Source organism: Thalassotalea nanhaiensis, assembly GCF_031583575.1.
Taxonomy (GTDB): domain Bacteria; phylum Pseudomonadota; class Gammaproteobacteria; order Enterobacterales; family Alteromonadaceae; genus Thalassotalea_A; species Thalassotalea_A nanhaiensis.
Window position 1 is genome coordinate 3,402,614 of sequence record NZ_CP134146.1, and the last position, 115,343, is coordinate 3,517,956.

Annotated in this window: 111 protein-coding genes and 1 riboswitch (2 of these 112 running past the window's edge); of the genes, 61 read left to right on the plus strand and 50 right to left on the minus strand. The window is 38.4% G+C overall.

Translation table 11 applies throughout. The annotated features are described in order from the left end of the window. The 3 genes from RI845_RS14695 to hemW all read left to right on the plus strand — a co-directional run. Window positions 1–308, plus strand: partial view of a DUF4426 domain-containing protein gene (locus tag RI845_RS14695; protein WP_348386921.1) — the 3' portion only. It extends 136 nt beyond the left edge of the window; 308 of the gene's 444 nt are visible here — the last part of the coding sequence; its start codon lies beyond the left edge, outside the window; it ends in the stop codon at window positions 306–308. Between the two features lie 97 nt (window positions 309–405). Next, window positions 406–996, plus strand: coding sequence for an XTP/dITP diphosphatase (locus RI845_RS14700; protein WP_348386922.1), 591 nt, complete (start codon window positions 406–408; stop codon window positions 994–996). 20 nt (window positions 997–1,016) lie between these two features. Then, window positions 1,017–2,174, plus strand: coding sequence for a radical SAM family heme chaperone HemW (gene hemW, locus RI845_RS14705; RefSeq protein ID WP_348386923.1), 1,158 nt, complete (start codon window positions 1,017–1,019; stop codon window positions 2,172–2,174). Between the two features lie 23 nt (window positions 2,175–2,197). On the opposite strand, the gene RI845_RS14710 is transcribed toward hemW, so the two are convergent. Then, window positions 2,198–2,416 carry a hypothetical protein gene (locus RI845_RS14710; RefSeq protein ID WP_348386924.1) on the minus strand — a complete coding sequence of 73 codons (219 nt, stop codon included), beginning with the start codon at window positions 2,414–2,416 and terminating at the stop codon, window positions 2,198–2,200. A gap of 226 nt (window positions 2,417–2,642) precedes the next feature. Between RI845_RS14710 and tadA the strand changes: the two genes are divergently transcribed. Next, the gene (gene tadA / locus RI845_RS14715) at window positions 2,643–3,143 is read left to right on the plus strand and encodes a tRNA adenosine(34) deaminase TadA (protein ID WP_348386925.1); all 501 of its coding nucleotides are present in this window, start codon (window positions 2,643–2,645) and stop codon (window positions 3,141–3,143) included. Between the two features lie 253 nt (window positions 3,144–3,396). On the opposite strand, the gene mltF is transcribed toward tadA, so the two are convergent. After that, on the minus strand, window positions 3,397–4,827 hold the full coding sequence (gene mltF / locus RI845_RS14720; RefSeq protein WP_348386926.1) for a membrane-bound lytic murein transglycosylase MltF: 1,431 nt from the start codon (window positions 4,825–4,827) through the stop codon (window positions 3,397–3,399). Between the two features lie 218 nt (window positions 4,828–5,045). Between mltF and purL the strand changes: the two genes are divergently transcribed. Beyond that, on the plus strand, window positions 5,046–8,951 hold the full coding sequence (gene purL / locus RI845_RS14725) for a phosphoribosylformylglycinamidine synthase (protein ID WP_348386927.1): 3,906 nt from the start codon (window positions 5,046–5,048) through the stop codon (window positions 8,949–8,951). Between the two features lie 518 nt (window positions 8,952–9,469). Next, window positions 9,470–10,513 (plus strand): PQQ-dependent sugar dehydrogenase, encoded by a 1,044-nt coding sequence (locus RI845_RS14730; protein WP_348386928.1) that lies wholly within the window; start codon window positions 9,470–9,472, stop codon window positions 10,511–10,513. Window positions 10,514–10,634: 121 nt separating this feature from the next. Here RI845_RS14730 and lysS read toward each other — a convergent pair whose 3' ends face one another. The 4 genes from lysS to dsbC all read right to left on the minus strand — a co-directional run bounded on the left by lysS (window position 10,635) and on the right by dsbC (window position 16,010). Then, window positions 10,635–12,173, minus strand: coding sequence for a lysine--tRNA ligase (lysS, locus tag RI845_RS14735; protein ID WP_348386929.1), 1,539 nt, complete (start codon window positions 12,171–12,173; stop codon window positions 10,635–10,637). Window positions 12,174–12,197: 24 nt separating this feature from the next. Further along, window positions 12,198–13,296, minus strand: a protein-coding gene (gene prfB / locus RI845_RS14740) for a peptide chain release factor 2 (RefSeq protein WP_348386930.1) whose coding sequence is annotated in 2 segments (ribosomal slippage) — window positions 12,198–13,220 and window positions 13,222–13,296 — 1,098 coding nt in all. Because the reading frame shifts where the segments join, the coding sequence is not laid out codon by codon here. A gap of 98 nt (window positions 13,297–13,394) precedes the next feature. Further along, window positions 13,395–15,116: a single-stranded-DNA-specific exonuclease RecJ gene (recJ, locus tag RI845_RS14745; protein WP_348386931.1), complete on the minus strand. Its 1,722-nt coding sequence runs from the start codon at window positions 15,114–15,116 to the stop codon at window positions 13,395–13,397. Window positions 15,117–15,275: 159 nt separating this feature from the next. Next, on the minus strand, window positions 15,276–16,010 hold the full coding sequence (gene dsbC, locus RI845_RS14750; RefSeq protein ID WP_348386932.1) for a bifunctional protein-disulfide isomerase/oxidoreductase DsbC: 735 nt from the start codon (window positions 16,008–16,010) through the stop codon (window positions 15,276–15,278). Between the two features lie 296 nt (window positions 16,011–16,306). Here dsbC and fldB point away from each other — a divergent pair, with 296 nt between their 5' ends. The 3 genes from fldB to RI845_RS14765 all read left to right on the plus strand — a co-directional run bounded on the left by fldB (window position 16,307) and on the right by RI845_RS14765 (window position 19,425). Further along, on the plus strand, window positions 16,307–16,831 hold the full coding sequence (gene fldB / locus RI845_RS14755; protein WP_348386933.1) for a flavodoxin FldB: 525 nt from the start codon (window positions 16,307–16,309) through the stop codon (window positions 16,829–16,831). Window positions 16,832–16,954: 123 nt separating this feature from the next. Then, window positions 16,955–18,229 (plus strand): ATP-dependent RNA helicase SrmB, encoded by a 1,275-nt coding sequence (gene srmB / locus RI845_RS14760; RefSeq protein ID WP_348386934.1) that lies wholly within the window; start codon window positions 16,955–16,957, stop codon window positions 18,227–18,229. A gap of 167 nt (window positions 18,230–18,396) precedes the next feature. Beyond that, window positions 18,397–19,425 (plus strand): S1C family serine protease, encoded by a 1,029-nt coding sequence (locus RI845_RS14765; protein WP_348386935.1) that lies wholly within the window; start codon window positions 18,397–18,399, stop codon window positions 19,423–19,425. An 86-nt stretch (window positions 19,426–19,511) separates the two neighbouring features. Here RI845_RS14765 and RI845_RS14770 read toward each other — a convergent pair whose 3' ends face one another. The 3 genes from RI845_RS14770 to yaaA form a co-directional block, all read right to left on the minus strand. After that, window positions 19,512–21,311, minus strand: a complete 1,800-nt coding sequence (locus tag RI845_RS14770; protein WP_348386936.1) for a TIGR03545 family protein — start codon at window positions 21,309–21,311, stop codon at window positions 19,512–19,514. Continuing rightward, window positions 21,311–21,829 carry a TIGR03546 family protein gene (locus RI845_RS14775; protein WP_348386937.1) on the minus strand — a complete coding sequence of 173 codons (519 nt, stop codon included), beginning with the start codon at window positions 21,827–21,829 and terminating at the stop codon, window positions 21,311–21,313. The genes RI845_RS14770 and RI845_RS14775 overlap by 1 nt, the downstream gene beginning before the upstream one ends. Before the next feature lie 75 nt (window positions 21,830–21,904). Then, window positions 21,905–22,678: a peroxide stress protein YaaA gene (gene yaaA, locus RI845_RS14780; RefSeq protein WP_348386938.1), complete on the minus strand. Its 774-nt coding sequence runs from the start codon at window positions 22,676–22,678 to the stop codon at window positions 21,905–21,907. A gap of 261 nt (window positions 22,679–22,939) precedes the next feature. Between yaaA and tal the strand changes: the two genes are divergently transcribed. From tal to RI845_RS14800, 4 genes are all read left to right on the plus strand, one after another. Then, the gene (gene tal / locus RI845_RS14785; RefSeq protein ID WP_348386939.1) at window positions 22,940–23,893 is read left to right on the plus strand and encodes a transaldolase; all 954 of its coding nucleotides are present in this window, start codon (window positions 22,940–22,942) and stop codon (window positions 23,891–23,893) included. A gap of 168 nt (window positions 23,894–24,061) precedes the next feature. Continuing rightward, complete coding sequence (locus tag RI845_RS14790) at window positions 24,062–24,229, plus strand: DUF3545 family protein (protein WP_348386940.1); 168 nt, start codon at window positions 24,062–24,064, stop codon at window positions 24,227–24,229. 520 nt (window positions 24,230–24,749) lie between these two features. Next, window positions 24,750–25,403: a PAQR family membrane homeostasis protein TrhA gene (trhA, locus tag RI845_RS14795; RefSeq protein ID WP_348386941.1), complete on the plus strand. Its 654-nt coding sequence runs from the start codon at window positions 24,750–24,752 to the stop codon at window positions 25,401–25,403. A gap of 143 nt (window positions 25,404–25,546) precedes the next feature. Further along, window positions 25,547–26,623 carry a ketoacyl-ACP synthase III gene (locus RI845_RS14800; RefSeq protein ID WP_348386942.1) on the plus strand — a complete coding sequence of 359 codons (1,077 nt, stop codon included), beginning with the start codon at window positions 25,547–25,549 and terminating at the stop codon, window positions 26,621–26,623. An 89-nt stretch (window positions 26,624–26,712) separates the two neighbouring features. Here the strand turns inward: RI845_RS14800 and RI845_RS14805 are convergent, their stop codons facing one another. The 3 genes from RI845_RS14805 to RI845_RS14815 are packed head-to-tail and all read right to left on the minus strand — an operon-like array spanning window position 26,713 to window position 30,739. Beyond that, complete coding sequence (locus tag RI845_RS14805) at window positions 26,713–27,732, minus strand: ABC transporter permease (protein WP_348386943.1); 1,020 nt, start codon at window positions 27,730–27,732, stop codon at window positions 26,713–26,715. Continuing rightward, the gene (locus tag RI845_RS14810) at window positions 27,725–28,612 is read right to left on the minus strand and encodes an ABC transporter ATP-binding protein (protein ID WP_348386944.1); all 888 of its coding nucleotides are present in this window, start codon (window positions 28,610–28,612) and stop codon (window positions 27,725–27,727) included. Before RI845_RS14810 ends, RI845_RS14805 begins: the two co-directional genes overlap by 8 nt. Window positions 28,613–28,627: 15 nt before the next feature. Then, entirely contained in the window at window positions 28,628–30,739 is a 2,112-nt protein-coding gene (locus RI845_RS14815; protein WP_348386945.1) for a tRNA(Met) cytidine acetyltransferase TmcA, read from the minus strand. Window positions 30,740–30,934: 195 nt separating this feature from the next. Between RI845_RS14815 and napE the strand changes: the two genes are divergently transcribed. Genes napE through RI845_RS14845 form a run of 6 tightly spaced genes read left to right on the plus strand, consistent with a single transcriptional unit; the run spans window position 30,935 to window position 35,460 of the window. Then, on the plus strand, window positions 30,935–31,096 hold the full coding sequence (gene napE, locus RI845_RS14820) for a periplasmic nitrate reductase, NapE protein (protein ID WP_348386946.1): 162 nt from the start codon (window positions 30,935–30,937) through the stop codon (window positions 31,094–31,096). Between the two features lie 9 nt (window positions 31,097–31,105). After that, a complete protein-coding gene (gene napF, locus RI845_RS14825) occupies window positions 31,106–31,612 on the plus strand; it encodes a ferredoxin-type protein NapF (protein ID WP_348386947.1) in 507 nt (168 codons plus the stop codon). Further along, a complete protein-coding gene (locus RI845_RS14830; RefSeq protein ID WP_348386948.1) occupies window positions 31,612–31,863 on the plus strand; it encodes a chaperone NapD in 252 nt (83 codons plus the stop codon). The genes napF and RI845_RS14830 overlap by 1 nt, the downstream gene beginning before the upstream one ends. Before the next feature lie 11 nt (window positions 31,864–31,874). Continuing rightward, window positions 31,875–34,373, plus strand: coding sequence for a nitrate reductase catalytic subunit NapA (gene napA / locus RI845_RS14835; RefSeq protein WP_348386949.1), 2,499 nt, complete (start codon window positions 31,875–31,877; stop codon window positions 34,371–34,373). 11 nt (window positions 34,374–34,384) lie between these two features. Then, on the plus strand, window positions 34,385–34,864 hold the full coding sequence (locus RI845_RS14840) for a nitrate reductase cytochrome c-type subunit (protein WP_348386950.1): 480 nt from the start codon (window positions 34,385–34,387) through the stop codon (window positions 34,862–34,864). Window positions 34,865–34,872: 8 nt separating this feature from the next. Then, window positions 34,873–35,460 (plus strand): cytochrome c3 family protein, encoded by a 588-nt coding sequence (locus RI845_RS14845; RefSeq protein WP_348386951.1) that lies wholly within the window; start codon window positions 34,873–34,875, stop codon window positions 35,458–35,460. A 184-nt stretch (window positions 35,461–35,644) separates the two neighbouring features. On the opposite strand, the gene RI845_RS14850 is transcribed toward RI845_RS14845, so the two are convergent. From RI845_RS14850 to moeA, 3 genes are all read right to left on the minus strand, one after another. After that, window positions 35,645–36,304 carry a DsbA family oxidoreductase gene (locus tag RI845_RS14850; RefSeq protein WP_348386952.1) on the minus strand — a complete coding sequence of 220 codons (660 nt, stop codon included), beginning with the start codon at window positions 36,302–36,304 and terminating at the stop codon, window positions 35,645–35,647. 39 nt (window positions 36,305–36,343) lie between these two features. After that, window positions 36,344–36,889, minus strand: a complete 546-nt coding sequence (locus tag RI845_RS14855) for a hypothetical protein (protein WP_348386953.1) — start codon at window positions 36,887–36,889, stop codon at window positions 36,344–36,346. A gap of 98 nt (window positions 36,890–36,987) precedes the next feature. Further along, on the minus strand, window positions 36,988–38,232 hold the full coding sequence (gene moeA / locus RI845_RS14860; protein ID WP_348386954.1) for a molybdopterin molybdotransferase MoeA: 1,245 nt from the start codon (window positions 38,230–38,232) through the stop codon (window positions 36,988–36,990). 229 nt (window positions 38,233–38,461) lie between these two features. Between moeA and RI845_RS14865 the strand changes: the two genes are divergently transcribed. From RI845_RS14865 to RI845_RS14915, 11 genes are all read left to right on the plus strand, one after another. Then, on the plus strand, window positions 38,462–39,694 hold the full coding sequence (locus RI845_RS14865; protein ID WP_348386955.1) for a porin: 1,233 nt from the start codon (window positions 38,462–38,464) through the stop codon (window positions 39,692–39,694). A gap of 101 nt (window positions 39,695–39,795) precedes the next feature. Next, a riboswitch (molybdenum cofactor riboswitch) is annotated at window positions 39,796–39,950 on the plus strand. After that, complete coding sequence (gene moaA, locus RI845_RS14870) at window positions 39,938–40,909, plus strand: GTP 3',8-cyclase MoaA (RefSeq protein ID WP_348386956.1); 972 nt, start codon at window positions 39,938–39,940, stop codon at window positions 40,907–40,909. It overlaps the preceding riboswitch by 13 nt. Window positions 40,910–40,919: 10 nt before the next feature. Then, complete coding sequence (locus RI845_RS14875) at window positions 40,920–41,513, plus strand: molybdenum cofactor guanylyltransferase (RefSeq protein WP_348386957.1); 594 nt, start codon at window positions 40,920–40,922, stop codon at window positions 41,511–41,513. Between the two features lie 2 nt (window positions 41,514–41,515). Next, on the plus strand, window positions 41,516–42,055 hold the full coding sequence (moaB, locus tag RI845_RS14880) for a molybdenum cofactor biosynthesis protein B (RefSeq protein ID WP_348386958.1): 540 nt from the start codon (window positions 41,516–41,518) through the stop codon (window positions 42,053–42,055). A 3-nt stretch (window positions 42,056–42,058) separates the two neighbouring features. After that, entirely contained in the window at window positions 42,059–42,532 is a 474-nt protein-coding gene (moaC, locus tag RI845_RS14885) for a cyclic pyranopterin monophosphate synthase MoaC (protein WP_348386959.1), read from the plus strand. Window positions 42,533–42,540: 8 nt separating this feature from the next. After that, window positions 42,541–42,795: a molybdopterin converting factor subunit 1 gene (moaD, locus tag RI845_RS14890; RefSeq protein WP_348386960.1), complete on the plus strand. Its 255-nt coding sequence runs from the start codon at window positions 42,541–42,543 to the stop codon at window positions 42,793–42,795. Window position 42,796: 1 nt separating this feature from the next. Continuing rightward, window positions 42,797–43,252 (plus strand): molybdopterin synthase catalytic subunit MoaE, encoded by a 456-nt coding sequence (gene moaE / locus RI845_RS14895; RefSeq protein ID WP_348386961.1) that lies wholly within the window; start codon window positions 42,797–42,799, stop codon window positions 43,250–43,252. Next, a complete protein-coding gene (gene modA / locus RI845_RS14900; RefSeq protein WP_348386962.1) occupies window positions 43,246–44,064 on the plus strand; it encodes a molybdate ABC transporter substrate-binding protein in 819 nt (272 codons plus the stop codon). The genes moaE and modA overlap by 7 nt, the downstream gene beginning before the upstream one ends. A gap of 1 nt (window position 44,065) precedes the next feature. Continuing rightward, window positions 44,066–44,761 carry a molybdate ABC transporter permease subunit gene (gene modB, locus RI845_RS14905; RefSeq protein ID WP_348386963.1) on the plus strand — a complete coding sequence of 232 codons (696 nt, stop codon included), beginning with the start codon at window positions 44,066–44,068 and terminating at the stop codon, window positions 44,759–44,761. Further along, window positions 44,758–45,843 carry a molybdenum ABC transporter ATP-binding protein gene (modC, locus tag RI845_RS14910; RefSeq protein WP_348386964.1) on the plus strand — a complete coding sequence of 362 codons (1,086 nt, stop codon included), beginning with the start codon at window positions 44,758–44,760 and terminating at the stop codon, window positions 45,841–45,843. The genes modB and modC overlap by 4 nt, the downstream gene beginning before the upstream one ends. Window positions 45,844–45,860: 17 nt before the next feature. Next, window positions 45,861–46,604: a HesA/MoeB/ThiF family protein gene (locus tag RI845_RS14915; protein WP_348386965.1), complete on the plus strand. Its 744-nt coding sequence runs from the start codon at window positions 45,861–45,863 to the stop codon at window positions 46,602–46,604. A 114-nt stretch (window positions 46,605–46,718) separates the two neighbouring features. Here RI845_RS14915 and rmf read toward each other — a convergent pair whose 3' ends face one another. After that, complete coding sequence (gene rmf / locus RI845_RS14920; protein ID WP_348386966.1) at window positions 46,719–46,892, minus strand: ribosome modulation factor; 174 nt, start codon at window positions 46,890–46,892, stop codon at window positions 46,719–46,721. 396 nt (window positions 46,893–47,288) lie between these two features. Next, complete coding sequence (locus RI845_RS14925; RefSeq protein ID WP_348386967.1) at window positions 47,289–47,501, minus strand: DUF3820 family protein; 213 nt, start codon at window positions 47,499–47,501, stop codon at window positions 47,289–47,291. 112 nt (window positions 47,502–47,613) lie between these two features. On the opposite strand from RI845_RS14925, the gene msrA reads away from it, so the two are divergent. After that, complete coding sequence (gene msrA / locus RI845_RS14930) at window positions 47,614–48,159, plus strand: peptide-methionine (S)-S-oxide reductase MsrA (protein WP_348386968.1); 546 nt, start codon at window positions 47,614–47,616, stop codon at window positions 48,157–48,159. Between the two features lie 27 nt (window positions 48,160–48,186). On the opposite strand, the gene RI845_RS14935 is transcribed toward msrA, so the two are convergent. The 3 genes from RI845_RS14935 to RI845_RS14945 form a co-directional block, all read right to left on the minus strand. Next, the gene (locus RI845_RS14935; protein ID WP_348386969.1) at window positions 48,187–49,035 is read right to left on the minus strand and encodes a tetratricopeptide repeat protein; all 849 of its coding nucleotides are present in this window, start codon (window positions 49,033–49,035) and stop codon (window positions 48,187–48,189) included. 109 nt (window positions 49,036–49,144) lie between these two features. Beyond that, window positions 49,145–49,639 carry an LURP-one-related/scramblase family protein gene (locus tag RI845_RS14940; RefSeq protein WP_348386970.1) on the minus strand — a complete coding sequence of 165 codons (495 nt, stop codon included), beginning with the start codon at window positions 49,637–49,639 and terminating at the stop codon, window positions 49,145–49,147. Window positions 49,640–49,646: 7 nt separating this feature from the next. Beyond that, on the minus strand, window positions 49,647–49,973 hold the full coding sequence (locus RI845_RS14945; RefSeq protein WP_348386971.1) for a hypothetical protein: 327 nt from the start codon (window positions 49,971–49,973) through the stop codon (window positions 49,647–49,649). 155 nt (window positions 49,974–50,128) lie between these two features. Here RI845_RS14945 and RI845_RS14950 point away from each other — a divergent pair, with 155 nt between their 5' ends. Beyond that, complete coding sequence (locus tag RI845_RS14950) at window positions 50,129–50,479, plus strand: DUF2750 domain-containing protein (protein WP_348386972.1); 351 nt, start codon at window positions 50,129–50,131, stop codon at window positions 50,477–50,479. Window positions 50,480–50,657: 178 nt separating this feature from the next. Next, window positions 50,658–51,608: a dihydroorotate oxidase gene (locus tag RI845_RS14955; protein ID WP_348386973.1), complete on the plus strand. Its 951-nt coding sequence runs from the start codon at window positions 50,658–50,660 to the stop codon at window positions 51,606–51,608. A gap of 55 nt (window positions 51,609–51,663) precedes the next feature. Here the strand turns inward: RI845_RS14955 and RI845_RS14960 are convergent, their stop codons facing one another. Beyond that, the gene (locus RI845_RS14960; protein WP_348386974.1) at window positions 51,664–54,231 is read right to left on the minus strand and encodes a beta-glucosidase; all 2,568 of its coding nucleotides are present in this window, start codon (window positions 54,229–54,231) and stop codon (window positions 51,664–51,666) included. A gap of 570 nt (window positions 54,232–54,801) precedes the next feature. On the opposite strand from RI845_RS14960, the gene RI845_RS14965 reads away from it, so the two are divergent. From RI845_RS14965 to RI845_RS14990, 6 genes are all read left to right on the plus strand, one after another. Then, complete coding sequence (locus tag RI845_RS14965) at window positions 54,802–57,783, plus strand: TonB-dependent receptor (RefSeq protein ID WP_348386975.1); 2,982 nt, start codon at window positions 54,802–54,804, stop codon at window positions 57,781–57,783. 204 nt (window positions 57,784–57,987) lie between these two features. Next, window positions 57,988–59,553 carry a tryptophan halogenase family protein gene (locus RI845_RS14970; RefSeq protein WP_348386976.1) on the plus strand — a complete coding sequence of 522 codons (1,566 nt, stop codon included), beginning with the start codon at window positions 57,988–57,990 and terminating at the stop codon, window positions 59,551–59,553. A 23-nt stretch (window positions 59,554–59,576) separates the two neighbouring features. After that, entirely contained in the window at window positions 59,577–60,308 is a 732-nt protein-coding gene (locus RI845_RS14975; protein WP_348386977.1) for a SapC family protein, read from the plus strand. Window positions 60,309–60,356: 48 nt separating this feature from the next. After that, a complete protein-coding gene (locus tag RI845_RS14980) occupies window positions 60,357–61,358 on the plus strand; it encodes a cupin-like domain-containing protein (RefSeq protein ID WP_405054131.1) in 1,002 nt (333 codons plus the stop codon). 26 nt (window positions 61,359–61,384) lie between these two features. After that, on the plus strand, window positions 61,385–62,869 hold the full coding sequence (locus tag RI845_RS14985; protein WP_348386978.1) for a tryptophan halogenase family protein: 1,485 nt from the start codon (window positions 61,385–61,387) through the stop codon (window positions 62,867–62,869). A 6-nt stretch (window positions 62,870–62,875) separates the two neighbouring features. Further along, on the plus strand, window positions 62,876–63,706 hold the full coding sequence (locus tag RI845_RS14990; RefSeq protein WP_348386979.1) for a polysaccharide deacetylase family protein: 831 nt from the start codon (window positions 62,876–62,878) through the stop codon (window positions 63,704–63,706). Window positions 63,707–63,813: 107 nt separating this feature from the next. On the opposite strand, the gene RI845_RS14995 is transcribed toward RI845_RS14990, so the two are convergent. After that, on the minus strand, window positions 63,814–66,633 hold the full coding sequence (locus RI845_RS14995) for a trypsin-like peptidase domain-containing protein (RefSeq protein ID WP_348386980.1): 2,820 nt from the start codon (window positions 66,631–66,633) through the stop codon (window positions 63,814–63,816). Window positions 66,634–67,009: 376 nt separating this feature from the next. Here RI845_RS14995 and RI845_RS15000 point away from each other — a divergent pair, with 376 nt between their 5' ends. The 8 genes from RI845_RS15000 to RI845_RS15035 all read left to right on the plus strand — a co-directional run bounded on the left by RI845_RS15000 (window position 67,010) and on the right by RI845_RS15035 (window position 72,147). Continuing rightward, on the plus strand, window positions 67,010–67,684 hold the full coding sequence (locus RI845_RS15000) for an RDD family protein (RefSeq protein ID WP_348386981.1): 675 nt from the start codon (window positions 67,010–67,012) through the stop codon (window positions 67,682–67,684). A gap of 136 nt (window positions 67,685–67,820) precedes the next feature. Next, window positions 67,821–68,336 (plus strand): YcxB family protein, encoded by a 516-nt coding sequence (locus tag RI845_RS15005; protein ID WP_348386982.1) that lies wholly within the window; start codon window positions 67,821–67,823, stop codon window positions 68,334–68,336. Between the two features lie 126 nt (window positions 68,337–68,462). Next, the gene (locus tag RI845_RS15010; protein WP_348386983.1) at window positions 68,463–68,954 is read left to right on the plus strand and encodes an RDD family protein; all 492 of its coding nucleotides are present in this window, start codon (window positions 68,463–68,465) and stop codon (window positions 68,952–68,954) included. Window positions 68,955–69,018: 64 nt separating this feature from the next. Next, the gene (locus RI845_RS15015) at window positions 69,019–69,375 is read left to right on the plus strand and encodes a DUF2750 domain-containing protein (RefSeq protein ID WP_348386984.1); all 357 of its coding nucleotides are present in this window, start codon (window positions 69,019–69,021) and stop codon (window positions 69,373–69,375) included. Between the two features lie 168 nt (window positions 69,376–69,543). Further along, window positions 69,544–70,407 (plus strand): DUF2167 domain-containing protein, encoded by an 864-nt coding sequence (locus RI845_RS15020; RefSeq protein ID WP_348386985.1) that lies wholly within the window; start codon window positions 69,544–69,546, stop codon window positions 70,405–70,407. Between the two features lie 116 nt (window positions 70,408–70,523). Further along, window positions 70,524–71,021 carry a hypothetical protein gene (locus tag RI845_RS15025; RefSeq protein ID WP_348386986.1) on the plus strand — a complete coding sequence of 166 codons (498 nt, stop codon included), beginning with the start codon at window positions 70,524–70,526 and terminating at the stop codon, window positions 71,019–71,021. Window positions 71,022–71,155: 134 nt separating this feature from the next. Beyond that, window positions 71,156–71,569, plus strand: coding sequence for a DUF3592 domain-containing protein (locus RI845_RS15030; RefSeq protein WP_348386987.1), 414 nt, complete (start codon window positions 71,156–71,158; stop codon window positions 71,567–71,569). A gap of 287 nt (window positions 71,570–71,856) precedes the next feature. Next, the gene (locus tag RI845_RS15035) at window positions 71,857–72,147 is read left to right on the plus strand and encodes a hypothetical protein (RefSeq protein ID WP_348386988.1); all 291 of its coding nucleotides are present in this window, start codon (window positions 71,857–71,859) and stop codon (window positions 72,145–72,147) included. A gap of 79 nt (window positions 72,148–72,226) precedes the next feature. Here the strand turns inward: RI845_RS15035 and RI845_RS15040 are convergent. Further along, window positions 72,227–73,386, minus strand: a protein-coding gene (locus tag RI845_RS15040) for an IS3 family transposase (RefSeq protein ID WP_348386989.1) whose coding sequence is annotated in 2 segments (ribosomal slippage) — window positions 72,227–73,131 and window positions 73,131–73,386 — 1,161 coding nt in all. Because the reading frame shifts where the segments join, the coding sequence is not laid out codon by codon here. Between the two features lie 157 nt (window positions 73,387–73,543). On the opposite strand from RI845_RS15040, the gene RI845_RS15045 reads away from it, so the two are divergent. Both RI845_RS15045 and RI845_RS15050 read left to right on the plus strand, forming a co-directional pair. Further along, entirely contained in the window at window positions 73,544–73,816 is a 273-nt protein-coding gene (locus RI845_RS15045; protein WP_348386990.1) for a hypothetical protein, read from the plus strand. Between the two features lie 43 nt (window positions 73,817–73,859). Next, window positions 73,860–74,510: a hypothetical protein gene (locus RI845_RS15050; RefSeq protein ID WP_348386991.1), complete on the plus strand. Its 651-nt coding sequence runs from the start codon at window positions 73,860–73,862 to the stop codon at window positions 74,508–74,510. 378 nt (window positions 74,511–74,888) lie between these two features. On the opposite strand, the gene RI845_RS15055 is transcribed toward RI845_RS15050, so the two are convergent. Beyond that, window positions 74,889–76,067: an MFS transporter gene (locus tag RI845_RS15055; protein ID WP_348386992.1), complete on the minus strand. Its 1,179-nt coding sequence runs from the start codon at window positions 76,065–76,067 to the stop codon at window positions 74,889–74,891. Between the two features lie 121 nt (window positions 76,068–76,188). Between RI845_RS15055 and RI845_RS15060 the strand changes: the two genes are divergently transcribed. Next, on the plus strand, window positions 76,189–76,863 hold the full coding sequence (locus RI845_RS15060; protein ID WP_348386993.1) for a nitroreductase family protein: 675 nt from the start codon (window positions 76,189–76,191) through the stop codon (window positions 76,861–76,863). 59 nt (window positions 76,864–76,922) lie between these two features. On the opposite strand, the gene RI845_RS15065 is transcribed toward RI845_RS15060, so the two are convergent. The 7 genes from RI845_RS15065 to RI845_RS15095 all read right to left on the minus strand — a co-directional run bounded on the left by RI845_RS15065 (window position 76,923) and on the right by RI845_RS15095 (window position 80,830). Beyond that, on the minus strand, window positions 76,923–77,582 hold the full coding sequence (locus RI845_RS15065) for a peptidylprolyl isomerase (protein ID WP_348386994.1): 660 nt from the start codon (window positions 77,580–77,582) through the stop codon (window positions 76,923–76,925). A gap of 321 nt (window positions 77,583–77,903) precedes the next feature. Further along, a complete protein-coding gene (locus RI845_RS15070; RefSeq protein ID WP_348386995.1) occupies window positions 77,904–78,443 on the minus strand; it encodes a hypothetical protein in 540 nt (179 codons plus the stop codon). Window positions 78,444–78,538: 95 nt separating this feature from the next. Then, complete coding sequence (locus tag RI845_RS15075; RefSeq protein ID WP_451923615.1) at window positions 78,539–79,120, minus strand: acyl carrier protein phosphodiesterase; 582 nt, start codon at window positions 79,118–79,120, stop codon at window positions 78,539–78,541. Further along, a complete protein-coding gene (locus RI845_RS15080) occupies window positions 79,117–79,710 on the minus strand; it encodes a GNAT family N-acetyltransferase (protein ID WP_348386997.1) in 594 nt (197 codons plus the stop codon). Before RI845_RS15080 ends, RI845_RS15075 begins: the two co-directional genes overlap by 4 nt. 19 nt (window positions 79,711–79,729) lie before the next feature. Further along, window positions 79,730–79,960, minus strand: coding sequence for a hypothetical protein (locus RI845_RS15085; RefSeq protein ID WP_348386998.1), 231 nt, complete (start codon window positions 79,958–79,960; stop codon window positions 79,730–79,732). A 35-nt stretch (window positions 79,961–79,995) separates the two neighbouring features. Further along, on the minus strand, window positions 79,996–80,379 hold the full coding sequence (locus tag RI845_RS15090) for a ribonuclease E inhibitor RraB (RefSeq protein WP_348386999.1): 384 nt from the start codon (window positions 80,377–80,379) through the stop codon (window positions 79,996–79,998). Between the two features lie 82 nt (window positions 80,380–80,461). Then, window positions 80,462–80,830 (minus strand): hypothetical protein, encoded by a 369-nt coding sequence (locus RI845_RS15095; RefSeq protein WP_348387000.1) that lies wholly within the window; start codon window positions 80,828–80,830, stop codon window positions 80,462–80,464. A gap of 198 nt (window positions 80,831–81,028) precedes the next feature. Here RI845_RS15095 and RI845_RS15100 point away from each other — a divergent pair, with 198 nt between their 5' ends. Next, window positions 81,029–83,860 (plus strand): S9 family peptidase, encoded by a 2,832-nt coding sequence (locus RI845_RS15100; protein ID WP_348387001.1) that lies wholly within the window; start codon window positions 81,029–81,031, stop codon window positions 83,858–83,860. After that, window positions 83,861–84,400, plus strand: coding sequence for a GNAT family N-acetyltransferase (locus tag RI845_RS15105; RefSeq protein ID WP_348387002.1), 540 nt, complete (start codon window positions 83,861–83,863; stop codon window positions 84,398–84,400). It abuts the gene before it with no gap. A 49-nt stretch (window positions 84,401–84,449) separates the two neighbouring features. Here RI845_RS15105 and RI845_RS15110 read toward each other — a convergent pair whose 3' ends face one another. The 3 genes from RI845_RS15110 to RI845_RS15120 all read right to left on the minus strand — a co-directional run bounded on the left by RI845_RS15110 (window position 84,450) and on the right by RI845_RS15120 (window position 86,477). Continuing rightward, a complete protein-coding gene (locus RI845_RS15110) occupies window positions 84,450–84,698 on the minus strand; it encodes a DUF2960 domain-containing protein (RefSeq protein WP_348387003.1) in 249 nt (82 codons plus the stop codon). 164 nt (window positions 84,699–84,862) lie between these two features. Next, complete coding sequence (locus RI845_RS15115; protein ID WP_348387004.1) at window positions 84,863–85,531, minus strand: alpha/beta hydrolase; 669 nt, start codon at window positions 85,529–85,531, stop codon at window positions 84,863–84,865. A 175-nt stretch (window positions 85,532–85,706) separates the two neighbouring features. Then, entirely contained in the window at window positions 85,707–86,477 is a 771-nt protein-coding gene (locus RI845_RS15120) for a DUF4097 family beta strand repeat-containing protein (protein WP_348387005.1), read from the minus strand. A gap of 155 nt (window positions 86,478–86,632) precedes the next feature. Between RI845_RS15120 and RI845_RS15125 the strand changes: the two genes are divergently transcribed. After that, a complete protein-coding gene (locus tag RI845_RS15125; RefSeq protein WP_348387006.1) occupies window positions 86,633–87,922 on the plus strand; it encodes a CinA family nicotinamide mononucleotide deamidase-related protein in 1,290 nt (429 codons plus the stop codon). A 222-nt stretch (window positions 87,923–88,144) separates the two neighbouring features. Next, window positions 88,145–88,978: a DUF2884 family protein gene (locus tag RI845_RS15130; protein ID WP_348387007.1), complete on the plus strand. Its 834-nt coding sequence runs from the start codon at window positions 88,145–88,147 to the stop codon at window positions 88,976–88,978. A gap of 57 nt (window positions 88,979–89,035) precedes the next feature. Here the strand turns inward: RI845_RS15130 and RI845_RS15135 are convergent, their stop codons facing one another. From RI845_RS15135 to RI845_RS15145, 3 genes are all read right to left on the minus strand, one after another. Then, window positions 89,036–90,733: an NAD-dependent malic enzyme gene (locus RI845_RS15135; protein ID WP_348387008.1), complete on the minus strand. Its 1,698-nt coding sequence runs from the start codon at window positions 90,731–90,733 to the stop codon at window positions 89,036–89,038. A 221-nt stretch (window positions 90,734–90,954) separates the two neighbouring features. Continuing rightward, complete coding sequence (gene iscX / locus RI845_RS15140; RefSeq protein WP_348387009.1) at window positions 90,955–91,155, minus strand: Fe-S cluster assembly protein IscX; 201 nt, start codon at window positions 91,153–91,155, stop codon at window positions 90,955–90,957. A 160-nt stretch (window positions 91,156–91,315) separates the two neighbouring features. Then, complete coding sequence (locus RI845_RS15145) at window positions 91,316–93,628, minus strand: aminotransferase class V-fold PLP-dependent enzyme (protein WP_348387010.1); 2,313 nt, start codon at window positions 93,626–93,628, stop codon at window positions 91,316–91,318. Between the two features lie 265 nt (window positions 93,629–93,893). Here RI845_RS15145 and RI845_RS15150 point away from each other — a divergent pair, with 265 nt between their 5' ends. Then, complete coding sequence (locus RI845_RS15150) at window positions 93,894–95,081, plus strand: porin (RefSeq protein WP_348387011.1); 1,188 nt, start codon at window positions 93,894–93,896, stop codon at window positions 95,079–95,081. Window positions 95,082–95,238: 157 nt separating this feature from the next. On the opposite strand, the gene RI845_RS15155 is transcribed toward RI845_RS15150, so the two are convergent. After that, window positions 95,239–96,363, minus strand: a complete 1,125-nt coding sequence (locus RI845_RS15155; RefSeq protein ID WP_348387012.1) for a porin — start codon at window positions 96,361–96,363, stop codon at window positions 95,239–95,241. A gap of 266 nt (window positions 96,364–96,629) precedes the next feature. Here RI845_RS15155 and RI845_RS15160 point away from each other — a divergent pair, with 266 nt between their 5' ends. Both RI845_RS15160 and RI845_RS15165 read left to right on the plus strand, forming a co-directional pair. After that, a complete protein-coding gene (locus RI845_RS15160; protein WP_348387013.1) occupies window positions 96,630–97,865 on the plus strand; it encodes an NnrS family protein in 1,236 nt (411 codons plus the stop codon). 35 nt (window positions 97,866–97,900) lie between these two features. After that, window positions 97,901–98,854 (plus strand): D-2-hydroxyacid dehydrogenase, encoded by a 954-nt coding sequence (locus RI845_RS15165; protein WP_348387014.1) that lies wholly within the window; start codon window positions 97,901–97,903, stop codon window positions 98,852–98,854. A 22-nt stretch (window positions 98,855–98,876) separates the two neighbouring features. On the opposite strand, the gene RI845_RS15170 is transcribed toward RI845_RS15165, so the two are convergent. The 3 genes from RI845_RS15170 to RI845_RS15180 form a co-directional block, all read right to left on the minus strand. Continuing rightward, a complete protein-coding gene (locus tag RI845_RS15170) occupies window positions 98,877–99,098 on the minus strand; it encodes a TIGR02922 family protein (protein ID WP_348387015.1) in 222 nt (73 codons plus the stop codon). A 17-nt stretch (window positions 99,099–99,115) separates the two neighbouring features. Beyond that, complete coding sequence (locus RI845_RS15175; protein WP_348387016.1) at window positions 99,116–99,313, minus strand: TIGR02922 family protein; 198 nt, start codon at window positions 99,311–99,313, stop codon at window positions 99,116–99,118. Window positions 99,314–99,488: 175 nt separating this feature from the next. After that, on the minus strand, window positions 99,489–100,829 hold the full coding sequence (locus tag RI845_RS15180) for an NAD(P)/FAD-dependent oxidoreductase (protein ID WP_348387017.1): 1,341 nt from the start codon (window positions 100,827–100,829) through the stop codon (window positions 99,489–99,491). A 103-nt stretch (window positions 100,830–100,932) separates the two neighbouring features. On the opposite strand from RI845_RS15180, the gene RI845_RS15185 reads away from it, so the two are divergent. After that, window positions 100,933–101,508 carry a GNAT family N-acetyltransferase gene (locus tag RI845_RS15185; RefSeq protein WP_348387018.1) on the plus strand — a complete coding sequence of 192 codons (576 nt, stop codon included), beginning with the start codon at window positions 100,933–100,935 and terminating at the stop codon, window positions 101,506–101,508. A 71-nt stretch (window positions 101,509–101,579) separates the two neighbouring features. Here RI845_RS15185 and RI845_RS15190 read toward each other — a convergent pair whose 3' ends face one another. The 7 genes from RI845_RS15190 to RI845_RS15220 all read right to left on the minus strand — a co-directional run bounded on the left by RI845_RS15190 (window position 101,580) and on the right by RI845_RS15220 (window position 109,264). Then, window positions 101,580–102,311 carry a class I SAM-dependent methyltransferase gene (locus RI845_RS15190; protein ID WP_348387019.1) on the minus strand — a complete coding sequence of 244 codons (732 nt, stop codon included), beginning with the start codon at window positions 102,309–102,311 and terminating at the stop codon, window positions 101,580–101,582. An 88-nt stretch (window positions 102,312–102,399) separates the two neighbouring features. Continuing rightward, the gene (gene ung / locus RI845_RS15195; protein ID WP_348387020.1) at window positions 102,400–103,092 is read right to left on the minus strand and encodes a uracil-DNA glycosylase; all 693 of its coding nucleotides are present in this window, start codon (window positions 103,090–103,092) and stop codon (window positions 102,400–102,402) included. A gap of 60 nt (window positions 103,093–103,152) precedes the next feature. Beyond that, a complete protein-coding gene (gene thrC / locus RI845_RS15200; protein ID WP_348387021.1) occupies window positions 103,153–104,448 on the minus strand; it encodes a threonine synthase in 1,296 nt (431 codons plus the stop codon). Between the two features lie 21 nt (window positions 104,449–104,469). Further along, window positions 104,470–105,420 carry a homoserine kinase gene (gene thrB, locus RI845_RS15205; RefSeq protein WP_348387022.1) on the minus strand — a complete coding sequence of 317 codons (951 nt, stop codon included), beginning with the start codon at window positions 105,418–105,420 and terminating at the stop codon, window positions 104,470–104,472. Next, the gene (gene thrA, locus RI845_RS15210) at window positions 105,420–107,876 is read right to left on the minus strand and encodes a bifunctional aspartate kinase/homoserine dehydrogenase I (RefSeq protein WP_348387023.1); all 2,457 of its coding nucleotides are present in this window, start codon (window positions 107,874–107,876) and stop codon (window positions 105,420–105,422) included. The genes thrB and thrA overlap by 1 nt, the downstream gene beginning before the upstream one ends. Before the next feature lie 315 nt (window positions 107,877–108,191). Beyond that, window positions 108,192–108,896 (minus strand): M48 family metallopeptidase, encoded by a 705-nt coding sequence (locus RI845_RS15215; RefSeq protein ID WP_348387024.1) that lies wholly within the window; start codon window positions 108,894–108,896, stop codon window positions 108,192–108,194. A gap of 8 nt (window positions 108,897–108,904) precedes the next feature. Beyond that, window positions 108,905–109,264 (minus strand): YebG family protein, encoded by a 360-nt coding sequence (locus RI845_RS15220; RefSeq protein WP_348387025.1) that lies wholly within the window; start codon window positions 109,262–109,264, stop codon window positions 108,905–108,907. Window positions 109,265–109,710: 446 nt separating this feature from the next. On the opposite strand from RI845_RS15220, the gene RI845_RS15225 reads away from it, so the two are divergent. Then, window positions 109,711–110,049, plus strand: a complete 339-nt coding sequence (locus tag RI845_RS15225; protein ID WP_348387026.1) for a DUF3718 domain-containing protein — start codon at window positions 109,711–109,713, stop codon at window positions 110,047–110,049. Between the two features lie 96 nt (window positions 110,050–110,145). Here the strand turns inward: RI845_RS15225 and RI845_RS15230 are convergent, their stop codons facing one another. Further along, window positions 110,146–110,895 carry an SDR family oxidoreductase gene (locus RI845_RS15230; protein ID WP_348387027.1) on the minus strand — a complete coding sequence of 250 codons (750 nt, stop codon included), beginning with the start codon at window positions 110,893–110,895 and terminating at the stop codon, window positions 110,146–110,148. Between the two features lie 262 nt (window positions 110,896–111,157). On the opposite strand from RI845_RS15230, the gene RI845_RS15235 reads away from it, so the two are divergent. Both RI845_RS15235 and RI845_RS15240 read left to right on the plus strand, forming a co-directional pair. Then, window positions 111,158–111,349, plus strand: coding sequence for a PA3496 family putative envelope integrity protein (locus RI845_RS15235; RefSeq protein WP_348387028.1), 192 nt, complete (start codon window positions 111,158–111,160; stop codon window positions 111,347–111,349). Window positions 111,350–111,459: 110 nt separating this feature from the next. Beyond that, window positions 111,460–112,743 carry an amidohydrolase gene (locus tag RI845_RS15240; protein ID WP_348387029.1) on the plus strand — a complete coding sequence of 428 codons (1,284 nt, stop codon included), beginning with the start codon at window positions 111,460–111,462 and terminating at the stop codon, window positions 112,741–112,743. Window positions 112,744–112,863: 120 nt separating this feature from the next. On the opposite strand, the gene RI845_RS15245 is transcribed toward RI845_RS15240, so the two are convergent. Beyond that, a protein-coding gene (locus RI845_RS15245; protein ID WP_348387030.1) for a TonB-dependent receptor plug domain-containing protein crosses the window boundary here: on the minus strand, window positions 112,864–115,343 show its 3' portion. 148 nt of this gene lie beyond the right edge of the window; only the last 2,480 of its 2,628 coding nucleotides appear in the window; the start codon falls outside the window, past its right edge; it ends in the stop codon at window positions 112,864–112,866.

The following is a 115,343-nucleotide window of genomic DNA, read 5'->3' on the forward strand; positions in this document are numbered from 1 at the left end:
AACCTGATATTGCTAAAAACTATGGTATTGAACGCAGTCGCTATCGCGGTTTTGTTAATATTTCAGTGCTTGATACCAGCAAAGATGGCAACCCTGCTTTGAAGGTTGGCATTTCTGGCAAGGCAACAAACTTAATTGGTCAACCAATGACGTTAGAGTTTGAAGAAATTAAAGAAGGCAGTGCCATTTATTACATTACTACAGTGAAATATCCAAATGATGAGCTTTATCGATTTGATATTTTAATCAACAATAATGGTAAGGAACATCGCCTCAAATTTGAACAAAAGTTTTATGTTGACCAATAATCGATAAATCTTTTTTCAGGTTCAATAAAAAAGCGGTACAATACCGCTTTTTTAATATCTAACCCTTTTTCATTTTCAATATTCACGGTAGTCATTTATGAACAAAATCGTTTTAGCCACAGGTAACAAAGGCAAAGTAAAAGAATTTTCTGAAATCCTAAGCGCACATAACTTTGAAATAGTGCCGCAAAGCGATTTTAACGTACCCGAAGTTGCTGAAACAGGGACTACGTTTGTTGAAAATGCCATTATAAAAGCTCGCCATGCAGCAAAGATAACCGGCTTACCGGCGATTGCAGATGACTCGGGATTAGAAGTTGATTTTCTTAAAGGTGCACCGGGCATTTATTCGTCTAGGTATGCTGGCGAAAACGGTAATGACAAAGCCAATAATGCTAAATTATTAGCCGCCTTAGACGGTGTTGAAGCATCAAAACGTACTGCTCGCTTTCAATGCGTTATTGTATTTATGCGCCATGAGGATGATCCTACGCCAATAATTTGTCAAGGCAGTTGGGAAGGCGAAATAACCACAGAAAAACATGGTGAGCATGGTTTTGGTTATGATCCTTTATTTTGGTTAAGCGACCATGACATGACGTCTGCACAATTACCCAGAGAGCTGAAAAACCAATTAAGCCATCGTGGTAAAGCATTAGCAAAATTACTTGAAAACTTTACCGTTTAACAATAACTGAGATCGCCACCTTGTTAATATCGCCACCATTATCACTTTATATCCACATCCCTTGGTGTGTGCAAAAATGCCCATATTGTGATTTTAATTCGCATGCATTAAAAGCCGATATTGACGAACAAGCATACATTCGCCATTTACTTGCCGATTTGGATGCCGATATTGCGCGCTTTAACATTGACCGCCCGTTGTATTCCATTTTTATTGGTGGAGGTACACCAAGTTTGTTCAGTAGCGCAGCTATTAAGCAGTTACTTGATGAAGTGTTTAAACGTTTTAAGCCTGATCCGGACCCTGAATTTCAAGTTGAAGTTACCTTAGAAGCAAACCCTGGCACAGTTGAAGCAGAAAAATTTAATGGTTTTTATCAAGCTGGGGTTAATAGAATTTCTATTGGCGTGCAAAGCTTTGCCTCTGATAAATTGATCAAACTTGGCCGCATTCATGACAGTGAACAAGCAGTTCGTGCTGCACAAATTGCCCAAGACTGTGGGATAAATAGTTTTAACTTAGATTTAATGCACGGTCTTGAACAGCAATCGATTGAAGGTGCTTTGGATGATTTAAAGCAAGCGATTGCATTAAAGCCTAAGCATTTATCTTGGTATCAATTAACCATAGAGCCAAACACTTCATTTTATTCAAAACCGCCTACCTTACCCGAAGATGATGTTTTGTGGGATATCCAAGAGCAGGGTTTTAAGTTACTGGCCAGCGCAGGTTATAAACAATACGAAATATCAGCGTTTAGTACAGGTGAAGAATATCAATGTCAGCATAACCTTAACTATTGGCAAAATGGTGACTATTTAGGTATTGGCTGTGGTGCACACGGCAAAATTTCTATACCGACTGAAAACCAGATTTATCGAACAGTAAAAGTGAAACATCCAAAAGGCTATATGGATGATGAGCGAGAGCATCTTGATCAGATACATACAGTGCCCGATGCAGAGCGCCCTTTTGAATTTATGATGAACCGACTGCGCTTGTTTAAACCATTTAGCTTAGATGATTTTGAAGCCGCCACAGGGCTATCACGCGAGACGGTTATTGACCCGTTGCAAACAGCCAAAAATAAAAAACTCGTTACTGAAAACAATGGTTATTGGCAAGTAAGTCATTTTGGCCATCGCTACCTTAATGATTTATTGAGTTTATTTTTATAAGCTATATGCGGTTCTTGGTACGCTTATAAATCATCAATTTCTTGTTTTAAATCATAACCTTTATCGGTGACTATTTTTTCCAGTGTTGCTACGCGCTGCTTTAATGCTGTTAATTCTTGATCAATTTCTGATTGTTGTTTTGTCGTATTTTGACTGTTTGCCTGTATTTTTTGGCGCTGTTTTAAAAACTCAAAAATTCCTAAACAAACAACGACAATGATGACAAATTCGAAAATGTGCATATAAACTCCTTTATAAAATAGAATGCTATATCAACAAGTTGTTATACTACTCAACTGAGCACTATAGTTAAAACCTTGGCTAATAATAAAATAAGCAATTATTAAACCAATACAAAAAACACTATTTAAACAATCGGTTACTAAATAAGATAACCTAAAATAAGCTTTATTGTGTACCAAACTAACCATAAAGTAAGCAAATTAACTAAAGAATAATCCAAATTAGATGAACAACGACGAACAAGTACAACAACACACTGATGAGCGCTTTATGCGTCAAGCTATTTTGCTGGCTGAAAAAGCAGAAGCCGAAGGTGAAATTCCTGTTGGAGCTGTTTTGGTGTGCAATGGCGAAGTGATTGCCCAGGGCTGGAATCAGTCAATACAGTTACACGACCCTTCTGCCCACGCGGAAATGCAAGCAATACGAAAAGCCGGTCCTAATATGGAAAACTACCGTATGCTTGATTGCACCTTATACGTCACATTAGAGCCCTGCCCTATGTGTGCCGGATTATTAGTACATAGTAGAGTAAAGCGCTTAGTATTTGCCGCCAGCGATTTAAAAACCGGCTCATGTGGTAGCGTATTTAATTTGGCCAACAATGAAAAGTTGAATCATCAGGTTGAAATAACATCTGGGGTTCTAAAAGAAGAGTGCAGCACCATGCTTTCTGCATTTTTTAAACGCAGACGCAAAGAGAAAAAAGCAGAGAAATTAGCGTAATACTTAACCTGGGTTTTAACTCAGGTTATTTACTTTATCTTTTCACCATTCAATAACACCACTCTAAAAAACACTCGATAACGACTGTTTACTTTACGGTTGCAGGATTTTAAAAGGCGGCGGCGTTGGTTGTTTTTACAAGATCTAGGACGCATAGTTAATACTTTCGCTATATTTTGTTGCAAATATACGGTCATACATGACTGTTATTTACTTATTATTATTATTAAATGCCAATGCTATTAAAAGTTGATTAATTAACATCAGCACTACTTTCTTCTACAACGGGTTCGGCTTCGATTTCAATACTTTTATCTTTTTCTAAAAATAACAGTGTGTCGTAGTAAGCGCGAATATTTTCAACGTAACGTACCGGCTCATCACCACGAGCATATCCGTACTTAGTATTTTTATAATATTTGCGCTGCTTTAACAAGGGTAAAGATTCTTTAACGTCTACCCAACGATCAGGGTCGCCACCTCGACGCTCTGTGATCACCCGCGCATCTTCCATATGTCCCCAACCTACGTTATACGCAGCTAAAGCAAACCACTTACGATCTGGATTTTTTATTCGTGCTGGAATACGGTTTATTAGCTGTAAGAAATACTTGGCGCCACCTTTGATACTTTGTTCAGCATCAAGCCTGCTTTTAACGCCCATTTGCTTAGCGGTTGGCAAGGTCAACATCATCATGCCTCGCACGCCGGTATATGAGCGAGCATGAGGTTCCCAATGAGATTCTTGATAACTAATTGCCGCTAGAAAGCGCCAGTCCATGTCGACACCATGGCGTTCAAATAAAGGTCGATATTTTGGCAGTTTAGTTTCTACCGCTTTGATAAATGTACGAGTATCAACATAATTAAATTCTTGAATATGTCCATAATACTTATCTTCAAGCGTTAAAATTGTACCGTCATGATGGGCCTCGCCAAAGAACTCAACCAATGAAGCAAGTAAAGCATCATCGCCTTTTTTGCTTAACATCCAGGCGATAGGTTTTGGTTGCTGAATGGTAAAAGCAACACTGATTTCGGGATAATAACGGCGGTTAATCGCCAAGGTGTTACTGTCTGCAATGGTAAAGTCTATGCGTTCTTCGAGTACTTCCAGTAGTAGTTCATCTGCGTCAAATTCGTCGGTTACGGTCCAAGACAAATTAGGATGTTTGGCCTTCAGGGCTAGTAAGTTTTCAGCATGGCTGGAATGTTCGGCAACTTTTAAACTGCCGGAAAAATCTTCTATTTTACGAGGCCATTCACGGCCTTGTTTAAACACTAATTTTTGACTGATACTCGAATAGCTTGGTGTAAAACGATACTTGGTTAAGCGTTCAGGCGTCACCGACAAACCGGCGGCAAGGATATCTACTTCACCATTGTCAATTTTAGGAAATAACTCATTTAAGGTATAACTTGGCACTATTTCTAACTCAACGCCCAACGACTCGGCATAAGCTTTAGCCAGTTCGTATTCAAAACCACGTGGCCCTGTAGCACCTAAATAGTAACTGTTAGGCCCAAATAAGGTGCCAACTTTTAACGTGCCGCGTTTCACAATTTGCTGCAAATTAGTTGGTTCATTATCAGAGGAACACGCTGTTAACAGAAAAATTGTAACGAACAATAAACTTGTTAAAGACGTTGCTATGTTTTTAAATTTATAGAGTATTTTTTTCATATCAATTTCATTGTGAAGTCATTTGTACATTTTTTACAGTCTTTTTTTAATTTTGTTTGTAAACAATTTGATTTGCACTTACTAAATGGTGCTAATTCTTTTATAATGCGCGCGAAAAACCAACATTATAAAGTAGCAATTCCATTGCATTTCTCAACTCCTAGTCAGTTCTGAAATTTAATGGAATTGATATTAATATAACTATGGTGACTACCTCTATGGAAATCTTACGCGGCGCACCTGCGCTTTCCGATTTCAGAATTAGTAAATTGCTTTCACAATGTGAGCAATTAAATCTTCCTGTAACAGACGTTTACGCTGAATTTATGCATTTTTCACACAATAGTGAAGCATTAAACAGTGATGAATTAAACAAACTGGAAAAATTATTAACCTACGGCCCAACTATCGAAGAGCATGAGCCAGAAGGTACGTTACTATTGGTAACACCACGTCCGGGTACAATTTCACCTTGGTCTTCAAAGTCTACTGATATTGCTCACAACTGTGGTTTAACCAACATCATTCGTTTAGAACGAGGGATGGCTTACTACATTCAAACCAGCAGTGAATTAACTAATGAGCAAACATTGCAACTTAGCAATTTAATTCATGACCGCATGATGGAAGTAATTTTTACCGACATTAATGACGCAAATACCTTATTTACAACAGCCGAGCCTACTGAATTTACTACGGTTGATTTATTGGCTGGTGGCCGCAACGCATTAGAAACTGCTAACGTTGAATTAGGTTTAGCAATTTCTAGCGATGAAATTGATTACTTACTCGAGAACTTCACTCGTTTAGGTCGTAACCCTACCGATATCGAACTATATATGTTTGCGCAAGCAAACTCTGAGCATTGTCGTCATAAGATTTTCAACGCTGACTGGACCATTGATGGTCAAAAACAGCCTAAATCTTTATTCAAAATGATCCGTAACACTCATGAGTTAAATGGCGATTACGTTTTAAGTGCATATTCAGATAACGCCGCAGTTATGGTTGGTTCTGAAGCGGGTCGCTTTTTTGCTAACCCAGAAACTAAAGCGTACGAATACACTCAAGAAGACATTCAAATTTTAATGAAGGTTGAAACGCATAACCATCCTACTGCAATTTCTCCTTACCCTGGCGCAGCTACAGGTTCAGGTGGTGAAATTAGAGATGAAGGTGCTACTGGTATTGGTTCTAAACCAAAAGCTGGTTTAGTTGGTTTCAGTGTTTCAAACTTACGTATTCCTGGTTTTGAACAGCCATGGGAAACAGACTTTGGTAAGCCAGAGCGTATTGTTACCGCTTTTGACATTATGATGGAAGGCCCATTAGGCGGCGCAGCATTTAATAATGAATTTGGTCGCCCGGCAATTCTTGGTTACTTCCGTACTTATGAAGAAGAAGTACAATCGTTTAACGGCATGGAAGTTCGTGGTTACCACAAACCAATTATGATTGCCGGTGGTTTAGGTAACATTCGTGATGAACACGTACAAAAAGGCGATATTGTTGTTGGCGCCAGCTTAATTGCATTAGGTGGCCCGGCAATGAACATTGGCCTTGGTGGCAGCGCGGCATCTAGTATGGCGTCAGGCCAATCGGCTGAAAACTTGGATTTTGCTTCTGTACAACGTGAGAACCCTGAAATGGAACGTCGTTGTCAGGAAGTGATTGACCGTTGTTGGCAGTTAGGCGATGACAACCCTATTTTATTCATCCACGATGTGGGTGCTGGTGGTTTATCAAACGCATTCCCTGAGCTGGTTTCTGATGGTGGCCGTGGTGGTAACTTTGAACTACGTAACGTACCAAACGATGAGCGCAGCATGTCTCCGCTTGAAATTTGGTGTAACGAATCACAAGAACGTTATGTTTTAGCAGTTGCTCCTGAGCGCATGGACGAATTCACTGCAATTTGTGAACGTGAGCGTGCACCTTTTGCGGTTGTTGGTTATGCCACAGAAGAAGAGCACTTAACGGTTACAGATAACCATTTTGATAACAGCCCAATTGATTTATCTCTTGATATTTTATTAGGTAAAACGCCTAAGCTGCACCGAGACGTTGAGCGTTTAACACAAACAGGCGCCGAGCTTGAGTTAAATGATATTGCTTTAGCCGATGCCGCAGATCGTATTTTACGATTACCAACAGTTGCAGAGAAAACATTCCTAATCACCATTGGTGACCGTACGGTTACCGGTATGGTTAACCGCGATCAAATGGTTGGTCCTTGGCAGGTTCCAGTGGCCGACTGTGGTGTTACCGCAGCAGCACTAGACAGCTATCATGGTGAAGCGATGGCTCTTGGTGAAAGAACACCAGTTGCCCTATTAAACTTTGGTGCATCGGCTCGTTTAGCAGTAGCAGAGTCGTTAACCAATATTGCCGGTACTGATATTGGCGATTTAAACCGTATTAAATTATCGGCTAACTGGATGTCAGCTGCAGGTCACCCAGGTGAAGACGCAGGTTTATACGAAGCTGTTCACGCCATTGGTGAAGAGCTTTGTCCAGCGCTTGGTTTAACTATTCCTGTTGGTAAAGACTCGATGAGTATGAAAACCAAGTGGACAGAGAATGGTGAAGACAAGTCAGTTACTGCACCTATGTCTCTAGTAATTACCGCTTTTGGTCGTGTAGAAGATATTCGTAAAACTGTTACTCCACAGCTACGCACTGACAAAGGCGATAGCCGCATTGTTGCCATTGACCTTTCTAAAGGCAAAAATCGCCTAGGTGGTTCATGTATCGCTCAGGTTTATAAGCAACTAGGTCAAAATACACCAGACGTAGATAGCCCAGAAACATTGAAGAACTTCTTTATTGCAATGCAACGTTTAGTACGTGAAGAAAAACTTCTTGCTTATCATGATCGCTCTGACGGTGGTTTATTTACTACCGTTGCTGAAATGGCATTTGCCGGTCACACTGGTGTTGATATCGACATTTCAAAACTTGCGGGTGATGATTTAAGCGTATTATTTAATGAAGAGCTTGGTGCTGTAATTCAAATTCGTGAAGACGACGTTGATGCTGTTCATGCACTAATTGATGAACTTGGTATTACTGATTGCTTCACTGATATTGGCCGAATTAACAATGAAGACGTTATTCGTTTCAGCCGTGATGGTGAAGAAGTACTAGCAAATTCTCGTACCTACTACCGTACGGTTTGGGCTGAAACTACGTTTAAGATGCAGTCTTTACGTGATAACCCAGATTGTGCAGAGCAAGAGCATGCGCTTAAGTTCGACACTGAAGATCCTGGTTTAAACACTGAACTAACATTTGATCTTAACGAAGACATAGTTAGCGATCTTATTGCTAAAGATGCAGTAGATGAAACGAACCCTAAAGTTGCAATTTTACGTGAGCAAGGTGTTAACTCTCATGTTGAGATGGCAGCAGCATTTGACCGCGCTGGTTTCTTAACTATTGATGTACACATGTCTGACATTTTAGGCGGCCGTGTTGATTTAGCCGACTTTAAAGGCTTGGTTGCTTGTGGTGGTTTCTCTTACGGTGACGTACTAGGTGCTGGCGAAGGTTGGGCTAAGTCAATCTTGTTCCACGACGATGTTCGTGAAATGTTCCGCACATTCTTCCACCGTGAAGATACGTTCTCACTAGGTGTATGTAATGGTTGTCAGATGCTTTCTAACTTAAAAGAAATCATCCCTGGCAGTGAATTATGGCCACACTTTGTACAGAACAAATCAGAGCGTTTTGAAGCACGTTTCTCATTAGTTGAAATTCAAGAATCACCATCTATCTTCTTTAAAGGTATGGAAGGTTCACGTATGCCAATTGCTGTGTCTCACGGTGAAGGTCATGCAGAATTTAAATCTGAAGAAGCGATTGGCGCAGCTAACGATTCAGGCACAGTATCAGCACGTTATGTTGACAACTATGGTCAAGTTACTGAAACATACCCATCAAACCCTAACGGTTCACCAGATGGTATTACTTCACTAACTACTACCGACGGTCGTGTAACAATTATGATGCCACATCCTGAACGTGTATTTAGAACGGTTGCTAACTCTTGGCACCCGGATGAGTGGTTAGAAGATTCTCCATGGGTGAGAATGTTCCGTAACGCACGTAAATTTGTTGGTTAAGCAATAAGTCGACAATCCATCATCCTGATGTAAAAAAGGCGCCGATTGGCGCCTTTTTTGATGCTAAAATACCCGAGTTAACCATTCATATTGTTGGATGAAAGTGTATTTTTCTTAAATTGAGTAGAACTGCAATTCGCTCTTTTTGCTTTTGCTTACTTTTTCTTTTTAGATGCTTTTGATGCAACAAAGATAACTATCATCACTACAACTATTACACCGAACGTTGACCATGTCATAACATATACCTCAAAATTAACTTCCGCTTACCGCTGTTTGCTGCCGCTAGGCTTTACTTAAATTACGTTATTTTCCTTACCAACACAAACCTATAAATAGCTGAGTTAATTTAACTGAGTTTAGTTTTCAATTACGACGGAATTGACTATTATGGTCAAGGTCTACTCTATAAATAAAGAAACACTATGTCACTGATACGAAAAACTCTTTTACCTTTAATCGCTTGCTTTGCATTTACTCCATTTTTGGCAAACTCTTTTGATAAGAGTGAAATACAAATGAGTAAATCAAGTCAAAAGTTTAATGCGCAGCTATACATCGAAGATTCTGGGATACCTTGGGGAATGGCTTGGTTACCCAATGGCGACTTGTTAATTACTATGCGCGGTGGTGAGTTAAAAGTAGTTAAGCAAGGAAAACTCAAAGCTGAAGAAATTGCCGGCTTGCCAGATATCGAAGTAGGCAGTCAAGGCGGTTTGCTTGATATAGTTTTACATCCTGACTATGCCAACAATGGCTGGATTTATATGTCTTATGCCAAAGCTGACGGTAAAGGAAATAAGAGCACCGCCATCATGCGCGCTAAATTAAAAGGTATGGCGTTAACACAGCAAGAACATATCTATGTTGCTAACGCCTACAGCGATAAAGGTGTTCACTTTGGCAGTCGGTTAGCATTTGATAATCAGGGCTTTTTGTATTTCTCTATTGGTGACAGAGGGCAAAGAGATGTTAATCCGCAAGATATTAGTCGTGATGCCGGTAAAGTATATCGATTGCATGCGGATGGCCGCATTCCTGCTGACAACCCATTTGTTGACAATAACCTTTCTAAAAAAGCTATTTACTCCTATGGACACAGAAACCCTCAAGGTATGGCAAAACATCCTGTCACAGGTGAAATTTGGACTCATGAACACGGACCTCGCGGCGGCGATGAAGTTAATATCATTGGCAAAAGTAAAAATTATGGCTGGCCAGAAATTAGCTACGGTATTAACTACTCAGGCACATCATTTACCGACTTAACCGAAAAGGAAGGCATGGAGCAGCCGTTGTGGTACTGGGACCCATCAATAGCGCCATCGGGCATGGTGTTTGTTACCAGTGATAAATACCCTCAATGGCAGGGGAATGTGCTTATAGGCTCATTGAAGTTTGGTTATGTGGTGATGTTAACGTTGGATGGCAATAACGTTGTGAAACAAGAGATAGTTAAAGATAAGCTTACTCGTGTTAGGAACATTAAACAGGGTCCAGATGGTTACATTTACGTTGCTGTTGATGGGCAAGGAATTTATAAATTAGTACCTGAAACGTAATTTCTTTGATAAGGGAAACCTACCGAATTATTTAAGTCGTTTTAGCGCTGTTAAATAAGCTAAATATTAGGCATAAAAAAACCACCCATAGGTGGTTTTTTCAATTTACTGTCATCACAATTTATTCAGCAACAGGACGCATGTGCGGGAACAAGATCACGTCTTTAATTGTTGGTGAGTCAGTAAATAACATCACTAAACGGTCAATACCAATGCCTTCACCAGCTGTCGGTGGTAAACCATACTCTAGAGCTGTGATGTAATCTTCATCAAAGTGCATTGCTTCATCATCGCCAGCATCTTTTTCTTCAACTTGCTTTTTAAAGCGAGCAGCTTGATCTTCAGCGTCGTTAAGCTCAGAGAAACCATTTGCTAGTTCACGGCCACCAACGAAGAATTCGAAACGGTCAGTGATAAATGAATTTTCATCGTTACGACGAGCAAGTGGTGATACTTCCCATGGGTATTCTGTAATGAATGTAGGTTGGTCAAGCATATGTTCAGCAACTTCTTCGAAGATTTCACATAAGTACTTACCAGGGCCCCAAACGTTTTTACCTTCAGGCTCTTTAACGCCAACTTGTTTAGCAATCGCTTTAAGCTCTTCGAATCGACCTTCAGGATCTTTAATCACAGCCGCATCTAAATGAGGACCATGTTTGATGATGGCATCCATCATTGATAAACGCTCAAACGGTTGACCAAAATCGTAGAACTTCTCTTCAGTTACTTCACCTTCAGCATTTTTCACTGTGTTACGAATAACAGGGTTACCCATAACGTTTTCAGCAAGAGTACGAAGCATGTCTTCGGTAAGATTCATTAAGTCGTTGTAATCTGCATACGCTTGGTAGAATTCAATCATTGTGAATTCTGGATTATGACGAGTTGATAAACCCTCATTACGGAAGTTACGGTTAATTTCGAATACTTTTTCAAAACCACCAACCACTAAACGCTTAAGGTAAAGTTCTGGTGCAATACGCAAGAACATATCAATGTCTAATGCATTGTGAAATGTTTCAAATGGCTTAGCTGTAGCACCGCCAGGGATAACTTGCAGCATTGGCGTTTCAACTTCCATGAAACCACGTTCGGTCAAGAAGTTACGAATGCCACTAACAATTTGTGAACGCACTTGGAATGTATCGCGAGTTTTCTCGTTTATGATCAAATCAACGTAACGTTGACGGTACTTCATTTCTTGATCTGATAAACCGTGGAATTTTTCAGGTAGTGGACGTAATGATTTCGTTAATAAAGAATACTCTTCCATATTCACGTATAAATCGCCTTTACCTGATTTATGCAATACACCTTTAACACCGATGATGTCACCGATATCTAATAAGCCCCAACGTGCTTTAATATCTTTTTGTACGGCTTTTTCAGCATAGGCTTGAATACGACCAGACATATCTTGTAAAACTAAGAAAGGACCACGTTTAGCCATAACACGACCAGCAACAGCATAAGTTACTTGTAATTCTTCCAGCTCTTCTTTGGTTTTCTCACCATGTTCAGCTTGAATATCGGCAGCGTAATGCTCACGATTAAAGTCATTAGGGTGGCCATTAGCTGGGCAGTTTTCACGAATGTTATCTAATTTACCGCGACGTTCAGCGATTAATTTGTTTTCGTCTTTAGCTTGTTCTGTCATTTTAATTTCTCAGTATTAAATATCTTAAAGGCCAAACTTTAAGCTGGCTTCAATAAATTGGTCTAAACTGCCGTCAAGTACCGATTGCGTGTTACGCGACTCAACCCCAGTTCTTAAATCTTTAATGCGACTATCGTCAAGTACGTATGAACGAATTTGACTGCCCCAACCGATATCAGACTTGCCATCTTCAAGGGCTTGTTTATCGGCATTTTGTTTTTGCATTTCTAGCTCAAACAATTTCGCTTTTAATAGCTTCATTGCCGTTGCTCTATTCTTATGTTGCGAGCGATCCGCCTGACAACTCACCACCGCATTAGTCGGAACATGAGTAATACGAATTGCCGAGTCTGTTTTGTTAACATGCTGACCACCAGCACCTGATGCTCTGAATGTATCAATACGCAAATCTGCTGGATTGATATCAATTTCAATATCATCATCAATTTCAGGATAAACAAATGCAGAAGCAAATGATGTATGACGTTTACCACTTGAATCAAAAGGTGATTTACGAACTAAGCGATGAACACCAGTTTCTGTACGTAACCAACCGTAGGCATATTCACCTGAAAACTTAATGGTACAGCCTTTAATACCAGCCACATCACCATCAGTTTCTTCTAATACTTCAACTTTAAAGCCATGAGAGTCACCCCAACGTAAAAACATACGCTGGATCATTTGTGCCCAATCTTGTGCTTCAGTGCCGCCACTACCCGACTGAATATCAAGATAACAATTATTGCTATCTTGCTCACCAGAAAACATGCGACGAAATTCAAGTTTCGCTAACTGAGCTTCTAAACCGGCAATTTCTTCAGTTGCATCAGTTAATGTTTCTTCATCTTCTTCTTCAACAGCAAGTTCAATTAACTCAAGTGCGTCTTCACAACCACTATCCATATCATCGATAGTTTTTACAATAAGCTCTAATGATGAACGCTCTTTACCCAAAGCTTGTGCTCGCTCAGGTTCGTTCCATACATCAGGAAGTTCTAATTCACGATTAACTTCGGTTAAACGCTCTGCTTTTTGGTCATAGTCAAAGGTACCCCCGAAGCACATCGGTGCGTTCGCGAATGTCTTTGATTTGGTTATGTAAAGGATTGACTTCAAACATCAATAAAAACTTAGCTCAAAAACTTAGAAAAATAGTCGCGCATTGTAGCGTAATAACGCCTTACATAAAAGAGCTGAGCGTTATTTAATACAGTACATTTATACAGCCTCAATGTGATCAACCAAAAGCTGTACGGTTTGTTTACCCCTAAATTCGTTAATATCAAGTTTATAGGCTAAATGCACCCATTCACATTGGTGGTTTGGCCAACACTTGATATCAACATTAAACGCAATAGCATCGATGGCCAAATCATCTATTTGCACCATAAGCTTTAAGTGTTTTTCACCAACAATACGCTGTTGAATAACTTTAAACTGATTATCAAAAACGGGTTCAGGAAAGTTTTGCCCCCATGGGCCAGACTCTCGTAATAAGCTGGCAAACTCCAGGTTGAATGCATCTTTAGCGAGTTCTCCGTCAGATAATATTTTACCTTGCAGCATATCTGCGCTCAGCCATTTTTGCGCATAGTCATTAAGTAACTGTTGAAATTGACCAAAGTTGGCTTTGTTAATCGACAGCCCCGCGGCCATTGCATGGCCACCAAATTTTAAAATTAAGTTGGGGTGTTGCGAGTCAATATGCTCGAGTAAATCACGTATATGCAAACCAGGAATTGAGCGTGCTGAGCCCTTTATTTCATCATCGCTTCCACTGGCAAAGACAACAGTTGGCCGATGAAACTTTTCTTTTAATCTCCCCGCTACAATACCAATAACACCTTGATGCCAATCATCCTGAAATAAGGCTAACGCAGAGGGTAAATTATCTTCTTCTAAATTAAGTTTCTTGAGTACGTTTTCAGCTTCAAGCTGCATGCCATGTTCAATTTCTCGACGAGTTTTATTCAAATCATCAAGATCTTTGGCCATAACCCTAGCGTTATTTAAATCAGTTTCTAGCAAACATTGAATTCCCAGTCCCATATCATCTAAACGGCCCGCCGCATTTAGCCGCGGTCCTAAGCCAAAACCAAAATCACTGGCAACCATTTTTTGCTGATTTTTACCGGCGATTTCAATCAACGCTTGAATACCAGGACGGGTTGCCCCTGCTCGTATACGCTTTAACCCCTGTGCAACTAAAATTCGGTTATTTTGATCCAAACTAACCACATCAGCAACGGTCCCTAAGGCAACTAAGTCAAGGAGTTGTGCCAAATTTGGTTCAGGTATTTGCTTCTCAGTAAACCAGTCATTATTGCGCATGGTTTGACGCAGTGCGGCCATTAAATAAAAGGCGACACCTACACCAGCAAGCGCTTTACTTGGAAAAGTACAGCCATGTTGATTCGGATTAACAATGGCGTCTGCATTGGGTAATTCATTACCCGGCAAATGGTGATCAGTAACAATTACCGTACAACCGAACTCTTTCGCTTTTGCCACACCGGCTATACAACTAATGCCGTTATCGACAGTAACAATTACTTGCGCTCCCTTAGCTACGGCTATTTCACTAATTTCAGGGGTTAAACCATAGCCATATTCAAAGCGATTGGGCACAATAAAATCATGGTTAGTCGAGCCAAGCAACCTTAAACCATCCATCATCAACGCCGTAGATGTGGCACCATCGGCATCAAAATCACCCACTACGATAATGCGTTTATTATCTTTAACTGCGCTAAACAGCAATTCACAAGCACTGTCTAACCCCAGTAATTGTGACGGCTTGAGCATACTTGCTGCCCCCTGTTCCAATTCATTGGGCAGGGTAATACCACGAGAGGCATATATTTGCTTTAGTACAGGGTGTAGGTGTGCTGGTAATGCCGACGTGTCGCAATGTTCTCTACGACTTATTTGCTTGTCCATAAAGGGATCTTTTTAGAGTGGAATTGGTAATAGACTACCGTATTTGCTGCTTGAATTAAATGAGATTAAATTGGAGTTTAAAATCGAATATACCTGCTATTAACTCGAAACAATAAAAAAGGCGCCCAAATGGCGCCTATTTTAAAAGCCAGTTAGATACTAACCGGCTTTCTTCACTGAATAACTTTGAAAAATTTGCTGCATTTGCTCAGGCGTTTTATACCCTGGTAGCATCATGCCATCATCTAGCATAATTGCAGGCGTGCCCGAAACACCAATTTTACGTCCAAAATCATATTGCTCAGCAACTGGTAATGCACACACCTTTTGCGCTACTTGTGCACCGCCTTTGGCGTTGGTCATTGCAGTTTGTTGATCGTCACTACACCATACGCTACGGATATCAGTGTATGATTGGCTTTGTATACCGCCACGAGGGAACGCTAAATAACGTACCGTAATACCTAAGTCGTTATAGCTACCCATTTGGTTGTGCAGTTTACGACAGTAACCACAGGTTAAGTCAGTGAAAACGGTCATTTGATATTTTTCATTTTTAGCAGGGAAAACAATCATCGAACCTTCAAATTTTTCCATGCCATCAATGCGTACTTTAGCCAAACTTTCTTCAGTTAAGCTACTGATGCCGTCAGCAGAAATTTCGTACACTTTACCTTGAATTAAAAACTTACCATCAGCACTTGTATAAAACATGCCTTGGTTTGTAAATGCTTCGTATAAGTTTTCCATTTTAGAAGGGGCAACAGATTCAACTTGCAACCCTAATTTGGCTAAACTAGCTTTAATTTTTTCTTCGTTGTTTTCAACTGCTAGACTAGGCATTGCAACCAACATAAATGATGTTGTAACAATGGCAATTAATTTTTTTAACATAACTTCAGTTCCTAATATGCTTTCCGCGATAACTGTATTTATTGGCACTCTTGTGTAAATTGCAAGAGCATTGATAAACAAGACCGGATTAAGGCGAGTAAAATTACTGGCTTATGCCATCAAATGCAAGGCAAACACATACTTTTGATAACTCTTTTGCCTAATTTTCCCAATATTGACATTTTATTTACTTATTATAGTTCATTTATCGTGATATTTAGCCGCATTACTATTTAGCATCCGCTAAATTTTCTGTTAGAATCGCGGGCAAATAAAGTACTGGAAATATCAACATAATGAAAATCGGTTTGTTCTATGGTTCAACAACTTGCTATACCGAAATGGCGGCTGAAAAAATTCAGGCGGCTATGGGTGAAGATCTCGTTGAAATATTTAACATTAAAGATGTGTCATTAAGTGACTGTTTGCAATACGACATTATTATTTTTGGTATTTCTACTTGGGATTTTGGTGAATTACAAGAAGATTGGGAATCAAGTTGGGATGATATTGCCAACTTGAATTTACAAGATAAAATTGTGGCTTTATTTGGTTTAGGCGACCAAGTTGGTTATGGGCAATGGTTTCAAGATGCGTTAGGCATGCTCCATGATCAAATCATTCCACAAGGCGCCAACGTTATTGGTTATTGGCCTAACCAAGGCTATGAATTTGAAGAGTCAAAAGCATTGACTGCCGATCAAGAGTATTTTGTAGGCTTGTCTATTGATGATGAAACTCAATATGAATTAACCGATGAACGCATTGACCAATGGTGCGAACAAATTCTTGAAGAAATTTCAGCGTTACTCTCTGACTAACTGCTATTACTGTAAAAAAGCGTAATAATTCAACTTGTTTGAAAAATATACGATATAATTACGAAACAAATACGTACAAAGCGCGATAGCGCACTAACAAAAAACCTAAGGTAAATATAATCCATGTTTAAACAGTTTGATCTTGATGATGAACTTGTTGCCGGCACCGTAAAAGCTGGTTTTAAAAAACCAACATCTATCCAAAATTTAGTCTTGCCAGAAGCAATGGCAGGTAAAGATGTATTAGCATCTGCACCTACTGGTACAGGAAAAACAGCCGCGTTTATTTTACCTTGTGCTCAACACTTATTAGATTACCCAAGAACCAAACCGGGCTTTCCAAGAGTATTAATTCTTGCGCCTACGCGCGAATTAGCTACGCAGATTTTTCAACAAGCTGAGTTATTAACCGAGTTCACCGACATCAAAATTGGATTAATTACCGGTGGTGTAAATTACGGTTCGCACAAAGAAATCCTTACACAAACAACCGATATGCTTATCGCCACCCCTGGTCGTTTAATGGATTATATTGATAACGAACAATTCGATGCCAGAGATATTGAAATATTGGTATTGGACGAAGCTGATCGCATGTTGGATATGGGTTTTTCTGACAGCATTAACCGAATTGCCGGTGAAGCTCGCTGGCGCAAGCAAACATTATTACTGTCAGCTACGTTAGCTGGAGCTGGTATTATTCGTTTTTCTAAAGACTTATTAAACGAACCTGTATTTGTAGAGTCAGATCCTTCTCGGAAAGAAAAAGCTAAAACTCATCAGTGGTTGCATTTAGCTGATAGTAAAGAGCATAAATTAAAACTGCTGTGTCATATTCTTAAACAAAAAGATGTGAAACGCGCAGTAGTTTTTGCCAATAAACGTGAAACCGTACAAATGCTTGCCGGTGTTTTACAAGGTGAAGACTTAAGCAATGCCTGGCTTGAAGGTGAAATGCCACAAGACAAGCGCAATAATGCTGTATCACGAGTAAAAGATGGCAAGGTAAATATTTTAATTGCTACCGATGTCGCCGCGCGTGGGCTAGATATTGATGACATTACGCATGTTATTAACTTTGATATGCCACGTAAGGCAGATATTTATGTACACCGTATAGGCCGAACTGGTCGTGCTGGTAAAAAAGGTACCGCTATTTCACTGGTTGAAGCACATGACATGCTATCCGTTGGAAAAATTGAACGCTTTACTGAAGAGATTTTACGCCGCCGTGTTATTGATGAACTTCGCCCAGCCTATAAAGAAGCTCGCATTCCAGTCAAAAAAAATAAGACTAAAAAAGTAGTTAAGAAAAATGCCGGGTTAACACGAAAAGCGAAAGCCGCTAAAAAAGCCAAAAAAGCGAAAAAGGCAAAGAAAAAGTCAGCCGCTAAATAACCATTATCCTTCTTAAATTTCAGACGTTAAGAGTCACCTTAACGTCTGAAACTACGTTAATTCCTTCAGTACAAGCCACCTCTCCAGTTAATAAAATGTTAAATATCGCTTTCATTTATTAGCAAACTGGGTACACTCCAATTTAAAGTCCCTAAATTGGAAAACATATGTTTCGTATTTTATGTGCATGTCTTATTGCCACCTTTTCATTATCTGCACTAGCAGATGACTCAGTTAAACAACTTTTCAAAAAGGTTAACGATGGCGTTGTAGAGCTCCACGTAACCTCTATTGCCAACCCAAAACCTGGACAAGTAAGTTATAAAGCAACATCGAGTAAGTCTTTAGGCTCGGGCGCGTTAATCAGTCCTGAAGGCAACATTCTAACGGCTGCTCATGTTGTAGGTAGAGCAACTGACATTGAAGTTATTTTTACCGACGGCAGCAAAACCTCAGGCCACGTTCTTTGGGTTGATAATTTAATCGATCTTGCAATGATACGTGCCAGAAAAGTACCTGATGACATTAAGCCGCTCAAACTTGCTAAAGATGGTGGCTACACTATTGGCGAACAAGTGATTGCCATTGGCGCCCCTTATGGCGTTAGTCACAGTTTATCTGTTGGCTATTTAAGTGGTGTACGCGACAGAGAAACCATTCCTGGTACGAACATAACGCCACGATTATTGCAAACCGACGCATCTATCAACCAAGGTAACTCTGGCGGTCCATTATTTAACCTGGATGGCGATATTATAGGCATCGTAAGCCACATCCTTTCAAAGTCTGGTGGCAGTAATGGTTTAGGCTTTGTGGTGTCGGTAGATACCATAAAAGAAGTTATCGCTTCAGAGCCAAGTGCATTTGTTGGACTTATTCCACACCTATTAAATGAAATGCAATCCAGAGCAATAAACAACCAGTACGGTTACGGTATGTTAATTCAACATGTAGTACCCGCAACATTGGCTGACAAACTTGGTTTCCAAGGCGGTTATCTGAATGTCACCATAGGCCGAACTCCGGTGTTATTAGGTGGCGACATTATTATAGAAGTAGATGGTATTAAACTGAAAAAATTAGAAAATGCGCTAGCACTTAGAGATCGTTTTTCTCATTATAAAAAAGGCGACAAAGTTAAATTTATATACCTTCGAAATGGCGTGAAAAAAGAAGTAACTTGGACTGTTGATTAGTCTGATATCAAGATAATTTAGATTGAGTAGATACTCCTTTTACTTGAATTAAAAATGGCGCTTAACTAGCGCCATTTTATTATTAATTATCCGAACAGCTTATCGAGCTTATCTTTTAGTTTATCTTTAGCTTTGTTTTCTAATTCTTTTTTCTTTTTCTTAACCACGTCCGACTTCAGAAGATTATCAAGTGATTTATCAGTGTTATTAAGTAGTGTGTCTACATCTGCAAACTCTGCGGCATCACTCTCGCTGACTTTGAGAGTCTGAGCTACTTTCTGATTTAAGCCCGATTTTAGCTGTTTTTGAAAAGTTGCAAGTTTAGCCTTGAGCTGATTAGCAATCGCCTTGGTGATTATATTATCTAAATCAGATTTAATGCCATAATTTGGCGAGCTTAACTCACCTTCAATATCAACATTCAACGAGAATTTATTCACACTATCAATTGCTGACAATAATGATCGGCCAACACTTGATGTTGATGCACCAGTAAATCTTGTGTCACTAACTTGGAATTTATTAATACTGTTTAAAGAAGTATCCACCAAATTAAATTGCCCAACCCCAGCAAGGTTCGCTGATTGCAATGCTAAAGAAAAATTGCCTTTATCGCGCAGTTTTGCATCATCAATGGGTACTTGAGAAAATTGCCAGTCACCTTTGGTAGTCGTAGTGATGTTGTCATTAAATATTTGTGTATTTATCAGTGCATCACCACCTTTTAATAAGTTTTTGCTACTAACAACGATGTTTGTTGGTATGTTTCGATGCCAATGCTCTGCGGTCAATTCAGTAATTTCAAAGTTAAAACTGCCTTGTGGTAGTTCAACTTGAAATAATGCGGTTTTAATGAGCCAAGGCGGTAGCGGGTTTTCATCGACAAAATGAATAAAGCGACCGTACGCTAGACTTTTCTCTAATTCAGCTTGTTCAGCTGATTTAGCGGCTTTATTTGAATCTAAAAAGGGCTTTATACGAACGTATAACTGCTCTGCTGTCTCATAATACCCTCGAGCTTGTTCACCAAACAAAATATGGGCAAAATCGGCGTTATCGATTTTATCTAATTGGTACTGGCTTTTTAATTGACGCCAGTCGGCATCTGGGGCTGCTTTTACATCTTTTAATGCGTTAGCAAGAACATTTTTACTTTGTTCGAGCTGCTGCTTAGATTTTTTTACCAAAGCTTTATCTTGTTTGAATTGCTTTTTAAGGACATCAAAATCGCTTTTAAGTTTATTAAAATCTTCAATAGATTTTACTTTCGTTTTCGATAATTGTTTCACCTTTGCTTCATAAGATTTTAAAACATCTTTGGATGGTAAGTTAGCTTCCAGTTGTTTTAGTTTCTGTTTTTCAGCGTTATAAGTTTGCTCTAATTGTTTACCGGCTTTAACCGTTAATAAATTACTGTCATTAAGAATATCTTTTATATCAGGTAATTGGTCTTCAATTGCTGGCATTTGTTTTTCAATGCTTTCGCCTGTTGCCTGCACCAATGACGTGTCGGCATCTCTAAATACCTCTCCGGTTTTGGCCCGTTCAACATCAAAGGATAACCCCGTAATAGACAGCTCTTCGATAAGCACTGTACCAAATAAGTATTGCCACACATCTACGCCAGCACTGGCGGATTTGAATGCAACAATGTTATGAGTCGGCTTTTCGTTGTCGGTTGCTTGCAGTTCGTTAACCGTAATAAATAACGGAGAATAATCAATATCGACACTATTAACATTAACCTCTGCACCTATATACCAACCACCTCCTTTTTCAAGGCTTAACTTTACAATTGATGGCGCAAGCATGAATAATATTGAAAATACAATTGCACACGTTGCGATAAACCCTAGGATCCCTTGCCATCGAAAATATTTACTCATTAGGCAGCTCCAGTGTTAGTTATGCTTAAATAAATACGATAAAAACGTGAGCCTTTTAATGCCTGAATGATTTTGAACTTCTCAATAAACGCTTTTACATGGTGGCGATAACGTACAATCAGATACTGACTAATTAACGCCAAAGGGATAAATAAAATTAGGGCGCTAACGAGAGAGCCTAAGGTTAAGGTATTATGGAAATGGGCTAATTTAAGCACATTAGACTGGTAAAAACTCTGCCATAAATCAGCTAAACTTGCACTGGCAAGTAAGCTCTCCCCTACACTGGCAAACAAGGGAGATAAACCTAAAGACAACAAGCTAAAACCTGCAATTGCGACAAAAAATGCACTTAAATTTACTCGCACAATAAACGCAATAAACAGCACCACAAGGTTATGCAAGCTTACAGTTGGTGTTAAGCCAATGATCATTCCCAGTGCTATTGCCAAGGCAATTTGCCTGGGAGAGCTTTCAGAATTTAGTGCTTTGAATAGTTTTGCCAGTAGAGTTAACACATTTGCTCCTTGCAGTAATCGTCTCTTAAATATTGTTGTTTAGTCTCTTAATAAAGCATATACCAAATTTAAGGGTTACACCTGCTTACGAGTAAATACCGGTACGCTATCAGTAGATAACGCTTCGTTGTAACCATAGCCAGCCACATCAAACGATTTAAGCTGCTCTACGTCGGTAATTTGATTTTCAATGATATAACGAGCCATAAAGCCACGAGCTTTTTTGGCAAAAAAACTGATCATTTTATATTGACCATTTTTCCAATCTTTAAATGCCGGGGTGATAACTGTTGCATTTAGCTCTTTCTTTTTAACCGATTTAAAGTATTCAGTAGACGCAAGATTTATTAAAACATCATCACCTTGCTCTTTTAATGCAGCATTAATATTGTCGGTAACAACGCTACCCCAAAATTGATATAAATTGCTGCCACGAGAGTTATCTAATTTAGTCCCCATCTCAAGGCGGTATGCCTGCATTAGATCAAGCGGTTTTAACACACCATATAAACCAGATAAAATTCTCAAATGTTGCTGAGCAAATGTAAAGTCTGCTGCAGTAAATGTCTTTGCATCTAAACCGGTATATACATCACCATTAAACGCCAACACTGCAGGTCGAGCATTTTCAGGAGTAAAAGGCGTTTTCCATTGGGTAAACCTTGCGACATTCAAACCAGCCAATTTGTCACTGATGCCCATTAATGACGAAAGATCTGCTGGCGTTAAAGTTACACAGCGCTTAATGAGCTCGACACTGTGGTCTAATAATTCAGGTTGGCTATACTCACTGATAGGCAGTTCAGATTCAAAATCTAGATTTTTTGCAGGCGATACAACTAATAACATAATAATTCACAAGTTTTATTTAATTAACGGCTAAAACTATATCATGTATATGGCGTTCATTTTAACTATCAAAAATAACTTTTTTTCATCCATTTTCTAGATATATTGGATTATTTACTCTAAAAAGCAATTTAGCTCTTGCCAAATCTGGTAATTTTGTTACAAATAGGCAGGTAGAATCGCAATTTTTCGTCTTATCTCGGCGCAAGCCTTGGCTTTTATGAAATTTTATTACAACTTAACTCTTATTAGGTGGCAACCATGACCTCTCAATTATCTCAACTTAAAGCCATGACAACAGTCGTTGCCGACACCGGTGATGTAGATGCAATTGCTCAATATCAGCCTGAAGATGCAACCACAAATCCATCACTATTATTAAAAGCAGCAAGTCTTGAAAATTATCAACCATTACTTGCCCAAGCGGTTACCTGGGCAAAAGCCCAATCTGATGATAAAAACCAGCAAATCATTGATGCAGGCGATAAATTATCAGTATTAATTGGGTTAGAAATTTTAAAAGTGATCCCTGGACGTATTTCAACTGAAGTGGACTCCCGTTTATCTTTTGATATAGACGCTACCGTAGCAAAAGCTGAAAAGTTAATTGCCCTATACAATGAAGCGGGCATTGCGACAGATCGAATATTGATCAAGATGGCTTCTACTTGGGAAGGCATAAAAGCAGCGGAGATACTCGAAAGTAAAGGGATTAACTGTAATCTAACGTTATTATTCAGTTTCTGCCAAGCACAAGCTTGTGCTGAAGCCGGCGTGTTTTTGATTTCTCCTTTTGTAGGTAGAATTCTTGACTGGTATAAAAAAAGCACAGGCAAGGATAGCTACCCTGCCGCAGAAGACCCTGGTGTTGTTTCTGTAACAAGCATCTTCAACTATTACAAGAAATTCGACTATAAAACCATTGTAATGGGTGCAAGTTTTAGAAATAAAGAAGAAATTTTAGAGCTTGCTGGTTGTGACCGTTTAACGATAAGCCCGCAATTATTAGCCGAGTTAGAGCAAAACAATGCCCTTGTTGCACAAAAGCTTATCGCTGGAGAAGTGTCAACCGAACGTCCGCAAGCATTAAACGAGCAAACATTCCGCTGGCAGATGAACGAAGATGCCATGGCGACTGAAAAACTTGCTGAAGGTATTCGAGGCTTTACCGCTGATCAAATTAAACTTGAAGATAAACTCGCCAGTTTGTTTTAATTTAATTCATTATTTGTTGTTTTTATCTTCAAAAAACAACATCTGATTAAAAAGTCGCCAAGTGCGACTTTTTTATTATTATTTTGTAACTAAAGTGTTTCATTTTTGAATTTGCTGTGTTATTAAAAAGAGGCGTTTTAAAAATAATAAAAAATAAGGAGCTTTAATATGGACCCAGTTGATAGTTTAATACAGTTAATTGAAGGTAAATCGAAACCCAAAGCAAAAGCAAAATGTAAATGGCGTGAGATTGAGCAACTTAAAGAAAAATTAGAACTAGAAAAGCAAATTGAATTTTATGACGGCTCTCTAGAGCATCTTCTAGAAGAGTATTAATTCGCACTATTTGTTTATAATTAAAAACCCCGTTATTACGGGGTTTTTTAATTCAGGGAAGAATTAACTTAGAATTGCCAGGGATGGTTTGAATTCTGTTAATTCAGGGATGAATTAACTTAGAATTACCAGGGACCGTTCCTACGCATCCTCGGCAATTGCTCCATGCATTGCTCTAATATACAACGTCCATGTTGAAAACGGTTTGAATTCTGTTAATGCATAAAATTAATATTTACTTATTTAATAACCAACAAATTGAGCGTACACCTGTACACCTACAATAATTGGAATATACTAAAATTCAATATTTTCACGTAGACAAAACCTCGTAAAACATAATCACAAAAACCTAACACACTGACAAATAAGAACTTTTAAACATCCAAACATTTAAACTGACTACTATCACTTTTCAGTGTACACTTGTTTTACATTTATTTGATTGAATTATAAACACCAACTGGTCATACTAGTTCATCAAAAATGAGCAAACCCAACAAAATAGAACACACGCACTATGGCTACACAAGTTATTAAACAGAAGATTTCACAAGGTTATTCTTTCATGGAAGAACTACTAAATTCGATCACCCATGGGGTGGGAGCGCTGTTAAGCGTCGCCGCATTAACCTTGATGATTATTGTTGCTAACGATGCCTTTGAACTTACCAGTGCGATTGTTTACGGCTCAAGTATGGTTATCTTGTTTTTAGCCTCTACGCTTTATCATAGTGTGACCAACGCATCGGCTAAAAAAGTTCTTAAACTTTTAGACCATTGCGCTATTTATTTATTGATTGCCGGCACCTACACGCCATTTATGCTAATAAGTATTAAAGGTGCATGGGGATATTCGATTTTATCTGTCGTGTGGACTATGGCAATTGTAGGGATCTATTTCAAAATTGTGTATAAACAACGCTTTCCAAAAGTGTCGCTGTTTACTTATTTAGCAATGGGTTGGCTGATCATTATCGCTGCACCGCAAATGATCGCAAATGTAGCTACCGGTGGCTTAATTCTTCTTGCCTCTGGCGGCGCGGCCTACAGTTTAGGCGCCGTATTTTACGCCATTAAGAAAATTCCATTCAATCACGCCATATGGCACGTCTTTGTTTTAGCTGGCAGCATCTGTCATTTTTTAGCTATCTACCTCTATGTCATCGAATAGCTCGCAAGAGTTAATTAGGCTGCTATTTGATAAAAACCATGAATAAATTTACCAGCTAAGGTAAAGTTAGTTAATTAAACACCTGTTTAAAATTGATCAATAACTCTTAGCAGGTGAACGACAAACCGTTATCAGGATTAATTATGCAATATGCCGATATTACTGGCTGGGGAAAATATACTCCGCCAGCCAAACTTAGCAATGAAGATTTAGCTACCTTTATGGATACCAGCGATGAGTGGATTTCATCTCGCACCGGTATCAAAGAGCGCCGTATATCTCATATTAACACTGCTCATATGGCAGCACTTGCCGGCAAACAAGCTCTTGCTAGAGCAGGTGTAGAAGCTGATGATATAGACCTGATCATTGTAGCAACTTGTACCCCTGATACATTAGTGCCCAATACAGCATCAAAAGTGCAAAATTTATTAGGCACCAACAATAGTGCCTGTGTTGATTTAAGTTCAGCTTGTACTGGCTTTCTTTATGCTTTGCAAAATGCAACCGCACAAATTCGCGCCGGAATGATCAATAAAGCATTGGTTATTGGCGCGGAAAGAATGAGCTGGTTTGTAAACTGGGGCGTGCGTGATACCGCGGTATTATTTGGTGATGGTGCGGGGGCAATGGTGCTTGAGGCAGCCGATAATAAATGCGGTTTGTTGGAAGCCAAATTGGGTTGTGACTCATCAGCACGAGATATCTTAAATATCACCAACTTTGGTACCGATATGGATCGCTATGAAAATCCGCCGGGGCCATTGCAAATAGACTTTTTAGGACCTGAAATTTTTAAACGTGCCGTCCGTGGAATGGGTAAAGCTACCGAAACAGTTATGAGTAATGCAAACCTCAAAGCTGAAGATATTGACTTGCTTGTACCACATCAAGCCAATTTAAGGATCATTGAGACATTACAGAGCAAGTTAAAATTAAAAGACGAGCAATGTATGGTCAATATCCAAAAATATGGTAATACCTCTGCAGCAACAGTTCCAATTGCTCTTTGTGAAGCAGTTGAGCAGGGCAAAGTAAAAGCGGGTGATACCATCATGTCTGCTGCATTTGGTGCAGGTCTCACTTGGGGCGCAGGTTATATAAAATGGGGTGACAATGTCTCGCCGAAAAACGACTATGTACAAGAAGAGCAGGATTGTAATAAAACAGCAAAAGAGCTACTTGCAGTAGCGATTAAGCATTGTACAGAGAATAACTAACATCTACTTTTGCTACTAAATAAAAACGAGCTAATGCATTTACTGATTAAGCTCGTTTTTTTATACCTTTCTACCAATTCAAAACGTATTTATCTATCACCATCCCAACTGAATAACTTGGCGCTTAGTATTAAGCAAATAGCGGTCATCGACAATAAAACCGCGAATTGATAACTCACGTCCTGCAGGGTCGCCCCTTCTGTTATTATGCTGCGCGCTGCACTTACCAAGTGAGTTAATGGAAACACTTCGGCAATATTTTGCACAAATTGTGGTGCACCTTCCAATGAAAACCATACCCCTGACAATAACATCATCGGCCAAGTTGCCATATTTAATAAGCCACCTACCAGCTCTTGTGATTTACTGCGGGTAGATATTAATAAACCAAGACTAATTAAACTCATAGCCCCGACAATAGCAATTAAGAATAAATTTAAGTAGCTGCCATGCATAATAAAATCAAAGAAAAAATTACAACCTATATAAACCACTGACACCATAAATAATACGATAAACAAACGTGACAATAACTGCGCAGAAATAAACTCTAATGCTGATAAAGGTGTCGCTTTTAATCGTTTAAGTACCGAGTTTTTTCTATAGCGAACAATGACATAACCAACACCAAACAAGCAGCTAAACATCATATTCATACCAAAAATACCAGGTAATACCCAATCAATATAACGAATTGGTTCGCCAGTAGTTACCATACGATTTAAGCCATCAGCATCATGAACAAATATTTTTTCAACCATATAACTTTTTGGCGATTGTTCATTAACCCAATATTGCTTAGCTGCTGAATCTATGATCATATCAATGCCATGTTGATCTAATTTAAGCATTGCTTTATCAAGTTGTTCATAATGGACAAAATCGATGTACTTAGTTTGCATGAACGGATGAACGTTTTCTGAACTTTCAGCCATTGCTGTAATCACCCCTACTTTGTATACCCCTCTACCCTCACCTGAAAAAGCAAAGGAAAAAATAACGAGTAACAGCACAGGAAATAAAATATTCCACGCCAATGATGATTTATCTCGAAAAAACTCCAAATTACGGGCTTTAACAACAGCAGCAAATCTTGAGAATTTAAACATGTGAAGTGCCTCCCAGCGTGTGTCCGGTGAGTTTCAAAAATAGATCGTCTAAATTGGCCGATTTAATGTGTAACCCCGTTAACGGCACAGCAAGTTCAATTAATTCATTGACGGTTTTTTCAACATTACTGGTCTTAATTTCAACCAGGCTTTCTTCAACATTCCATTGCTGATTTTGAATAAGCTCTTGATTAACATTTTCTATAGGAAGATAAATAAATACCTGTTTAAAATGGCGAGTAAGCAGCTGTTTAGGTGAGCCTTGCTCTATAATTTTACCATTATCCATGATGACTATATTGTCACAAAGCTGCTCTGCTTCATCCATATAGTGCGTGGTTAAAATCACCGTTTTTCCTTGCGCTTTAATATTTTTAATCAACTGCCAAAAGTGTCTTCTTGACTGTGGATCTAACCCCGTTGTAGGCTCATCCAAAAACACTATTTCAGGATCATTGATTAACGCCAGCGCCAGTAATAGGCGTTGTTTTTGACCACCTGACAATAAGCCATTATCGCGGTCAACAAACTCGCCTAAATCACAAAGCTCTATCAAGGTTTCATTTGATAAGGTTTTTTCATAAAAAGAGGAAAATAAATTAAGTGTTTCAGTAACGGTTAAAAAGTCTTGCAGTGCGGTACTTTGAAATTGAATACCGATTAACTGACTGACGTCACCACCGGTTTCAGTATTATAGTTAACCGTTCCTGAGGTCTTATTAATTATCCCTTCCATAATTTCAATGGTAGTGGTTTTACCCGCACCATTTGGCCCTAATAAACCAAAACAATGCCCCTTGATAATATCGAAGCTAACATCATCTACGGCCTTTACATCTTTATAGTGTTTCGTTAAATTTTCTACCGTAATGATTTTCATAAGTTACTCAATTAATTATTTGAAGGTTAACAGGTGAGCGCAAAACTCTTTCAACGTTTTCAATAATTCTTTTTTGCCGGTTAATTTAAACTCTTCGCACACTTCAGCATAGTTCTGTTGCTGAATGACTTTACGCAGTGTAACTGCTGCCCCCAATCTATCTGCTTGCACCTTATCGGCATTTTCAGCTAGATAACTAGTCAAACAGCGATTAATTGCTGGAGCACAGCATGAGAAAACTCTATGACCTTGAACAAAGTCAGCAAGGGTTTGTAGATCTCGCTCAGCAGGTAAGCTTAGGTTATCAGCATGAGCGAATATTTCAGACATTAATTGTGTATCTAAATATTTGTATTCATCACTCGCGTAATACCTTAAATCTCGATAAAACTGCTGTGTGATTTGTTTGCTTAATTGTTCAGCCTGCTCTGTAAGTGGTTTTAATACCAATGCAGAATGTTCTCCACTTGCAGCATCTTTACTAAAACCAATTCGAGCAAGATTAAACTGGCAGGTAAACCAATAGGAAAGTAGTTGTTGGTTCGCGCCAAAACTTGAGCCGATAAAGTCAAAGCCCCTGTCTTTACCTGCACTGGCACAGTAATTTAAAAGTTGTGAGCCTAACCCTTTCCCTTGCAACTCAGGATGTACAGCAATTCGAACGACGCGCAAATATCGATAATTGAATGTGTCTTCGATGCCGCAATGCACTAACAATGACTGCGGAATAAAGTGGCCTTTAAGCCGCCTTTGCGAACGCTTTATTTTGATCGCTAAATCACTCTCGACGTTACCTTCAGCAAGTAATAAAGCAACGGCTAAAATATGGTCATGTTGCTGCTGTATAATCACACTCACATTAGGATCATCAAGTAGAAGCTTTAAATCACTGGGCTTTGTTTGATAGTGGGCAGTTACCAACAATGAGAATACGTTATTTAAAAGAATTTCATCTTTGCTTAAATCTTTACTAGTAATTACCTTGTGTTGAACGGCCTTATCAGCACAATACAGAGCATTGGACAGCTCGCTGTTTAATAACAAACTGGCAAAGGTAAATTGTTCTAACGGATCATTGATTGCCCAGCGAATGGGCTCTTTCATATGAAAATATTGTCCACTTGGGCGTGACTGTTTTAACTGTTTTAAAAACTTTCCACTAAAGCCTCTACCAGCCCCCTCATAACCGTGTATTGTCGAAACAAACACTTGCCGATGATAGTTATCAGACAATGACTTTAGCATTGGCAAAGGAATACCAGCAGCTTCATCTACAAGTAGCAGATGGCAACTTGGCTGTTGTTTAATGATTACATCCAGCGGAACAAATTTAACAGTAGACGTTTGATAATTAACAACTTTTCCGCTTTGCACAGCTTTGGGTAAACTTATTAGCAGTTGTTTGAAAAATATATTAACCGCATCAGGGTGTGGCGCAGTAATAATAATAGTTTTGTTGTTTTGTTTTAATATTTCACTTGCAGCAATAGCCAAAGCACTAGACTTCCCTCTGCCTCGGTCTGCGGTAATAACCAGCGGTCTATCGCGATGACCATGAACAACATTGATAATTTTATCTACCGCGACTTCTTGTTCTTTGGTAATACAAGAAAATTTAAATTCGGTTTCAACAATAGGATGATCTTCTAGCTCACCTGAAGTAGCGTTTGGTAATAAGGGAAGAGTCTCATTTTTTTGTTCAACTCGGTATATCTGCTCAAACTTATCAGTAAACGATAATAGCCTTTGGCTAAAAGGGCTGCTTTCAAGAAGTGGTACAGACAATAACAGCACACATTGACCACCCGCAATTAATGTACCCGACAACGCAGCAAAAGCATCGACATTAAAACTATCTGTTACGGCAAAAATAATGTGTTTTTGCTCTGTGCCTAAATACTGGCGGTAGGTTTTATTATTTACATAAATAATATCGGTACGCGCATCTTTAACAGGCTCAAATGAAAAAAATAATGCCCCCGACAATGACTCGTTAATAATTGTATTATTTTGTTGTTCAAGCCATTGCTTTTCACCTACAAAAACAAACAAACTGCGTGTTTGTTTCAGTAAAGAAAACTGCTGAATTTGAGTAAATAACCGCCGATATTTGATTTGACTAACCATTTAATATTTCTAACTATTTTTATCAGTTTAACAGGTAATCGTAAAAAAATTATATCCCGTATGAGAAATTATCCGTTAGTTGACAATAAACACAGCAATTTATTCACAAAAAATTACAAAAATTGACCCAAATCAACAACATTTTTTCAATACCATCTATACTAATTTGTAAGTCCACAAAACATTAGAATTATCATGAATGAAATAGCCGGTTCAGAGCAACAAAAAAAAGATGAACGTAATACCTTTTTATTCCTTACAGTTTTCCTAGCTCCCATCCTAGCAGTTGCTATTGTTGGTGGTTTAGGTTTTGCTATTTGGATTAGTCAACTGATATTAGGTCCTCCAGGAGTTTAAGTAACTTTTATGACCGTAAACGTCGACCAATCACGCCGTAATTTTTTAAGAGGCAGAAAACCAACTATCGCTCCAGCATTCAGGCTACCTTGGATCACGAGTGAGCATGCATTTATTAACGACTGTACACAGTGTAATGACTGTATAACAGCCTGTGGCGAAAACATCATAGTTAAAGGAGACGACGGCTATCCTAGAATTGATTTTGAGCAAGGTGAATGTACTTTCTGTGAGGATTGCATCACAAGTTGCAACCAGTCTTTTTTTCTAGAAGATAAAACAGGACAAGCCTGGCCGAGTAAATTTAACATTAAAGACAATTGTTTAGCCAAAAACGATGTGTTTTGTCAAAGCTGTAAAGATGCTTGTGAAAGCCGTGCAATTAGCTTTACTTATGTTGACAGCGCAATTCCACAACCCCAAATAACTCAAGATCTATGTACCGGGTGTGGTGCATGCATCAAACCTTGCCCAACAGATTCAACTGAATTACTCCTGTTTAAGGAATTAACATAATGACCGAAACAACTGAATATCATGTGGCAAGTTTTATTGCTCAAATTGATGTTAGTAAAAAAGATGCGGTAATAAAAAGCATCGAAGCAACACCTGGCGCAGAAATTCATGCCAGCAACGACACAGGAAAAATAGTATTTACCATAGAAGCTGATAATCAACGCATTATTGGCAACTATGCTGACCAAATCAAAGATCAATCGGGCATCTTTACCCTTGCTCCGGTTTACCACCAATATTTAGAAGAATAGTAGGAAAAGCTATGAAACTTAACCGCAGAGAATTTATAAAAGCGAATGCCGTTGCCGTAGCAGCAACAGCCGCAGGGGTTGCAATACCAGCAACAGCATCAAACTTAATCACCAGTAGCGAAATGACCAAATTAAAATGGGACAAAGCTCCTTGTCGTTTTTGTGGTACTGGTTGTAGTGTTAATGTAGCCACCATGGACAACAAAGTTGTTGCAACCCACGGTGATATTAACTCCCCTGTTAATAAAGGCCTCAACTGTATTAAGGGCTACTTTTTATCAAAAATTATGTATGGTAAAGACCGCTTAACCAAGCCTTTACTTAGAATGAAAGATGGCAAATTTGATAAGAATGGTGACTTTACTCCAATCACTTGGGACGCCGCTTTTGACATCATGGCCGAAAAAGCTAAAAAAACTCTAAAAGAAAAAGGTCCTACTGCTGTCGGTATGTTTGGCTCTGGTCAATGGACAGTGCAAGAAGGCTACGCTGCAGTTAAATTAATGAAAGCAGGCTTTAGAACCAACAATATTGATCCTAATGCCCGTCACTGTATGGCATCTGCGGTTGGTGGCTTTATGCGTACCTTTGGTATCGATGAGCCAATGGGTTGTTACGATGATTTTGAACATGCTGATGCCTTCGTATTATGGGGCTCAAACATGGCAGAAATGCACCCTATTTTATGGACGCGCATTACTGATCGTCGTTTAAGTGCACCACATGTAAAAGTTGCGGTGTTATCAACATTTGAACATCGCAGTTTTGATCTTGCCGACAACGGCATGATCTTTACCCCACAAACCGATTTAGCAATTTTAAACTTTATTGCTAACTACATTATTAAAACAGACAGGGTTAACAAAGACTTCATTACCAAACACACTAATTTCCGCTTAGGTAACACAGATATTGGTTATGGCTTACGTCCAGAACACCCACTAGAGAAAAATGCCAAGAACAGTGGCTCTACCGCAGGTGGCTCTAAAGCAATTAACTTTGAAGAATATGCAAAGTTTGTAAGCACTTATACAGCTGAATATGTATCAGAACTATCAACAGTTCCTGTTGATAAACTAAACGCTTTAGCCGAGCTATATGCTGATCCAAACACGAAAGTAACGTCACTTTGGACTATGGGCTTTAACCAACATACTCGCGGCGTTTGGGCAAATAACTTAGTTTATAATATTCATTTGCTAACCGGTAAGATTTCAACGCCAGGTAACAGCCCGTTTTCATTAACAGGTCAGCCATCTGCTTGTGGTACAGCACGTGAAGTTGGTACATTCTCTCATCGTTTACCTGCAGACATGGTTGTAAATAACCCTAAACACAGGGCAATAGCTGAGAAAATCTGGAAATTACCTGAAGGCACTATTCCGCCAAAACCTGGTTACCATGCCGTTTTACAAAACCGTAAGCTTAAAGACGGTGAACTAAATTTCTACTGGGTGCAATGTAATAACAACATGCAAGCTGCGGCAAATATTAACGAAGAAGGTTTACCTGGTTACCGTAACCCGAAAAACTTCATCGTTGTATCAGACCCATACCCAACAGTAACTGCACAAGCTGCTGACTTGATTTTACCAACAGCAATGTGGGTAGAAAAAGAAGGTGTATACGGTAATGCTGAGCGTCGTACCCAATCTTGGTACCAGCAAGTTAATGCACCAGAAGGGGCATTATCAGATATGTGGCAATTAGTTGAATTCTCTAAGCGTTTCCAAATTGAAGACGTTTGGCCAGAAGAGTTAATTGCAAAAATGCCAGAGTATCGTGGCAAATCATTATTCAACGTTTTATATGAAAACGGCCAAGTAAATAAATATCCGTTATCAGAAATTCCTGATGATAGATTAAACCAAGAATCACGTGATTTTGGTTTCTACATTCAAAAAGGCTTATTTGAAGAGTACGCAGAATTTGGTCGTGGCCATGCCCATGATTTAGCACCATATGATCGCTACCATCAAGAGCGCGGATTGCGCTGGCCAGTGGTTGATGGCAAAGAAACACTGTGGCGCTTTAAAGAAGGCTCTGATCCTTATGTTAAGCCTGGTTCAGATTTCGACTTTTATGGTAAACCAGACGGTAAAGCAGTTATTTTTGCCTTACCTTATGAGCCAGCAGCGGAATTCCCGGATGCTGAATACGACTTATGGTTATCAACCGGCCGTGTATTAGAACACTGGCATTCTGGCTCTATGACCCAACGTGTGCCTGAGCTTTATAAAGCAATGCCAGATGCGGTTGTTTACATGAACCCAGATGATGCTAAAAAGCGCGGTTTACGCCGAGGCGATCTAGTTAAGTTAATTTCTCGTCGTGGTGAAGTTGAAACCCGCGTTGAAACACGTGGTCGTAATAAGCCACCAAGAGGCCTAGTATTTATGCCTTGGTTTGATGCCAGCCGTTTAGTAAATAAAGTCACATTAGATGCAACCGACCCGCTTTCAAAAGAAACGGATTTCAAAAAATGTGCCATTAAAATAGTTAAAGCGTAAGGAGAATAACAATGAAAAAATCAATTATGGCCTTATTCTCAGCAAGTGTATTACTATCGTCTATTGCAGCGTTCAGCCATGCAGCTGAAGTAGCAACGCTTAGAGATGACACAAGTATTGAAACGCAAAAGCAACCAAAGTCTATGCCAAATGTTGTAAATACCGACATCAAGCAAAAGCGTAACTACCCTATGCAGCCGCCGATCATTCCACATAAAGTGAGAAACTACCAAGTAGATTTAAAAGTGAATAAGTGTATGTCTTGTCACTCGCGAAATCGCACCGAAGAGTCTCAAGCTCCTATGGTAAGTGTGACCCACTATATGGATAGAGATGGTAACTTTTTAGCGGAAGTGTCTCCTCGCAGATATTTTTGTAGTCAATGTCATGTACCACAACTAGATACAGATCCATTAGTGGACAATACATTTGAAGATATGAATACTCTGATGAAAGAAAAAGCTCAAAAAGCCAAAGCTGAAAAAGAGTAGGTACAGTGATGAAAAATTTAATAGTAAGAATTTGGAATACCCTACGCAAACCCAGCGTGCACTATAGTTTAGGCTTTTTAGTTATCGGTGGTTTCGTCGCAGGGATTATCTTCTGGGGTGGTTTTAACACCGCACTAGAAATAACCAATACCGAAGAGTTTTGTATTTCTTGTCATGAAATGGAAGATAACCCTTATGAAGAGTTAAAAACAACGATTCATTTCTCAAACCGATCTGGTGTTCGTGCTACATGTCCTGATTGTCATGTGCCACACAAATGGACCGATAAAATTGCTCGTAAAATGCAAGCATCGAAAGAAGTTTGGGGTAAAATTTTCGGCACCATTAATACTAGAGAGAAATTCGAAGGAAAGCGTCGTCACTTAGCTGAAAACGAATGGACTCGATTAAAAGCCAATGACTCACTTGAATGTCGAAACTGTCATAACTTTGACTACATGGACTTTACGGCCCAAAGTACTCGAGCAGAAGAGCAACACTCTACTTCATTAGCCACTGGTGAAAAAACCTGTATTGACTGTCATAAAGGCATCGCTCATGAGTTACCAGATATGGAAGGTGTTGAAGGCTGGTAGGAACAGGAACTAGAAACTAGAAACTAGAAACTAGAAACTAGAAACTAGAAACTACATAAATTTAAAAGGGTTAACTTAATAGTTAACCCTTTTTTTTTGCACATGGATGGGGGAAAATGAGGGCTTACTTCAAGGATGAAGGAATGCAAATTGCCACGATTTGAGGAGAGCTAATGCTAAGTAGTTAACACCAACTAGCTTCATTACTTGGTCGTTTAAGGCGCTCTTCAACATTGGCCAACAATACTCGATAACCAACATTACCAAATAATGTCTGTCTGCCATTGTCGATAATATAAGATGGGCTGCCCTGTAATGACAATTGCTTTGCCACTTGGTAGTTATTCATTAACGCTGCTAAAGCACGACCATCAGCGATAGTTTTGTTTACTATGCCAATATCCAGCCCAGCTTGTTCTATTAGCGTATTAAGAACGTTAACATCTGAAATATCCAGCGCATCAATAAAAAACGCCTGTCTGAACTTTAACGCCATATCGATGCTTTTATTGGCATCATAGGCCAGTTCGACGGCTTTAAGGTATTGATGAGAAGTTGCTGAAGTTGTAGGCTTTGAACTCTTCCAAATATCAGCATTTACCGGTGCATTTTCATAATCACTGGCAGCCTTTAGAACATGCTTGGCAAACCCTTCGAACTTACCTTTTTGTTGCCATTGAGTATTGATCTTATTATGTACGTCACCAAAAATATCCATGTAGTGATAACGAATTTCAATGTTTTCACCAAGCTGGTGATTTAATTCATCAACACGACGTTGAGCTATCCATGCCCACACGCACAATACATCAGTGTAGTAATCAATAATCAAAGGGGATTTCATTTCAGTTTGCCTACTAATTTATCAAAATAAAACGGCTTTTTATTTAAATTTTACCGTTTTTGTACTGGGTGAATAAGTTCTTATTTCGGGTTCAGTCCACTTATCATTTTTCAAATACGCTGTGGAGACCTCAATATTGCCATTTACTAACGTGCTGGTAGATTTAACTTTGGTGATACCATCGTCTGAGCCACTCACATCTTCATAGGCAATAAAGCTATTTTCATTAACTACTTCAATAGTCCCTTTGGTATAAAATTCAGCAGTAGTAAAATAATAAAAAACTAATGTATTTAACTCTTTATCCCAGAACATCAACATTTCGCCGCCATACATACCATCATTAATGGAATGTAATGATCTAATTGCTTTACCGTTTAACGCTCTTTCCCAAACCGCTACATCAACTACATGAGGGTTGCCATCCATCATTTTGAAATTGGATTCCCAAGTACCGATAAACTTACTAAACATTCTTAACGGTTCAGCTAAAGTGGTATCTTGCTCATTAGCAAGGGAAACGTTAGGTATTGATATAAGTAAAAAAACGAAAAGTGCACGAAATTTTAATAACGATAAGTTCATCAAGGGTTCCAAATATGATTAAGCCAAACTGATACTATTAGTTTGGCTAAAAAACACTAAACTTGCAAAGTTGCAAAGAGTTATGGCAATCCCATTAGTTATTGAAATGCAAAAGCAAATGGTTCAACAAATACTTTCTCACCTTCAGCTACACTGCCCTGTTCTGAATCTAACACAATAAAACAGTTTGCTTTTCCTAAGCTGGTTAACACACCTGAGCCTTGGGTTCCTGTTGAAGTAACCCGAGCAACACCTTGCTCATCGTAACTGACAACAGCTCGTTGAAAGTCCATGCGTCCTGGCGATTTCTTCAGTTTAGTCGTACTAATGGCTGAAAATTTAGCCGCAGGTTTAAATGGCATACCTTGCATTTTTTCAATACCAGGTATGGCCAATTTATAAAAGGTAACCAATGCAGAAACTGGATTGCCCGGCAAACCAAAGAATATACTGTTCGGAAGTTTACCAAAGGCAAATGGCTTGCCTGGTTTCATTGCTATTTTCCAGAAACCTATTTCACCAAGTTCGGTTAAAATATCTTTGGTGTAATCAGCTTCACCTACTGAAACACCGCCACTTGAAATGACCACATCAGCTTCTTTATCCGCTCTGATAAATGCCTCCCGAATGGCTTGTTTATCGTCGCGAATAATTCCTAAATCAATAACATTAACATTCAATCGTTGTAATAATGCGTTTAGAGCAAATCGATTACTTTCAAAAATATCGCCGTCACCTAAACGCTCTCCAGGGGTTCGAAGTTCATCTCCTGTTGATAACAACGCAACGGTCACCGGTGCATACACTTCTACATTTGCTACACCCAAAGAAGCTAATAAGCCGATATCTATGGCTGCCAGTTTGTGCCCTTGCTTAAACACTGTTTGGCCGCAGCTAATATCTTCACCCTTGTTACGTACATTACTGAAACGCTCTGTTGGTAACTTGGTAAAGGTGAGCTTACCATCAACCACCTTGGTATTTTCTTGCATAACCACAGTATCGCAACAATCCGGCATTTTGGCGCCGGTCATTATACGAATACATTGACCTAGTTCAGTTTTGCCAGTAAAGGGTTCTCCGGCAAATGACCTGCCTACAATGTCTAATGCAATATTTTCGGTGTCATTAATTGAGGCGAAAGAAAATGCGTAACCATCCATTGCGGAATTATCATTTGGCGGTACAAAAATTGGCGAAACAATAGCGCTGGCCAATACACGATCCAAACAATCTTCGATAGCAATTAATTGAATTTTTTTCGGTGCTTGCACGTTTGCAAGCAACTGATTTAAGGCAGTTTCAAAAGGCATTAACCCAGGGGCAGAGCAACAATCAGACATATATATAAGGCCCAGTTAAAGTATTTACGTTAATCCTAAGCTATCCTTATAAAATTCAAAACATTTTTTCATCAAATGTTAACAAAAAATCACAAACTATGATTTCAATCAATGTTTTTCGCTAATTTTTAGCCGATCATAGTCACAACAAAATAAAACTCAATATTAGTCAATGTGACATTAAATCTGGGCATTACTCCATAGAAAGTAAGCTCATAAGGATAATGAAATGAACAAGCAAACTATTAACAAAAATTTATCTCACGCACTGAAATTTAGCACTTTATCATTAGCTATAGCATGTAGCTTTAATGTATCGGCAAATATTGGTGAAGATGTGTCTAAGGCAGTTAAAGACTCAAAAGTTGATGTGTCTTTACGCTATCGTGTAGAAACAGTTGATCAAGATGGTGCTAGCGAAGATGCTATGGCATCCACACTTAAAAGTCGTTTAACTGTAACTACCGGTAAAGTTTCAAACTTCAGTGCGAAAGTAGAAGTTGATGATGTTACTGCGATTGGTAATGACAGCTATAACTCAACCGTTAATGGTAAAACAGATTACCCAGTAGTTGCCGATCCTGAAGGTAGTGAAGTTAACCAGGCTTATCTGCAATACTCAGGTGACATGTTTACTGCAACCGCTGGCCGTCAACGCATTGTATTAGATGACCAACGCTTTGTTGGTGGTGTTGCATGGCGCCAAAATGAACAGACTTACGATGGCTATCGTTTACAAGTTAAACCTGTAGATAAATTGACACTAGATGCCAGCTATGTATATAACGTTAACCGTATCTTTGGTGAAGATAGTGGTAAGTCAGACTTACACGGTGATGTTATTTTATTAAATGCTAAATATAAATTTAATAAACAACATGCATTGACTGTATTCAACTACAGTCTTGAATTTGACGGCGCTGCAGCAGGTACTTCTAGCAACACAATGGGTGCTACTTATAACGGTAACTTTGATTTAGGCGGAACTGGTCTAGCGGTTAAAGCTGGTTTTGCTAACCAAGAAGATGCCGGTGACAACCCAACATCGTTTGAAGCAAGCTACATGGTGTTAGAAGCAATGGCGAAATTCGATAGCTTTAGCGTAGGTGGTGGTTATGAAGTGTTAGGCAGTGATGATGGCAATATTGCTTTCTCTACTCCTTTAGCAACATTACACAAATTCCAAGGTTTCGCAGATAAATTTTTGAATACTCCAGCAGACGGCATTGTTGATACTTATGTAAAAGCTGCCACTAAAGTTGGCCCAGTTGGACTATCAGCTGCATACCATATTTATGAAGCTGATGAAGGTAATGACGAATACGGTAACGAATTCAATATTGCTGCTGGGTATAAATTTAACAAGCAGGTATCTGGTTTATTAAAAGCGGCAAGTTACTCATCTGACGACTATGCTACCGACACCACTAAAATTTGGTTTATGGTAACAGCTAATTTTTAATAAATAGCCGATAATTGAGCTGATATTTCAAATAGTGGAATTGTTTTTTTGGAAGATCAGCTCAATAAATGCTATCTTTACCGTAGTTAATATCGATCTATATATTGATATTTCTCGCCGAGCTCAATGTTCTGCCCATGCACTACATGAATGAACATTGAGCCGTGGCACAAATGCAATTAGGTATTTGCCACCAGGGTTAGCAAGGAAACTTTCTGGCCTCCCGACATTGGAAAGGTGAACATGTTACAAGACAACTTTGGTCGTAGGTTTTATTACCTGCGACTATCTATTACTGACGTATGCAACTTTCGTTGCAACTATTGCTTACCCGATGGTTATGAATGCGATCACAATCGCGATTTTCTGTCGCTTGCAGAAATTAAACGTTTAGCGACGGGTTTTGCCAGCATGGGTACAGAAAAAATCCGCATTACCGGCGGAGAGCCATCGCTACGCAAAGACTTACCTGAAATTATACAAGCATGTAAACAAACTAATGGAATTAATACCGTTGCTATCACTTCGAATGGGTTTAAATTAGTTGAGCATTTACCTACCTGGATAGACTCAGGCCTTGATGCATTAAACATCAGTATTGATTCTTTCGACCCGCGCCAGTTTCAAGCAATTACTGGTAAAGACAAGCTCGATGAAGTGTTATCTGGTATTGATAATGGTTTGAGCGCTGGCTTTACTAACATAAAAATCAATACGGTATTAATGCGCGAATATAACGCACATGATCTCAATACCTTTTTCAATTATGTAAAAGACAAGCCAGTAAGCCTACGCTTTATCGAATTGATGCAAACGGGTGATAATAAAGACTTTTACCAACAGCAGCACGTAAGTGGACAGCACATTAAAAATCAATTGCTGGCAAATGGCTGGCTGCCAACAATTCGCAATAAAACTGCCGGACCGGCTGAAGTTTATGCGCACCCTGATTACCAAGGTACCATTGGTTTAATCATGCCTTACTCAAAAGATTTTTGTAATACCTGTAATCGTTTACGCGTCAGCTCGTTAGGCAAACTACATTTATGTTTGTTCGCTGATGAAGGGCTTTCATTGAAAGAGCAATTACAGATTGACGATCCGCAGCCATTACAAAGCCGGATCATGAGTTTACTCAATGACAAACAAGCGACTCACTTCTTAAAAGACGGCTTCACTGGAGCAACCAAGCATTTATCAATGTTAGGCGGATAAAGGAACTATCATGGATTGTTTAGGGATTATCTTAGCCGGTGGTCAATCAAGTAGAATGGGCGAAAACAAAGCGTTTTTAACCTTAAAAAATGACACCATGCTAAGTCATTGCCAATCACTTTTGCAGCAATGTAATTTAGAAAAAATTGAAATTTCAGGCAGTAACAGTGGCGGTGTTGCCGACTTAGTTATGCAAGGTGGTCCTTTAGCCGGAATACATGCACTAATCAAAAAATACCAGCCTCGCTCTGTCCTTGTAATGCCTATAGATATGCCATTTATTACACCTAAGCATTTACAAGAACTCAAACTAAAAGGCTCATTAGCCAATAGGGCTTGCCATTATGAAAAATGCTCATTACCGGCTTTTATTCCAGTAAACGCCCTACTTTGTCAGTTTCTCGATGAAGAATTTACCAGCCCTCGTTTTTTAGCAAGCGGCAAAGGCCCGTCCTTTAAACAAGTATTTAAGTTAGCCAATGCCATAAGTATCGAACAAAATGATCGTCAAGTGTTGGTTAACACCAATACCCCGGATGAATGGCAACAAGCTAAAAAACTTATTAACGACAATATCAATAAAAAATTAACCAGCAGGATCTAACCATGTCAAAACACGGTGGAGCAGAATTTGTTCCGTTAAACATAGCAGTATTAACCGTTTCCGATACCCGTACTGAAGAAAATGACACATCTGGTCAAGCGTTAGTCGAGCGTTTGATTGACTCTGGTCACAACCTGGCCGATAAAGCGATAGTGATTGATGATGTTTATCAACTAAGAGCTATCATGTCGAAATGGATTGCCGACGAACGCATTCACGCCGTTATATCGACAGGTGGTACAGGGTTTACCGCCAGAGATAATACTCCCGAAGCTATCATGCCACTTTTTGATAAGCAGGTTGAAGGCTTTGGCGAAGTATTTCGTAGCGTCTCTTATGATGAAATAGGCACTTCAACGATACAATCTCGCGCCTTTGCCGGCATGGCGAATAGAACAGTGATCTGTTGTGTGCCGGGTTCTACTAATGCTTGTAAAACAGCTTGGGACAAAGTCATCAAAGAACAACTTGATGCCAGCCATAGACCGTGTAACTTTGTTCCGCATTTGAACTTAGCTGAAACTTGCGAAACACGAGGCTAGATTATGAATGATTTAACCCACTTAAATGCCCAAGGCGAAGCCAATATGGTCGATGTTAGTGCCAAAGCCGCAACTGTTAGAGTTGCAACAGCACAGGGTTTTGTCACTATGAATGCGAATACATTAGAGTTAATTTCTACAGGCAAACACGCAAAAGGCGATGTATTTGCTGTTGCACGTATTGCAGGTATCCAAGCAGCAAAAAAGTGCAGTGACTTAATACCTCTTTGTCACCCATTAATGTTGTCAAAAGTACAGGTAGACTTTGAAGTTTTAGCCAGCACTAACCAAGTAAAAGTTACCAGCATGTGTAAACTTACAGGCCAAACTGGCGTAGAAATGGAAGCATTAACCGCAGTAAGTGTCGCAGCATTAACCTTGTTTGATATGTGTAAAGCTGTTGATCCTGGTATGATCATTTCTGATATACAAGTATTAGAAAAGCAAGGTGGAAAAACCGGTCATTGGACGGCATAGGATAAATTATGAATATTAATATTATATTTTTTGCGGCAATTAGAGAGCAACTTGATTGTGGTGAATTAACATTAAACCTGCCTGATAAAGCTCATAAAGTTAGTGATATAAAAATGTCGCTCATGGCAAAAGGTGAGCAATGGAAAACTGTATTTAGCTCATCAACGTTACTAACAGCACTAAACCAACAAATGGTAAATGATGACGCTACTATTGATAACAATGATACAGTGGCATTTTTTCCTCCGGTAACGGGTGGTTAAAATGATTATTAACAGTATCAAAGTACAACAACAAGACTTTGATTTTGCTGCAGAAGTTGATACCTTAGAGGCCGACAACGTTACTGATGGTGCCGTGGTTACTTTTGTCGGTAGAGTGCGCAATCAAAATGACGGTTGCCAGGTAGAACATTTATACCTGGAGCATTACCCAGGTATGACCGAAAACTGCTTGGAAGATATCTCTCAACAAGCGAGAAAACGCTGGCAGCTTGGTAATATCAGTATCATCCACCGCTATGGACAATTAGCCTTAGGTGAAAAAATTGTATTTGTTGGGGTTACCAGCAAGCATCGTAAAGACGCATTTATGGCAGCTGAATTTATTATGGATTATTTAAAAGTAAGCGCTCCATTTTGGAAAAAAGAGCTCACCGAACAGGGAGAACGTTGGGTTGATGCAAAAACTAATGATCAAAAAGAGGCAGATAAGTGGTAACAACTCGGGTCCTTCTTTCCTGCATAATACTATGTTTTGCATCGTTTAACGCGCATGCTGAAAAACTAAAAATCGCAGTATCTGCAAACTTTGCGACTTCTATCAAAGCTTTAGTAAACGAATTTAAAAAAACTCATCCTTTTACCGAACAAATCTCGGTTGCTTCTACAGGAGTTTTATACCAACAAATTCGTCATGGCGCACCATTTGACATATTTTTAGCCGCAGATCTTCGTCGGCCTCAACTGTTGGAAGAACAAGGGCTCATTCACGAAAAGTACCGTAAAACTTACGCTATTGGTCAATTAGCTTTATGGTCAGCAACAAGTGATGAGGCGATCAAACTTGATGACTTAAAAACCTATAAAGGACGTATTGCCGCTGCCGGACCACATATTGCTCCCTATGGTTTAGCCGCCAAAGAAACATTAATGTCACTCAATTTATGGACCAAATATCATCAGCAATTAATTGTTGGTAATAACATTAACCAAACTTACCAACAAATATTAAGTGGTGCGGTCAAGTACGGTTTTATTTCATACAGCCAGTTATTAAACTCTAAAGTTGGTCAGGGCGTACTTATCGACACCTCTTTACATCATACGTTAGAGCAGCAAATGGTTGTGTTAAAGCATGCTGAAAATATTAATTTAGCAGCACAGTTTTTTGAATTTTTATTATCAAATACAGCGCAAAAAATTATTACTGAAACAGGCTATTTACCGGCAATTACGATCCCTGAATCACAAAAGCCTGAATCAAATAATGACAAGGCTAGCCCTCCTGAAACTGCCATAGCGAGCAGTTAACATGGATAATCAGAATGAATGGCTGGCACTTGCCACCACGTTAAAACTCGCTGGCATAACCACATTAATACTGTTAATTATTGGCACACCTCTAGCTTGGTATTTAAGTAAACTTAACACTCGCTTTAAAGTTATTATCGAAGCGTTAGTCGCTTTACCGTTAGTACTGCCTCCAACGGTACTTGGTTTTTATCTTTTATTGTTACTATCGCCGACCAGTGGACCTGGTAAGTTTATTCACGACCTTACCGGCACTTCTCTTGCTTTCAGTTTTACCGGCATATTAATTGGCTCTGTAATTTACTCTCTTCCGTTCGTTGTACAGCCATTACAAAAAGCATTTGAGCAACTTGGCGATAATCTAAATGAAGCAGGCGCTATGCTCAGCGCAGGGCCTATTGACCGATTCTTCAATATAACTTTACCAATGACCAAAGCAAGCTTTATCACAGCCGCAAGTTTAGGCTTTGCCCATACTGTTGGTGAGTTTGGCGTCGTATTAATGATCGGTGGTAATATCCCTGGAGAAACACGAGTATTGTCTATCGCTTTATTTGATCAGGTTGAAGCAATGAACTACAGCACGGCACACTGGTTAGCAGCAAGTCTGTTAATTGGCTCTATTGTAATGCTAACGTTGGTATATTTACTCAATTTCAAATCTGAGAAAACGATAATAGTAAGGAGCATTTCATGACGATTGCCCTGAATATTCGCTTAGATTACGATAATTTCAACTTGGTTAGTCAGGAGCAAATTCCACTCAAAGGCATAACCGGAATTTTAGGTCACTCAGGCTCAGGAAAAACCAGCTTATTACGCATTATTGCAGGTTTAAATGCCAATGCCTCTGGCACGGTAAAATTTGCTGACACCACGTTACAAAACACCGATAAAAACATATTCATTAAAAGTGAACGCCGAAATATTGGCTTTGTTTTTCAGGATGCCAGGCTTTTTCCTCATTTAGATGTTTGGGGTAATTTACAATTCGCCGCAAAACGCTGCCAATCTAGCCGTATAACTATTGATGAAGTTATAAGTTTAACTCAAATAGAACATTTGCAAAGCCGGCATATCGGGCGGCTTTCTGCAGGTGAAAAACAACGGGTTGCTCTTGCTCGGGCAATTTTAGCAGAGCCAAAACTATTATTATTAGATGAACCGTTAAGCGCCCTAGATAACAAAGCTAGGAGCAAGATGGTCGAACTGCTCCGTAATATTAATCTTCGTTTAGATTTACCAATGCTTTATGTAAGTCACTCGGTGGTTGAGATCCAGCAGTTAGCAGATAATGTACTGGTTATGGAAAATGGCAAAGTGATCCAACGCGGCCATGTACATCAGGTCATTAACCAATTGCATGAAAGCGTAACCAGCAGTCAAACAATTCAAACGTCTCTGAGTTTAAAAATACAACAGCACTTGCCTAATTTTGGCTTAACTCAGCTAGGCTTTATCAACGCCCAGCCAGGCAACCCTCGCCTCTATGCCAATGTGGTTAATAAAGATATTAACAGTCACTTGCGTTGTTATATTTTGGCTACTGATATCAGTATTGTCCTACAAAAACCTGAAGAAACGTCGGTGATAAATAATTTGCACGGTGTGATCAACAACATTCAGCGCCTAAGTCGCAATTCGGCTCAAATAACAGTTAATGCCTGTGAGCAAGACTTTTTGGTTAAGTTAACTCGCTACTCTGTAGAAAAGTTAAAGCTAGATATTGGCAAATCAGTTTTTATCCAATTTAAAGCCAATGCAATTCGTAGCTACTAATCAATCGGACATCAGTTATGTTATCTAATCAAGAACAACTAAGATATTCACGTCAACTGCTACTAAATGGGTTTGACGAACAGCAGCAGTTAGCTTTAAAAAACTCTAGTGTTTTAATCATTGGAGCAGGTGGTTTAGGTAACCCTGCTGCACTATATCTGGCAGGGGCGGGAGTTGGTAAAATAATTATTGCTGATGGAGATTGCATAGACGTAAGTAATCTACAACGGCAAGTAATTTACCAGCACACTAATGTTGGTGATAATAAAGCAGAAATAACTTGCGAGCATTTGCGCGGATTGAACCAAGAAATTGATATTGAAGCTATTGATGAAATGATTGATAGTGAAAGCCTCGATTATTATTTACCTGAAATCGATTTAGTTCTCGACTGTAGTGATAACCTTAGTACCCGTTATTTAATTAATGAAAAGTGTATTGAATATAAAACCCCGTTATTAAGCGCCGCGGCAATTCGCTTTGAAGGCCAATTGATGTTTATTAACCCCTTAGCCAGCGACTATTGTTGTTATGAGTGTTTTTACCCTAAAAATAAAGGCGAGCCTAGCTTAAATTGTTCAACCGCAGGGGTGCTAGGACCTATTCTTGGCATTATTGGCAGCATGCAAGCATTGCAAGCGGTTAAATATTTGATTGGGAAAAGCGTTAACAGTAATCAAGTAATGCTTTTTGATGGGCTAGCTATGCAGTGGCAAACGTTTAATATTACAAAAAACACAAATTGTAGCTGCTCTCATTAGTATTAACGTTCAGGTTGAATAAATATTCACTTAAAACGGTAAACGCCCGTTATTTATAAATAAATAACGGGCGTTTATCTCTTTGATATTTTTGAATGGATTAAATTAAAATTATTACTTAAATAGTCCGGTGTTTCTGTCGGTCATTGCCTCTCGCCAACCGCCAAGCCATTCAGACTTTGCGTCAAGATTTTGATATGGACAATTTTCTTTATTTTTACCGCTTAAACCGGCCTGATACCCATTATTATGCGCTCTTCCTAAACGATCGCGTTTTTGTCTTTTCATAGATAGTGACTCCTCTTGATTATTATAAATGATAAGCGTAGAGCTCATCAGTGAGGTGGTCGAGAAACTTCATGTCGACAATTAATTTAAGATCAATTTAGGCTTGCTTGCAACTGCTTTTTTGTAACTTAAGCAAGCAACCCTTCGAATAAAACTAAAATAACTAGTTATGCAAATCGCTAAATAAAACAACATTTATTCTGTTCGTTTTTTACACTAACGTTCGATTTAAATAAATTATAATAAAAACATAACGTTAATTTTCAGCAAGAACACATTCCTTTTTTGTAGGTGAAAATAGCGATTATTTTTTAATCAAAAAATAAAATTAAGAATATATAAATTAATCGAAAAAAAGATTATTAAACCATCTTAAACGAAAATGAGAATAATTTATCAATCTCTTATCAGTGGCATAAGCATCGATTCTAATCCGTTAAGCTTAACCTCATAAATCAATGCCAACTGTTCCCCTAATTTTCCTTGCGGAAATCCCTTAGAGTGAAACCAGACTAGATAAGGCTCGGGTAGCAGCAGTAATTTTCTACCGGCATATTTACCAAAAGGCATGATTTGATTGATGGCATCGAGTAAGGCTTTTTGATCCATAAGTTAACTAGGCTAAGGTCTTTATTATATTTGTAAGTCGTAAATCTTAGCTTGTATGGTTGACGAAATAAACCTAATCTTAAAATAGATTTAAACTAAGATTTAGCTTTCTATGAACGATAAAAAAAGCTTACAGCAAGCAATTGTTGCTGGTGGTTGTTTTTGGTGTATTGAGGCACCAATGCAGAGGTTAAAAGGTGTTACGTCAGCCGTATCAGGGTATATGGGTGGAAAAGTAAAGAACCCGAGTTACCAGCAAATATGCAGTGGAACCAGCGGTCACGCTGAGGTAGTTGTTATAACATTTGATCAAAATACAATTAGTTATACACAGATTTTACAGGTATTTTTTGCCTTGCATGATCCAACCATGTTGAATCAGCAAGGTAATGATAGAGGTACTCAGTATCGTTCTGCTATTTTTTATCAAAACGAGCAACAGCTAAAAGACGCTAAACAAGAAATACAATCATTAACCGACAGCGGCGAGTATAATTCGGCTATTGTGACTACGTTAGAGCCAGAACAAAAATTTTATATTGCTGATGAAGGCCACCAGCAATACTACGATAAAAACCCTTACCAACCCTATTGTCAAATAATGATCGCACCTAAGTTGGCTAAACTGGAGTACTTATTTGCTGATAAGCTCAGGTAGTTAGCCAAACCTCAAGCTTGCTAGTTTCTAATACATCATTGCAAAAAGTTTACGACGATATTGCGCGGCGAGTTTATCGCCATCAGGTAAGGCTGAAAGTATATCGAGAAGCAATTTTTTGCTTTCACTATCGCCAGCATCTTTGACTAACAGCTTATAAAGTAAATTTAATGCTTCTTCATGACGGTTAACTTGACTGTATTGCACTGCTAGCTGGCGACTTAACTCGATATCATCGGGATTGGCTGCTAACTGCTGCTCTAATGCTTGTATTTCAGGTGAGTTACTCGCTTCCTGAGCCAACTCTAATTTGGCGATTAACGATTGGTAATAAGAGTCTTGCTCAACCATTAAAATTGTTGATAGCAATTCTTCGGCTTCTGCTATTTTACCAAGGTGTAAGTAAACATCAGCAAGCGCTTTTTTAATATCCGCACGTTCACTGTCAATTGCAAAAGCTTGCTGTAGTGGTGACAAGGCGTCATTCACTTGCTGTTGCTGTAATAAATCTAATCCTTGTGCCAACAGTGAATCTTCAGGTTTAGGTAAATATTTACCTAAAAATTCATCAATAGCTTGATCTGGTTGAGGTCCAGAAATTCCGTCAATTGGTTGACCATCTTTAACAATGACTGACGTAGGCAATGCTTGGATACCGAATTGTTGTGCGATAGCTTGTTGTGCAGCACAATCTACCGTAGCTAAGGTCATGAACTTTTCTGCACCAACCACCCGGCCAGCCAGCTTGTCTCTTAATTCGACACTTTCAGGAATTTGGTCGGCCCAAAAGTGCACTAAAATAAGCTTAGTTTTTGACTCTTCTAAAATAACTTGTTGGAAGTTTTCAGGGCTAATAGCAATGGTATTGTCTGACATCGGAACACTGTCCTAAATAAAATATTTTGTTATGACTAGGTTATATGGGTAATAGGCCAGAATTCAAGGCATACCAAACTAAATACTATCTTTCATTAGCTAGAATTTTTTATGACGAGTTATTATCGCTACCATGATGTACGGCATCAATAACAATCAATATACACAGAGCCAGCTCATTTAACTCATCCGCGTCAACATTAAGCCCGTATGTATCGCTGAATGAAAACCATTTTTTGCTTACTTCAGCCACTTGAACTTCAGCTTCAGTAAATTGATATTCATGAGATAAAAAATTCCCGGTTGCAATAATTTCACGTTGCCCAAAAGTGATCACAAAGCGGCTTTTAAAGAGTGGTAAAAATGTTTTAACCACTTTTGCTTTTTGGCCGTTTTTAAAATTAATATAAAATGTCGGCCGAAGACTAAGCACTTTCTGTTTTATTTCAGCAAGCTCTGTTGCATTTGAATCTTTTAAATGAAAGGTTTTACCAATACTAAAAAACTTACCATCAACAAAATAAACGATTTCTTCTTGTTCATTTTTTATTTCAAACTTTTCAGACAACGATAAAAACCGTTGTTTTAATTGAAATTTTGCCATTTAAAGCCTAACCCTGTCCTGTTGTTTTTATTTTTTCATCGACATAGTCACACCAAGCTGCACTATTTCGATCAGGAACTTCAGCGTTCCCTCTTACATTTAATTTAAATTCTATAACTGACTTCCACTCATCTGAGCCGATGTCAGGACCGTGCCCTTGCCCATCAGAGGAAACTAATCGGTCTTCAACAAAAACCATCCAAGCCTTCGAGCATGGTTTTAACTCGTTAGTTGCTTTTAATTCTGCCATTTCTATATCGGGATCAGAGGCAGACGTGTCCATACAGCCAGGGATTAAAATAACAGAAAATAAAATAGCTATAGTCTTATTCATTTTAGTACTTAATGTTTAACGTCATGATTTAACTGTAGCAACTCACTCGAGCTAGTAAAGGAAAACCGCTAAATATTCCTTATCCTAATTTAAAAACAAATCTTTAGCATTTTAAGGTAAAATAATACCATTGCAGTGTTCAACTAGGATTTAAGATGACTAACAACTCACAAAACTTTTCAACATTTGTTGATACCGTTAATGAAGAAGAGCAATTATTTGCCTTACAAAACGAAGCTGGTGATTGGGTCGTTTGCGACTCAAGCGACTTTGAAAATAGCGATGTTATGCCGGTTTGGGCAAATAGTGAAACTGCTCAGCAATTTTGTTGTGACGAATGGAAAGATTATAAAGTAGCAAGCATTCATTTAGAGCAATTTTTAGAAGAATGGGTAAGCGACCTTAATGAAGATGGTGTTTTAGTAGGTGTTGATTGGCAAATAGATGCGGAAGGTGCAGAACTTGATGCGATAGAATTTGCCAAGTTATTAGTCAAGGCCCTTTAAACTAAAACCAAAAGATGGTGGTTGGTGTTCATACTGCACCACCCCATCTTCTAATAACGTTAATCTAAATCAAATATTAGTTCATTTTATTTGTTTGGTTACAGATGATCACAATTACTCCCCCCGAGCGGCGTTAAAATAAATCAATTTACTTTTCTGATTTATAAACGGGCCAGCGATGACAAAACTACCACTTAATAAACCCAATTTATCAACTAAAATTGCTGATGTTAACTTCGATAGTTATATCCTTAACGCCTCTGGCCCACGTTGTACAACAGAAACAGAGTTACACAACTTAGGGCAATCTGATTCAGCGGCAATTATGACAAAGTCTTGCACATTAGTCGCTCGTGAAGGGAATCCTGAGCCTCGTTATAAAGCTTTACCGCAAGGCTCAATTCAGTCTATGGGTTTACCAAATTTAGGTTATAAAGCTTATCTTGAAATATTGCCCCGACTCACTCAATACAACAAACCTATAATTGCCAGCATTTCAGGCTTATCAATAAATGATAATGTAGAAATGGTTCGTGCATTTCAACAGTCTGCTGCGGACTTATTAGAAGTAAACTTTTCCTGCCCTAATGTTCCAGGCAAGCCTCAGTTGGGTTATGACTTTGAGCAAACAGACAAGGCACTGGCGGCAATTACTAAACTCGGCGATAAACCGCTTGGCATAAAACTTCCGGCTTATTTTGACTTTAACCATTTTGAAACAGTCGCCAATATATTAAAAAAATACCCGGTTAAATTTATCAGTTCGATTAATTCAATAGGCAATACCTTAGTGATTGACCCTGAAACACAGAGCCCGGTGATCAAGCCTAAAGCTGGATTTGGCGGTTTATGCGGTAGCTATATAAAACCAATAGGATTAGCCAACGTAAATGCATTTAGAGAACTACTACCCAAAGAGATAAGCATTTTTGGTGTAGGTGGCGTTTACACTGGCACTGATGCATTTGAGTATTTATTAGCAGGAGCTGACGCAGTACAAGTGGCAACGTGTTATCAAGAACAGGATGTTAATTGCTTTACCCGAATTAAAAATGAATTAGCACAACTACTCGCCAGCAAAAATTACCAGAATATTGATGCCGCTAAAGGTCAATTGCAACTGCTCTAGTAGCACTCTTAAATAATGCATGGTCGATTACTTATCAACCATGCATACGTTCGAGTTACTGCTGGTATTGGAAAGACTTACGTAAACGAACATCTGCAACAGAAGCACCTACAAGCACTTCAAATTCGCCTTGTTCAACAAGCCAATCATTAGTTTCAACATCCCAAAACGCCAAGTCTCGATTTACCAATTCCATTGTTACGGTTTTAGCTTCACCAGGTTTTAGAAATACCTTGGCAAAATCTTTCAACTCTTTAGCAGGTCTTGCAACCGACGCTTCTTTGTCTGACAAATAAAGCTGGACGATTTCTGCACCGGCTGTCGTTGATGTATTTTTGACAGTGGCAGTTACCGTTAACACGTCAGTTGAATTGATTGTTTCATTACTCAGTTTAATATCAGAATATTCAAAACTGCTATAGGAAATACCATGACCAAATGGAAATAGCGGCTTTATATTTTGCTGTTCAAACCATCGATAACCAATAAACACACCTTCGCTGTATAGAGACTCTTTTTCATTATAATCCTGCAAAGCGATAGGAGCAGTATCAGCAAGCTTAACTGGCAAGGTAATTGGTAATTTACCACTTGGGTTTACCACGCCAGTTAATACATTCATAAATGCATTACCGGCTTCCATACCACCATACCAACCCCAAACTATTGTACTTGCTTGTTCTACCCATGGCATTTCAACAGCTGAGCCAGCCACTAAAAAAACCACAGTGTTTTCATTTGCAGCTAAAAGCTTTGATATCACCTCATCTTGATTACCTGGTAGTTTCATATCGAGTCGATCAATAGATTCACGATCGTCCGCATGTGATAAACCACCAAAATAAATGACTGCATCAGCCGCCTTGGCAGCTGCAAGGTATTCACTCTCATCAGTAAATAAATCCCCAGGGGCATCCCAACCTAAGGTAAAGTTATTTTGGCCATCATAGTTAATTTCAAACTGATATTCTTGCTTTGCTGTTAACTGTATTGCTTGTTCAGTTACCTTGTCATTAACACCGTTTAATTGGATAACTTCTTTACCATCAATTAATAATGAAAACTGACCTTGCGCGGCAATTTTTAAATTATGCGTTCCTGTTTTCAACGGCTTTATCTTTGCTTTCATTGTGATGTACTGTTTTGCACTGCTCTTTGCATCAAATTTAGAATCAACGATCCACGATTCACTGATAAGCTTTTCTCGATTAATATCTTCAAATGAAGAGATATTCCAAGCCGGTGTTCCTGTCCAATGTCTACTTGCTACGTAATCACTAGCAATTGGCGATAGTGAACTACTTTTAGCCCGCATAACCTGAATATTAACATTTTCACCCAGTGCCGCTTGTAGTCCAGCCAACGGGGTAATTTCATATAATGATTTAACTTCTGAAGAGCCTCCACCCTGTCCATGCTTTTTATTTGCATTTGGGCCAAGAACCAGAACATTTTTTAATGTAGACTTTTCAAGCGGCAACACATTTAAGTCATTTTTTAATAAGATCACGCCCTCTTCAGCGATTTTAAGCGCAGCATTTTGATGAGATTCGGTATTACGCTCTCCTTCTGCACGATTTTCATCATACATTCCTATAGAGAACTGTAACCTTAATACTCGCCTTACCTTGTCATCAAGAACGGCCATGGGAACCTTGCCAGATTCAATCATTTTCTCTAAAGGTTTCGCTAAAAAATAGTCATCGTAACTATCAACATCAGTGCCCATTTCAAGGTCAAGACCATTCATAGCAGCATCGAAAGTGTTAATGTCGACATTCCAATCGGTAAGTAAAACGCCATTAAAGCCCCACTCGCCTTTAAGAATATCCATAACTAAATGCTTACTTTGGTTGGCATTTGTGCCGTAATATTCGTTATAAGCGCCCATAAAAGAATATACATTTGCTTCTTTCACCGCATATTCAAAGGCAGGTAAATATACTTCTCGCAGAGTGCGTTCATCAGGTTTAGCATTTACACCTATGCGGTTTAACTCTTGTGTATTTAGGGCATAGTGTTTAATAGTGGCGGCAACATCATGCTGCTGAATTGCTTTTATTTGTGGAACAACAAGTTTCGCAGCCAACATTGGATCTTCGCCCATGTATTCAAAGTTACGACCATATAATGGCAAGCGAGCAAGGTTTACTCCTGGCCCTAGGATCAAATCTTTCTCTCTATGTCTGGCTTCGCTGCCCAATACGTTGCCATGTAAAGCTGCGATATTTCGATCCCAACTTGCGGCAACCGAAGTAAGGTGCGGAAGGTACGTTGCATGATCATCTGTCCAGCCAGCTGAGCTCCATGAATCCCGTTGTATTTGATGTCTTACACCATGTGGCCCGTCAGAAAGCCACATTTCTTTAATCCCAACTCGGTCAATTGCATTGACATGGAATTTACCACTGGCATGGATTAGAGATATTTTTTCTTGGAGTGTTAGCTGGGTAAGCACTTCCTCTACATCTTGTTCAACAGAAGCTAATCTTGTTGCTTTTGATGTGTCAGCAGCTTGCAAGCTTGTGAGTTCTTCCGAGTTATCTTTAGACTTTTGTACATCAGCTTCACAAGCTAATAGCAACACTGTAGCCAATGACAGCGCAATATTTTTTACGATCATAGAAGTAGCCTTTGAATACCTTATATTAAGGTACGTTATTCTAATTTGATTAATTCATTTACACGGTAATAGTTGCCGTTGAATTTAATAAAAAGTATTTTTAAATTTTGCATTACGACAATGTAAGCGCTTACACAATATGAATGAATTGAATTTAAAACTCAATATTTTATTAAAAAATATTTCAGTTTTATCACTCAAGTAAAAAAATGCACAAGAAATAAATATGGCTATCAGCAAACCAATCATCCCGCGCAAAATAAACACGTGACTAACAAAACCGTAACAAAATAACAGTTATCTATGTTTTAAGGTGCGCCCTACAACCTAGCTGCAACACCATGATTTATCTAAGTTTACTTGCAAGACACCATAATTAACACCAAACAATAAAGTAAAATAATTGTTAAAAGCTGTTGACGGAATGAAAATATTAAATTAGTTTATGTAAGCGCTTACAAAAAATTACAAATTGTTAAGCTTGTTTTTTTAAACAGAAATGTAAGCGCTTACAAATTTAGTTACACAGAAATTCACTAAAAATAAAATAAGCACTCTGGGGAGAGTAAAGTGAAAACAAGAACATTTAACAAAACTAAACTAGCAACGAGTTTGTCGTTAATATTAGGAGCTTCCGTTATTAATACCACTTATGCGGCTGAAGAAGTTACCGCTGGTGATGATGTAGAAATAATTGAAGTTACCGGTATTCGCGGCAGTTTGACGAAGTCGGTTGACATTAAACGCTCTTCAAGAGGTGTTGTAGATGCAATTTCAGCAGAAGATATAGGTAAGTTTCCAGATACTAACTTAGCCGAATCTCTGCAACGTATTTCAGGTGTATCAATTGACCGTGATAATGGTGAAGGTAGCAAAGTAACCGTTCGTGGTTTTGGTCCTGACTATAACTTGGTAACGCTAAATGGCCGTCAAATGCCAACCGCGAACATCAATGATACTAGTGCTTCTGATTCTCGTTCATTCGACTTTGGTAACTTAGCATCTGAAGGTGTGAGCGCTGTTGAAGTATATAAAACAGGCCGAGCAGACGTTGCAACAGGTGGTATCGGTTCTACGATTAACTTGGTAACAATAAAGCCATTAAATGCTGGTAAACAAGCAGCAGTTAGCGTTAAAGGTGTGCATGATACATCAAGTGAAGATGGTGATAGCTTAACTCCTGAATTATCAGGTTTATATAGTGACACATTTGCAGATGGTAAATTTGGTGTTGCAATTACAGGTTCATACCAAAACCGCCAAAGTGGTTCAGCACGTGCTGGTGTTGATAACGGCTGGCGCCCACAAACAGGTGGCGTTGGTGACTGGGGTTCAGTTGGTGAAGGCCCAAATAACGTTAATGTACCAGCTGATGGCGTAACATACGCTGTTCCTCATAACGTATTATATGGTTTCAGTGAAGTAGACCGTACACGTACCAATGGTCAATTAACCTTTCAATATCGCCCTGTTGAAAACTTAACAGCAACACTTGATTATACCTACTCAAAATTAGAAGAAGAGTTAAATCAAAACATTCACTCTGTGTGGATGAGCTTAAACTATGCTGGCGGTTCAGAGTGGACTGATCCAGATGGCGATAACGTTTCTGCACCTATGATGATCCATGATATTGATGGCCCTTCAGATTTAGTAAGCCAAGTAGAGCAAAGTGCAAAAGTTAATGAAAATGATTCTATAGGTTTAAATTTAGAATACTTGGTAAATGACAACTTATCTTTTGCCCTTGATTTTCATAGTTCATCAGCAGAAGCAAAGCCTGACAGTATTTATGGTAACAGTAATACTATTCAAATGGCGACTTGGACTCGTGCAGAAACAAAAGTAGATTTCACTTCAGATTTCCCTGTTGTAGAAGTTGTATTCCCTGACGGTGTAAACGGTTTAACGCCAGATGACGTTAGAACTACCGGTACAAGTTTCAGAAACAGCTACATGAAATCAGAAATTGAACAAGTTCAATTAGATGGTACGTATGTATTTGATGATGGCATTGTTGAAAGTATCGACTTTGGTGTTGGCTTTAACAAAGTAGAGAACCGCAACGCATTCGCTAATGCAGAACGTCCTAACTGGGGTGGTACTGGTTCGGCAGACGATATTGACGATCAAATGTTACTTGATAGCAAAGATACAATGAAAGATCGCTTTGATAACATGCCAGGTGATAAATCAAATATGATCAATGAGTTTTGGGCTGTTGATTTTAAAACGATTGCTGATTTAGTTGGTGATTTATATTCAGATCCAAACGATCCACAAGCATGGCCATGTGGTTCAACCATTTGTGCTCCAACTGAATATACAACTGACAGACGTACAGAAGAAGAATCAACAAGCGCATATTTACAAGCTAATTTAGCGTTTGAAATTGGTGAAATGCCTGCGGCATTAACCATAGGTATTCGTTATGAGCAAACTGATGTTACTTCAACCACTCTTTTACCAGATGTAATTAACTTAGGTTGGGTATCTACTAACGAGTTTGAAATTGTACGTGCAGATAATGCAGTATTCTTTACTGGCGAAGGCGATTACGACTATGTTCTTCCTAACATAGATTTTAACATTGAGCCTTTAGAAGACGTTATTGTAAGAGCTTCATACAGTGAAACAATTACTCGTCCTGCGTACGGTAATTTAACTGCGGGTAGCCGTTTAAATGAAGTTCGAAATGGTGGTGCTACGGGTTCTCGTGGTAATCCAGGATTACTACCTGTTGAATCAGAGAATATCGACCTTTCACTTGAATACTACTACGGTGAAGCTAGTTATGTATCTTTAGGTTACTTCCAAAAAGATGTTGACCAAGTTGTTGGTAATAAAATAATCAATGAGTCACCTTATAATGTAACTGACCCGGCCTCAGGTGCGCGTTTTGATGCTGCTGTTGCTGCTACAGGTGGTGATCCATCTAATAGTGAAGCAATTCGTGAGAATATAGAAGCGTCAAACCCAGGTGATCAGTACATCATTCCAGCTGCAGGTGGAGCAATGACTCAAATTTGGGGTCATCCAACAGAAAACGGCATCTTAGATGTTGATTTTACTCAGCCGGTTAACCAAGGTAGCAATAAAGTAGACGGTTTCGAGTTTGCTATACAGCATTTCTTTGGTGATACAGGTTTTGGTGCTATGGCCAACCTTACCGTTGTAGATAGTGATATAGAATATGATGATGGTGATTTCTCAGGAAATCAAGTTACGCCGTTACTTGGCGTAAGTGATTCATACAATATTGTTGCCTTCTATGAAAAATATGGTTTCCAAGTTCGTGTTGCTTACAACTGGCGCGATGACTTCCTACAAGGAACTCATGATGGTCAAGGTCTAAACCCTGTGTATGTAGAAGATTACGGTCAACTAGATGCAAACATTAGCTACGAATTTAACGAAAACCTTGCTGTATTTGCTGAAGGTATTAACTTAACAGATGAGATCACTCGCAGTTATGGTCGCCATCAGTTAATGGTTAAGAACATCGAGCAATCAGGACCTCGTTATAATATTGGTATGCGATATAAGTTTTAATATTTAACATATATCAACTAACAAAGCCGCTGCTTGCAGCGGCTTTTATACTCATATGAATAGCTATTTTTTCTAATAAATATTTATTCACATTAGTATTATCTTTACTTACAAGCTCAACTAAAAGATAGTAGTTAATATCTAGAAAGTTATAAATAAAAACAAAACGTTAATTAAGTTTTTGGTCTAATTAATGGTATTGATATGAACAACCCCCTTAAAAAAGTTGTAATTGTTGGTGGTGGAACTGCTGGTTGGTTAACAGCAGGCATAATTGCTGCTGAGCACAATGCACATCGCGATGATGGTTTAGATATCACCTTGATCGAATCACCTGATCTTAAACCTATCGGAGTTGGAGAAGGTACCTGGCCAACAATGAGAGATACCATCCAATCTATCGGTATTTCTGAAAATGATTTTATCAGCTGTTGCGACGTGTCCTTTAAACAAGGCTCACAATTTGTTGGCTGGTGTGACGATACATCTGCTAATAGTTATTATCATCCATTTTTAGCACCACACGGTTTTGGTCAATCAAACTTAACCAAACATTGGCAACAATCAAAAACCTCAACTTCTTTTGCTCATACGGTTAGCTTTCAACCGCATTTATGTGACTATGGCTGTGCACCTAAGCAAAAACAAACACCTGAATTTGCCGCGGTTGCTAATTATGCTTATCACCTAAATGCTGCAAAATTTGCACAACTGCTGCAAAAACACTGTACTGAAAAACTCAAAGTGAAGCATATCAAGGACCATGTTACTGGCGTGAATGGCAACATTGATGACAATATCCAGTCTATTAGCACCAAACAACATGGCAATTTAAGTGCTGAGTTATTTGTTGATTGCTCAGGAAGCTCGGCTATTTTATTAGCGCAACATTACAAAATACCTTTTATCAACAAAAAAGACGTGCTGTTTAATGACACCGCACTAGCTGTACAAGTCCCCTATGCTAATGCGAATGAGAAAATTGCATCACATACTATTTCTACAGCGCACGATGCTGGCTGGATTTGGGATATAGGCCTGCCAACTCGTCGTGGTGTAGGCTGTGTTTATGCCAGTGACTATATGACTGATGACGGTGCAGAAGCACAGCTTCGTGCTTATTTATCTAACACACTGCCACAAAATATAATAAAAGAAGCAAATATTAGAAAGCTGTCTTTTATCCCTGGTTATAGAGAGAAGTTTTGGCACAAAAACTGTGTGGCTGTTGGCATGGCATCAGGCTTTCTTGAGCCACTGGAAGCATCTGCACTGGCATTGGTAGAATTATCCGCCAAAATGATTGCAAAAGAGCTGCCCGCAGAGCAATCAATCATGCCAATTACTGCCGAGCGATTTAATCGTCGTTTTCATTATCGCTGGCAACGTATCATTGAATTTTTAAAGCTGCATTATGTGCTTAGCAATCGCAGCGCAAAATACTGGCAAGACAACAAAGCTACAAACACCATACCTGATCGTTTACAGCAACTGTTGGCTTTATGGCAATACCAAGAGCCAACGTATAATGACTTTACCGAAATTGAAGAAATCTTTCCGGCTGCCAGCTATCAATACATCCTTTATGGTATGGGATTTAAAACCCAAGTTAGAGCAACATCAAGGCGAATTGATAACCAATTGCTTAGTGAAAAACTTATCACTGAAAACCAACAGTTATGCCAAAAGTATTTGGCAGGCTTACCGACAAATCGTGAATTAATTGACCATATTATTCATCAACAAATGAATAAAAAGTGTGCTAATTAAAATTATAAAAAACAGGAGTTCCCATGGCAAATCACGTGTTATTAAATAATATAGATCACCAAGATCTAAAAATTATTACCGAGAAATCAGAGCTGTACGGCAATAATAAAATGTACTCAGCTATATACCCATTTGAGTTTAAACATGCACAAGCTGATTACCCTATTTTTTTCTATAAAGATCAATCTACAAATGTTTATACCGCATTGGCGTTATTTGGGTTTGAAGACAAAGAGAACCTTTATCTTGAAGAAAACAAATGGAATGCCAGCTATATTCCATTAATGATCGAAAGGGAGCCTTTTTTAATCGGTAAACAAACCGTCGTTGAAAATGGCGAAAGCACAGAAAACCCTGTCATTCATATTGACCTGGATAGCCCAAGAGTAAGTAAAGACCAGGGTGAGGAAATTTTCTTATCGCATGGCGGTAATAGTGAATACATCAATAAAATAAGTACTACCCTGAAAGCACTGCATGACAGTAAAGAGTCTACCGACTTGTTTTTCAATACCCTTTCAGAGCTAGACCTTATTGAACCTTTTAATTTAGATATTCAATTACAAGATGGCTCAAATCATCGTTTAGCAGGCTTTCATACCATCAATGAAGAAAAACTAACCGGACTATCTGGTGAACAGCTTGAAAAATTAAACAAGTCTGGATTATTGATGCTTATTTACATGGTCATAGCCTCTCAGTCTAATATCGGCGGATTAATCCAAAAGAAACAAGACAAAGTACAAGCAAAGTAAACAGTAACTTTTGATGAGGCAGTTGTTATCAGCGATATATTTAGTCAGATAAAACCAGTTGAGCAGGTATCAAGCTGTAGTGCTGATAACATTCCTGCCAGCATTTTATCATCAACACAACCTATTATTTTGAAAGGACTGGTAAAGCACTGGCCAATTGTTTGCGCTGCGAATGAATCAAACGAATCAGCAGTGAATTACTTACAACAGTTTTACCAAGGGATGCCGGTAGGAGCAGGTTTTGGTGAAAGTAAGGATAATGGCCGTTTATTTTACAATGATGATTTATCAGGTTTTAATTTTGACCGCAAAACCATTGCCTTGGATACTTTCTTAACCGAACTGCTACAACCTGTGCAGCAGCCAACCGCAGCAAAATATGTTGGCTCTACTGACATCAATAAGTTGTTGCCAAGTTTTCGAGAGCACAATGACTTATCGGCGTTAAGTGAATTTAAGCCATTAGCGAGCATTTGGTTAAGTAATCGCTCTCGCATTGCTGCTCATCATGATACGCCTAATAACATTGCCTGCTGTGTAGCTGGCAAAAGACGCTTTACCTTATTTCCTCCAGAGGAAGTTAAAAATTTATATATTGGTCCGCTAGACCATACACCTGCGGGGCAAGCGATTAGCTTAGTAGATTTTTATGAACCTGACTTTGAACGTTTCCCAAAATTTGAACAGGCATTGGCAAATGCGCAAGTGGCTGAATTAGAACCAGGCGACTGTTTGTTTTTACCCAGTATGTGGTGGCACCATGTTGAAGGCCTAGATAATTTTAATATATTAATAAATTATTGGTGGCAAACAACCAATTTACAGATGGGTGCAGGTATGGATGCGCTTTATCATGCTTTGCTCAACATTAAAGATTTACCTGAGCAACAAAAACTTGCCTGGCAGGCAATGTTTGAACATTATATTTTTAACGTTGATGAAAATACCTTAGATCATATCCCTGAAGATAAACTTGGTATTCTTGATTCAAATTCAGATATGGCTGCTAGAAAAATACGAGCCATGCTATTAAACAAACTTAATCGTTAATCACAACAGTAAACATAGGTGATACAGTGCAAGATAAAAGAATTAAAAAAGTTGTCATTGCTGGTGGTGGAACTGCTGGTTGGATGGCCGCAGCAGCATTATCAAAGCTACTGGGCAAGAACCTTGATATTACCCTGGTAGAATCTGATGAAATCGCAACCGTAGGTGTTGGGGAAGCAACGATACCAACGCTGCAATATTTTCATAAATTATTAAACATTAATGAAGCCGAGTTTTTAAAAGAAACTCATGGCACGTTTAAGTTAGGTATTAAGTTTGAAAATTGGCGCACTAAAAATGAAGATTATTTGCACGCCTTTGGTGTAACCGGTCAAGATTGTTGGGCTGCTGGCTTTCAGCATTTTTGGCTAAAAGGTCGCCAGCAAGGTATCGCCAGTGATTTTGGTGATTACTGCTTGGAGCAAGTAAGCGCGGTAAGCGAAAAATTTGCACACTTACCAAATAACGGCCTTAACTATGCCTATCACATTGATGCTACACGATATGGACAATATCTTAGAAAAATGAGCGAAGCTCATGGCGTTACGCGTGTTGAAGGAAAAATAGAACAAGTAAAACAAAATCATGAAACAGGCTTTATTGAGTCCTTAAGCCTAGCTAATGGCAAAGTAGTTGAAGGTGATTTATTTATCGACTGTACCGGTCAGCGCGCATTGTTAATTGAAGGGGCATTACACACTGGTTTTGAAGACTGGTCGCATTGGCTACCTTGTGACTCTGCCATTGCAGTGCAAACTAAGTCGGTTGCTGAACCAATTCCATATACCCGCTCTATTGCTCATGACTTTGGTTGGCAGTGGCGCATCCCATTACAGCACCGAGTTGGTAATGGTATGGTGTATTGCAGTAAATTTGTCAGCGATGAACAAGCCAAAGCTGTTCTTGAAGAAAACCTGGTCGGTGAAAAAATTACCGAGCCACGAGTAATTAAGTATCGAACTGGTACAAGGCGTAAACATTGGAACAAAAACTGTGTTGCGGTTGGCCTTTCAAGTGGATTTTTAGAGCCTCTAGAGTCCACCAGCATTCACCTTATTCAACAATCAATTGTACGTTTAATGCGGATGTTTCCTCACACTGGAATTAAGCAAACTGATATTGATGAATTTAATTTGCAAACCAAGTTTGATACCGAAACAACCAGAGACTTTATCATTTTACATTATTGCCAGCACAATCGAAGCGATACAGAATTTTGGCGTCATTGTCGCAATATGCCGATCCCTGAGCGATTATCTCATCGTATTGAACTGTTTAAAGAAACAGGGCGAGTATTTCGTAAAAACAATGAATTGTTTGATGATTCATGGATGCAGGTGATGATTGGTCAAGGTTTAATACCTGAAAGTTACCACCCTATTGTAGATAATATGAGTGATGATGAATTAGTTCGCTTTTTAGATCATATAAAAACCAACATTAAAGGTACTGTAGGTCAGTTGCCAAATCATCAAGCTTTTATTAAGCAGTATTGCAATTCTGGCGATTAAATTTAAATGATGCCAATAAATAGCTCTAAGTTGTGGGTTTTAATGTTTGTTGCTTCTGCAATGGCATTACCCACATTGGCTACGGAGCAATTTATTTGGCCTAACAATGCCAAAGCAGCCATAAGCCTTTCTTATGATGATGCCTTAAACAGCCAATTAGATAATGCGCTTCCTGCGCTTAATCGCTTGAACTTAAAAGGCTCATTTTATTTAACCCTTAACTCACCTGCAGTCGATGAACGATTAGAAGAATGGCGAAATGCTGCCCAGCAAGGACACGAACTCGGTAATCATTCAATTAATCATGCCTGTAGTGGCTCGTTACCTGGCAGAGATTGGGTGTCTGTTCACAACGACCTTGATAACAAAACCTATGAAGAGATAATCCAAGAAATTAAAACAGCTAATAGCTTTTTAAAGGCCATTGATGGGGAAACTATCAGAACGTTTACTGTACCCTGTACAGATCAGCTGGTAGAACATAAAAATTACGTGCACGCACTGAGAAATATTTTTGTTGGTATTAAATCTCAGGTTGGTAACGTCCCTGAGAATATCAATGCATTTGATGTCATGGATGCGCCGGTATGGGCACCTAACGGCAATTCAGGAGCCGAACTTATTGCTTATGCAAAGCAAGCTGCCAAACACGGCACAATTGCAAATTTTACCTTCCACGGAATTGGTGGCGATCACTTATCTGTTTCGACAAAAGCCCATCAAGAACTATTAGGTTATCTAGCCAAGAATAAAGATATTTACTGGGTGGATACCTATCGAAATATTAGTTTATACATGAAAAAACATCATCCGCAAAAGCAATCAAAGAATCCATAGTGTAGCCAAAGTTCAGTTAAACATTCGCAGGGCATACTTGTTAGTTCAGATCATGCCCCTGCTTCAAACGAAAAACTCGCTCAATATACAATTAACTTGGGAGAGGATTAGTGACGTAATAAATGGTCTATTTTTTCCCATTCTCCATCAGTGTATTTGATTTCATAAAATGGCCAGTAATTATTATCAACTCGCAAGGTAATTACCTTAGAATTATTTTTAAAGTCTAACGTTTTAACTAAGACTGAAGACTGGTGTTTTTTTCCTTTTACTGCCTCTACAAAATCATCTGTTGTTTCGATTGATTTTCCGTCAATTTCTACAATACGCTGCATAGCGTATAGCCCATAACGTGTCGCTGGTGAACCGTAACTATAGCTGGCTACATATACACCGTCGTCACTAACATTACCTTGTTGCTGCGCGGCACGATGTGGTGCGTGAAGATATAAACCTGACCAATAAAACACTTGCTCTATATCTTGGCCATTTAACAACGTTGTTGTTAATCTCTTAGAATGAATTTTACCTTCACTTAAATAAGTTACCTCTACTTCAGGTGATTGCGTTAATAATTCTACTTGTCTAAAAGAAGATACAGGGGTGTCATTAATAGCTAATAAAAGATCCCCTCGTTTAAATAATTCAGCACTCTTTGAACTTTCTGCCACATTGTAAACGGCAAGTAATTTATCTGTTTGTGGGTTTTGGTGCGCAATTTTATTTAACCATTCCTCTGGTAACCCCATTTGCAATGCGTTAACGGGGGCAATTTTCGTTAAGTTTAAATCAATAGAATAAATTGGTTTTCGCCCCTCATTCAATAGCATTATCTCTTCAATATACTCAGCAGAAATTCCAGTCAAAATTGTATTAACATCATTGCCGTTACTTTCTTCAAAGATAGTCCATAACGCAACCACTTCTTCAGCTTCGTTAATTAAAATTCCGTCTATTGAATAGTTAGGATTAACAAGATTAATTGTATCTATATTTTTTTCAATAAACTGTGGCACGTTAAACTGCTTAAGCCAAAGTTCATCATTAGTATCAACATTGGTATCACGATATTCGATTACGCCTTCATAATTCAGACCTATCTGTCTTATTGGGTCTCCCGGTTTAATTGCCTGTTTACTTAAGATTATTTCAGCAACCGCTAGATGAGAAACCGATGAAGGTGCATATGAGACTAAAGATAAATTATGCAACGGATGTATATATTCAACTTTGCCTTTAACTTCTATACGGTTATTAAATATTAATTTAACGTCTCCTAACGAGCTAAACACTACACTTCGAGGGACGACAACCCAGCCTTTTTCTCTATCAACAATAACGCCTGTACCACTTGCTGAATTCTTTCCACTTCGACCTTGAATAGAATAAGGACTGGAAAAGTTCACTTCAACTAACGCATGTTCTGGTTTAGTGCTTATAACCATTGAATCATGATTTATACTCTCGTCAAGCTCTACCGCCTCTGGTATCTTTGACGATTGACTACATGGCCAGTAACCTAAAAGAGGATCTTTATGACAATAGCTATGTTCAAACCATGTTCTATTAATTTCAACTAGAGCATAATTGCTAGTATTGGGATCGTTAAGGCTAAAGTATCGAAGGTGAACCTTAGTTCCATTTATAATGCGGCTTAGTTGTTTGTCAAACTCTTCTACTGTATCAACGTGTACGCCATTAAATTCGGTTATTAAACTTTTATTAGGTACGCCTGCATTCGAGAAACTCCCCGCTGAAACCGCAACGTAAACTCCTTTTATTGGTTTGTTAAAATGCCTAGCTTGCTGATATGACAAATTATGAAAAATTCCGCCGTCAAATTTTAAAAATGATAAAGGCATCATCATATCTAAATCATCAACAATTATCGAAGTTGATAATACTTCTCCGCGCCTTAAAACAGACAGGTTAATAGTCTTATTTACATGGCTATTTAAGCTGTTTTCGAGTGCTGAAAAATCGGCAAGAGATTGCTCATTGATAGATAATAAAATATCGCCTACTTCAAGAGAGCTTGCTGCAGAGCTTTCAGGGATTATTGATTTAACGACTAATAGACCCGGTAATTCTGGAAATTGATTGCGATACTTTGCTTCTAAATCATCACCTAACCCTAGCCTTTTTAATTCAGCATATGGCTTAGCGTGAAAGGTTGTTTGTATAGAGCCTCGAGAAATTATTTCGTTAGTCTGTAATTTTTTTAATGCTATTTTGACTTTTTCTAAAGGTAGATAAAAGGCATGAGCTGATTTGGTTTGACTGCCAGCGTTGAGGGCAACAACTTCACCATGTATATTGATGACAGGAGAGCCTGAAGAACCACCAGTTGAAGCCGTAGCTGCTTGAATATAGAAAGTATTAAAATCGTTATACCTTCCAAGACCGTACACTGGTGCGTCACGATCAAGTCTAGCAATAGTACCATCTAAAATAGATATTTTTTGTCCTGCGTCATTGCCAATAATGCGAATTTCTTGACCAATTTTTGGATTACTATTACTTAGCTTAAATTGATGTGGTTGTAGGTGTTTTATTTGGCTAGGATCATAACTAAAGAAGCCAAAATCATGAACAGGATCAATATATAAAGGTGTTAAATCAATTTCTTCATTATTAATTAATATTGCTTTCGCAGTAACCGGCCCTGGTGTCACTATATGTCGATTGGTTAAAATAATTCCTCGTGCAGCATCGACAATAAAGCCGGTGCCATAACCACTACTATTCCACTTCCCATCGAAACTTACAGGTACGTCAGTTTGAATACTGACTACGCCACTAGAAACTAACGTAACAGTGTCATTCCAACTTTTTTTGCTTGTTAATGGCGATGAACAACTGGTTAAAAAAATAAATGAAAACAATATTACTAAAGTGTGTGTTATGTTTTTGTTTTTATTGAACATCCCTATTGACCTTATCCTTAGGTTTATATGTATCGATTGTGATATACAGAAATTTTTAAAGAGCTTAACTATCTACTTAAAAATGAATATTGTAAAGTCCAATAGCATGAATGATTACTACCAAATGTTAGCAGTAATGGTATCTGAATTGATTGCAAAACAATTTAAGTACTGTTTGTCTCTGACGAGTAAATAATATCTGTATTGAAAACCCATATTAACACTAAGCGATGGTCGAACCCGCTCAAGCAGTATCAATTTATTATCGTTTTTTCATCAATTACTTAACATTCTAAACCTTTAGTATTGCTATAGATTTAACACAGTGTATGTTATTCACTTAACAGAACTTTTAATTATTTTTGGGTTAATCCAAATGCTAAATTACGAGCCAGATTTTTCTACGTATTCTTACGAAGAGTTATTAGATGCCAAAAGAAATATTGATAAAGAAAGCTATCCTCAAAGATATGAAACGATTGTTCAGCTATTGAGCGACCCTACTCGTGAACTTAACGCGAAAACCCAAGCTATAGAAGAGGTTGAAGTTAATAAATACTCAACTTTCTGGCCTCGTTTTTGGGCGGCTATAATCGACGGAATTGTATTTGCAATCATATTATATATTGAGTGTTTGGTCTTTGGAGTTGAATACAGCACTCAAGATAAATTCCTTCAAGCCTTGAATGGCGTTCAATTTGCTATTTATGCCATTTTTATGCACGGCTATTTCGGTCAAACTCTTGGGAAAATGTTGATGAATGTTAAAGTACTTAATCATGACACAGAGTCTGAAATCGGTGTTAAACAGGCACTTCGCAGGGAATCAGTTAATTTAGCGATCAATATTTCTTGGGTGGTAATTATTATGATAGTCGCTACTTCATTAGAAATGTCTGGGACCATTTCAGAAAGCCTATCTTACACTGTCTTGGGATTTGGTATCTTAGCTATGATTTGGGGTATATCTGAGTTTGTTACCATGTTATTTAATGATAAACGCAGAGCCCTACACGATTATATTGGAAAGACAGTGGTAGTACGTACATAAGTGATTAAAGAATCAATACTTATAGCAGTAATAAGCGAGCAAGAGACATTCAATATCAAATTAAAAAGAGTAGGCGTTATTACTGAGATGTCTACTTAATAAACTGTTATACGTATCTCAAGTTAAGGAGAACAATTTGAAATTCAAGGTAGAAATATCAAAAGCTGATTATGATGCATTTAATGCATACGCTTCATCCAAGTTATTAAAATCTCACTATTGGTTGGCAGTGATAAAAAACGTGATTCTTTGGTTAGTCTTAGGTGCAATATTTATGTCCTTTTTTCAATTCCTATCCGGAGGCATTGAGAGTAAATATTTTTACACCATTTTAGCGATATCAACTCCATTATTAATTTATATAGTTCTTGGGAAATTGGAGGAACATAAACTAGTCAAAAGTTTCACTCCAAATCAAAATGGAATTATGATTGGCTCTAAAGAATTCGAAATAAATTCAGATGGCATAAAGGAGACTCACCTTTTTGGTCATAACTTTTATAAATGGAACGTGGTTGAGAATATAGAAGAAGCAAATGGCTCTGTTTACGTTTTTGTTGATAAGGTTCTTGCTTTGATATTTACATCTGAGTCTTTTGAGTCAAAAGAAATTAAAGATGAGTTTCTATCTAAAGTGCAAAAATACGTATAACAAGGCGCTCAAGCAGGATGCAAAACAATTGGCTCGCGTTCGTGCCTCACTAATTTTAGCCAACTATTATTTACCCCTTAAATGGGCGTTTGGTATTTAATAATACACATCAAAAATGGAGATAAAATGAGTATTAATGAAATGGAAACATTTGAATCACAACAAGAGTATGTTGGTTTTTGGGCTCGATTTGGGGCAACTATTATTGACTCTTTAATATTAATCGCAATTACTTTTCCTCTTTTACATTCAATCTATGGTAGCCAATATTGGGAAGCTGAAGAAATGATTGTAGGACTTCCTGATTTTTTAATTAGCTGGGTATTTCCCTTAGTGGCTACAATCCTGTTTTGGGTTTATAAATCAGCAACACCAGGGAAAATGGCTCTTAAAGTAAAAATTGTTGATGCTAAAACGGGAAATGCCCCCACGACTCAGCAATCTATAATTCGCTATGTTGGCTACTATATTTCTGCAATACCTCTTTGCCTAGGTTTTCTTTGGGTTGGCTGGGATTCAAAAAAGCAAGGGTGGCATGACAAGCTTGCGGGCACCGTAGTAATTGCTCCAAAAAATAAAGGCGTAGAAAACGTTTCTTTTTCAGAAAACAATACCTAACAAGAGTTTAAAGTGGAACTGAGCAAACTGTTAACGACCCTTTAATGGGCATTAGGAATACCAAATGAGTAGTGGAAGCTCTCAAGCAAATGCATTCTATGAAGAAGTTTCAGAAAACCAAAGGTTATGGTTTGCGGAAACTGAAAGTGGCGACGCTTTAGAATTTGATATCGACAATGATCAGGTATCCTTTCCTCTTTGGTCTTCTAAATCAAGAATTATAAGGTTAAAAAAACTTAATCCTGATTTGTTGGCTGAGTACTTACCGAGAGAGATCTCTTGGTTATTCTTCAAGGAAGTTTTAGCGCCTATGCTAATGGAGAATAAACGACTGATTGGTGTTAATCTCAATGGTCAAAACCTGACGGGTATTGATTTACCTGTAGAGTCTCTAATTAAACAAATAGAGGCTTTTGCGTAGGGTGTTTCCTAACAAGCAGTTAAAGCGGGACTTATTACAGTTTGCTCGGCTCCGCTTCGCTTAACATTTTAGCAAACTATTATCAGCCCCTTAAATGGGCGTTAGTTGCTCTAAAAGGTTTGGAGCACAATCAACATAAATTATAACTACAACAATAAGGAAATAATAATGCGTTTAGGACTACTATATTTTTTTGTCATGTTTTTCTCCGCCTCTGTTTACTCTCAAGATGATGAATATTTAACCCAAGTACAACAGCTTGATTGGAAAGGTGCTGCTGAAGGTTATGAAATCCCTTCAAATGATGCAAAAATTTCAGTCAGTGAAAATGAATACTTAGTTTTAGGAAAAGATGCTCATAAATTCATGCTTCTGACAGAAGGTCATGACGGGTTTAAGCCAGATGCAGTTAAACTAAAAATCCATGCTGATGAATCTGAATCTACAGCAATCTATCAACGTAATGATATAGGTTTCGTTAAAACTGACGATTGGGAAGAAAACATTGATGCTGATGATATGCTGTCACAAATTACTGAAGGAACAGAAGAAGCAAATAAAATAAGAGCCGAAGGTCATCCAAAATTATATATTGATGGGTGGGCACAGCCTCCATTCTTAGATAAAGATAATTCTATTATTTATTGGGCTATCAACGGCCATACAAGTGACAATAGAAAATTTATTAATGCTAAAGCACTGAAATTAGGTCGAAAAGGTTATACCGATGTGATTTGGACTGGTTTACCAGAGCAATTTACAAATGCGGAAACTGTATTGGAGCCAGTTTTGGCAAGTTACTCATATAATGAAGGATTTCAATATGATGATTTTATGCCTGAAACAGATACTGTTGCTGCAATGGGAGCTGGAGCATTAGTTTATAAATTAGCTACAGGAAAAGCAGCTGTTAAAGCTGGTTTTATCGCTGCAGCAGCAATTTTTGCTAAAAAGTTTTGGTTTATTATATTTCTACCATTCGTTTATGGTTGGAAATGGATTAAGAACAAATTTTCCAATAAATCAGAATGAGCAACTAACAAGCTGTTCAAGCGGGACTAATTACAGTTGGCTGTTTCGCTCCGCTCACATTATAGCCAACTATTATCAGCCCCTTATTGGGGCGTTATGTATTCAAGGAAGGTTTAGTGAATAATTCAAATAAAATAATAATAAGTTTACTTGTTGCTAATTTAGCTGCAACTGTATGGTTTGGTACTAACACTACAGCAGTAGTATCAAGTCAAAAACCTTATGAGAAAGCGTCTCAGCATCAATTACCAGATTTAATCAATAGTTCTGTAAAGTCTGAAATTCTAAACACATTTATTAAACATTTTAATTCCAAGAATTATGATGCTTTATACGATATGTTTGGTCCAGTAGCTAAAGCTCAAATTCCAAGAAAAGACATGGATGTAGAGTTTGGTAAATTAACCAAATACTTTCATAGCGTTGAGAGCGGTAGTTTCAGTTTTGCGGAATTTTCCGGGCAGCAAGGCAGCTCAACAGTGTATGTACTCAATTACACAGTAAATCTTTCTGAAAAAAGTGATTTTGGAGAAATTGGCACTTTAAAGATTACTATTGCAATTGATGGTAATGAGTATCAAATTTACGGTATTCGATTAAACGGTGAAACGTAGTAAGAATATATAACTAGCCAATTAAAACGGGACTGCTAACAGCTTGCTCAGTTCCGCTTCGCTACACAAGTTTAGCAAGCTATTATAAGCCCATCATTAGGGGTTATATGCCTAAAAGGAGAAAAGTGTAAATTATGGATAATACAGAAATCATTATATTAGTTGTATTTGGAGCTTTGTTTCTATTCGAACTATGGGCTGTTATCCAGTCCATATTGGCTAAGAGTTGGAGTACAACTAAAGGTGAAGTATTAGAATCTGATTTAGATGTTGATCATCGAGGTGGAGCAACAGTTGCTATTAAATATTCTTATTCAGTTAATGGCAAAGAGTACACATCCTCTAACTCTGTATTTGGTTATGTTGGATATGTATTTTGGTGTATCAGAAAATGGTATATCAATGAAGATGATTTAACAGTTTACTATAACCCCAAAAAGCCAAATAAAGCTGTTTTAGTTACGGGGCTAAGAGTTTTCTTTATTGTAGAGTTTATACCATTCGGTGTGTTTTATTTTTGGTACTTAAAGCCAATTTACGGCATATAACAAGGTATTCATTAGGACAATTTACGGTTGGCTGTTGTTCGTACCTCACAGATTTTACCAATTACAAATAGCCGCTTAATGTGGCGTTAACTCAAGTATATGAGAGAATACTAACAGGCAGATAATGGCACTTTTGAGTTAGTCACGGCTTTAGGCTTTAAGTTACTGTAATCAAAAGCCTAGCGGCAGTAATGAGTGAGGAGCCGCCATTGACAGTTATGTAATCCCGTGCTTAAACATGAAAACTATCCACTTAATAAATCTGTTATCTGAACCTAGAGGCTGACATGTATCTTTCGCCAAGCAATTATAAAAATGTACTTAGAGTCGTTGGTTTAATATTTATTTGTATTGGCCTAGTTATGGGGTACTCCGCAATCGAAGCCATGTTAAATCCAAATGTTAGTGTTGTTCTGAATGGTGTAAGTAGAAATGACACTGAGGCTAAGTTATTTGGTTTATTTATTCCGTGCATAATTACAGTTGTTGGTTTTTGGTTATGCTTATCAAAAGGACAATCGTTAACAAATTTACATAAAGTTAGAGAGTCATTCTGGTCTATATTTCATGGTAAATAGTTCTCATTCAAGCCGCTCAAGCGGGACAATAGGTCTGTCTGGTTATGGCACTTTGATCTTGCCCCAAAAATATGGACAGTTAATTTAAGCTTTTAGTCATCTTCTCAAAATTTGAAGGGCTTTTATAACCCAGATAACTGTGAAGCCTCTTTCTATTATAGAAGCATTCAATGTAATCGAATATATCGAGCTGTGCTTCTTGTCTTGATCGATAACTGTATTTTCGAACACGCTCTCGCTTTAACGAACCGAAAAAACTCTCAACAACCGCGTTATCATAGCAATTTCCTCGTCTGCTCATGCTACAAAGAATCCCATTTTTATTTAGAAGTTCTTGGTAATCCAAACTCGCATATTGCGCGCCTTGGTCTGAATGAATTATTAATCCTTCATCAGGTTGCCTAACGGCCACAGCCATCGTTAACGCGTTCATAGCGATGTGACGGCCCATATTCTTATCCATCGACCAGCCAATGATTCTACGCGAGTACAAGTCCATTACGACCGCTAAATAGACAAATCCTTGTTTGGTTTGTATGTACGTAATATCAGACGACCAAACTTGGTTGGCAGCGTCTACTTTAAAGTTTCGACGTAACCTATTGGGTGCTATTTTTGAGTATTGATTCGGTTGAGCGTAGCCTCTAGCAAGCCTTTTAGGACAACCTTTTAATCGAGATTTCGCCATTAATTTAGCGACTCTATTCTTACTGCAATGGTGCCCCTCGGACATCAATACTTCTTTAACTCTTGGTGCACCATACACGCCACGGCTTTGCTGATGAATTTCAGAAATTAGCTTGGTAAACCTGATGTTCTCTTGCTTCGTTTTACTTAACGGACGAGTTGACCAAGCATAAAAACCACTGCGTGAAACACTTAAAGCCTTGCACATCATTTGAATCGAATAATTGTCGCGGTGCCGCTTAATACAACGAAACTTTAATCGGACTCCTTGGCGAAGAACACCACCGCATCTTTTAAAAAATCACGCTCTTTCTTAACTTTAGCCAGCTCCTTTTTGAGCTGTGTAATTTCTGTATTGCGAGTGGCTGTTGAGGCTTTAAATGCATCATCACCTTTTAAACGAAACTCATCTCGCCAACGACTTAGTTGCCTCGTACTGATGCCTAAGTCTTCACAAACGGTGACATCTGTGACACCATCTTCTGAGGCTCTTAATAAAGCCATTCGTTTAAACTCAGCAGGGTATCGTGTGTAACTTTTGCCTTTGGTCATAAACACCTCCAGTTGTATCTCTACAACAATTGTAGTGTGTCCACGAAAATAGGGTAAGACGACTTTTGCGTCGGTTAGTGAATTAAAACAAACACCTAACGGCAGAAAAAAAGCGACAAGCGGTCGTTGAAATTGGAAGTAAATAAGTATTACAAATATGGATATTAACAATAAACAAATGAAAAGTGATGCTCGAATAGCCTCCTATATTTTTATAGCTTTGAACATTACCATGGTGCTTTTTTTCTTTGCTGAAGGTACGACATCGGTATTTGGTATTGTAATTCTTTTTGTTCAATTTCTATTAATAGTATTTTGGCTTTTCCCTGTTTTCTGTTATCAACTTTTCGTTAATAAAATGGATAGGAAACTGGCTTTATATAAAGCTCTAGCTTCATATAAAGAAGCGATGAGTCACGTATCATGGTAACAGAGCGAATCTCGGACTTTAACAACCAAAACATGAGAGAAAAATGAGTACATTTGATTTAATATTTTTTGGTGCATTACTAATAGCATTAATTTTCACTTCTAAAATTGCAAAGAAACGAAAATCTAAATTTCAAAAGTCTACTAACAATTTTTTATCTGCATATGAGTTCGAAAAGGTTACTTCAATTCCTTCAGAAATTTATAGACATGGTTTTAGTATATTTGATTTAGGTGGTGATGAATTGATTGAAAATATACTCCAAAAAGTGAACCGCTCGTGTAAAACTTATATATTTGATTATAAATACTCACCTAACAATCAAGCTACCCAATTAACCACTCAAAGAGCTATTTTTATTAAACTTTCCAATGACTTATTATATAATTTTAACCTTAAACCAGAAGGTGTCATTGATAAAATCAAGCAAGCAATAGGTTATGAAGACATTGATTTTGATGACTTTAAAGAGTTCTCTAGAAAATACGCTCTTCATTCTTCAGAACGACTTAAGGTTGAAGAACAGTTCCCACATGAACTCATAAATATTTTAGAAAAAACTGACGGGATGTTCATTGAAGCTAGAAAAAATTGCTTACTGATATATAACAAATCTGAGCATGAATACTCTGAATATGAACCGTTATATTTAGAAGCCAACAAGTATAAAGAGCTTATACTTGCTAGCACTTAATTGTTTATTTACAGTCTGCTCCTGGCACTTTTGAGACGTTCAATAGATCCTGAAACAAGTTCAGGAAGTAGGAACTTTTATAGCCACGATACGCTTAATGAGGTCCCCGATGTCGCTTGAGCTCCTCGAGGATGACGGCGTATTTTCTCTACTACCGCTCCTGGCACTTTGCAGACCAATTAAAGATCCAGAAACAAGTTCAGGAAGTTGAACTTTTTATATCCACAATTCGCTTAATGAGGTCCCCGATGTCGCTTGAGCTCCTCGAGGATGACGGAGTATTTTCTCTACTTCTGTTTCTTGCAAAAAGCCGACGAATTTAAGATCTTGAAACAAGTTCAGGAAGTTGAATTTTCTATCTACAATTCAGTTAAGCGATTAAGCCACTTCCAACGTTTTAGGCTCTAGGCGAGTATTAACCCATTGGCTGGCAATTAATGAACAGGCAGCAAGACCAGCACCGGCATAAAAAACCAAACTTGGGCTGTATAACCATAACAAGCCAAAGCTTGCCGGGATAACTACTGCAGCGATGTGGTTTATTGAAAAGCTCACGCCAGCATTCGAGGCAATATCTTTGGGGTCGGCTATTTTTTGGAAATAGGTTTTAATGGCAATTGCCATAGCAAAAAATACATGGTCAATCACATACAGTGCTGCGGCAATATTTGCATTTTCAACCAAAGCATAACCACTAAATACTAAAATTAATCCTATATATTCAAAGGTAAGCGCTTTACGTTCACCAACCCGACCTATCCATGCGCCTATTTTCGGCGCAATATAAATATTGAGTAAATGATTGAGCATGTACAACAGGGTTATGTCTGCTACAGAATAACCAAACTTTTCCACCATCATAAAACCGGCAAAAACAACAAATATTTGTCGGCGCGCGCCACTTAAAAAAGTGAGCAGGTAATATAACGAATAGCGTTTTCGTAGAATAAGTTTTTTGTGTTGAACAACTTTTTCAGGGAAGTGCGGCATAAACAGCCACATCCAAAGCGTGATGGCTAAACCCAAGCCACCAAGGATCACATAAGCGTTAACAAATTCCATGGAGAAATAGCTAAACGCTAACCAAATAAAACCGTAAACCACTAATGCTGCAATCGATTTTATTGAGATAAGCTTACCTAATTTTTCTGGCGCTTCATCTTTAGAGAACCATTGCAAACTTAATGACTGGTTCACCGTTTCGTAATAATGAAACCCTATAGACATAATAACCGTAGTTGCATATAAGCCATACTCAGAAGGGAAATAGCCAGTTACGGCAACGCCAATGGTTAATAAGCATAGCGACGTTAATGCAAAGGTTTGCTCTTTCATAATTAACAGAACAAAAATAGCAGTGAAGGCGAGAAACCCAGGGATTTCACGCAAAGATTGCAACATACCAATTTCAGCACCACTAAAGTTGGCCACTTCAATGGTAAAATTATTCAGCATGGCCATCCAACCAGAAAACGCTAAGGTCATCACCACGGATGATAATACTAAAAACACAAACGGTGTTTTCCAAGGATGGTTAATTTGTGATTGCACTGACATAAATGCTTATAACTATAGAATGGTAACGGACGCTTAGATTAACAAATTTTTTACTTGATTGATAACGATACCACTGGTTATGCTAAGACTAAATGCATCTAAATAATTATGAGACTAGCGTATGAAAGATCATGACTGCTCCCCGTTGAGTGACTATATTGAGTACCCTGAAAGTGAAATGTTAAATCGCTCAGAGGAGTTTTTGCACGATATTAAACGCCGCCATTCGGTGCGAAAATTTAGTGAACGTGATGTCGATAAAGCAATTATTGAAAACTGTTTGAAGGCAGCAGCAACAGCGCCAAGTGGCGCTAACCATCAGCCATGGCACTTTGTAGCAATTCACTCGAGTGAAATTAAACAGCAAATTAGAGAGCAAGCCGAACTGCATGAGCAAGGCTTTTATGATGGTAGAGCAGGAGAAGAATGGTTAGATGCCTTAAAACCTTTAGGTACAGATGCCAGTAAGCCCTATTTAGAAAAAGCTCCTTGGCTAATTGCAATTTTTAGCCAAAAGCGTGGAGGTTTAGACAGTGAAGATAGAAACACAAACTACTATGTTCACGAGTCAGTGGGTATTGCTACGGGATTTTTAATTAGTGCTTTACATAACTCTGGTTTGGCAACACTTACTCATACGCCAAAACCGATGTCATTTTTAAATAAAATTTGCGGACGCGGCGATAATGACAGGGCCTATATGTTATTGATTGCGGGTTATCCTGCAAAAGACGCAACAGTGCCAAAACACGCACAAATTAAAAAGCCTTTCGAAGATATATCAACCTTTATGTAAAAAAACACCCGTAGCTTTATACCTAAAGCTACGGGTGTTTTATTGTTGTTCTTTGACGATTATTTTACTGCGATAGTTGCCGTCATTATCAATAACTCTTCACTTGGACGACCACTTTGGCTGCCTAGTTTTTCGAATTCTTGTAACGTATCCATACCATCAACTACTTGACCAAATACGGTATGACGACCATCTAGGAAACGAGTTTCTTTAAAGGTAATAAAGAATTGTGAGCCATCAGTATTTGGCCCCGCATTTGCCATTGATAACATCCCTGGTTTGCTATGACTTGCGTCTTTATGAAATTCACCTTCGTACTTAAAACCTGGGTTACCACGACCGGTCCCTTGTGGATCGCCACCTTGAGCCATAAAGCCTGGGATCACACGATGAAATATTAGATCATCATAAAAACCAAGTTTGGTTAAATATATTGTGCTTGAAACATGCATAGGAGCGTATTGTGGAAATAACTCAATAGTAACTGGCCCCTTATTCGTTACCAGTTCCCAAAAATAGGTTTTATTTTTGGCAAAGTTTACTTGTGGAGGCTTAGGTAATTGCTCTTTCCATTTTGGCGCAGATTTATCGATATTTTGCTCGGTGATAAATGTATCCATCGATTTCAGCGCTGGATCGTTATCAACTAATGTACCAATAATTAATGCGCTAATTGCAAACGCGTATACATAGCCAATTTTCTTAGTAAATGCTTTCATAATATTTTTCTTAATTTTTGAATTGCCCAAGTATATAAAACAATTTCAAAAAATACACTATGTGTATTCACTATTAGTATTTTGGATCAAATATTAACTAATCTGAGCTCGGGATAATGAGTGCTTGGTATTAATTTAAAATCAATCAGTTAGCATTTTAGTTGAAAAATACTAAGAGGATGGATATTTAATTATTCATCAATGCTTAGATTTTTTTGATTATCAAGGCAAAACAATTGTCAATAGTCCGCTATTTACCTTTGTTTTAACGCTGAAAATCGGAAAAATAGAAGTATTGGGCAAGTGCTGCTTATCTCTAGTTCAGGTTAGCGAGTTTACTTGTGCGAGTTTTTCGTAATTTTCTACTGAAAATGGAATTTCTTTACCACTATCAAATGTAAATAAAGAACGCTCAACGGTAGATAGCTTACCTAAATAAATGTGTAACGCCTGACTTGCAGTATTGGTTGCAGTAACCGTATGGATTTGATTTGGGCTTAGCTTCGCCACTTCTGTAGCACCTAAGCTCAATGATTTAATTTCTTTATATTCACCGTTGCTGTTATCAAAAAAAGCATGTTCTTCAGCGCCTTGATATACGCCTACGACAACGTGCATTTGATGATCATGGGCAGGTACAACTGTGCCTGGTTCAAAGCGGCAATACCAAATAGATACCGTGTCATCTTCAAACAGCATTCTTTCGCACTCTTCAATTACCGGCATGTTGGCGATAATATTTTCACAGTCAGCAACCGTTGCTTTCATTAAAGATTCAGCAGATAAAATTGGATTTTCGCTAACAGCAGCTTGGCGGGCATCAGCAATAAATTGCTCTAAATTAAAATCTTTAACAGACATACAGTACTCTTTAAAAGCGACAAAATAACACTTTAGCAAACATTAACCGCTAAAATCTTTGCCTGTTGATTAATTATTGGGTCTATTATCATAATTTATTCAGTGCTGTTGTTTATCATAAACTTTTGCAACTGTGGGAAAAACTCTAAGAAAACAGATTCATACTGGTCGTAGTGTGTTAACACTTCATCTATTGCGCCGCTCAGATTATTTTCAAACCTTATCCGCTTAGAAATTGAATCTATTGCCTTGCCGGTATGATCAATATTTTGATACGAGCTAAGCCAATCTTGACTGATCATTCTATCAACCGTTAAGCGCATTCTTTCAGGCATAATGTCTAAAACCAGCGAAAGCTCACGATAACTATGCTGTCTGAATTCGGCAAATGACTGAACGCTAAACTTATCCCAATGACAGACAAGAAAATGATCAAACACCACGTCAGATATCACCGCAGAAAAGCGCTTGCGTTTAGGTGTAAGCAACTGTTTTAATTCTCTAACGAGGTGGTGTCTGTCGGTATATTTATCAATCACCCTATGGTTATGTATACCATTAACAACCGGCTCTGGTAATAAACTTAAGTCTACACCTTTGGTAAAATCGCCCATCAAATTTCCTGCTAAAGAAAACTTATCGGGTTTAGCAAAATACAGGTGAGCTAAATAATTCATCTTAAATTATAAATTAACGTTGCGTGGTCTGAAATTCCAGTTATTGATGATTTTCGATACGCGATTTGTTCAAAGCCTAACGACAAATATAACTTTTCAGCTTGGATGTTTGATTTAGCAACATCTAGCGTTACTGATTGATAACCTTGCTTACGTGCTTTCTCTATAGCCCAAGATATGAGTTGTTTACCTATCCCTTGGCCTTGATATTGTTCTGCAACCCCAAGATGAGCTATGTACAAGCTATGCCTTACAGGCTTGGGTACAATTCGTTCAAAACGCAGACCTCTAAATGCTGCGGCAGGAAAATGCCAACGATAAAATTTAAGCATATCGAGAATACAACCAATTTCCATACTCAGCGCTTCATTACGGTCAAAGCAGGCTATGCTTGCCACTACCTGTTCATTAAATATGGCAACATGATGATTTTGAAAACCGAACTGACTTCGCCCACGTAAAAAACTTTCTTTTAAAAACTTCAGCGGTTGAGTGAATACATAATTAAATGCTAAGGGACCCGAGCTAAAAATATAGTTAATTGCAGGAGTGGTATCGTTTATGTGCGCTGCTCGGATGGTTATAGACATAGTTAATTATTTATCAGGATTAACTCATATCGAGTTCAATGTCGGTACAGCCATTTGGACAATAGATCCCCGATTGTGGGAGATTCTTATCAATGACTTGTTTACTGCTGGGAGGTACTAAGGTTAATAATTTTTGGCAAACTTTACATTTAACCGCTCTGCCCTGCATAACTTTTTTAATGATGGCTTTTTGATCATTAAATGATTTAGCGGTAAGTTTATTAAGTTTGGAAAAATCTACTGCTGACATGATTTCTTCTGTAAAAATATAATAGTATTAATTACCTAACTTAGTTTATTCGCTTGCGGTAAACAATACCAACCATCATAAATACCATCATATTTTCGTGCTTCAGTTTCCAACAGCATTTGATAGCTTATTATATTACTATAACTTGCCTGCATTTCTGGGTAAGCAGTAACTTCCCATGGATACTCAGGATTTGCTAGATACGGACAAAATGATAGCTTTTGATTATTAGCCAAGAGAGTGTTTCCAAACTTTAATGCTAACTCTTGAGTTTGAAAAATCACTGAAAATTGAATTTCCCGGGGCCGATTTAAATCGTCACCTTCCTGTGCCATATGCCACAACATATTGCCATTAGAGTCTGTTGGAAATTTCGCTATATCTCTTTCAACATTACAAATTTTATCGGTTCTATCCATAATTTAACTACCTATTTTAATAAGCCATTAACTTTGAACATCTGCAGTTGTTATATATAAAAGTTTAGCAGCTTTTTAAAAATTAGTTAGTACTTGGCTGCACCCTAGATAGAGTAAAGGTTTCACCGGTTAGGATATGTTGATAGGTAAATGAATCATCTTTTAACTGGCTAATTTGATAAACTTGATAATTATCTTCATCTTCCAAATCGGCAGGATATTGCTGTTTATTTACTATTTCAGCTTTGGTAATGGTAAAGTGAATATCGCCAACCAAGCCCCAATCGCCCTGTTCACTTATCTCTTCGAGTAACGTTCCGTCAATATTGTAAGTATAAAAAGTAAAGACAAAACTACCGTCTGCAAATAGCTGAGCAAACTCACTAAAACTTTCTTCGCCGGTCTTTTCACTGCGATGCCAATTACCAATTAACTGTGTGCGGTTAAACATGACTTTGCCTTTTCTTTAACTAATAATCAGATTTCGTATCAAGTTCTGGACGACGATGTCGCTTAGAATCGTATAAACATTTTAACATGGTATTACTGCACTTTACCGCTTAAAAATGGTTACCTAACTAACTTACTATTGATTTAATTGAGTAAACACTGTGATAATCATTACAAATTAGCCACACAATAAAACAATATGAATTTATCGCTTACTAAAAAATTGAGTAAAGTAGCATTATTGCTGTCATTTACCTTCGTAATAATACCAAGTTTAAACGCTGAGCAACGTCCGTTAGAAGTAACTGACATTATGAAATTTAAACAAATTGTTAAACCACAACTAAGTGAAGACGGGCAATGGCTTGCCTACAGCGCTCAGCCAGATCGAGGCGAAAATAGCTACCACTTAAAATCGACAAGTAGCGATAGAGAATTTCAAGTTGAACATGGCACAAGCGGTGTTATTTCTGCCGATGGCCGTTTTGCTGCTATTACTATTAGTCCAACTTTATTAGCTAAAGAACAAGCCGATAAAAAAGCGAAAAAGAAACTTAAAAATAGCTTAGAAGTGATCACTTTAGCCAGTGGTGCAAGAGTTACTTTTAACAAGGTTGAAGCGTTTCAATTAAGCGATAATTTTGGCTATGTTGCATTTTTAAGTGAAATGCCAAAAGACCAAGAGAAACCAGAACAAACTGACAGCACTAAAGAAAGTGATGCTAAGCAAACTAGCGATGAAGAAACAGAAGTAAAGTTATTCAATAAAAAACGCACCAATAAAAGTTTAACTATTGTTAACCTGGAAAGCGGTGAACAACAAGTTATTGAACATGTAGATGGTTTTTCATTCTCTAACAAAACACCGTATTTAGTGTATAGCGTGTCAACCAAAGACGGCGCAAACAACTCACTTAAAGCGTTAAATGTTAAAACCAACAAAACGAACGTATTAGCGACTAAAGCTAATGCTAGTTTTAATGGTTTTAGCTGGAATAACGAAGGTAATAAAATTGCATTTTTACAAGGTGATTTCACCCAGGAAAAGGATGAACGTAGTCACACAGTAAAATTATGGCAAAGCAATAAAAACAAAATTAAAACCATCAAAGCTAACGATAAACAAGCGGCTAATTGGTATGTTCCAGAAACCAATAAACTAACTTGGTCGCTTGACGATGAACGTTTATTTTTTGGTTTCAAACCTGTAGTTGAAAAACTAGCTGAAATTGATACTAAACCAGAATCGATTGATGACCTGTACAATATTGAAAAGTTAACTGAAGGTCGTAACTTACAAATTTGGCATGGTGAAGACCCGCTGATAAAAACCAATGAAAAGTACCAGTTAGGTAAAGATAAAAAGTCATTTTTCACCGCGGTTTATCATGTAGATAATAATAAACTTGTACGCTTAGCCGATGAACAGTTGATTTCAGTTAAGGCAAGCAACAATGAAAACGCTGTAATTGCTAAAACTGATTTAAACTATCGTAAGTTAAGAACTTGGGAAGGATTTTTTAGTGATATCTACATTGTTGATTTAAACAACGGTAAAAAGTCATTAGTTGCTAAAAAGCTTAGTAGTTACACCGATGTGAAACTAAGTGAGTCGGGGCGTTATGCTGCGTTTTATGAAAATGAAAACGTTTGGGTTTATGATCGAAACAAAAATAAAAAGCGTAATATCACTAAAAACTTACCAGTAAGCTTTGCCGATGAAGATCATGATTACCCAAGTAAAGTGCCAGGTTACGGTATAGCAGGCTGGTTAGAAGATGATGACGGTGTTTTAGTTTATGACAAATTCGACATATGGTTACTACAAACCGATGGCGATGATGCGAAATGTTTAACGTGTGAAATAGGTCGACCAAACTCATTACAGTTCAGAATTAACAAGCTTGATGTTAAGCAAGATTACTTTACTGATAACCAACGTTTACTATTAACCAGCTATTCAGATGAACTTAAAAACTTTGGTTTTTATCAGCTTAATTTAGCAGATGATAAGTTAACGAAGTTGATCGAAGAAAATAAAAAGTTCAAATTTATCTCGAAGGCTAAAAAGGCCGATAAATTACTTTATACCCGTGAAGACTTTAATGAATACCCAGACGTTTGGGTGGCAGATTTAGATCTAGCCAACGCCAACAAGCTAACGAATGTAAACCCACAAAAAGACGAATTTTTATGGGGTCAATCTGAGTTGGTAGAATGGCGCTCTAACATGGGCGTGAAACATCAGGGCATTTTAATTAAGCCAGCAAATTATGTTGAAGGCATGCAATACCCGGTTGTTGTTTATTATTACCGTCGTTTCTCACAACGTATGTATGAATTTAATGCGATGAAGGTAAACCATAGACCTAATTTCCCATTCTATACATCAAATGGATACGCAGTGTTCTTACCCGATGTACATTTTGAAGTAGGTACTCCAGGACATTCAACCAACAAATCAATATTACCAGGCTTGCAAAAGATCATAGACATGGGTGTTGCCGATCCTAAAGCAATTGGTCTTCATGGTCATAGTTGGAGTGGTTATCAAACACTGCACGCCATAACTGAAACAGACATGTTTGCGGCAGCAGTATCAGGAGCACCAGTATCAAACATGACCAGTGCTTACTCAGGGATCCGTTTAGGAACGGGCCTAGCTAGACAGTTCCAATACGAGCAAGGGCAAAGCCGAATTGGCGCCAGCATGTTTGAGCGTAGAGATCTGTACATAGAAAACTCGCCAGTATTTTTTGCTGACCGTATTAATACGCCATTATTAATGCAGTTTGGTGATATTGACGATGCTGTGCCTTGGCAACAAGGTATTGAAATGTATATGGCAATGCGTCGCCTGGAAAAAAATGTAATTTTATTGCAGTACGAAGGTGAACCACATCACTTGAAAAAGTACCCAAATAAAGTCGACTATACCATCAAGATGAAACAGTATTTTGACCACTACTTAAAAGGTGCACCTGCAGCCAAATGGATGGTAGAGGGTGAAGCATACCGAGAGAGTAAATAAATGATTACCGTTGAAAATTCTGAGCGCTTGAGTTTTCGTCTTATGGATGAAAACGATGGCGAGTTATTATTTGAATTAGATCAAGACCCAGAAGTAATGAAGTTTATTAACGGTGGCAAACCTTCTACTTGGGATGACATAAACGATAGATTTATTCCACGGTTGAATGCTTATCGTAAGCCAAGCGACGGCTGGGGCTTATGGCAGGTAAATATTACATCGACTAATGAATTTATTGGTTGGGTGCTAGTTAGGCCGGTTGATTTCTTTAATGAACAACCATTATGGAATGATCTAGAACTGGGATGGCGCTTTAAGCAGAGCGCTTGGGGTAAAGGTTATGGCTTTGAAGCAGCACAGCAAATCAAAAATGCCTTAGCTCAACTTGGCAAGGCCGAGTTTTTTACCGCGCTTGCTGATGAAGGAAACATTGGTTCAATCAACATAATGAAAAAGCTTGGCATGACTTATTTGAAAACTGACTTACATAAAGATCCATTGGGTGATATAGACGTAGTTTATTACCAAATGAATGCATAATTATACAAAAGGGGCTAACGCCCCTTTTTATTTTCTATAATTTCTTTTGTTAAGCTTCTTCGTCGCGAACAAACTTAATTTCAGAAAAACCCATTCGAGCAAATTCTTTTTGGCGGAAATTTTTAGCAATCCCCTGCCCTCTCGACGTTAATGCGAGTTGTTGCTCCATTGCCAGAAAACTTTTGATATCAACATGTTCAGCCGCGGCTGCAGCTTCATACATATCGTGAAACAAACTGAATGAAAATGGTATGGTTTTACGTTTACCTTTAAACACGTATGTAACTTGTCTAGCCATAAAAAATACCTTTTATATCAAATTGGTTATGTATCTGATCTACTTTTTCATTAGGAAAAACGGATAAATACAATGCATAATATTTAATGAGTAGTTATTCTACTTATAAATTTTATAAAGTAGTAGTTATTCGTTTTAACCATTAAAAATGAGCTGATATTTAATCAACTTGGTATTATTAGTTTTTTCTGCAACCAAGCCGATACGTCAGCAATTTGTTCTGCACAAACGGCATGTGGCATAGGATAAGTTTGGTAACTTGGATTAAAGCCTTTACCTTTAAGCGCGCTAACGGCTTGTTCACCTAAAACAGGGCTGACCACAGGGTCTTGCGTGCCATGCATAACCGCAATATCAATTGCCTGATTGGCAGATGATACTTCAATATCATCTTTAGTAGCAAAGTACGTAGACATTGCCATTAAACCAGCCAATGGCTTATCAAACGTTAATGCCGCTTGATAACCTACTGCACCGCCTTGTGAAAAGCCGGCAATAACGATTCTTTCAGCTGGAATACCTCGAGAAATTTCACGTTCAATAAGATCTTGAACGGATTTTGCTGACGCGTTTAATTGCTCGCTGTCAACTTTGCGTTCAATACTCATATCTAAAATATCGTACCAAGCCGGCATTACCATGCCACCATTAATTGTTACCGGTATTTTAGGAGAATGCGGGAACACAAAACGGATAGGCAATGAGTCGGGTAAATTTAATACTGGCACAATCGGCTCAAAATCATGGCCGTCGGCGCCTAAACCATGTAACCAAATAACACTAGCTGTAGCAGCTGATTTTGGTTCAACTTCAACACAATTTAAATAAGTCATCAATTATTCTAATAAGTAAACATTGACGGCATTATATCAGCAAAAAACAACGACAACACCATGCAGGTTAACTCTTATATACTTCTACATTTAAAAACTGGATACAACATAGTGCAGCTAAAACAAATGAGCCTGCTAATAAGCAGGCTCATGTTCATTATCACTGTGTTAATGCTTATTTTTTCAAGATTCGAATAGAGCCGTTAACACTTTCGACTTCAATATCACTGCTGGCATCGCCGAAGCTGCCTTCTAGGTCATTACCGTAGTATTTGCCTTTAGTGCCAGATAAACCAAAATCAGTTTTAATCGCACCATTACCAGTACTTGCTTCAACGTTGGCGCCAAAGTTTTCAGGTACATATAAACGAATACCGCCATTTACCGTTTCAACTTCAATTTCAATATTTTTTGCGTTATCAGCAAACGTTAACTCTACACCGCCATTAACTGAATCAACTTCAACATTTGACGCTAAACCTGTTGCTTCAACAGAGCCATTAACCACATCGGCATTTAGCTCACCAGCAACATTGCTTATCGTTAAAGAACCATTCACTAATTCAATATTACGTAAATCAAGATTAACCGGTACCATAACGGTATAGTTCACACTACCGCCATTACTGTTTCTGCCCCAATCACCATCCTGTTCAAGATAATCTGTTTCAACCGTAATACGATCACCATTTTGTTTCATTTTAATATCAATACGGTCACGAGACTTTTGATTAGAAGCAATGATTTCAGCGGTAACCTTTACTGAAGTTTGTTGCCACGCCTCAATTACTACATCACCATTTACATTATCTAGTACTAATTGGCCTTTACCACTTAGATCAAAGGTTTTCTCAACAGTATCTTCAACACTTGCCTGTGCTCCAAATGCAAGCACAGCGGTTAATGCGATTGCCGGGGCTAGTGATAATTTATTTAGCGTATTCATGTTAAATCCTTAATATTATTTTTAAATATGTTTATTCATCTGTTAACTAAGATGCAGCACAAAACAAAAAGGTTTAAACGCATTTAAAAATATTTTTAGTTATGCCAAAGTGATACATTACCTTACTAATAAAATTAAACAACAAAATAAAATCTATGTTAAATGTGCAGTTATTGCTTACCGGCAATGAATTAATGAGTGGCGATATTGTTGATACTAATTCGGTATTTATCGCCCGAGAGTTTAAAAATCTTGGTATCGAGCTTACTCGTAAAGTAACAGTTGGCGATAATTTGCAATTGCTTACTGAACAAATGGAACAACTAAGCGTTGATGCCGATATATTGATCATCAACGGTGGCTTAGGTCCAACAGTTGATGATATGACCGCACAAGCTCTTTCTGAAGCAGCAAATAAACCACTTGCTTTGCATCCTACTGCACTGGAACAAGTAAAGGCATGGTGTGTAAAGCGTAGTTACCGTTTAACCGGCCCAAATATGAAACAAGCATTATTGCCTGCTGGTTGTAATATTGTTAATAACCCAATAGGCAGCGCGCCAGGTTTCTCTCTGAGTCATAACAATTGCCAAATTATCTGCACACCAGGTGTTCCGGTAGAATTAAAAGCAATGCTACGAAATGAAATTTTGCCAGAGATTGCTAAGCAGTTACCAGAGGAGCTACAAACAGTAACTCAAAAGCTGAAAGTTTTTGGAATAGGCGAGTCAGGGTTACAAAAGATGGTTAATGAAACCTACCCTAATTGGCCTGAAGAAATAGAGCTTGGCTTTCGAGCAACCATGCCGCTGTTAGAAGTAAAATTAACCAGCAGAAGCCATACGTCTTCCACCCTTAGAGATGAATGGTATAACAAAATTAAAGGCCTGTTAGGCCAACATATTGTTAGTGAAAATGGCAACTCTATTGCTGCAACTGTGGTTGAACTGTTAAATCAGCAAGGTAAAACCATTACTACTGCAGAATCATGTACTGGCGGTATGATAGCCGCACAGCTTACTGGTATTGCCGGTTCATCAAATGTTTTTGAAGCAGGTTTTGTCACTTACTCTAATCGAATGAAGGCCAAGTTAGTTAATGTAAATGAGAAAACGTTAGAACAATTTGGCGCAGTAAGTGAGCAAGTAGTTAAAGAAATGGTTACTGGTGCTTTGGCGGTTAGTGATGCCGATTATGCCGTATCAGTGTCTGGCATTGCTGGCCCAGATGGTGGCACTGAAGAAAAACCGGTTGGCACTGTTTGGCTCGCATGGGGAGATAAACAGCAAGTTTTTGCTAAGAGATTATATTTGCCAACCCATCGTATTCATTTTCAAAATTTTATTGCCAATACAGGCCTAGATTTAATTCGTCGATTAATTTTAGGCTATGCTGATGAACCGCGTTATTTTGTCGAACGCCAATTAAAAAACAAAACGTCTTAACGATTTTTATAACAATTGTGTAGGTATTGATGAGCACAACTTAGGTTAGCACTGTTAACAAATGGTTAATTTGACTAATAATAATTGGTTAAATTAACCTTTAAATTATTAGTACGGTTCTGAAAAACCATAAACACCTGAAATAAAAGGAAAAAATATTATTGGCTAGTTTATTGCTACATATGAGAAATAAACAAGTACAACAATATTATGGGATTACGAATGAAAAACTCACTATTAACCAACATAACAGCAACTCTTTTACTTAGTACTGCACTGTTAAGCACTGCAAGTAGTGCTCATGAAAATGACCATGACTCAGGCAGTTACTCATTTAATAGCGAAGAATGTTCTATCGATGTTAACTACGGCATTGCAGTTTCAGAAGATAGCATTCGCTTTATCAATGATGACGAAACCTATGTACAGATCAACAATAATCAACAGTTGTTTGTTGAAGGTAAACTAGTTGACCTAACTGACCGTCAGCAAGCATTGGTTACAGAGTATTCTGAACAAATAAACCAGCAAGTACCTGAAGTGGTAAAACTTGCAACTGACGCTATCGAAATTGCCTTTCAAGCCGTAAGCCATGTAGTAATTGGAATTAGTGGCGATAACGAAGAAAGTAAAGCTCGTGTTGACAACATTTTTACCAAAATTAATGCCGAAGTTGAAAAACGATTCAATGAAAATAACGGTGACTATTTCGTTGCTGAGCAAGATTTCGATGAGTTTGATCAATTTATGGAAGATGAATTAGAAGAGGAAATTGAAGAGCTTATTGCTGACTCAGTGGGCGACTTATTAATTGCTGTTGGTACTGCAATGAATAATGAAGAAGGAAACTTTGAACAGAAGATGGAAGCCTTTGGCGAACGCATGGAAAACATGGGCAGAGACATAGAAACAGCTGTTGAAGGTAAAGCAGAAGTGCTTGGTGAGCAGGCTGAACAGCTATGTCATAACCTTAAAAGTTTAGATCAACTTGAAAGCGAGTTATCAAACAGTATTGACGAGATGAGTGACTTTAATCTAATCACTGTAAGTGACTAATATTAATAGCTAATTAATATTAAAGAGGCTGCTAATTTTATTAGCAGCCTCTTTTTTTTACATTGTAGAACGCTTATACGCTCTATATTCTGGCTTCCAGAAGTTAGACTCTATGTTTGCCAATAATTGTTCATCACTTATTTCTAACGCCAAGCCCTGCTGCTGAGCAAGTTTACCAATAGCAAAGGCGATGCTTTTACTAATAGTAGCAATTTCAGTTAGTGGCGGTAACAATTCGCCTTTGCCGGTATTAGCAAGTGGTGATGCATCAGCAAGCGTTTCACTTGCTAACATTAACATTTCATCGCTAATAAATTTAATATTTGCCGCTAAAACGCCTAAACCAATTCCAGGGAAAATATAAGAGTTATTACACTGGGCAATATTAAACGTTTCACCTTTATATTTAACCGGTGCAAACGGGCTACCGGTAGCAATAACTACATTACCATCAGTCCAATTAATCACTTGCTCTGGTGTTGCTTCAACTTGTTTTGATGGGTTAGATAACGGGAAAATTATCGGCTTATCAGTCCCAGCTGCCATCGCTTTAACTACCTGTTCCGTAAATAAACCAGCTTGACCTGAAACCCCAATTAAAATATCAGGTTTGGCACAATGCATTACATCTAAAAGCGCAGCGTATTCGCCAGAGAATTTCCAATCAGTTATAGCTTCAGGACTTTGTACGAGCTTCTGCTGGAAGTCACGTAAATCTGTCATACCTTCAGTTAACAGACCATATCTATCAACCATAAATACTTGTTTTCGAGCTTGTTCATCAGTTAATCCTTCTGAACACATTTGGGCAATAATTTGTTCTGCAATACCACATCCCGCAGAGCCTGCGCCAACAAAAGCCACCTTTTGTTCACAAAGAGGTTTACCTTTAATACGACATGCAGCAAGCAACGTACCTACTGTTACCGAGGCAGTACCTTGAATATCATCATTAAAACAGCAAATTTCGTTACGGTAACGTTCTAATAATGGCATTGCGTTTGGTTGAGCAAAATCTTCAAATTGTAATAATACATTTGGCCATCTACGGTTTACCGCTTTGATAAACAAATCAACAAAGTCGTTGTATTCTTCTTGGCTTATGCGTTTATGACGAGCGCCCATATACATAGGATCGTTCAATAAAGTTTCGTTGTTTGTACCAACATCAAGCATGATAGGCATAGTATACGCAGGACTAATACCGCCACATGAGGTATATAACGACAACTTACCAATAGGAATGCCCATGCCACCAATCCCTTGGTCGCCTAAACCGAGAATTCGCTCACCATCGGTAACTACAATTACTTTTACTTTATGCTTGGTAGCGTTATGAAGGATGTCATCTATTTGATGTCTTTCAGCGTAAGAAATAAACAAACCACGGTTACTGCGATAAATATCTGAGAACCTTTCACAAGCATCACCAACTGTTGGGGTATATATAATTGGCAACATTTCATCCAAGTGTGACTGCACTAATGCATGAAATAACGTTTCATTTTTATCTTGGATATTACGTAAGTAAATATGCTTATTTAATGGCGTATGAAAGCTAGAATATTGCATATAAGCACGTTCAACTTGCTCTTCAATTGTTTCAAAGCGAGGTGGGATCAGACCAGTTAAGTTAAAACTTACCCGTTCGCCACTGGTAAAGGCACTCCCCTTATTTAATAAAGGCGTTTCAAGTAATGCTGGGCCAGCATAAGGAATATATAACGGATGTTTTGGCTGTTGTTCTTTACTCATAGATCCACACATAGGTTGATTAACTGAAGAAAATGGTCACAAAATTACGCACAAAAATGGTGCAAAATCATAATGGCGGGCCATTGTACTGAGTTTTTACGGATTTATCTATTCAACTATAGGATCTGTTCGCTAAGAAAGATAAGTTTATATTTCACATTATGGAATAATGACGAACACAGCTTTATCTACGTTTTTTTGAGTTCAAAGCCTAGCTGAGATTAATCCGCTTCATCAATCCATGCCAGTTGAATTGCTTCGAGCACCCTTTCACCACAATGATTTGGATCATCATCAAATCGTTCAAGGTCTAACACCCATTGTCGAAGCTGGGTAAAGTGCAATTGCGTAGGATTTACATCAGGGTGTTCTTCTATTAAATCTAATGCGACTTCGAGTGAGTCAATCCATTTCAGGCCCATATTATCTCCACGTTTTTATAGTATGTTTCATAAAAGTTTATACCATAAATTTATCATTTACCTGTTCCATAAAAAAAGCGCCTAAAAGGCGCTTTTTAATTAAAGGACGAATTAACTTAGAATTGCCATGGACGGCTTAAATTCTGTTAAAACTCTGGTATTAACCATACAGGGCGAAACCACCTGGTACATGATAAACATTTTCAAACCCCATGCGTTTCAATGTTTTAGCTGCCGCATCACTGCGACTACCACTACGACAAATACATACGAAGGCAGAATGTTCTTTTTGTTCGTTAAAGGTATGAACAAAATCAGTAATTTGCGTTAATGGCACATTCACTAATTGTTGCTCTGCAATATTTATATCACTGTAAGCTTCAAACTCGTGCGGTTCGCGTACATCAAGTACCATAACATTTTCATTTTCCATCAAGAAAGATGTTAATTGCTCAGGTGTTACATCGATTGAAGGGTCAATTGACTCTTTAATGCTGCCACAAAATGTAGGTTCATCACTTGCAGTAATTTCTTTATCAATTGCCGCTTTTTCAGCAACAAAATCGACACTATCAATATCACCCGCTATCACTTTGGCTAACAATGGCGTGTTTGCTGATTCAAGTGCTAATGTAGTACTAAACAATTGTTTATAATCGTGAGCTGGGCATATCAATGTGTTGTCATTTATTACTGCAGACAATTCTTTAATTGATGCGTACAGGGCTGCGCTATCACTAACGTCAAAATCACTTCGACCGATACCACCAATTTGGATTGTGTCGCCAGAAAACACATAATCAATAGCATCTGCGGCTAATGTTCCGTCAACCGCAGTCCCCATAATGTAAGAAACACTATTGGTTGTATGACCAGGTAATGCAACCTTAACGAGCACACGTTCACCAATACTGATTGCTGGCGCTACATTGCCATTAGCAAGAGTAATTTGTGTTGTGTCGGCATCGTTCCAACCTAACTGGTCAAAATCACCTCCAGGAATTTTATCCCCTAATAATTCGCGTAGAATTGCTGGTGTATCTGCTTGTTCATCATGTTTATGAGTCGCTAAAATTGCTTTAATGGTGTAATTTTGACAAGACACTAAGGTATCAAATTTAGCAACTAACTCTGGTACAGGGTCAATTAGAATAATTTCTTTGGCCGCTTGGTCTATATAACACCAAGTACACTGTTGGTCGAAAATCCATTGCTGTAAACCATTTGCCTTTGAATCAATTGTTTCATCAGCGTCCGATAAAATTAAACAACTGTGACGCATTGCTGCCACGGCGTTTTTAATTGCAACACAAGCATGATCAATTTCAGCTTGAGTAGACGCTGGGCCAAACGACATGCGTATAGCACCTTCACTTTGCCAAGTAGATTTACCCATTGCATCAAGCACAAAACTACCTGTTACTTTCGAACTACACGCAGAGCCAGCACTTACACGAATACGTGCAGCATCAAACAGATTCATAATGTCTTTACTTGATAAACCTTCAACTGAAAAGTTTAGCGTTGTTGGCAATGAGTAATCAAAATCGTGGTTATAAACAATGGTAGGAAACACTTCTGCTAGCGTCGCTGCTAATTGAGTTCGATAAGCAACTAAAACCTCATGAGATTTGAAGGTGTCATCATTCTCATCAGCTAATAATTTAAAAATAGCATTTAAAGATGCGATGCCCGGTAAGTTCTCAGTACCTGAACGTAAACCGCCCTCTTGACCACCGCCGGCAATAATTGGCGTATATGGTGCTGTTTCACGAACATATAAAACACCGATGCCTTTAGGACCATATAATTTGTGGCCACTGAACGGGGCATAATCAATAGTAGTATTTGATAACGCCAGTGGAATTTTACCTAAACCTTGTACACAATCGACCATCCATAATACGTCGCTATTATTAGCTCGTATCACAGTTTCTAAGCCTGCTAAATCTTGAAACACACCCGTTTCATTGTTAGCTATCATGGTACAGACCATAAGGGCATTGCCAACATTCTCAGCAATAAAGTCAAAATCTAAAATACCATTTTCATCAACAGGGATAGCAACAACGTCAGCACCAATGTTTAACATTTGGTTCCAATGCTTAAGCGTTTCAGGTACCGCTTTATGTTCTGTCGCACCGTACAACAATACCGGTTTGGCAATATTGTGAGCTGTTTTACGGGCAGCATTTAATGCTGAAATAATAGACGTTTGAATGCCTTCAGTAGCACCACTGGTGAAAATGATTTTTCCATCTGTAGCACCAATGACTTGGCGAGCTAGGGTACGAGTGGAATCAAGAATGTATTTAGCTCGAATACCAGTCATATGACTAGAGCTGGGATTACCGTAGCATAAGTTCATCGTATGAATTGCAGCTTCAGCAGCTTGTGGCAACACTGGTGTAGTGGCGTTGTTATCCAAATACACCTCATTTTTTTGAGGTTGGATATCAGTTAAATTTAACATCTCAATATTCTACTCTTACTAATAATGGCGACTATTCTACTCACTTATAACTAATAACACTAGGTTATAAGAGCGTAAAAAATTGTTAATTTAGTCAATTTTCAAGCTATTTTATCGTTATTTCCTCACAAGAAAATTACAACATCTAATATTTATAGTTGCTTGTCTGTAAATCAATTCGTAAATTCCAAGAAAAATTTCAATCTTTGCATATACTTAAACAGATTATTAAAACTAAATCATTAGAGTCATAAGGATTTCAGGTATGCAACACAAACTTAAAATATCAACCATTGCAGCTACATTGGGATTAGTTCTTAGTCAAAGTGCCACTGCTTTAGAATTATATAAAGATGATGAGACAACAGTAGGTACTCGAGGGTATTTACGATTAACATTTGAAAGTACCGAAAATAGCGACGAATTTACTGATGGCGGGTCTCGCTGGGGTTTAGATTTTACTCGGAAAATACAAGGTGGCTGGACCGCCGGTGTCACTACCGAATGGGCTATGAGCTTTGAAAAAAACAAAAACTTCTCACTTAATACCAATAACGGTGATTCTAGTTTGGCTGCGGGAGATGCCGGTGATGCACTATCATCTCGCCTTGGTTACGTACATTTTACTCATGATAAATGGGGTAGTTTTGGTGTAGGTAAACAGTGGGGCGTATATTATGACATTGTTGGTGTCACTGATGTGTTAGCCTATTATGGTGGTAATGCTACTGGTGTTTATAATTTAGGCGGCGATGGCGGTTTGTCAGGCACTGGTCGTGCTGAACAAGCACTTACTTGGCGTAAATCTTTCGGTGACTTTAATCTAGCTTTACAATTTCAAGCTCAAGATGAAGACGTTATTTTGAACATTGAAGCATGTGATGACGTTGAAGAAGGTACTCCTGAGTATGACTTTTGTCAGAATATTGACGGGCTTGATTTAGGTACCGTAGGAAACGGATATGGTATCGCACTTTCATATAAGTTTAATAACCTATGGTTCGGTGTTTCAAATAATACAACAGAAATTGAAGCAAATGATAATGCCGGTATACTCGGTTTCTCTGGTACTGTGGACGATACTATTACGGCTCTTGCCGCCACTTGGGGTACAAATGGCGATGGAATTTACGTTGCTGCAGCAGTAGCGACATCGGAATTCCATGAACTTGATAACGAGGGTAATTATATTGATGCCAATGGTAGTGAATTTATCGCCAAATATTCTCTAGATTCTGGCTTTAGTTTTTATGGTGGTTTCAATATGCTTGAATCAGACCAATCTGGCAATGACTTTGAAATGGCTTACACTTATGTTGGAACAGATTATCAATTTATGAATGGCGTAGGGTTTATCTTTTTAGAGGCCAAAGTAAATGATAATACCAATGCAAATGGTAGTTCAGGCAACGATGATACCGATCTAGCTCTGGGTGTGAGAGTTAATCTTTAATTGTTGAAATTGATTTGCAAACAGCTATTACTAGCTGCTTGCATTCCATCATCCCTGATGTGAGCCAACCTTAAAAACATCCATGTTAGGTTGGCATTCCATCATCCCTGATGTAAAAAGCCTTCGTAAACGAAGGCTTTTTCTTATTTAGCAGGGTTTAAAATGAGAATCTTGCGCCAACGGCCAATATATCGTCATCATTTTCTGAGCCGTCGAAGTTTGTTGACTCGTCTAGCTTATACTCTGAATGAACACGGAAGTGATCAGAGAAGTGGTATGCAACGCCAGCAACCATGTAAGCTTTTTCATAATCATCACCGTCATCAGACTTAACCGAGTTATAACCGCCTAACACTTCTAGATCATTTGCAAAACGATACGTTACCATAGCTTCAACACCAGTAGTCTCAGCAATCATATCACCTTCATCGTTAAACTCATGGTTTTCACCTTCAGTGGCCACCACTGCAGCATATAAGCCAGGCTGACCAAGCGTACCGTATGTAACGCTAACAGCAGTTAATGTGTCATCTAACTCTTCTGAAATAGCAGAGTTTAAACCTGTCATTTCAACAGACGCTTCGTTATAACCAACACCAACACTTAAGTTAAATGGTAGTGCATACGTTAAAGCAACACCGTAAGAGTTGTCATAAATAAGCTCTAAATCATTATTAGGAATACCAGGTAATAACTCATCAAGAGCTACCACTTCTTCTGTGCCTTGCATTTGTACGCTAACGGCTAAATTACCAAAGCTGTTGTTGTATTGGATCGCTTGTTCTGCACGACCAGCACCAGTGTAACCACCATCACCTAACGCGAACGAGCCAGCACCGTCGCCACCAAATACGTAGAAGTTATCCGTTACACCTGTTACGTTGTAGATTGAACCCCATTGCTTACCCATGGTGATTGAACCCCACGTATCATGCGCCATACCCACAAAACCTAAACGGCTAGATAAAGTATCTGACGCTTCACCTTGTGCTAAGTTAGAGTCACCATTTAATACTAAATCAGAGTTGTTGCTCACAAGACTTACAGCCCATTCAGCTTTAGCAAACGCAGACCAACCATTGTTTAGTTGATGAGTGAAAGTAAAGTTGATGCGAGAGTTACCATTGCTTACTTCGTCTGTGCCATCCGCCATTACATAGTTAGCGCCGAAGAACCCACCTAACTCGAGGCTATTTTTATCATCTTTGTATAGTTCCATAGCTGATATTGATGGTGAAGCTAGTGCAATAGCCGTTGAAGTTGCGATAAGTTTAAGTTTCATATTTAACCCTTAGTTGTATGTACTGACTCATTAAATTTCTTTATGAACAATAATTAATAATTTATTTGTGTTATTGATGTTTGAATTTATAACAGGGCAATTTGAGTAAAAATAGAGCGTTTTACAACTTAATACACTCAAAAACACAATCATTGAAACTAACCGTAAAGTTGTTACAGATATTGCTAACAACTTGTTAAAACGAGGTTTTTTTCGATATATATGATTAACAAAACTAAACAATTGAGAATCTTTAAGCTAAAATAATGATCACTGAAGTATCTGCCAAGAGCTATCTGATGCAAATAACCGATCTTTCGCAAGAACAAAACATCACGCCTTTTTTCCGTTTAGGGTTTCGACCATTCTTTACGTTTGGAGCAGCATTTAGCATCGTTGCATTGTTGATTTGGTCATTAACTCTGTCAGGAAAAATTAACCTGAACTTATACGGTGGCGGTACGGTATGGCATGCTCATGAAATGATCTTTGGTTTTGTTTGCGCCATTATTGTTGGTTTTTTGCTGACGGCAGTGCAAACGTGGACAGGGCAACGAGCCATTAACGGCAAACCATTAATGATGCTTGTTCTTCTTTGGTTAGCCGGTAGATTTGTAATGGCTTTTCCAGATATTCTGGGTAACGCAACAAGCGCACTAATCGATATTGCATTTTTGCCATTTGCAGCTATATGCTTAGCATTACCTATCATTAAAAGTGGCAATAAACGCAATTTATTTTTTGTCCCCCTTCTCTTAGTGTTTACCTTAACCAATGCATTAATGCACCTAGCGATTAACGGGACCAGTACTATAAATGTTACGTCTTCGACTTATATCGCAGTAATGTTAGTGACCTTGCTGATGTCGATAATGTCTGGCCGTGTCACTCCGATGTTTACCGCGAATGGCACACAAACCTCTAAAGTTTCGCCGTTAAAGTGGCTTGAATACACAACTAACGGCAGTTTAATGCTTATTGTGGCTTGTTACTTAGTTCATCCTTTTTTTGCAGTTTCAGATTTCATTTTAGCCGTTCTTTTTCTCATTTCAGGTATTACACAAATGTTCAGGTGGCTTCGTTGGAAGCCATGGATAACCTTATATGTACCTTTATTATGGTCTTTACACAGTGCATTATTTTTTATTTGGATCGGACTGTTAGCGTTATCATTAGGTCATTTTGTTGAAGCTTTGCCATTAAATCACATTTGGCATTTACTCACCGTTGGAGGTATGGGAGGATTGATTTTAGCGATGATATCCAGAGTTAGTCTCGGCCATACCGGACAAAAATTACAGCCTGCTAAAATTATGAGTTTCGCTTTTGTACTCATTTTCTTTTCGGCAGTACTAAGAGTGTTAGGCCCATGGCTTATGCCTGAACACTATAGTTTTTTCATAAACTTCAGTGTGATTTGTTGGCTAGGCGCTTACGGGATTTTTACCATTATATACGGTCCCATGTTGTTAAAGCCGCGCCAAGATGGTCATCCTGGTTAATTAATGAAAATAAAAAGTTAGGAAGTTAAAATAATATGCGCGCAGTATTTTTGGATAGAAGTAGCATCAGTGAAGATATCGACTTATCACCAATAGAGTCACAAGTAGCCAACATCAGTTACTTTGAGCATACTCGAGCAGAAAAAGTCGTATTTAGAGCCAAATTTGCAGAAATTATTTTGACCAACAAAGTAGTAATAAATGCAGAGACAATTGCGCAACTACCAAAATTAAAACTCATTTGCATTTGTGCAACAGGCACGAACAATGTGGATTTAGCTGCAGCAAAGGCAGCAAATATTGCGGTTTGCAATGTCAGTGGTTATTCTACGTCTGCAGTTTCTCAATATGTATTTGCTATGCTATTGGAGCACTTTCAAAAAACGGCCCATTATATTGAAAATACTCGACAGGGTAACTGGCAACAGAGCCAGGTATTTTGCCATTTTGGCTTGCCAATCAGCGAACTTGCGCATAAAAACATTGCCATCATTGGCAATGGCACCATAGGACGTGCCGTAGCCTCAATAGCCCAAGCATTTTCAATGAATGTTTTGCTTGCTGAGCGTCAAGGTTGTACAACGATCAGATCTGACCGGGTGAGTTTCGAACATGCCATACAACAAGCAGATATTATAAGTTTACATGCGCCGTTAACAGCTGAAACTCAAGGCTTAATTAATAATCAAACCATTGCTCAAATGAAAAAAGGTGTCGTTATTATTAATACCGCAAGGGGCGGATTAATTAATAGTGATGATTTATTGCAAGGGTTGAAGTCAAAGAAAGTTGGAGCGGCAATTCTAGATGTATTAGAGCAAGAGCCACCACCGGCAGATCATCCATTACTTAACGTCAAGCTAGACAACTTATTGATCACAGCGCATATCGCATGGGGTAGTTTAGAGTCACAACAACGGTTAATTAACAGCCTTGCTAAAAACATTGAGAGCTTCCAGCAAGGAATTAACTTAAATCGCGTTGTATAATTTTATAGAACAGGCGAAACAATCAGGCCGCCTTCTCTAAAGGCAAGATTCTTTCGCCCACTTTATTCAAAACCTTCACATCACCTTCGCACACGGCAACAATCGATTTGTCATGTTTAAATGACGTTGGAATTATCACTCTGCCATTTGGGTTGTAATTGAACGTTCCAACTCGGTGTTTAAGTTCCAGTGAAATATCATCATAAAAAAATATGGTAACGGTTTTACTAATTTGTGTATTCATATTGGTTATCTACCTCTTTAGCTTGAATATTCAAGTTCTAAAGGGATATTTTCACCTTCACAAACAGCAACAATAGACTTGTCTATTTTGAATGATTTAGGGATAACGACCCGACCTTGTTCCTGTACGGGAAATTCGCCAACATGATGTTTAAGTTGCAGTGTATTTACATCATAATAAATCACTGTGACAAACTTTTTGATGAGATTTTGCATTAATTTCGAACTCTTTGTTATTATTTTTTTGAGTTCCATTCGGTTATTTACCAATAGAAAAACTCTACTGATAATTAGAATCCTTCCAAATGCTTCATTTAAGTTAACAAAGTTAACTCACAGGTCAAGCATTTATTTTGCACAAGTGTTCAGATCATACCAGTAGAAATTTACATTAAAAATAAGCATCCTTAATCTTACCGTAATGAAAATAGCCCCACTGCCCTACGCGTCTTAATGCCGGCATAGGAAACTTAGGCAACTGTTTGTTATACAATGGAAGGTTTGGTAGGTCTTTACCTGAAACTTTATCTGCTAGGCGCTTTCCTGCTTGTACAGCAAAAGACACACCGTTGCCGCAATACCCCATAGCATAAAAGACATTGTCGTTGTCTGCTGCTTGGTTTATATGAGGGATGTCATCAAGAGACATACATATCCAGCCAGACCATGCATATTGATACTTAATGTTTTGCAACGGCGGGAAGCTTTGTTTAAGCACGTTTAAAAGTCGGTTAGCATAATACGGATCGTCTGCAGACTTACCCGTTATGGCGCCGCGACCGCCAAACAAAATCCGGTTATCAGGAAGTTTACGGTAGTAATATTTTAATGCCCTGGTGTCCATGACTACGTTTGATGTTAAAAAATTACACGCTTGTAATTGTTCCTCGGTGAGTGGTTCAGAAACAATAATTTGTGATAATACCGGTAACGTTTTATTGGCGACAGATAGATGAAAGTTTTTCGGTGTATAGCCATTTGTTGCCAGTACAACTTTTTGCGCTGTAACAGTTGCATTCGGTGTGGTTATTACTTGCTTGCCATTGTTTTCTGATAACTCTATAACAGGTGAGCCGGTATGTATTTTAACCCCTGACTCTCGTGCTAATCGTTGATATCCCCAAGCTAATTTTAACGGGTTAATACCAAAACCATCATCAAACCTGATCGCACCATGGGCGTTTTGATCAGCCATATAACTTTGATGTAGCTCTTCTCTTGATAATATATCGACATCATAAGAAAAGGTATTTTGTAATAGTTTGGCTTGCTTAACCAAACCAGCAAACATTGATGGCTTATGCGCAACTCGAATATAACCGTTCGTTTGTTGCTGACAATCGATTCCTTCAGCAATTAATGAGTTAACGGTATCAACACCTTGGCAGACTTCAGAGTATATGCCTCGCATTACTTCTTCGCCCCAGCTTTGGGTCATTGCCGACCAAGGTTTACGACCCGTAGACTTTAAGATAAAGCCAGCGTTGCGACCACTACAGCCCCAAGCCGTTTTATTTGCCTCCAGCACGACGGCTTTAATGTTATGTTCACGAGCTAAGTGCAACGCACATGACAAGCCGGTATAACCACTGCCAATAATAACTACATCAGCATCAATATCTGAAGTCAGTTGTCCATCATCCTGCGGCGCCTCACCACTTATGCCAGCCCAATAGCTTTCTGGATAATCAAGGTTAGTACCCGGTGATGAATCGTGAAGAGGATCGTACATGTGAATTTCCGAATAGGTTCTAACAATTTAAGTATGTCAGGTGCGTTAATTTAAGTTAATATAATGTCATATTTTCCTGTAATAAATAAGATTTAATTCATTTATGCACGAGTCTCAAAAAATTTCTTATCGGCCGATGCTTGAAACCGACTTTAATGATGTTATTTCATTAGGTAATTATGTTCATGGTGATGGCTACATGACCGATGAAAAAATTACTGTATGGTTTAATAAAGGCTTAAAAAGTCAGTTAAATTCTAATTTTGTCGCCTATGATGGCAATAAGATTGTTGGTTTTAGAATTAGTTACAGCCCAAATAATTGGCAACCTGACCAATGGTACTCACCAGAGCTTTGGAAAACTGAATTGACCAACACAGCTTATTTCAAATGCAATACGGTAGATGAAAACTACCGAGGTTTTGGTATCGGTTCAAAATTATTGAAACTGTCTACACAGGTGTTAAAGCAACAAGGGGCTAAAGCTGGTGTAAGTCACCTTTGGCGTCAAAGCCCAGGTAATAGTGCAGTAAAATACTTCACAAAATGCGGTGGTGTTTTGGTTAAAGACCACCCGGATAAATGGTATCAAGACAGTGTTGAAGGGTATGAGTGCACGATTTGTAAAAATGACTGCCACTGCGTGGCTGCCGAGATGATCATTTACTTCGACGAATAACCCTCATTAATGGATGCAGAGAATCGGAGAGCCCCGCTCTTCGTTTCTCGTTTCTCGTTTGTATTAAGGACTTACTTCCTAAACAATAAAACGAACCTATCTGTTTTACGATACACTTTTGGATCAAAGGGGCTTAACTCGTAATTGTCTTGCGGGTTTGCCAAAATGTCGGATTGTTTAACAAAATGAAAGCCATAATCTTTAAGTTCTTTAACCACATACTCAGGTGCTATTCGATGCTTTTCTTGGCTATATTCTGTACCTGTTCCAATCGGCGCACTATGATCAATGACCAGCAATGTCCCGCCAGGCTTTAATGCTTTATAGAGCTGTTTCAACAAGCTATCTTGGTCAATATCCCAGCCTTCGGTGACATGGTGTAGATCATGATAACCCAAAACAAAATAAATACTGTCTAAGACATTATCTTGCAACATCAAGTCATCTGCTTCATGAGCATATTGAACAACGTTAGTAAGGTTGCCATCGCCCATACGCTTTTGTAATTCTTGGCCAACATAGGACAAATAAGCCTTATTGTTATGCAAAAATACTTTACCCTGCGGTCCAACAACGTGCGAAAGAATTTCAGAGTAATAACCCGCGCCGGCAAATAAATCTAATACATGCATTTCAGGCTCTATACCTGAAAATTTTATGATATCGATTGGTTTACTGGTTTTATCACGTATTTTATCTTGTTCACTACGATGTGGTTCGGTAGGTAATGTGCTGGGATTGGCGTAACTTAAAGCGCTGAAGCTCAGCAGTAAAATGAAAGGTAACTTAAGTAGGTTGATCATAATTATTCTTAGTATGAATTGGCTCTTTAAACTTAGCACAATTAAAAATTATAACTCTTAGTGTTTTGTAACAAAGATTAAAAAGCATTTAAATAAGCGATATTTGCCCTTCACTTTCCAAATTATTTAACTGCCAATTAATTGCAGTCTGCTTATTGTTAATTAAATAATCATTGGCTTTAGAAAAGTGCTTACAACCCAAAAAGCCCCGATAAGCAGACAGTGGTGATGGGTGAACAGTACTTAGTACACAATGTTTTTCGGTATCGATAAATTTACCTTTCTTTTGAGCATGACTGCCCCAAAGCATAAAAACCACACCGTTGGATTGTTCATTGAGTAATTCTATGACTTTGTCTGTATAGGTTTCCCAGCCTAACTTAGCATGTGAGTGAGCATTTGCTTTTCTCACCGTTAATACGGTATTTAATAACAATACCCCTTGCTTGGCCCAGGATGATAAACAGCCATGATTTGGCGTCTTAAAACCCTCGATATCTGTGTTTAATTCTTTATACATATTAGCCAGTGATGGCGGAACTTTAACTCCAGGTTTAACTGAAAAGGATAAACCGTGAGCTTGGCCATCACCATGATATGGATCTTGACCTAATATAACGACTTTAACTTGTTCGAACGGTGTAAGAGAAAATGCAGTAAAAATTTCATCATCACTTGGGAAAATAGTTATACCTTGCGCTCTTTCATCGGCAATGTTTTTTAACATCGCTTGAAAGTAATCTTGCTGTTGCTCTGCTTTTAACAGGTTGTTCCAGTTCATGGTTTCCTTATTTAAATATTAAAATCCCGACTAAAGTCGGGATATTATAACCAGTTTTGGTTATGACGCATGTGCCATTAAGAAAGTATGCAGCTCAGTAAAATCAGCATTCATTTCAGAAGAAAGAATACTTTCCCCCGAGCAATCTGCCAACTCTTTAGGTAAACCTAAAGGGCGGCCTAACGTACTTTCTACTGTTTCTTTAAACTTAGCAGGATGAGCCGTGCCTAAAAATACTCCAAACTCATTGTCATTGAGATCATATTTGAGTGCTTTATAAGCGACACTTGCATGAGGTTCACTAATGTAGCCTAAACCATTTAAATTATGCATGGCAATTTGCGTTTGCTCTTCATCGATTGCCACTGAACTTAAGCAACTTTCTGGTAATATACCTGACTTAAGCATGTGCTCAACTCTTGGCCAGTTATTCGGTTTAGAAACGTCCATTGCATTTGACATAGTGGCAACAGTTTCGTTTGGCGACCACTCACCAGTTTTTAAATATCTAGGTACCGTATCGTTAGCATTTGTTGCGGCAATGAAGCGTTTAATAGGTAACCCCATCGCCTTGGCAAGCATACCCGCAGTAAGGTTACCGAAATTACCGCTAGGAATAGAGAATACTAAATCATCTATCTTTCCTCGTTGACGAAACAGTTGCGCCGCGGCCTCAAAATAATAACTAATTTGCGCCAGCAAGCGACTGATATTAATCGAATTAGCAGAATTCAATCCAATTGCTTGAGCAAGTTCTAAATCATCGAAAGAGCGCTTAACCAGTTCCTGACAATCGTCAAAGCTGCCATCAACTGCAATAGTAGAAATATTACCACCTAAAGTAGTAAACATTTTTTCTTGTAATAAACTGATTTTGCCCTTCGGATACAAGATCACAACCTTGATGTTTTCAAGCCCATAAAATGCATGTGCTACAGCTGCGCCAGTATCACCTGATGTTGCAGTCAAAATGGTTATTTTGTCATCATTGTCTTGAGTAAATGATTGCAAACATTGCGCCATAAAACGGCCACCAAAATCTTTAAATGCCAACGTTGGACCATGGAACAATTCGAGTATGGAATTATTTTCATCAATCGGTTGTACTAAAGCAGGAAAATTGAACGCGCGAGTAATAATGTCAGTAAATTGCTCTTCGGTTAAATCGTCGGCAACAAACGGATAAAGAATTTTAACGCTTCGCTCAACTAACGGCATAGACAGTAAACTTTCAATATCATCGTATTTCGGTAATTCTTTCGGGAAGAACAAACCTTGATTTTTTCCTAACCCTTGACGTACAGCTTGTGAAAAACTCACTTCTTGCTCTGGGTGTTTTAAATTATAAAATTTCATCAATAATCCTCTAATACCAACTTAGCTTACTAACCTAGCGCCTTGCGTATCTGCCTTGCAGATATGCACGAATCCAGTTGGTGATTGTAAATAATTCTCGGTTAAATAATTGCTTAGCTGCTCAGCTATTTCTTTGTTTTCACAGACAACAAATACAGTTGGCCCTGATCCTGAAATTCCGGCAGCACTCGCTCCGTTGGCTAATAAATACTGTTTTGTTTCAATAAATTTAGGTAATAAAGACTGACGATATGGTTCAGCAACAACATCAACGACATTAGCAAACGCTTGCTTAGGGTCATTTCGATAACAAGCATCGATAAACGTAGCTAATGTTTGTCCATAAGAAATCAGATCTTGTCTAGAATATTGCTTGGGCAGTGCATCTCTGGCCTCTTTGGTAGACATTTCTATACCTGGATAAGCCATGATCCAATAATAGTCATCAAAAGTTGGCAAAGAGCGGGTAATAACTTGCGTATCCGTCACCATCAGTTGCATACCACCTAGAAAACATGGCGCTACATTATCGTAATGAAGACTGCCGCTGATTTGCGCTTCCATTTTGCCCATCATAAATAGTAAATCAGAGTCATTAAAAGGCTTTTGGTAGTATTCATTTAAAGCAACTAGTGCAGCAACTACTGAGCAAGCACTAGAGCCAAGACCACTACCAACTGGCATTTTCTTTTCTAAAACCAAATCAACTGGCTGTACAGACTTAGTGCTATTAATTAATTCTTTATTGAATAACTCCAAGCAATGCCAAACGATGTTATCTTTCGGGTCACCTGGCAATTTATTGGCAAACTCACCCGATAAACTTAGCGTACTTACATCTGTTACAGCTGCAGAAATTTCAACGATATCTCCAAGCAACTGATCACCTACAGGCGTTACCGCCATACCAAGAACATCAAAGCCAACACTTACATTGCCGATAGAAGCCGGAGCAAACACTTTTATTGTCATTATAATTCCTGCTTCCAAGCTTGAGTTCTTAGCACGTCAGAGAATATTCCAGCTGCAGTTACAGCTGCCCCTGCACCGTATCCACGAAGTACTAGCGGAATCGGCTGATAGTATTTACTTAGAATAGATAATGCATTTTCACCATCTTTAATAGCATTTAATGGGTGGCTTGCATCAACAGCTTCAATAGACACCTGACATTCGCCGTTATTTATAGAACCCACATAGCGTAATACTTTGCCCTCACTTGCTGCTTGTGCAACTTTGTCAGCAAATTCAGGGTTAAGTTCTGGCAAACGCGCCATGAACTCTTCGATGCTCCCTGAGTCATCAAAGCTTGGCGGTAAAACTGGCTCCACTTTAATGTTATGTAACTCTAATGGCATACCCGCTTCGCGCGCCATGATCAGTAATTTTCGAGCAACATCCATACCGCTAAGGTCATCACGAGGATCTGGTTCAGTAAAGCCATTGCTTTTCGCAATTTCAGTCGCCTCAGAAAGTGACATTCCTTCATCAAGCTTACCAAAAATATAAGATAATGAACCCGATAAAACACCTTCAAATTGAACCAATTCATCACCGGCTTTAAATAAGTTTTGCAGAGTATCAATTACCGGTAAGCCGGCTCCAACATTGGTTTCATACAAGAATAAACGATTGGTCTTTTGCGCACATTCTCTTAGTTTTAAATAATAGCTCCAACTGTCGGTGTTGGCTTTTTTGTTTGGTGTAACAACATGAAAACCTTCTGCTAGATAGTCTGCATACGTTAAAGCCAAGTCTTCGTTAGAAGTACAATCGACTAAAACAGGGTTTATCAGGTGATTGTTACGGGCAAAGTTTTTAACGGAATCTACCGATAAAGGCTTCACCTCGTGTTGCATTTCTTCCTGCCAGTTTGCCATGTCTAAGCCGTTTGCATTAAAGCCCATGCCTTTACTATTGGCGATACCATATACTTTTAAATCTACGCCATGCGCTTTTAAATGGCTTTGTTGTCTACCAATCTGTTGTAGTAATTCACTACCAACAACGCCACAACCAACAATAAAGGCGTCGATAGATTGGCGGTGAGAGAAAAAGTTTTGATGACAAACTTTTAATGCATCGGTGCATTTACGTTGTTCAATTACCACAGAGATACTGCGCTCTGAAGAATCTTGAGCGATGGCTATAACATTAACGCGAGCTTGCGCAAGCGAGCTGAATAGTTTTCCGGCAACACCACGTTGTTGATGCATACCATCACCAACCAATGACACAATTGATAAATGTGACTGTAATTCAATTGGCTCTAATAATTGGTTCAATAATTCTAATTCAAATTCTTGTTGCAAGCTTTGCTGTGCGCGGTAAGCGTCTTGTGAATAAATACAAAAACTGATGCAGTATTCTGACGATGATTGGCTGATCATCACCAGTGAGATATTCGCGTGACTCATACAGGCGAATACTCTGCTTGCCATGCCAACCATACCTTTCATGCCAGGCCCAGACACATTCACCATAGTAAGTTCATCAAGGTTTGAAATGGCTTTGACTTGTTTTTCACCTTTATCTTCAGCAGAAATAAGTGTGCCTTTAGCTTCTGGGTTAGTGGTGTTTTTGATCAAACAAGGGATATGATATTGCGCTATAGGACCAATTGTTTTTGGGTGCAGTACTTTAGCGCCAAAATATGACAGCTCCATTGCTTCTTGATACGAAAGATGATCAAGTAATTTAGCATCTTTTATTAAACGCGGATCAGCATTGTAAACACCATCTACATCAGTCCAAATTTCACAGCATTCAGCATTAGCACATACAGAAAGTACTGCTGCAGAATAATCTGAGCCGTTACGGCCAAGTGTTGTTACTTGCCCTGAAGGCGCAACGCCAATAAAGCCAGGCATTAACGATATGCGCTGTTGATTAGGGTATTGTTCAACAAACAATTGTCTAGCAAGTACTAAATCGGCAACTGCGTTTAATGAAGATTCATTAGTTTTTAAAAACAGCTCTGGCTCTAGTACGGTAAGTGCTTGCTCATCGCTAGTAAGCAACGCTTCGAGGATTGCAACACTGAGTCTTTCGCCAAGACTAATTACACTGGCACGAATATGTTCAGGGCAATAGCTTAACATTGCCGCCCCTTCCAACCATCGTTTCAATTGATGAGTCCATCTGAGTAGAGCTTGTTCAGCGTGTTGGCGATTAAAGTTAGTACCTGATTGAGCTAAGCCATCAAAAATATTTTCAACTGCTTGATTAAGGTGGGCAAGGCTGTGTTCTAATTCTTCACCTTCGTTAAGATTTTCGGTAAGAGCAACCAAGTGGTTGGTAATTCCCTGTGGCGCTGACACCACTACAGACACTGGCGATTGTAGGCTTTTATCTTTAATAATGTCACATACCGCGATAAAACGGCTGGCATTTGCTAATGATGAACCACCAAATTTAAGTACTCTCATTTTTCTTACTTCCTTAAAAAATTAAAACTGTTTTTTGTTTTAAAGGCCTTAAAACAAATAAGCCCGTGAACTTTGCAGGTCACGGGCTTCGAAAATATTATATTTTACACGTTAGCCAATGACCTCCATTCGAATTCGAATGGTGGTGGTTAGAATAATGATTGTGTGCATAATTATGTTCATGCCCTTACTCTGCCTCAGGCTAGAAACACTGTCAACCGCTAAATGACTGTAATTGTGTATAAAACATTTCTTAGATGGCAATATTTTAGAATAACTTATACCAATGAGATAAATTTCTACACTTCAGTTTTATTAATTTTCCCAATAAAGGTGCTGTTGGTGTTCTTTGAGCCAAGCTTTGGCTTGTTTGAAATTTGGATACAACTGAGAAACCAGTTGCCAGTAACGACTAGAATGATTTAGGTGGATGGTGTGGCAAAGTTCGTGAACAATTACATAATCAATGACTTCAACCGGCGCCATAACTAACAACCAATTAAGATTAATGCGCTGCTTTGCATCACAACTGCCCCATCGACTTTTGTAATAACGAATTTTTAATGATGCAGCGCTTAGCTTAGTGTGTTTGCATTGAGCCTCAAATCTATTACTAAGTAACTGTTTTGCTTCTTTTAAATACCAAGCATGAAGAGATTTTTTCACTTTAAGGCCAAGTTCAGCACTATCAGAACTTAGGTTTTTTAACTGGATAACTATCGTATTATCAATAATTGAAACATTGCCAGTATTAGCTTGCTCAATAAGCAATGCATATCTCTCTCCTTGATAATAGTAATACTCGCCAGTCTGATACTCTCTTACGCTTAAGCCTTCAACATGGTTGAGCTGCTCTGTAATTTTAAGCTGTAGCCATTGGGATTTTTCTTTAACTAAGTCATTAATGAATTGCTCTGCAAGCCTCATAGGCGCAAGTACTCTAACCTTGCCGCCTTTAACTTGTAAGCTTACCGTTTTACGCTTGCTACTACGAACAAGTTGATACTCAGGAGTTGGCAAAAATAAATCTACTCTTTGGTAGCACTTTTAGCTTTAACGCTTTTTGTTTTAGGCTTAGCTTTTGCGGTTTTAGGTTTATCAGCTGTTTCTTCAATAACCTCATCGACTTTAACCGCAGGTATTGCTGGCTTTGGTTTTGGCTTTTTAGCTTGTAGAGCTATAAGCACATCCTCGCGATGTTTGGCGATAAACACACTGATTTCTTCAATTTCTTTTTCAGCAAGCTCTAGTGATGATTGATCAAACAAATCGGACAGATTATCTGCCATATCGAGCATTTTGTCATACTCATCTGCAGCTTTCTTATCCATAAATGTTTCTACCTCCACCCCGTTGCGAATGACTACAAAACGACTTTCTACTGCCATTGTGATCCCTTTTATTTGTTGGCTAATGTTAGTGATATTAGCATTTATATTTATTTAAAACACTCAACTAGTGGGTATTTATCCAGTACTTTATCAGCTAAATTTAACCTTTAGCAAGAAAAACTTAAAAATAGTTAAAATTTCACCGCATGAAACCTGCCACTCAACGTGCAATATAATCCAATTTAACTGAATATTTATGCATGGATGTAAATAAATATTACAAGCTACACAAGTTAATAATTAAGATATTCAGGTAAGAGTACTGAATTTATTGCAGTTTTAGCGTTTGAAGGGGAAAAATCACTGAATAAATCAGTTACACCTAGCAATTTTTCATTAACAACTTTTATCGAAAAATAGGCAACTATTAAAGGGCAGCAGCAATTAACAACAAATTAACAATTTTAGCCAAATAAATAAAAGCCATTAGCCGGAGCAACATTATGAAAACTTTAACATCAGTAGCATTAGCAGGTTTAACATCAGTAACTTTATTAACAGCATTCACTACCAGTGCAGCGCCAATGAACCCTTATATGGAGTCAGCATTAATCAGTGTATGTAAATCAGCACAAAGCAACGATTTACTAGATATGCGTAAAACCATTAAAAGCCATCGTTTGTCAGAAAAAACAGTTGCACTAAAAGTTGTGTGTAATGGCGAAGACATTATCAGCTTTGCAGAAAATAGCGGAGCGGATAGAACTGCTAATCATTTAGAAAAACGTCTTGGTGATAGTTCAATTGTCGATATCGCACAAGTATATGCTGTTAATTTCTAATCCTAGTTTTATAAAATCTAACCAGTTTAAACAGTCAGTACCTTCCCCCTTAGGGTGCTGGCTGTTTCACTTCTAACAACTATTTATAAAGTATAATCAACTAAATTTACGCATTACAGAAAGCGGCAGTATAGGTAATACATAACGCATCACTGCCCATGGCCAACTTGGTACAAAAGCAACACCAACCTCTTTTTCAATCGCCTTTACTATCGCCTTACAGCCAGTATCCGCATCAACACTAAACGGTTGTTTTTTAGTGGCATGGGATATTTCAGTGCGAATGTAACCAGGATGAATGGTGGTGGCCTTAATCGGCGTTTTAAGTAGATCAATGCGTATTCCTTCAGTAAGTGAGGCTAATCCAGCTTTTGTCGCCGCATAGACATTAAAAGCTCCCCTGAAGCCTTTTTGTGAGCTCACTGAAGATATTGTCACCAAGTGACCAAAGTTTTGCTCTCTAAATATTTCAAGTGCCGCTTCACATTGAGCTAAAGCTGCAACAAAATTTGTCATAGCAGTTGCTTTATTAGCTTCGAAATAGCCAGTGCCCAGTGAAGCTCCTTTACCAATTCCTGCATTAACGATCACACGATCAATATTACCAAATTGCTGTTTAGCATCTTTAAATACCTTAAATACTTGCTCATGGTCATTTACATCAAGTTCAACTATACACACTTGTATTGTTGAATTAATACTTTCAAGCTCTGTCTTTAATTGCTTCAGGTTTTCTAACCGTCTTGCGCACAAAACCAGGTTCCGACCTAATTGAGCAAATTGTTTGGCCATGGTATAGCCCAATCCGGAACTTGCACCGGTAATGATTATATTTTGTCTTTTCATCTTTCTTCTTATTTTTTGTAAAGTCACAATTATTTATATCATATTCAATTTTTATCGGTTTGGAGTCAAATATTTACAAAATTAAAATACTACAATAACTTACGCGACACATATAAACACTGGCTCGAGCAAATTCTAATCAGTTAAACATTTTTCGTAATTTAATGTTTGACGAATGCGAAAAATTTGCCTATTTTTCAAAATAGATGAAGTAAGTACATTTAATTACACCATTACAATCTACATTAATTAGGAACCAATAATGACGAGAAGTAAAGTTATTGAAGATGTCGAGGCTAATATTGGCAGTGATGACTACCATGAAGAAATTTCTGCCAACGCTGAAAAAGAGTTGGGAAAAGCAGATAATGCAATTACCCGTAAGCGCATTGATGAGTTACTTGAAAAAAAACGCTTAAAGGAATTACTTGATGAAGATGAGTGGGAACTGTAACGTTCCCTTTTAATAGAGTGATTAGAAACAAACTTCCACTATAAAGTCTTTCCTTTTTATTACAAATTATCCTAATCTGATAGTTCCATATAATAACAACAGTGAACATCATGATTAAAAAACTCGTATTGCCTTTATTGGTCATTTCAAATGTTACCTATGCATCGCCTATAGACTCTTTAGTAAAAGATGTAGAGCAAGACGTTATAGAATGGCGCAGGCACTTCCATCAGCATCCAGAACTTTCAAATAGAGAGTTTGAAACAGCAAAAACGATTGCACAGGAGCTTAATAAATTAGGCTTGGATGTTCAAACTGGTGTGGCCCATACCGGTGTCGTTGCCATTTTAGACTCAGGCAAACCTGGCCCTGTCGTCGCCTTACGAGCTGATATTGACGGCTTGCCTGTTACTGAAACCTCTGACTTACCTTTTGCTTCAAAAGTAACTACAGACTATAACGGCGCTCAAACAGGTGTTATGCATGCCTGCGGCCATGATACTCATATCGCCATGCTGTTAGGTACGGCCAAAGTACTAACGGCTAACAAAGATAAATTAACCGGCAAGGTTAAGTTTATTTTCCAACCTGCTGAAGAAGGTGCTCCAATAGGAGAAGAAGGCGGCGCAAAATTAATGGTTAAAGAAGGCGTAATGAAATCGCCTGATGTTGATGTAATTTTCGGTTTGCATGTATGGGCAAATTTAGATGTTGGTAAAATCAGTTATCGCGAAGGCGGTACATTAGCAGCAGTTGATCAGTTCAAAATTTTGGTTAAAGGGAAACAAGCTCACGGTGCTTATCCTTGGAAAAGTGTTGATCCTATTGTTACTTCGGCGCAAATCATCATGGGCTTACAAACGATAGTATCTCGAGAGCTTAAATTAATTGATGATGCTGGAGTAGTTACCGTAGGCAGTATTCATGGCGGGGTACGCAGTAATATTATTCCTAACGAAGTTGAAATTATTGGTACTTTACGCTCATTAAATCCAGAAATGCGCGAGCAAATTCGAGAAGCCGTTACACGAAAGGCAACAACTATTGCAGCCAGCATGAATGCAACCGTTGAAGTAACCGTGCCTTTTGGTGTTAATTACCCAGTAACCTATAACAAACCTGAATTAATGCGTGAAATGCTTCCTGGGCTACAAGCAGCACTAGGGCACGAAAACGTAGTGCAAGCGAAGGCAGTTACTGGCGCCGAAGACTTCTCATTTTATCAAGAACAAGTGCCAGGATTATTTTTAGGTGTTGGTGGTAAACCCTTGGATGTAAAAGCAAGCGATGCTCCGGCTCATCACACACCTGAGTTTTTTGTCGATGAAAGTGGTATGCAAACCGGCATTAAAGCAATGGTGGGGTTAACGATGGATTATATGGCTAAGCATTAATTAATCATTGATGTGAGCCAACTTTTATAACATCCATGTTAAGTTGGCGTTCCATCTTCCCTGATGTAAAAAAACCACATCATTTGATGTGGTTTTTTTTATTTAAACTCTAACAGTAGATTAGAAGTTATAAGTTGCTTTCACGTAGTAGAACGCACCATTGTAGTCAAATGGACCACTTTCATAGTGAGTTGCACCAACTACAGAGTAAGCACCATCAGGGCCTTTTTGTAGCTCTTGAGCTTCTTCGTCAAGTAAGTTGTTACCACCAGCTGAAAGCGTAATGCTGTCATTCAAGTACCAACTAACTTCAGCATCAAATGTAACCGCTGCATCAGCAGTTTCAGACCAACCCGCAGACGTATCATCAGCATGTGTTGCAAAGTACTCACCAAAGTAGTTAGCACGAACAAACAAGCCTACTGTGTCCCAAGATTGCGACATAGTAAACGTTGCACGATGATCCGGCATACCTTCTTCTAAACGACGAACTTTACCTTCAGATGTTGTATCAGGGTTATATGAATCAACTTCTGTTTCATTAAAGTTATACGCTGCACTGAAACCAGTGTCGCCACCAAATAATGCCATTGAGTAGTTAGCAACTACATCTACACCAGACGTTGTAGTATCAAAGTCATTAGTAAAGAATGTTACACCATCGATTAGCTCAGGGTTTTGTACGCCAGCTGCTTCTAGTTCAGCATAAATAGCAGGATCCTTAGTAGGGTTAACTGTTATTTGACTAGATTGTGCTAAACGGTCAGTTACTTCAATTGAATAAGCATCAACAGTAAAGAAGAAATCACCGTTCTGGTAAACCAAACCACCAGCAAAAGATGTTGACTCTTCTGGTGTTAACTCTTTCGCACCGTAATAAGCTGATAAAGGATCAGTTGGTGGCGCTAAGAATGTTTGAATTAAGTTACCTTCAACAATTGATGTTTGCGTATTAACAACGTTAGCTTGACCAACTGTTGGTGCACGGAAACCTGTACTGTGTGAAGCACGTAATGATAAATTATCAGTTAACGAGAATTGTGCCGTTAGCTTATAATCAGTTGTATCACCAAAGGTATTGAAATCTTCATAACGAACGGCTGCGCCGACCATAAAGTTTTCAGTAATTGGCGCTTCAACATCCATATATAACGCGTAGTTACGACGAACATTCTCACCTTGAGACTCTGGACCAAAGCCTTTGAAACCGTGTGAACCGATGTTAAAACCTTGGTCAGCATATGGGCCAGCTTTCCATGAGTTTTCTTCACCAGAAATAATTTCAAATGACTCTTCACGCCATTCGTAACCAACCGCGAAGTTTAGCTCTTCGTACATACCAATATCGATAAGACGAACTAAATCAAAGTTGAAGGTTTTCTCTAATTGAATGTATTTACCTGTATCAAAACTTGTTTGAGTTAATTCAGGGCTTTCAATATTAATTCCAAGAGATGGATTTAATGTATTAGATAAATGGAATGACGATTCGTTACGACCAACTGAACCACTTAAATCGTAGCTCCAATCATTTAAGAAACCAGATTTAATATCTCCACGTGTTCCCATAGTCAATGAAGTATCAGTAATATTACCGCCAAACGCTGGTGTGTAACCACCTGGCATTACTTGGTTCATTGAGAAACAGTTTGGATTATCTAACATGGCCATATAGGCAGGGTCGGTTAGTACATTACCATCAACAATTGAACCGTCCGGTTGAGTAATTTTAGGAATCATAATGACAGGACATGTACGAGCATCTCCCATTGATTCGCCTACATCACCAACTAATAATGTTTCACCACCATCGGTAGAGAAAACATTACCACGGTTATGTGGGTTACGATAATAGAAACCACCAGTAACATCACGCTCTGAGTAGTTACCCCACATGTAGAATTCTTTATCATCACCTAAATCAAGACCGATGTTACCAAACACTGTAATATCATCTTCAATTTCAGGGTTACCCCAGATTTGTGCAGGGTTACCTACATCCATATTACCTTGGGCGATTAAGTTAGCAGCATCAGGACGCTGTGTACTACGGCTGGTATCATCAGCATTTTTAAGTTGGAAACTGAAGTTGGCAAAACCATCATCAGTAAGAGGTAAACCAATGTTACCGTCTATAATTGTTAAACCGCCATCACCTTCGGCATATTCACCGGCTTTAACAGAGATTGAACCACCATCTGAATCATCTTTTAAAACAAAGTTCATTACACCGGCAATTGCATCTGAGCCGTATTGTGCCGAAGCACCGTCACGAAGTACTTCTACTTGTTTTAATGCAACAGAAGGGATTACTGAGATATCAGCACCTTGAGCACCATCGTTAACACCACCACCTTGGAAAGCGATTACTGATGCACGGTGACGACGTTTGCCGTTAACAAGTACAAGAGTTGAATCTGAAGGTAAACCACGAAGGTTAACAGGCTTGATTAGAGTTGCAGCATCAGAGATAGGCTGCTGGCGTACGTTAAATGATGGAATAGAGCTTACTAACATATCTAACATGTCAGAACCGCCAGATTTCGCTAACTCATCACCGTCGATAACATCTACGGGTACTGGTGAGTCTGCAACAGAAC

Bases quoted from the DNA above. Each gene is read 5' to 3' on its own strand.
- RI845_RS14700 (WP_348386922.1), top strand. From the start codon at position 406: ATGAACAAAATCGTTTTAGCCACAGGTAACAAAGGCAAAGTAAAAGAA.
- RI845_RS14710 (WP_348386924.1), bottom strand. From the start codon at position 2,416: ATGCACATTTTCGAATTTGTCATCATTGTCGTTGTTTGTTTAGGAATT.
- tadA (WP_348386925.1), top strand. From the start codon at position 2,643: ATGAACAACGACGAACAAGTACAACAACACACTGATGAGCGCTTTATG.
- mltF (WP_348386926.1), bottom strand. From the start codon at position 4,827: ATGAAAAAAATACTCTATAAATTTAAAAACATAGCAACGTCTTTAACA.
- purL (WP_348386927.1), top strand. From the start codon at position 5,046: ATGGAAATCTTACGCGGCGCACCTGCGCTTTCCGATTTCAGAATTAGT.
- RI845_RS14730 (WP_348386928.1), top strand. From the start codon at position 9,470: ATGAGTAAATCAAGTCAAAAGTTTAATGCGCAGCTATACATCGAAGAT.
- lysS (WP_348386929.1), bottom strand. From the start codon at position 12,173: ATGACAGAACAAGCTAAAGACGAAAACAAATTAATCGCTGAACGTCGC.
- recJ (WP_348386931.1), bottom strand. From the start codon at position 15,116: ATGGACAAGCAAATAAGTCGTAGAGAACATTGCGACACGTCGGCATTA.
- dsbC (WP_348386932.1), bottom strand. From the start codon at position 16,010: ATGTTAAAAAAATTAATTGCCATTGTTACAACATCATTTATGTTGGTT.
- fldB (WP_348386933.1), top strand. From the start codon at position 16,307: ATGAAAATCGGTTTGTTCTATGGTTCAACAACTTGCTATACCGAAATG.
- srmB (WP_348386934.1), top strand. From the start codon at position 16,955: ATGTTTAAACAGTTTGATCTTGATGATGAACTTGTTGCCGGCACCGTA.
- RI845_RS14765 (WP_348386935.1), top strand. From the start codon at position 18,397: ATGTTTCGTATTTTATGTGCATGTCTTATTGCCACCTTTTCATTATCT.
- RI845_RS14770 (WP_348386936.1), bottom strand. From the start codon at position 21,311: ATGAGTAAATATTTTCGATGGCAAGGGATCCTAGGGTTTATCGCAACG.
- yaaA (WP_348386938.1), bottom strand. From the start codon at position 22,678: ATGTTATTAGTTGTATCGCCTGCAAAAAATCTAGATTTTGAATCTGAA.
- tal (WP_348386939.1), top strand. From the start codon at position 22,940: ATGACCTCTCAATTATCTCAACTTAAAGCCATGACAACAGTCGTTGCC.
- RI845_RS14790 (WP_348386940.1), top strand. From the start codon at position 24,062: ATGGACCCAGTTGATAGTTTAATACAGTTAATTGAAGGTAAATCGAAA.
- trhA (WP_348386941.1), top strand. From the start codon at position 24,750: ATGGCTACACAAGTTATTAAACAGAAGATTTCACAAGGTTATTCTTTC.
- RI845_RS14800 (WP_348386942.1), top strand. From the start codon at position 25,547: ATGCAATATGCCGATATTACTGGCTGGGGAAAATATACTCCGCCAGCC.
- RI845_RS14805 (WP_348386943.1), bottom strand. From the start codon at position 27,732: ATGTTTAAATTCTCAAGATTTGCTGCTGTTGTTAAAGCCCGTAATTTG.
- RI845_RS14810 (WP_348386944.1), bottom strand. From the start codon at position 28,612: ATGAAAATCATTACGGTAGAAAATTTAACGAAACACTATAAAGATGTA.
- RI845_RS14815 (WP_348386945.1), bottom strand. From the start codon at position 30,739: ATGGTTAGTCAAATCAAATATCGGCGGTTATTTACTCAAATTCAGCAG.
- napE (WP_348386946.1), top strand. From the start codon at position 30,935: ATGAATGAAATAGCCGGTTCAGAGCAACAAAAAAAAGATGAACGTAAT.
- napF (WP_348386947.1), top strand. From the start codon at position 31,106: ATGACCGTAAACGTCGACCAATCACGCCGTAATTTTTTAAGAGGCAGA.
- RI845_RS14830 (WP_348386948.1), top strand. From the start codon at position 31,612: ATGACCGAAACAACTGAATATCATGTGGCAAGTTTTATTGCTCAAATT.
- napA (WP_348386949.1), top strand. From the start codon at position 31,875: ATGAAACTTAACCGCAGAGAATTTATAAAAGCGAATGCCGTTGCCGTA.
- RI845_RS14840 (WP_348386950.1), top strand. From the start codon at position 34,385: ATGAAAAAATCAATTATGGCCTTATTCTCAGCAAGTGTATTACTATCG.
- RI845_RS14845 (WP_348386951.1), top strand. From the start codon at position 34,873: ATGAAAAATTTAATAGTAAGAATTTGGAATACCCTACGCAAACCCAGC.
- RI845_RS14850 (WP_348386952.1), bottom strand. From the start codon at position 36,304: ATGAAATCCCCTTTGATTATTGATTACTACACTGATGTATTGTGCGTG.
- RI845_RS14855 (WP_348386953.1), bottom strand. From the start codon at position 36,889: ATGAACTTATCGTTATTAAAATTTCGTGCACTTTTCGTTTTTTTACTT.
- moeA (WP_348386954.1), bottom strand. From the start codon at position 38,232: ATGTCTGATTGTTGCTCTGCCCCTGGGTTAATGCCTTTTGAAACTGCC.
- RI845_RS14865 (WP_348386955.1), top strand. From the start codon at position 38,462: ATGAACAAGCAAACTATTAACAAAAATTTATCTCACGCACTGAAATTT.
- moaA (WP_348386956.1), top strand. From the start codon at position 39,938: ATGTTACAAGACAACTTTGGTCGTAGGTTTTATTACCTGCGACTATCT.
- RI845_RS14875 (WP_348386957.1), top strand. From the start codon at position 40,920: ATGGATTGTTTAGGGATTATCTTAGCCGGTGGTCAATCAAGTAGAATG.
- moaB (WP_348386958.1), top strand. From the start codon at position 41,516: ATGTCAAAACACGGTGGAGCAGAATTTGTTCCGTTAAACATAGCAGTA.
- moaC (WP_348386959.1), top strand. From the start codon at position 42,059: ATGAATGATTTAACCCACTTAAATGCCCAAGGCGAAGCCAATATGGTC.
- moaD (WP_348386960.1), top strand. From the start codon at position 42,541: ATGAATATTAATATTATATTTTTTGCGGCAATTAGAGAGCAACTTGAT.
- moaE (WP_348386961.1), top strand. From the start codon at position 42,797: ATGATTATTAACAGTATCAAAGTACAACAACAAGACTTTGATTTTGCT.
- modB (WP_348386963.1), top strand. From the start codon at position 44,066: ATGGATAATCAGAATGAATGGCTGGCACTTGCCACCACGTTAAAACTC.
- modC (WP_348386964.1), top strand. From the start codon at position 44,758: ATGACGATTGCCCTGAATATTCGCTTAGATTACGATAATTTCAACTTG.
- RI845_RS14915 (WP_348386965.1), top strand. From the start codon at position 45,861: ATGTTATCTAATCAAGAACAACTAAGATATTCACGTCAACTGCTACTA.
- rmf (WP_348386966.1), bottom strand. From the start codon at position 46,892: ATGAAAAGACAAAAACGCGATCGTTTAGGAAGAGCGCATAATAATGGG.
- RI845_RS14925 (WP_348386967.1), bottom strand. From the start codon at position 47,501: ATGGATCAAAAAGCCTTACTCGATGCCATCAATCAAATCATGCCTTTT.
- msrA (WP_348386968.1), top strand. From the start codon at position 47,614: ATGAACGATAAAAAAAGCTTACAGCAAGCAATTGTTGCTGGTGGTTGT.
- RI845_RS14935 (WP_348386969.1), bottom strand. From the start codon at position 49,035: ATGTCAGACAATACCATTGCTATTAGCCCTGAAAACTTCCAACAAGTT.
- RI845_RS14940 (WP_348386970.1), bottom strand. From the start codon at position 49,639: ATGGCAAAATTTCAATTAAAACAACGGTTTTTATCGTTGTCTGAAAAG.
- RI845_RS14945 (WP_348386971.1), bottom strand. From the start codon at position 49,973: ATGAATAAGACTATAGCTATTTTATTTTCTGTTATTTTAATCCCTGGC.
- RI845_RS14950 (WP_348386972.1), top strand. From the start codon at position 50,129: ATGACTAACAACTCACAAAACTTTTCAACATTTGTTGATACCGTTAAT.
- RI845_RS14955 (WP_348386973.1), top strand. From the start codon at position 50,658: ATGACAAAACTACCACTTAATAAACCCAATTTATCAACTAAAATTGCT.
- RI845_RS14960 (WP_348386974.1), bottom strand. From the start codon at position 54,231: ATGATCGTAAAAAATATTGCGCTGTCATTGGCTACAGTGTTGCTATTA.
- RI845_RS14970 (WP_348386976.1), top strand. From the start codon at position 57,988: ATGAACAACCCCCTTAAAAAAGTTGTAATTGTTGGTGGTGGAACTGCT.
- RI845_RS14975 (WP_348386977.1), top strand. From the start codon at position 59,577: ATGGCAAATCACGTGTTATTAAATAATATAGATCACCAAGATCTAAAA.
- RI845_RS14990 (WP_348386979.1), top strand. From the start codon at position 62,876: ATGATGCCAATAAATAGCTCTAAGTTGTGGGTTTTAATGTTTGTTGCT.
- RI845_RS14995 (WP_348386980.1), bottom strand. From the start codon at position 66,633: ATGTTCAATAAAAACAAAAACATAACACACACTTTAGTAATATTGTTT.
- RI845_RS15000 (WP_348386981.1), top strand. From the start codon at position 67,010: ATGCTAAATTACGAGCCAGATTTTTCTACGTATTCTTACGAAGAGTTA.
- RI845_RS15010 (WP_348386983.1), top strand. From the start codon at position 68,463: ATGAGTATTAATGAAATGGAAACATTTGAATCACAACAAGAGTATGTT.
- RI845_RS15015 (WP_348386984.1), top strand. From the start codon at position 69,019: ATGAGTAGTGGAAGCTCTCAAGCAAATGCATTCTATGAAGAAGTTTCA.
- RI845_RS15020 (WP_348386985.1), top strand. From the start codon at position 69,544: ATGCGTTTAGGACTACTATATTTTTTTGTCATGTTTTTCTCCGCCTCT.
- RI845_RS15030 (WP_348386987.1), top strand. From the start codon at position 71,156: ATGGATAATACAGAAATCATTATATTAGTTGTATTTGGAGCTTTGTTT.
- RI845_RS15035 (WP_348386988.1), top strand. From the start codon at position 71,857: ATGTATCTTTCGCCAAGCAATTATAAAAATGTACTTAGAGTCGTTGGT.
- RI845_RS15045 (WP_348386990.1), top strand. From the start codon at position 73,544: ATGGATATTAACAATAAACAAATGAAAAGTGATGCTCGAATAGCCTCC.
- RI845_RS15050 (WP_348386991.1), top strand. From the start codon at position 73,860: ATGAGTACATTTGATTTAATATTTTTTGGTGCATTACTAATAGCATTA.
- RI845_RS15055 (WP_348386992.1), bottom strand. From the start codon at position 76,067: ATGTCAGTGCAATCACAAATTAACCATCCTTGGAAAACACCGTTTGTG.
- RI845_RS15060 (WP_348386993.1), top strand. From the start codon at position 76,189: ATGAAAGATCATGACTGCTCCCCGTTGAGTGACTATATTGAGTACCCT.
- RI845_RS15065 (WP_348386994.1), bottom strand. From the start codon at position 77,582: ATGAAAGCATTTACTAAGAAAATTGGCTATGTATACGCGTTTGCAATT.
- RI845_RS15070 (WP_348386995.1), bottom strand. From the start codon at position 78,443: ATGTCTGTTAAAGATTTTAATTTAGAGCAATTTATTGCTGATGCCCGC.
- RI845_RS15075 (WP_451923615.1), bottom strand. From the start codon at position 79,120: ATGAATTATTTAGCTCACCTGTATTTTGCTAAACCCGATAAGTTTTCT.
- RI845_RS15080 (WP_348386997.1), bottom strand. From the start codon at position 79,710: ATGTCTATAACCATCCGAGCAGCGCACATAAACGATACCACTCCTGCA.
- RI845_RS15085 (WP_348386998.1), bottom strand. From the start codon at position 79,960: ATGTCAGCAGTAGATTTTTCCAAACTTAATAAACTTACCGCTAAATCA.
- RI845_RS15090 (WP_348386999.1), bottom strand. From the start codon at position 80,379: ATGGATAGAACCGATAAAATTTGTAATGTTGAAAGAGATATAGCGAAA.
- RI845_RS15095 (WP_348387000.1), bottom strand. From the start codon at position 80,830: ATGTTTAACCGCACACAGTTAATTGGTAATTGGCATCGCAGTGAAAAG.
- RI845_RS15100 (WP_348387001.1), top strand. From the start codon at position 81,029: ATGAATTTATCGCTTACTAAAAAATTGAGTAAAGTAGCATTATTGCTG.
- RI845_RS15105 (WP_348387002.1), top strand. From the start codon at position 83,861: ATGATTACCGTTGAAAATTCTGAGCGCTTGAGTTTTCGTCTTATGGAT.
- RI845_RS15110 (WP_348387003.1), bottom strand. From the start codon at position 84,698: ATGGCTAGACAAGTTACATACGTGTTTAAAGGTAAACGTAAAACCATA.
- RI845_RS15115 (WP_348387004.1), bottom strand. From the start codon at position 85,531: ATGACTTATTTAAATTGTGTTGAAGTTGAACCAAAATCAGCTGCTACA.
- RI845_RS15120 (WP_348387005.1), bottom strand. From the start codon at position 86,477: ATGAATACGCTAAATAAATTATCACTAGCCCCGGCAATCGCATTAACC.
- RI845_RS15125 (WP_348387006.1), top strand. From the start codon at position 86,633: ATGTTAAATGTGCAGTTATTGCTTACCGGCAATGAATTAATGAGTGGC.
- RI845_RS15130 (WP_348387007.1), top strand. From the start codon at position 88,145: ATGAAAAACTCACTATTAACCAACATAACAGCAACTCTTTTACTTAGT.
- RI845_RS15135 (WP_348387008.1), bottom strand. From the start codon at position 90,733: ATGAGTAAAGAACAACAGCCAAAACATCCGTTATATATTCCTTATGCT.
- iscX (WP_348387009.1), bottom strand. From the start codon at position 91,155: ATGGGCCTGAAATGGATTGACTCACTCGAAGTCGCATTAGATTTAATA.
- RI845_RS15145 (WP_348387010.1), bottom strand. From the start codon at position 93,628: ATGTTAAATTTAACTGATATCCAACCTCAAAAAAATGAGGTGTATTTG.
- RI845_RS15150 (WP_348387011.1), top strand. From the start codon at position 93,894: ATGCAACACAAACTTAAAATATCAACCATTGCAGCTACATTGGGATTA.
- RI845_RS15155 (WP_348387012.1), bottom strand. From the start codon at position 96,363: ATGAAACTTAAACTTATCGCAACTTCAACGGCTATTGCACTAGCTTCA.
- RI845_RS15160 (WP_348387013.1), top strand. From the start codon at position 96,630: ATGATCACTGAAGTATCTGCCAAGAGCTATCTGATGCAAATAACCGAT.
- RI845_RS15165 (WP_348387014.1), top strand. From the start codon at position 97,901: ATGCGCGCAGTATTTTTGGATAGAAGTAGCATCAGTGAAGATATCGAC.
- RI845_RS15170 (WP_348387015.1), bottom strand. From the start codon at position 99,098: ATGAATACACAAATTAGTAAAACCGTTACCATATTTTTTTATGATGAT.
- RI845_RS15175 (WP_348387016.1), bottom strand. From the start codon at position 99,313: ATGCAAAATCTCATCAAAAAGTTTGTCACAGTGATTTATTATGATGTA.
- RI845_RS15180 (WP_348387017.1), bottom strand. From the start codon at position 100,829: ATGTACGATCCTCTTCACGATTCATCACCGGGTACTAACCTTGATTAT.
- RI845_RS15185 (WP_348387018.1), top strand. From the start codon at position 100,933: ATGCACGAGTCTCAAAAAATTTCTTATCGGCCGATGCTTGAAACCGAC.
- RI845_RS15190 (WP_348387019.1), bottom strand. From the start codon at position 102,311: ATGATCAACCTACTTAAGTTACCTTTCATTTTACTGCTGAGCTTCAGC.
- ung (WP_348387020.1), bottom strand. From the start codon at position 103,092: ATGAACTGGAACAACCTGTTAAAAGCAGAGCAACAGCAAGATTACTTT.
- thrC (WP_348387021.1), bottom strand. From the start codon at position 104,448: ATGAAATTTTATAATTTAAAACACCCAGAGCAAGAAGTGAGTTTTTCA.
- thrB (WP_348387022.1), bottom strand. From the start codon at position 105,420: ATGACAATAAAAGTGTTTGCTCCGGCTTCTATCGGCAATGTAAGTGTT.
- thrA (WP_348387023.1), bottom strand. From the start codon at position 107,876: ATGAGAGTACTTAAATTTGGTGGTTCATCATTAGCAAATGCCAGCCGT.
- RI845_RS15220 (WP_348387025.1), bottom strand. From the start codon at position 109,264: ATGGCAGTAGAAAGTCGTTTTGTAGTCATTCGCAACGGGGTGGAGGTA.
- RI845_RS15225 (WP_348387026.1), top strand. From the start codon at position 109,711: ATGAAAACTTTAACATCAGTAGCATTAGCAGGTTTAACATCAGTAACT.
- RI845_RS15230 (WP_348387027.1), bottom strand. From the start codon at position 110,895: ATGAAAAGACAAAATATAATCATTACCGGTGCAAGTTCCGGATTGGGC.
- RI845_RS15235 (WP_348387028.1), top strand. From the start codon at position 111,158: ATGACGAGAAGTAAAGTTATTGAAGATGTCGAGGCTAATATTGGCAGT.
- RI845_RS15240 (WP_348387029.1), top strand. From the start codon at position 111,460: ATGATTAAAAAACTCGTATTGCCTTTATTGGTCATTTCAAATGTTACC.